This window comes from Pseudomonadota bacterium (genome assembly GCA_038533575.1).
GTDB lineage: Bacteria > Pseudomonadota > Alphaproteobacteria > Rhodobacterales > Rhodobacteraceae > Shimia_B.
The window spans coordinates 1828728-1944070 of sequence record JBCAYL010000001.1 but is presented as its reverse complement, the minus strand read 5'-3'; the positions used below and the strand labels follow the sequence as shown (position 1 = coordinate 1944070).

The 115343-nt window shown below is 62.9% G+C and carries 94 protein-coding genes, 1 tRNA gene and 1 riboswitch (2 of these 96 cut by a window edge); of the genes, 47 read left to right on the top strand and 48 right to left on the bottom strand.

Annotated features, from left to right (window positions below; all coding sequences use genetic code 11):
* Together AAFM92_09790 and flhA are read right to left on the bottom strand one after the other, a co-directional pair.
* On the bottom strand, positions 1-284 hold the 5' portion of the coding sequence (locus AAFM92_09790; GenBank protein ID MEL7300661.1) for a hypothetical protein. 52 nt of this gene lie to the left of the window's left edge; the window shows 284 of its 336 coding nt (coding positions 1-284); its start codon is at positions 282-284; its stop codon lies beyond the left edge, outside the window.
* A 6-nt stretch (positions 285-290) separates the two neighbouring features.
* Positions 291-2483 (bottom strand): flagellar biosynthesis protein FlhA, encoded by a 2193-nt coding sequence (flhA, locus tag AAFM92_09785; protein MEL7300660.1) that lies wholly within the window; start codon positions 2481-2483, stop codon positions 291-293.
* Between the two features lie 160 nt (positions 2484-2643).
* Between flhA and AAFM92_09780 the strand changes: the two genes are divergently transcribed.
* Genes AAFM92_09780 through AAFM92_09760 form a run of 5 tightly spaced genes read left to right on the top strand, consistent with a single transcriptional unit; the run spans position 2644 to position 5641 of the window.
* Complete coding sequence (locus AAFM92_09780; GenBank protein MEL7300659.1) at positions 2644-3228, top strand: LPP20 family lipoprotein; 585 nt, start codon at positions 2644-2646, stop codon at positions 3226-3228.
* A 5-nt stretch (positions 3229-3233) separates the two neighbouring features.
* On the top strand, positions 3234-4295 hold the full coding sequence (locus tag AAFM92_09775) for a flagellar assembly protein T N-terminal domain-containing protein (protein MEL7300658.1): 1062 nt from the start codon (positions 3234-3236) through the stop codon (positions 4293-4295).
* On the top strand, positions 4292-5047 hold the full coding sequence (gene flgA / locus AAFM92_09770; GenBank protein ID MEL7300657.1) for a flagellar basal body P-ring formation chaperone FlgA: 756 nt from the start codon (positions 4292-4294) through the stop codon (positions 5045-5047). Before AAFM92_09775 ends, flgA begins: the two co-directional genes overlap by 4 nt.
* A gap of 3 nt (positions 5048-5050) precedes the next feature.
* Positions 5051-5350, top strand: coding sequence for a flagellar biosynthesis anti-sigma factor FlgM (gene flgM, locus AAFM92_09765; GenBank protein MEL7300656.1), 300 nt, complete (start codon positions 5051-5053; stop codon positions 5348-5350).
* A gap of 12 nt (positions 5351-5362) precedes the next feature.
* On the top strand, positions 5363-5641 hold the full coding sequence (locus AAFM92_09760) for a hypothetical protein (protein ID MEL7300655.1): 279 nt from the start codon (positions 5363-5365) through the stop codon (positions 5639-5641).
* On the opposite strand, the gene AAFM92_09755 is transcribed toward AAFM92_09760, so the two are convergent.
* The 8 genes from AAFM92_09755 to AAFM92_09720 form a co-directional block, all read right to left on the bottom strand.
* Positions 5604-8750 carry an efflux RND transporter permease subunit gene (locus AAFM92_09755; GenBank protein ID MEL7300654.1) on the bottom strand — a complete coding sequence of 1049 codons (3147 nt, stop codon included), beginning with the start codon at positions 8748-8750 and terminating at the stop codon, positions 5604-5606. The two genes, AAFM92_09760 and AAFM92_09755, sit on opposite strands and share 38 nt — an antisense overlap.
* A 3-nt stretch (positions 8751-8753) precedes the next feature.
* A complete protein-coding gene (locus tag AAFM92_09750; protein ID MEL7300653.1) occupies positions 8754-9812 on the bottom strand; it encodes an efflux RND transporter periplasmic adaptor subunit in 1059 nt (352 codons plus the stop codon).
* Between the two features lie 258 nt (positions 9813-10070).
* Positions 10071-11003, bottom strand: coding sequence for a metal ABC transporter permease (locus AAFM92_09745; GenBank protein ID MEL7300652.1), 933 nt, complete (start codon positions 11001-11003; stop codon positions 10071-10073).
* The gene (locus tag AAFM92_09740) at positions 11003-12217 is read right to left on the bottom strand and encodes a metal ABC transporter permease (GenBank protein ID MEL7300651.1); all 1215 of its coding nucleotides are present in this window, start codon (positions 12215-12217) and stop codon (positions 11003-11005) included. The genes AAFM92_09745 and AAFM92_09740 overlap by 1 nt, the downstream gene beginning before the upstream one ends.
* Positions 12217-13053, bottom strand: coding sequence for a metal ABC transporter ATP-binding protein (locus AAFM92_09735; protein ID MEL7300650.1), 837 nt, complete (start codon positions 13051-13053; stop codon positions 12217-12219). Before AAFM92_09735 ends, AAFM92_09740 begins: the two co-directional genes overlap by 1 nt.
* The gene (locus AAFM92_09730) at positions 13053-14009 is read right to left on the bottom strand and encodes a zinc ABC transporter substrate-binding protein (GenBank protein MEL7300649.1); all 957 of its coding nucleotides are present in this window, start codon (positions 14007-14009) and stop codon (positions 13053-13055) included. The genes AAFM92_09735 and AAFM92_09730 overlap by 1 nt, the downstream gene beginning before the upstream one ends.
* 233 nt (positions 14010-14242) lie before the next feature.
* The gene (locus AAFM92_09725) at positions 14243-17488 is read right to left on the bottom strand and encodes an efflux RND transporter permease subunit (protein ID MEL7300648.1); all 3246 of its coding nucleotides are present in this window, start codon (positions 17486-17488) and stop codon (positions 14243-14245) included.
* Positions 17489-17555: 67 nt separating this feature from the next.
* Entirely contained in the window at positions 17556-18764 is a 1209-nt protein-coding gene (locus tag AAFM92_09720) for an efflux RND transporter periplasmic adaptor subunit (protein ID MEL7300647.1), read from the bottom strand.
* A gap of 355 nt (positions 18765-19119) precedes the next feature.
* Here AAFM92_09720 and AAFM92_09715 point away from each other — a divergent pair, with 355 nt between their 5' ends.
* The gene (locus tag AAFM92_09715) at positions 19120-20958 is read left to right on the top strand and encodes an extracellular solute-binding protein (protein ID MEL7300646.1); all 1839 of its coding nucleotides are present in this window, start codon (positions 19120-19122) and stop codon (positions 20956-20958) included.
* On the opposite strand, the gene AAFM92_09710 is transcribed toward AAFM92_09715, so the two are convergent.
* Positions 20955-21854, bottom strand: a complete 900-nt coding sequence (locus tag AAFM92_09710; protein MEL7300645.1) for a LysR family transcriptional regulator — start codon at positions 21852-21854, stop codon at positions 20955-20957. The two genes, AAFM92_09715 and AAFM92_09710, sit on opposite strands and share 4 nt — an antisense overlap.
* Before the next feature lie 95 nt (positions 21855-21949).
* Here AAFM92_09710 and AAFM92_09705 point away from each other — a divergent pair, with 95 nt between their 5' ends.
* Together AAFM92_09705 and AAFM92_09700 are read left to right on the top strand one after the other, a co-directional pair.
* A complete protein-coding gene (locus AAFM92_09705; GenBank protein MEL7300644.1) occupies positions 21950-22882 on the top strand; it encodes a ring-cleaving dioxygenase in 933 nt (310 codons plus the stop codon).
* Complete coding sequence (locus tag AAFM92_09700; GenBank protein MEL7300643.1) at positions 22879-23475, top strand: alpha/beta hydrolase; 597 nt, start codon at positions 22879-22881, stop codon at positions 23473-23475. Before AAFM92_09705 ends, AAFM92_09700 begins: the two co-directional genes overlap by 4 nt.
* 207 nt (positions 23476-23682) lie before the next feature.
* Here the strand turns inward: AAFM92_09700 and AAFM92_09695 are convergent, their stop codons facing one another.
* From AAFM92_09695 to AAFM92_09680, 4 genes are all read right to left on the bottom strand, one after another.
* Positions 23683-25443, bottom strand: a complete 1761-nt coding sequence (locus AAFM92_09695; protein ID MEL7300642.1) for a sulfite reductase flavoprotein subunit alpha — start codon at positions 25441-25443, stop codon at positions 23683-23685.
* Positions 25444-25447: 4 nt separating this feature from the next.
* On the bottom strand, positions 25448-30934 hold the full coding sequence (locus tag AAFM92_09690) for a glutamate synthase-related protein (GenBank protein MEL7300641.1): 5487 nt from the start codon (positions 30932-30934) through the stop codon (positions 25448-25450).
* Between the two features lie 291 nt (positions 30935-31225).
* Positions 31226-32833 carry an alpha-amylase family glycosyl hydrolase gene (locus AAFM92_09685; protein MEL7300640.1) on the bottom strand — a complete coding sequence of 536 codons (1608 nt, stop codon included), beginning with the start codon at positions 32831-32833 and terminating at the stop codon, positions 31226-31228.
* 345 nt (positions 32834-33178) lie between these two features.
* Entirely contained in the window at positions 33179-33694 is a 516-nt protein-coding gene (locus AAFM92_09680; protein ID MEL7300639.1) for a CBS domain-containing protein, read from the bottom strand.
* On the opposite strand from AAFM92_09680, the gene AAFM92_09675 reads away from it, so the two are divergent.
* On the top strand, positions 33693-33968 hold the full coding sequence (locus AAFM92_09675; protein ID MEL7300638.1) for a hypothetical protein: 276 nt from the start codon (positions 33693-33695) through the stop codon (positions 33966-33968). The genes AAFM92_09680 and AAFM92_09675 overlap by 2 nt on opposite strands.
* An 8-nt stretch (positions 33969-33976) precedes the next feature.
* Here the strand turns inward: AAFM92_09675 and nqrM are convergent, their stop codons facing one another.
* Both nqrM and AAFM92_09665 read right to left on the bottom strand, forming a co-directional pair.
* Positions 33977-34219, bottom strand: a complete 243-nt coding sequence (gene nqrM, locus AAFM92_09670) for a (Na+)-NQR maturation NqrM (protein ID MEL7300637.1) — start codon at positions 34217-34219, stop codon at positions 33977-33979.
* Positions 34220-34243: 24 nt separating this feature from the next.
* On the bottom strand, positions 34244-35260 hold the full coding sequence (locus tag AAFM92_09665; protein MEL7300636.1) for an FAD:protein FMN transferase: 1017 nt from the start codon (positions 35258-35260) through the stop codon (positions 34244-34246).
* A 227-nt stretch (positions 35261-35487) separates the two neighbouring features.
* Here AAFM92_09665 and AAFM92_09660 point away from each other — a divergent pair, with 227 nt between their 5' ends.
* From AAFM92_09660 to nqrF, 6 genes are read left to right on the top strand one after another with little or no spacing between them, the layout of a single operon-like run.
* Positions 35488-36828, top strand: coding sequence for a Na(+)-translocating NADH-quinone reductase subunit A (locus AAFM92_09660; GenBank protein ID MEL7300635.1), 1341 nt, complete (start codon positions 35488-35490; stop codon positions 36826-36828).
* Between the two features lie 4 nt (positions 36829-36832).
* Positions 36833-38041 carry an NADH:ubiquinone reductase (Na(+)-transporting) subunit B gene (locus AAFM92_09655; GenBank protein ID MEL7300634.1) on the top strand — a complete coding sequence of 403 codons (1209 nt, stop codon included), beginning with the start codon at positions 36833-36835 and terminating at the stop codon, positions 38039-38041.
* A 1-nt stretch (position 38042) separates the two neighbouring features.
* Positions 38043-38852: a Na(+)-translocating NADH-quinone reductase subunit C gene (locus tag AAFM92_09650; protein ID MEL7300633.1), complete on the top strand. Its 810-nt coding sequence runs from the start codon at positions 38043-38045 to the stop codon at positions 38850-38852.
* Positions 38852-39505, top strand: a complete 654-nt coding sequence (locus AAFM92_09645; protein ID MEL7300632.1) for an NADH:ubiquinone reductase (Na(+)-transporting) subunit D — start codon at positions 38852-38854, stop codon at positions 39503-39505. Before AAFM92_09650 ends, AAFM92_09645 begins: the two co-directional genes overlap by 1 nt.
* Positions 39505-40113, top strand: a complete 609-nt coding sequence (gene nqrE / locus AAFM92_09640; protein MEL7300631.1) for an NADH:ubiquinone reductase (Na(+)-transporting) subunit E — start codon at positions 39505-39507, stop codon at positions 40111-40113. The genes AAFM92_09645 and nqrE overlap by 1 nt, the downstream gene beginning before the upstream one ends.
* Positions 40114-40125: 12 nt before the next feature.
* Complete coding sequence (gene nqrF, locus AAFM92_09635) at positions 40126-41349, top strand: NADH:ubiquinone reductase (Na(+)-transporting) subunit F (protein ID MEL7300630.1); 1224 nt, start codon at positions 40126-40128, stop codon at positions 41347-41349.
* A gap of 46 nt (positions 41350-41395) precedes the next feature.
* On the opposite strand, the gene AAFM92_09630 is transcribed toward nqrF, so the two are convergent.
* Entirely contained in the window at positions 41396-42670 is a 1275-nt protein-coding gene (locus AAFM92_09630) for a bifunctional diguanylate cyclase/phosphodiesterase (protein MEL7300629.1), read from the bottom strand.
* Between the two features lie 226 nt (positions 42671-42896).
* Between AAFM92_09630 and AAFM92_09625 the strand changes: the two genes are divergently transcribed.
* The 6 genes from AAFM92_09625 to mvaD all read left to right on the top strand — a co-directional run bounded on the left by AAFM92_09625 (position 42897) and on the right by mvaD (position 49820).
* Complete coding sequence (locus tag AAFM92_09625; GenBank protein ID MEL7300628.1) at positions 42897-44381, top strand: cryptochrome/photolyase family protein; 1485 nt, start codon at positions 42897-42899, stop codon at positions 44379-44381.
* Positions 44382-44642: 261 nt separating this feature from the next.
* Positions 44643-45680, top strand: coding sequence for a hydroxymethylglutaryl-CoA reductase (locus AAFM92_09620; protein ID MEL7300627.1), 1038 nt, complete (start codon positions 44643-44645; stop codon positions 45678-45680).
* 14 nt (positions 45681-45694) lie between these two features.
* Positions 45695-46852 carry a hydroxymethylglutaryl-CoA synthase gene (locus AAFM92_09615; protein MEL7300626.1) on the top strand — a complete coding sequence of 386 codons (1158 nt, stop codon included), beginning with the start codon at positions 45695-45697 and terminating at the stop codon, positions 46850-46852.
* A gap of 100 nt (positions 46853-46952) precedes the next feature.
* On the top strand, positions 46953-47963 hold the full coding sequence (locus AAFM92_09610) for a GHMP kinase (GenBank protein ID MEL7300625.1): 1011 nt from the start codon (positions 46953-46955) through the stop codon (positions 47961-47963).
* Positions 47960-48841: a mevalonate kinase gene (locus AAFM92_09605; protein MEL7300624.1), complete on the top strand. Its 882-nt coding sequence runs from the start codon at positions 47960-47962 to the stop codon at positions 48839-48841. Before AAFM92_09610 ends, AAFM92_09605 begins: the two co-directional genes overlap by 4 nt.
* The gene (gene mvaD / locus AAFM92_09600; protein MEL7300623.1) at positions 48834-49820 is read left to right on the top strand and encodes a diphosphomevalonate decarboxylase; all 987 of its coding nucleotides are present in this window, start codon (positions 48834-48836) and stop codon (positions 49818-49820) included. Before AAFM92_09605 ends, mvaD begins: the two co-directional genes overlap by 8 nt.
* Here mvaD and AAFM92_09595 read toward each other — a convergent pair.
* From AAFM92_09595 to cyoA, 5 genes are read right to left on the bottom strand one after another with little or no spacing between them, the layout of a single operon-like run.
* The gene (locus AAFM92_09595) at positions 49808-50524 is read right to left on the bottom strand and encodes an SURF1 family protein (protein ID MEL7300622.1); all 717 of its coding nucleotides are present in this window, start codon (positions 50522-50524) and stop codon (positions 49808-49810) included. The genes mvaD and AAFM92_09595 overlap by 13 nt on opposite strands.
* Positions 50524-50877 (bottom strand): cytochrome o ubiquinol oxidase subunit IV, encoded by a 354-nt coding sequence (cyoD, locus tag AAFM92_09590; protein MEL7300621.1) that lies wholly within the window; start codon positions 50875-50877, stop codon positions 50524-50526. The genes AAFM92_09595 and cyoD overlap by 1 nt, the downstream gene beginning before the upstream one ends.
* On the bottom strand, positions 50874-51536 hold the full coding sequence (gene cyoC, locus AAFM92_09585; GenBank protein ID MEL7300620.1) for a cytochrome o ubiquinol oxidase subunit III: 663 nt from the start codon (positions 51534-51536) through the stop codon (positions 50874-50876). Before cyoC ends, cyoD begins: the two co-directional genes overlap by 4 nt.
* Positions 51533-53560, bottom strand: a complete 2028-nt coding sequence (gene cyoB / locus AAFM92_09580) for a cytochrome o ubiquinol oxidase subunit I (protein ID MEL7300619.1) — start codon at positions 53558-53560, stop codon at positions 51533-51535. The genes cyoC and cyoB overlap by 4 nt, the downstream gene beginning before the upstream one ends.
* Positions 53561-53601: 41 nt before the next feature.
* Positions 53602-54657, bottom strand: a complete 1056-nt coding sequence (gene cyoA, locus AAFM92_09575; GenBank protein MEL7300618.1) for a ubiquinol oxidase subunit II — start codon at positions 54655-54657, stop codon at positions 53602-53604.
* Between the two features lie 240 nt (positions 54658-54897).
* Between cyoA and AAFM92_09570 the strand changes: the two genes are divergently transcribed.
* From AAFM92_09570 to AAFM92_09530, 9 genes are all read left to right on the top strand, one after another.
* Positions 54898-56181, top strand: a complete 1284-nt coding sequence (locus AAFM92_09570) for an MFS transporter (protein ID MEL7300617.1) — start codon at positions 54898-54900, stop codon at positions 56179-56181.
* A gap of 323 nt (positions 56182-56504) precedes the next feature.
* Entirely contained in the window at positions 56505-56975 is a 471-nt protein-coding gene (locus AAFM92_09565; protein ID MEL7300616.1) for a paraquat-inducible protein A, read from the top strand.
* Positions 56972-57607 carry a paraquat-inducible protein A gene (locus AAFM92_09560; protein ID MEL7300615.1) on the top strand — a complete coding sequence of 212 codons (636 nt, stop codon included), beginning with the start codon at positions 56972-56974 and terminating at the stop codon, positions 57605-57607. Before AAFM92_09565 ends, AAFM92_09560 begins: the two co-directional genes overlap by 4 nt.
* On the top strand, positions 57604-59991 hold the full coding sequence (locus tag AAFM92_09555; protein MEL7300614.1) for an MlaD family protein: 2388 nt from the start codon (positions 57604-57606) through the stop codon (positions 59989-59991). The genes AAFM92_09560 and AAFM92_09555 overlap by 4 nt, the downstream gene beginning before the upstream one ends.
* A 3-nt stretch (positions 59992-59994) precedes the next feature.
* Positions 59995-60534: an ABC-type transport auxiliary lipoprotein family protein gene (locus AAFM92_09550; GenBank protein ID MEL7300613.1), complete on the top strand. Its 540-nt coding sequence runs from the start codon at positions 59995-59997 to the stop codon at positions 60532-60534.
* Between the two features lie 200 nt (positions 60535-60734).
* Positions 60735-63521 (top strand): bifunctional aconitate hydratase 2/2-methylisocitrate dehydratase, encoded by a 2787-nt coding sequence (locus AAFM92_09545; protein ID MEL7300612.1) that lies wholly within the window; start codon positions 60735-60737, stop codon positions 63519-63521.
* A 173-nt stretch (positions 63522-63694) separates the two neighbouring features.
* A complete protein-coding gene (gene iolG, locus AAFM92_09540; protein ID MEL7300611.1) occupies positions 63695-64690 on the top strand; it encodes an inositol 2-dehydrogenase in 996 nt (331 codons plus the stop codon).
* Between the two features lie 12 nt (positions 64691-64702).
* On the top strand, positions 64703-65512 hold the full coding sequence (gene iolB / locus AAFM92_09535) for a 5-deoxy-glucuronate isomerase (protein MEL7300610.1): 810 nt from the start codon (positions 64703-64705) through the stop codon (positions 65510-65512).
* Positions 65509-66003, top strand: coding sequence for an asparaginase domain-containing protein (locus AAFM92_09530; protein ID MEL7300609.1), 495 nt, complete (start codon positions 65509-65511; stop codon positions 66001-66003). Before iolB ends, AAFM92_09530 begins: the two co-directional genes overlap by 4 nt.
* A gap of 33 nt (positions 66004-66036) precedes the next feature.
* Here the strand turns inward: AAFM92_09530 and AAFM92_09525 are convergent, their stop codons facing one another.
* Together AAFM92_09525 and AAFM92_09520 are read right to left on the bottom strand one after the other, a co-directional pair.
* A complete protein-coding gene (locus AAFM92_09525; GenBank protein ID MEL7300608.1) occupies positions 66037-68316 on the bottom strand; it encodes a TRAP transporter fused permease subunit in 2280 nt (759 codons plus the stop codon).
* A 133-nt stretch (positions 68317-68449) separates the two neighbouring features.
* Positions 68450-69445, bottom strand: a complete 996-nt coding sequence (locus AAFM92_09520; GenBank protein MEL7300607.1) for a TAXI family TRAP transporter solute-binding subunit — start codon at positions 69443-69445, stop codon at positions 68450-68452.
* A 270-nt stretch (positions 69446-69715) separates the two neighbouring features.
* Here AAFM92_09520 and AAFM92_09515 point away from each other — a divergent pair, with 270 nt between their 5' ends.
* The 5 genes from AAFM92_09515 to AAFM92_09495 all read left to right on the top strand — a co-directional run bounded on the left by AAFM92_09515 (position 69716) and on the right by AAFM92_09495 (position 74691).
* Positions 69716-70117, top strand: coding sequence for a Fur family transcriptional regulator (locus AAFM92_09515; protein MEL7300606.1), 402 nt, complete (start codon positions 69716-69718; stop codon positions 70115-70117).
* A gap of 139 nt (positions 70118-70256) precedes the next feature.
* Positions 70257-70997: a zinc ABC transporter ATP-binding protein AztA gene (gene aztA / locus AAFM92_09510; GenBank protein ID MEL7300605.1), complete on the top strand. Its 741-nt coding sequence runs from the start codon at positions 70257-70259 to the stop codon at positions 70995-70997.
* A complete protein-coding gene (locus AAFM92_09505) occupies positions 70994-71863 on the top strand; it encodes a metal ABC transporter permease (protein MEL7300604.1) in 870 nt (289 codons plus the stop codon). Before aztA ends, AAFM92_09505 begins: the two co-directional genes overlap by 4 nt.
* Positions 71864-71872: 9 nt before the next feature.
* Positions 71873-73027 (top strand): zinc ABC transporter substrate-binding protein, encoded by a 1155-nt coding sequence (locus tag AAFM92_09500; protein ID MEL7300603.1) that lies wholly within the window; start codon positions 71873-71875, stop codon positions 73025-73027.
* Positions 73028-73185: 158 nt separating this feature from the next.
* Positions 73186-74691, top strand: coding sequence for a malonyl-CoA synthase (locus tag AAFM92_09495; protein MEL7300602.1), 1506 nt, complete (start codon positions 73186-73188; stop codon positions 74689-74691).
* A 110-nt stretch (positions 74692-74801) separates the two neighbouring features.
* Here AAFM92_09495 and AAFM92_09490 read toward each other — a convergent pair whose 3' ends face one another.
* From AAFM92_09490 to AAFM92_09470, 5 genes are all read right to left on the bottom strand, one after another.
* On the bottom strand, positions 74802-75857 hold the full coding sequence (locus AAFM92_09490) for an iron ABC transporter permease (GenBank protein ID MEL7300601.1): 1056 nt from the start codon (positions 75855-75857) through the stop codon (positions 74802-74804).
* 4 nt (positions 75858-75861) lie between these two features.
* Positions 75862-76797: an ABC transporter substrate-binding protein gene (locus AAFM92_09485; protein ID MEL7300600.1), complete on the bottom strand. Its 936-nt coding sequence runs from the start codon at positions 76795-76797 to the stop codon at positions 75862-75864.
* Complete coding sequence (locus AAFM92_09480) at positions 76794-77594, bottom strand: ABC transporter ATP-binding protein (protein ID MEL7300599.1); 801 nt, start codon at positions 77592-77594, stop codon at positions 76794-76796. Before AAFM92_09480 ends, AAFM92_09485 begins: the two co-directional genes overlap by 4 nt.
* On the bottom strand, positions 77591-77986 hold the full coding sequence (locus AAFM92_09475; protein ID MEL7300598.1) for a DUF1636 domain-containing protein: 396 nt from the start codon (positions 77984-77986) through the stop codon (positions 77591-77593). The genes AAFM92_09480 and AAFM92_09475 overlap by 4 nt, the downstream gene beginning before the upstream one ends.
* A 122-nt stretch (positions 77987-78108) precedes the next feature.
* A riboswitch (cobalamin riboswitch) is annotated at positions 78109-78323 on the bottom strand.
* 78 nt (positions 78324-78401) lie between these two features.
* Complete coding sequence (locus AAFM92_09470; GenBank protein ID MEL7300597.1) at positions 78402-79199, bottom strand: cobalamin-binding protein; 798 nt, start codon at positions 79197-79199, stop codon at positions 78402-78404.
* 504 nt (positions 79200-79703) lie between these two features.
* Between AAFM92_09470 and AAFM92_09465 the strand changes: the two genes are divergently transcribed.
* From AAFM92_09465 to AAFM92_09450, 4 genes are all read left to right on the top strand, one after another.
* Positions 79704-80657 (top strand): response regulator, encoded by a 954-nt coding sequence (locus tag AAFM92_09465; GenBank protein ID MEL7300596.1) that lies wholly within the window; start codon positions 79704-79706, stop codon positions 80655-80657.
* A complete protein-coding gene (locus AAFM92_09460; protein MEL7300595.1) occupies positions 80654-81013 on the top strand; it encodes an Hpt domain-containing protein in 360 nt (119 codons plus the stop codon). The genes AAFM92_09465 and AAFM92_09460 overlap by 4 nt, the downstream gene beginning before the upstream one ends.
* Positions 81014-81058: 45 nt before the next feature.
* Entirely contained in the window at positions 81059-83092 is a 2034-nt protein-coding gene (locus AAFM92_09455) for an ATP-binding protein (GenBank protein MEL7300594.1), read from the top strand.
* Between the two features lie 120 nt (positions 83093-83212).
* Entirely contained in the window at positions 83213-83611 is a 399-nt protein-coding gene (locus AAFM92_09450; GenBank protein ID MEL7300593.1) for a response regulator, read from the top strand.
* Positions 83612-83714: 103 nt separating this feature from the next.
* Here AAFM92_09450 and AAFM92_09445 read toward each other — a convergent pair whose 3' ends face one another.
* Positions 83715-85079, bottom strand: a complete 1365-nt coding sequence (locus tag AAFM92_09445; protein ID MEL7300592.1) for a phosphomannomutase/phosphoglucomutase — start codon at positions 85077-85079, stop codon at positions 83715-83717.
* A 207-nt stretch (positions 85080-85286) separates the two neighbouring features.
* Between AAFM92_09445 and AAFM92_09440 the strand changes: the two genes are divergently transcribed.
* The 5 genes from AAFM92_09440 (at position 85287) to AAFM92_09420 (ending at position 94016) form a co-directional block, all read left to right on the top strand.
* Positions 85287-86651: an HlyD family efflux transporter periplasmic adaptor subunit gene (locus tag AAFM92_09440; protein MEL7300591.1), complete on the top strand. Its 1365-nt coding sequence runs from the start codon at positions 85287-85289 to the stop codon at positions 86649-86651.
* A complete protein-coding gene (locus tag AAFM92_09435; protein ID MEL7300590.1) occupies positions 86651-88237 on the top strand; it encodes a glycosyltransferase in 1587 nt (528 codons plus the stop codon). Before AAFM92_09440 ends, AAFM92_09435 begins: the two co-directional genes overlap by 1 nt.
* A gap of 132 nt (positions 88238-88369) precedes the next feature.
* Entirely contained in the window at positions 88370-89806 is a 1437-nt protein-coding gene (locus tag AAFM92_09430) for a mannose-1-phosphate guanylyltransferase/mannose-6-phosphate isomerase (protein MEL7300589.1), read from the top strand.
* Positions 89807-90021: 215 nt separating this feature from the next.
* Positions 90022-91428, top strand: coding sequence for a UDP-glucose/GDP-mannose dehydrogenase family protein (locus AAFM92_09425; GenBank protein ID MEL7300588.1), 1407 nt, complete (start codon positions 90022-90024; stop codon positions 91426-91428).
* Positions 91429-91454: 26 nt separating this feature from the next.
* The gene (locus AAFM92_09420) at positions 91455-94016 is read left to right on the top strand and encodes a calcium-binding protein (protein MEL7300587.1); all 2562 of its coding nucleotides are present in this window, start codon (positions 91455-91457) and stop codon (positions 94014-94016) included.
* 54 nt (positions 94017-94070) lie between these two features.
* Here AAFM92_09420 and AAFM92_09415 read toward each other — a convergent pair whose 3' ends face one another.
* The 11 genes from AAFM92_09415 to AAFM92_09365 all read right to left on the bottom strand — a co-directional run bounded on the left by AAFM92_09415 (position 94071) and on the right by AAFM92_09365 (position 106559).
* Entirely contained in the window at positions 94071-94688 is a 618-nt protein-coding gene (locus tag AAFM92_09415) for a response regulator transcription factor (GenBank protein ID MEL7300586.1), read from the bottom strand.
* Positions 94689-94698: 10 nt separating this feature from the next.
* Positions 94699-97449 carry a PAS domain-containing protein gene (locus tag AAFM92_09410; protein ID MEL7300585.1) on the bottom strand — a complete coding sequence of 917 codons (2751 nt, stop codon included), beginning with the start codon at positions 97447-97449 and terminating at the stop codon, positions 94699-94701.
* A gap of 19 nt (positions 97450-97468) precedes the next feature.
* The gene (locus AAFM92_09405; GenBank protein ID MEL7300584.1) at positions 97469-98443 is read right to left on the bottom strand and encodes an FIST N-terminal domain-containing protein; all 975 of its coding nucleotides are present in this window, start codon (positions 98441-98443) and stop codon (positions 97469-97471) included.
* 392 nt (positions 98444-98835) lie between these two features.
* Positions 98836-98910 (bottom strand) — tRNA-Gln (locus AAFM92_09400).
* 75 nt (positions 98911-98985) lie between these two features.
* Complete coding sequence (locus AAFM92_09395; GenBank protein ID MEL7300583.1) at positions 98986-100293, bottom strand: mechanosensitive ion channel family protein; 1308 nt, start codon at positions 100291-100293, stop codon at positions 98986-98988.
* A 33-nt stretch (positions 100294-100326) separates the two neighbouring features.
* Positions 100327-101157, bottom strand: a complete 831-nt coding sequence (kdsA, locus tag AAFM92_09390; protein MEL7300582.1) for a 3-deoxy-8-phosphooctulonate synthase — start codon at positions 101155-101157, stop codon at positions 100327-100329.
* On the bottom strand, positions 101157-102737 hold the full coding sequence (locus tag AAFM92_09385; GenBank protein ID MEL7300581.1) for a capsule biosynthesis protein: 1581 nt from the start codon (positions 102735-102737) through the stop codon (positions 101157-101159). Before AAFM92_09385 ends, kdsA begins: the two co-directional genes overlap by 1 nt.
* 130 nt (positions 102738-102867) lie before the next feature.
* Positions 102868-103530, bottom strand: coding sequence for an ATP-binding cassette domain-containing protein (locus tag AAFM92_09380; GenBank protein MEL7300580.1), 663 nt, complete (start codon positions 103528-103530; stop codon positions 102868-102870).
* Between the two features lie 233 nt (positions 103531-103763).
* Entirely contained in the window at positions 103764-105050 is a 1287-nt protein-coding gene (locus tag AAFM92_09375; protein MEL7300579.1) for a Na+/H+ antiporter NhaA, read from the bottom strand.
* Between the two features lie 161 nt (positions 105051-105211).
* Positions 105212-106234: a permease gene (locus AAFM92_09370; GenBank protein ID MEL7300578.1), complete on the bottom strand. Its 1023-nt coding sequence runs from the start codon at positions 106232-106234 to the stop codon at positions 105212-105214.
* Positions 106227-106559 carry a metalloregulator ArsR/SmtB family transcription factor gene (locus AAFM92_09365; GenBank protein ID MEL7300577.1) on the bottom strand — a complete coding sequence of 111 codons (333 nt, stop codon included), beginning with the start codon at positions 106557-106559 and terminating at the stop codon, positions 106227-106229. Before AAFM92_09365 ends, AAFM92_09370 begins: the two co-directional genes overlap by 8 nt.
* Before the next feature lie 79 nt (positions 106560-106638).
* On the opposite strand from AAFM92_09365, the gene AAFM92_09360 reads away from it, so the two are divergent.
* Both AAFM92_09360 and AAFM92_09355 read left to right on the top strand, forming a co-directional pair.
* Positions 106639-107217, top strand: a complete 579-nt coding sequence (locus AAFM92_09360) for a uracil-DNA glycosylase family protein (GenBank protein MEL7300576.1) — start codon at positions 106639-106641, stop codon at positions 107215-107217.
* Positions 107214-108017, top strand: coding sequence for an SseB family protein (locus tag AAFM92_09355; protein MEL7300575.1), 804 nt, complete (start codon positions 107214-107216; stop codon positions 108015-108017). The genes AAFM92_09360 and AAFM92_09355 overlap by 4 nt, the downstream gene beginning before the upstream one ends.
* 1 nt (position 108018) lies before the next feature.
* Here the strand turns inward: AAFM92_09355 and AAFM92_09350 are convergent, their stop codons facing one another.
* Genes AAFM92_09350 through AAFM92_09325 form a run of 6 tightly spaced genes read right to left on the bottom strand, consistent with a single transcriptional unit; the run spans position 108019 to position 114557 of the window.
* Complete coding sequence (locus tag AAFM92_09350) at positions 108019-108951, bottom strand: glyoxylate/hydroxypyruvate reductase A (GenBank protein MEL7300574.1); 933 nt, start codon at positions 108949-108951, stop codon at positions 108019-108021.
* Positions 108948-110087: a rod shape-determining protein RodA gene (gene rodA, locus AAFM92_09345; GenBank protein MEL7300573.1), complete on the bottom strand. Its 1140-nt coding sequence runs from the start codon at positions 110085-110087 to the stop codon at positions 108948-108950. The genes AAFM92_09350 and rodA overlap by 4 nt, the downstream gene beginning before the upstream one ends.
* On the bottom strand, positions 110084-112030 hold the full coding sequence (gene mrdA / locus AAFM92_09340; GenBank protein MEL7300572.1) for a penicillin-binding protein 2: 1947 nt from the start codon (positions 112028-112030) through the stop codon (positions 110084-110086). Before mrdA ends, rodA begins: the two co-directional genes overlap by 4 nt.
* A complete protein-coding gene (locus AAFM92_09335) occupies positions 112027-112587 on the bottom strand; it encodes a rod shape-determining protein MreD (protein MEL7300571.1) in 561 nt (186 codons plus the stop codon). Before AAFM92_09335 ends, mrdA begins: the two co-directional genes overlap by 4 nt.
* Positions 112580-113479, bottom strand: coding sequence for a rod shape-determining protein MreC (gene mreC, locus AAFM92_09330; protein MEL7300570.1), 900 nt, complete (start codon positions 113477-113479; stop codon positions 112580-112582). The genes AAFM92_09335 and mreC overlap by 8 nt, the downstream gene beginning before the upstream one ends.
* Before the next feature lie 40 nt (positions 113480-113519).
* On the bottom strand, positions 113520-114557 hold the full coding sequence (locus tag AAFM92_09325; GenBank protein MEL7300569.1) for a rod shape-determining protein: 1038 nt from the start codon (positions 114555-114557) through the stop codon (positions 113520-113522).
* A 186-nt stretch (positions 114558-114743) separates the two neighbouring features.
* On the opposite strand from AAFM92_09325, the gene AAFM92_09320 reads away from it, so the two are divergent.
* Positions 114744-115343: the 5' portion of a fatty acid desaturase gene (locus tag AAFM92_09320; GenBank protein ID MEL7300568.1), read on the top strand. Its footprint extends 471 nt past the window's final position; the window shows 600 of its 1071 coding nt (coding positions 1-600); the start codon lies at positions 114744-114746; its stop codon lies beyond the right edge, outside the window.

Here is a 115343-nt window from a genome sequence, read left to right as displayed (position 1 = left end):
CTTCGGAAGAAGGCGGCATCGCGGTCAAAAGGACTGGGGCGCGCGGGGTCGAGGAAGCCCGGGCGATGCGAGGCCGGTGTTGGCCCGGGCACAGGCGCGGGCGCCGCGCGGGGGAGAGGCGGCGCCGCGGCCTTCACCTCCTCAAGGGAAAGGTCGGTGGCGCGCACCTCCACGCGGTCATCGCTCCATTCCACGGAGAGGATGAGTGCGTCTTCCCCGAAGGTCTTCTCGACGAGTTCGAGCGCCGTGATCGTGTCGGAGGCGAAAAAGCTCTGCGTTCCCATGGCGCTCTACTCCTGCACGCTCGGCGCCGGCGCATCGGTAGGTGCCGCCACGCCTGCGCCCACGCGCGCGATGATCTCGACCTTGCGCGTCTCCGGCAGCTCGTGGACGCCGAGCACGATTGTGTCGCTGCCGTGGCTGCGCAGGAAACCCGAGAAGGCGCGGCGCAGCCCGGCGGCCACGACGATGACCGCCCGATTGCCCTTGGCGGCGGCGGTCTCTTGGGCGGAGATGATGTCGGCCAGCACGCGCCGCGCGAGGGTCTGATCGACGACGAGCCCCACCGTTTCATGCTGCGAACGGGTGAGGAGCTCCTCGAGATCCGGGGCCAGCGTGATCACCGAGATCGGTGATTTCAGCGGCGCGATCTGCTCGAGAAGCTGCGGCGCGAGGGCCGGGCGCAGGTGCTCGGCGAGGAGCGCGGGCTCCGCATCGCGGTGGGCGAGTGCCGCAAGGTCTTCGAGGATGCGCGGCAGGTCAGCGATGGGGATCCGCTCCCGGAGGAGTGCGCGTAGCGCGGCGGTGAGCGTGTGGAGCGGCACGAGGTTCGGTACGACGGAGGAGAGCAGCGTCGGCGCGCTGCGCTCCAGGTTGTCGAGCAAGTCCTGCACATCGTCGGAGCCCAACAGGTCCGCGGCATGGGTGTAGAGCACCTGGCTCAAATGGGTGGCGATGACGGAATCGGGCTCCACCACCACGTATTCATCGGCCTCGGCATCGGTCCGCTGGTGCGGCTGGATCCAGACAGCATCCATCCCGAATGAGGGGTCCTTCACCTCGATCCCGCGCAGCCTGCGCGTGGTCGTGGCGCCGGGCAGCGCGAGCTTGCGATCGGGATAAGCCGTGTCCTCGGCCACGGCCGCCTGCCGGATGCGGATGCGGTAGCCATTGGTGGGCAGCCCCATGTCGTCGCGGATGCGCACGCCGGGGATGACGAAGCCCATGGCCTTCGACGCGTCGCGCCGGATGCCGGTGATGCGCGAGACGAGGCCGCCGGTGCCGCCGCCCTCGATGAGCGGGATGAGACCGATGCCGATCTGGAGCGTGATCGGCGCGTAATCGGTGACGTCCTCGGGCGTGATGCCAGTTTCCTCTGGCGCATCGCTGCCCGCGGCGGCGGCGTCGGGGGCGGGCAGCGCCGCTCTCTGCACCGGGGTCCCGGCCGGGCTGGAACGACCCGGGTCACCCGTGGACGTGGCAAAAGCACCGGCCTCGGCGAGCTGGTCCCGCGTCATCCACGCCACGCCCGCCGCCAGAGCCGCCGCACCGAGGAAGAGCACGTTGGGCATGCCCGGGATCAGCCCCATGATGGCGAGCACCACGGCCACCGGCACCCAGGCGCGGTGTAGCCCGATCTGGGAGCCGATGTGATCGGCCATGTCATTGGTGGACGCCACCCGTGTGACGATCACGGCGGTCGCGATCGACAGAAGCAGCGAGGGGATCTGCGCCACGAGCCCGTCCCCGATCGACAGGAGTACGTAGGTCTCCGCCGCGGCGCCGAGGCTTAGCCCGTGCTGCGAGGTGCCGATGGCGATGCCGCCGATGATGTTGGCCAGCAGGATGAGGATGCCCGCGATGGCATCGCCCTTCACGAACTTCGACGCCCCGTCCATGGCGCCGTAAAAGTCCGCCTCCTCGCTGACCTCCGCGCGGCGCTCCCGCGCCTGCTCCGGCGTCAGAAGCCCGGCATTGAGATCGGCGTCGATGGCCATCTGCTTGCCGGGCATGGCGTCGAGCGTGAAGCGCGCCGAGACCTCGGAGACCCGGCCCGCACCCTTGGTGATCACCACGAGGTTGATGATCACGAGGATCACGAACACCACGAGCCCCACCGCGAAATTGCCCGCGATGACGAAATTGCCGAAGGCCTCGATCACCTCGCCCGCCGCCGCGCTTCCCTCGTGCCCGGAAGTCAGCACGATGCGGGTGGAGGCCACGTTGAGTGCGAGGCGCAGCACCGTGGCGATGAGGAGCACCGACGGGAAGGAAGAGAAATCGAGCGGCCGGTAGCTGTAGAATGCCACCATCAGCACGAGGAGCGAGAGCAGGATATTGACCACGAAGAAGGTGTCGAGGAGCGCGAGCGGCAGCGGCAGCACCATCATGGCCACGACCGCGAGGATGCCCACGGGCAGAAGGCTCGATCCCAAGTAGGCGCCCGACCGAGATGTCAGGACGCTGGGCGTCAACGTGGCCATGCGGCGGGTCCCCTCCAAATGCCTCGAGGCGAGAGCAGCAAGCCCCGTGCCATGTGTGGGGTGATGGACAGACCGCCGCGTCCCGCGGGCCAAGACACGGCAGCCATGTGGCATGGGCCTTGCACCGAGCACCTCGATCCAATGGACCCGAGAGGCTGCCATGCGCCCATCCCGCCTATCTCTGCCCATCGCCTACCTGGCGGTGTCCCTCGCAGTCGGATGCTCGGCGCCGATGACGGCCTGGGACGCGCTGCCGTCCCTCGTGACCGGACGCACCGCCGCGCTTGCTTCCATGAAGGACGACATCGACTCGGTGTCCGAGCCCAGCCCGGCTGCGCCCGGCGCTCTCCCGTCGACCCTGTCCCTGTCCGGGCCGCTTTCGACGTCCTCCTCCGGCGCGCCCGGTGTCGCGTTGCCCTCCATCGAGGGGCGCGGCCTGTCGCAGGTCTCCAAGCAGCCGGGTGCCTCCACCAACCAGCGCAGGCTCCTGGCCATCCGCGCCGCGCGGCTCGAGGCGCTGCGAGATCTCACTGAACAGGTCCATGGCATCTCCATCGACAGCGAGACGACCGTGGCCAAGGCCATGGTCTCCGCCGACCGCCTCCGCGGGATCGTCTCGGGCGAAATCCGCGGCGCGCGTACAGTGCGCATCACGCCCAAGGGCTCGGACGGCTACGAGGTCGTCATGAGCCTCGACCCGGATGTCGTGGCCTATATCGTGCGCGCCGCGCGCCTCGGGGTCTGAGCGCGATGCGGTGGTTTCTCGCTCTCTGGATGCTCTGGGCAGTGCCTGCCTGCGCCAGCGAGGGCTACTGGGTGGAGACGGAAGGGCTCGCCGCGATCCACTCCAGCGCCGATCAGGACAGTGCCCGCCGCCGCGCGCTGGGCGAGGCGCTCGTCTCGGCGGCGCTCGCCGGTGGCGCCTCGCTCGATGGGCACACCGTCATGCACAATGCGCGCGTCCTTTCCGACGTGGCGATCCTGCGTCCACTCGGGCGTGTTCTGCGCTATGATCTCTTGTCGGCGGAGCGGACCGGCGGGCATTGGCGGGTGCGGGTTCGCGCCCTTGTCGGGCCGCGCCAGTCCACCGTCTGCGTCACCCGCCGCCGCTTCACCGTCGATATCCTCCCGCCCGAGATCTTCGTGCCGCCGCAAGCGCAGGCCTGGACCGCGCCCATCGCGCAGGAGGTGGCCAATCGCACGCTCGATGTCCTGCGGGATCATCCCGCGCTCGATGTCCAGAGTTTTGCTGCGCCCCAGCGGCCCCGGGTGGACGCGGCCCTCGACTACCGTTCGCTCTTCGAGGGGATCCAGCCCGCGCGCGGGCAGGGCAACCAGACCGTCAATATTCGTGTGGCCATCGATGGCCGCGGCGCGCGGACGACCCTTCTCCTCGCGCTGCGCCTGACGGGGCCGGACGGGCGCGCGACCGAGCGGCGTTTCACGCGCAGTGCGCGCGCCTCGTCCGACGGGCTCACCGCGCTCGTCAGCCATGCGCGGCGGCCCCGCGCGGAGGCGGCACTCCTGCGCAGCCTTTCGCAGGAGGTGCGCGGTTTCCTCGACGAGCTGTCCTGCCGTCCGGCGGAGGCGCGCCTGAAGCTGAGCGGGGCGCATTTGAGCGTCGATCTGGGGCACGTGCACGGTCTGCGGCGATCGACGATCGCGTTTCTCGATGACCCGCGCAACACGTTCGGCCTGCTCGAGATCGTCTCGGTCGATGCGCGCCGGGCGGTGCTGCGCCCCCTCGATCCGACGCAATCCGCGGCCTCGCTAGCCGGGCGCCGGGTGCAGTTCCTCGGCGCACCGGGATGAGGCGTCGCCTGGCTATCGCGTGCTTTTGCCTCGCTTCCGCAGTCCTCGCGGCGGGGCACGGGGCGGCGTCCGACATTCGCGCGCAGATCGAAGCGGCCATTGCGCGGGCCGGGCAGGGGGGCGTGCCCATGATCTCTCCAGTCCGCGGTTTCCCCGTCTGCGTGGATCCCGTGGCCGTATCCGCGGCGGATGCCGCATGGTCGGCCGTTGAGGTGAGCTGCGCCGCGCCACCCTGGCGCCGCACGGTGCGCCTCGGGCCTGCCCTTCCCGGTCGAGATCTGCAAGTTGGCACGGTCAAAGCCTCTGACGCTGCCCCACGCCTCGTTCTGCGGCAGAGCCTCGCGCGCGGGTCGATTATTCGCCCAGTTGATCTGGTGGTCTCGCCCCATGGCGCGCGTCGCGTGAGCGGCGCGATTGTTGATCCTGCCGACGCCGTGGGCCGCCGGTTGCGCGCCAATCTCGGCGCGGGGCAGATCCTCCTCGCGCGGCATCTCGATCCCGCTTGGGGCATAGAGGCGGGCGCACCCGTCACGCTCCTCATGGACATGGGCAGCGTCGTCATAGAAACCGCCGGGATCGCCGAAACCTCCGCGCAGGTGGGCGAGATCGTCGGCGTGCGCAATGCGCGCAGCGGGCGCCGCGTCTTCGGTCAGGTGATCGAACGCAACAAGATCCGCATCCGCCCTAACATGCGCGCTGCGGATGCCGTTTTACCATGCAGTGACACCTCTCAGCGGTGCAGGAAGGATTAGACCGTGGTCGACCCAATCAGCTCAGGCAACATTTCCCGACTTCGGCCTGCAGACGCGCCTGCGCGCAACGGTCAGGCCGCCACCCCCACGCCCGCCGCGGACAAGGCCGCCGGCGCCAACGATGCCGCGTCGCTGAGCGATGCGGCGACAAAGGCCGTGAGCACGCTCGCCGCCGCGCCGCCACCTTTCGATGCCTCCCATGTCGCGCGCATCAAGGCCGCCATCGAGAGCGGCGATTACCCGGTGAACGCCGAGCGTATCGCTGACAGCTTCTTCCGCGATTTCGCGGCATTGACCGAGTAGTGACGCGTGACCATGATATCCCTCTTCCTTCTCGGCCTCTCCATCGCGGTCGCGAGCACCGCTTTCGGCTGGGTCGCAGCCCGAGCCCTCGCGCCCGCACGGCGTGACGCGACGCTCGCTGCCCCCCTCGACGCGCGCCTTCGGGCCATCGAAGAACATGTGGAGTGGCTCGCCACCGACCGCATAATCGGCGTCTGCTCCGAGATCGCGAGGACGGAGAAAGGCGCGCGACTGCAGCTTGGGCCCACGGGCCTCAGCCACCCCGCGCCAGCTGCGCGCGAGTTGAACTGAGCGACTGGTCCGCCCCGCGCAAGTTTCGGGCGTCCTCGTACGCAGGCTGCGCAGCGGCATCCCCGGCGGACCCAGGCGATCCCGCATCCGCCGCCACGGACGCGAAGAAAATCCGGTAGAAGACGGGCGCCGCCAACAGTGTCAGCAGGGAGGCGAAAGCCAGCCCGCCCATGATCGTCACCGCCATAGAGGCGAAGAACGCGTCCGTCAGGAGCGGGATCATCCCGAGGATCGTCGTGGCCGCCGCCAGCAGCACCGGACGGATCCGCGATACGGAGGCCTCCGTGATCGCCTCGTCGAGCCGCTTTTCCGGCTCGGCGGCCCGGGTGAGGTCGATCTCCTCCACCAGCACGATGCCGTTCTTGATGAGCATCCCGGAAAGAGACAGAAGCCCCAAGAGCGCCGTGAAGGTGAAGGGCAACCCCGTCCCCACGAGCCCGAGCGCCGCGCCGTTCACAGACATAGGCACCAGCAGCCAGATGATGGCCGTCTGACGAATGCCATTGAAGAGCAGCACCGTGATGAGGAGCATGCTCAGGATCGCCATGGGAAGCTGCGTGGCCAGGGACTCTTGCGCATCGGCGGAGTTCTTGCGCTCCCCGCCCCACTCGAGCCGGTAGCCGGGAGGCAGTTCCATACCTTCGATCGGCGCGTTCACATCCACCTGCACCTCGGCTGCCGTGAAGCCCCTCGGGATATCGGCCCCCACGGTGATCACGTTCTCCCGGTCCTTGCGCTCGATCAGCGTGTCCTGCACGTCGAAGAAGAGCCCGTCGATCACTTGCTCCATGGGCACGAAGGTGCTGCCAGCGTCCGAATAGAGCAGGTAATCCGTGAGGCCGAGCCCGCTATCGCGGGGCGCGCGCAGGATGAGGGGGATCTGGCGGTCTTCCTCGCGGTAGGTGCCTGTGCGGCTTCCCGTGGTGGCGAATTGCAGGATCTGGGTGATGTCGGTGCGCGAGATGCCGGCCTCCTGCGCCCGGGCCTCCGCGTAGCGGGGGCGCAGTACGAGCTCCTGCTCGGCCCAGTCGATGCGCGTGTTGAGGATGTTTTCGCTGGCGGCATCCATCCGCCTCTGGGCCTCGACAGCGAGCGCCCGCAGCACCTCCCGGTCGGGGCCGAAGAAGCGCGCCTCGATGGGCGCGCCTCCGCCCGGGCCGAAGGCGAGCCTCCGCGTGCGGAATTGCCCGGAGGGGAGCGCGCCCGTGGCGAAGTCCTCGAGCGCCGTCATCTCGGCCTCGATCTGCTCGAGGGAAGCCACGCGCACGATCATGTGCCCATAGCTCGGATTGTCGTCCTCCGCCTGATAGGTGAGCATGAAGCGCGCGGCCCCGCCGCCCGCGAAGCTGGTGACGTCGGTGACCCCGGGCCGCTCGGCCAGCCATGCCTCCACGAGGCTCAGATCATCGGCCACCTGCGCGACCGAAGCGCCCTGTGGGAGCTTGTAATGCACGAAAAAGAGCGGCGTGCTGCTGTCGGGAAAGAACTGCTGCCGCACCTGCCCGAAGAGCGCGAAACAGGCCACCGTGACCGCGAGGAGCGCCACCGCCACAGCCCAACGCAGCCGGAGCATGGCCCTCAGGAAACGGCCATAGGCGCGGTAGACGGCGCCGCCATAGGGATCCTTTCCCTCCCCGCTTTCGGACTTGAAGAGGTAGTGCCCGAGCAGGGGCGTCACAGTGATCGCGAGGACCCAGGAGAGGAGGAGCGAAATTCCAATGACCGCGAAGAGCGAGAACATGAACTCGCCGGTGGAATCGTTGCTGAGCCCGATACCGGAGAAAGCCATGATGCCGATGACGGTCGCCCCGAGCAGTGGGATCTGGGTCTTGTTGGCGGCTTCGGAGGCGGCCTCCCGCGAGCTCTTCCCGCGTGCCATGGCCTGCTGCATGCCCTCCGCCACGACGATGGCATTGTCGACGAGCATGCCCATCGCGATGATGAGCGCGCCGAGCGAGATACGCTCCATCTCGATGGAGCCGATGGCCATGAAAAGGAGGGTGCCCACCACGGTCAGGAGCAGCGTGATGCCGACGACCAGCGCGGCGCGGAGTCCCATGAAGAGGGCGAGCACGATGATCACGATGCTCACCGACATGGCGAGATTGACGAGGAAGTCGTTCACGCTCTCGTCCACCACGACATGCTGCTGATAGATCGGCGAGACGGACACGCCGAGGGGCAGCTCCGCCTCGAGCTCTGCGAGCCGGGCTTCCACGCGTTCCCCGATATCGACGATGTTCTGATCCGGGAGCCCCGCCACGCCGAGGGTGAAGGCCTCCTGCCCGTTGTGGCGGATGATGATATCCGGGTCGCTCACCCGCTCGCGCGTTATGGAGGCAAAGTCGTTGAGGCGGAGCACCTCGCCGCCCACGCCGATGGAGAGGGTGGAGATCTCGGTGACGGTGTCGCTCCCGCCGGGCCTCTGGATGAGCTGGCGCCCGTCCGCGCTGATGATGCTCCCGCCCGCGGCGATCTCGTCGGCTTCGGCCAGTGCCCCGGCGATGGCGGCGGGCGGAACCCCGAGCGCCGTGGTGAGCGCCAGATCGGGCTCCACGAAGATCGCCTCCTCGGGCAGGCCGGCCAGCGTGACGTCCTTCACGCCTGCGATTGTGAGCATCTGTCGCCTGAGAAACGAGGAGAGCCGATGGACCGCGGCATCCGAGTATCCCGGCGCGGAGACCGCGTAGAAAAGGCCGTAGACATCGCCGAACGCATCGTTGACCTGCGGCGGGCGCGCCCCGTCCGGCAGGTCGGCAGCATTCACGCGATTGCGCAGCTTGGTCCAGAGCTCGGGCAGGGCGTCGCCATCATAGGTGTCCTGCATGGTGACGTTGATGATCGAGAGCCCGGGTTGGTTGAGGGTGTCGATCTGGTCCACCTCGCCCATCTTCTGGATCTCGGATTCGAGCGGTTCGGATACCTCGAGCGCGACCTCCTCGGCTGACGCGCCGGGATAGGGGGTGGCGACGACCGCAATCTTGATGGTGAAGGCAGGGTCCTCGAGACGGCCCAGCGTGTTGAAGCCCCAGAGACCGCCGAAAAGGCAGATCAGGATGAGGAGCCAAGTGTAGATCGGCCGGTTGATGGCGCCTTCCGCGATGCCCATGGACTATTGCCCGAAGCCTGCAAACCGCGTGACCGCGTCGCCGTCCGAAAGGAGCGCGGCGCCCGCGGCGACGATCTCTTCGCCGCCAGCAAGGCCCGCAGTGACCTCCACCGCGCCCGCGCGCGTGGCCCCGATCTCCACCTGCTGTCGCCGCACTGCGCCGCTTTCCGCTCCCGCGGGCTCAAAGACCAAGACCGACGCCGCTCCGCCAGGATCGAAGATGAGCGCGGCGGCGGGGATCACGAGGGATCTCTCTTCCCCCAGCATGCGCGCAAAGACGGTGGCCGAAGCCCCGGGGAGCAGGAAGAGATCTTCGGGCGGCGTCATCCCGAGGGTCAGCCGGAAGGATTGCCCGATCTGCGTCGTCTCGGCGATGACCTCCCGGAAGGCGAGCGGATAGCGCCGGTCGCTGGCCGCGAATGCCACTTCGAGCGCCACGTCGGGATTGCGCCCCGCCTGTTGAAAGAGCACCTCCGGCACCTCGATCTCCACCCGTAGGTCGGACATGTCATGGAGGCGCACCACCGGTGATCCCGCCGCGGTCGTCGTGAAATTCGGGACGTTGCGCCGCGCCACGATCCCGTCGAACGGCGCGCGTAGCGTTGCCAGGGAAAGCGCCCGTTCGGCATCGCGCACGGCGATGGCGTTGAGCTCTACGGCGGTTTCAGCATCGTCGATCGTCACCTGGCTGACGGTGGAGCCGCTCAGCTGGCTCAGGCGGTTGAAATCGTCCTGCGCCTGGTCGAGCTGCGCCCGCGCCCGGGCGAGGCTGAGCTCGAACGGCTCGAGGTCGAGTTCAGCCACGAGCGCACCCTCCGCGATGGGCTGCCCTTCATCGACGGGAAACCGGAGGATCTGCCCGCCCACCTGGAAGGCGAGGTCCACCGTCTGCCGGGCCTTCACCCGCCCGAAGAACACCCGCTCTGAGCCCTCCGAGACAGCCTGCACCTCGGCGAGCACGACCGGGCGCGCCTGCGCGCTGGCCGGTGTGGCATGCGCCCCGAGGAGCAGGATCAGGGCAAGGATGGCGCCAAGGCTGAGTTTTGGGGCAAGGATGCGCATTCTCTCTCCAGCAAGCGGTCAGTCTCATCGAGCCCGGTGCCCGATGCCCGGAGGCGCGGCAGAAGACTCGCGGCTGAGCTTCGCGAATAGTCGCTCATTCGCAAAGAAAATTGCGTCACGTCCCTCTGATGCCCTGCCGAGCGGCATGGTCAGGGGTCAAAAGTTGACCGAAATCGACGAAGTTCCTCGGAATGGATTTTTTTCGGCGCGGGCCGGTCCTAAGCGCGCGCCGGTGGCGTATACCTAGGCGGCGTGCACCTAGGCGGCGTCCGCCGCTTCGCGGCCCTCTCGGCTCCGATGGGGCCCGAGCAGGCAGGCGAGGCCAAGGATCGCGCCGGAGACAGTGGCGATCATGCCTGCCGCGCTCACGGCGTCTTCCGAGCCGAGCCAGAGCGGGCCGTAGCCCGCGAGGACATAGCCCAACACGGCCGAGAGCGTGGCAAAACCCACCGACCACCAGGCCTGGTGCGCGAGGCTGTTGGTCATGAGCCGCGCCGCGGCGGGTGGGCAGATAAACATGGCGATGACGATGATCGATCCCACCGCGTCAAAGGCAGCGACGGCGGCGATGGCGGCCATGATGACGAGGCCCACGCCGAGCGCCGCCGCGGGGATGCCGAGGCTCTCGGCAAAGCCCTCATCGAAGGTCGCGATCTTGAGCCAGCGCCAGAAGACGAGCGTAAGTGTCACGACAAGCGCGCAGACGAGCGCGATGCGCCCGAGCTCCTCGGGGAGCGCCGCGAGGGCTGTTGGATCCCAGAGGGAGGACCACCCCTCCGCACGAAACCAGATCAACGACTCGAGATTGCCCATGAGCGCGTGCTCCACGTCGAGATGCACGGCACTCGTATCCGTCTGCTCGAGGAGGAGGACGCCACCGGCGAACATCGTGGTGAAAACCACGCCCATGGCCGCGCCGGGCTCGATCTTGCCTAGGCGTCTGACACCTTCGATGAGAAGGACGGCGAGGAGGCTCGCGGCGGCCGCGCCGAGCAGCATGGGGATCGCCGTCACCACGCCGGTGATGACGAAGGCCACCACGATCCCGGGCAGGACGACATGGCTGATCGCGTCGCCGATGAGCGCCTGCCGCCGCAGGATCAGGAAGTTTCCGGGCAGCGCGCAGGCGATCGCCGACAGAATGCCGATGAGGATCGGCGTGAGCGAGAATTGTACAAAATCCGCGCCCATCACGTGGCTCCCTGTGCTTGCGGAGGGCCGAGGCGTCGGTCGAACTCCGCGATCTCGTCGGCGGTGAAGACGTCCTCGATGGGGGTAAGCCCGTCATAGCGGCCGGTCATACCGGTATCCTGGTGTATTTCACGCGCGATATCCCATCGGCGCTCGTCCCGGGCGACCTTGGCAGCCCGGGCGCGTCCAGCATCGGTCGGGACGCCGTCGCGCCGCACGAGGCCCGCGCGCGCGAGGAGGCGGAGGGTGTAGACCTCCCGGATGGGATGCTGCGCGGCCAGCGCGAGGAGGCCCTGCCGCAGATGCACGCGCGCCTGGAAGCGCCGGTGCCTGACGACGGCCGCCAGCACCCCGCGGCTCGGCGCGAAGAGGAGCGAGACGACGAAGAGCCCGGCGGCCACCAGAACGATGATCGGGCCTGTGGGCAGCGCGGGGGCGGAGGCCGAAAGCACCGCGCCGAGATAGCCCGAGACCGCGCCCACACCGCCCGCGATCCAGACGACCTCGCCGGAGCGCTCGGTCCAGAATCGGGCGGTCACCGCCGGGATGATGAGCATGGCGACGATCAGGATCAGCCCGACGAGCTTGAGCCCGATCACGGTCACCGCCAGCACGAGCCCCATCATGAGAAGGTCGATCCGCCGGACATCGTAGCTAAGCGAGGCGGCATAGCCACTGTCGAAGGCCACGAGCGTCAACGGGCGGCGGAGGAGCCAGGTGGCCAGCACCGCCAGCGAGCCGCCGACGGCGATGACAACGGCATCCTCGAAGAGCATCCCCGCGGTCGAGCCCAGAAGAAAGCCCTCGAGCCCCGCCTGCCGGCCCGCACTCATCGTTTGAATGACGGTGAGGAGCACCACGCCCACGCCGAAGAAGACGCCGAGTACCGCGCCGATGGCCGTGTCCTCGGAGAGCCGCGTGCGGCGCGTGATCCAGCCGATGGTCAGGAGCCCGATCCAGGCGGTCACAGCCGAACCGAGGAGGAGGCCGAGCGCACTGCGCCCGTCGCCGCCGAGGCTCACCATGATGATGAAGGCAAGCGCCACCCCGGGCAGGGTCGCGTGAGCGACGGCGTCCGAGATGAGGGCCCGCTTGCGCAGGAAGAGAAACGTGCCGGATGCCCCTGCCGCAAATCCAAGGAGCGCGGCGCCGATGGAAACGAGAGCCGCGTTGTAGCCCGCCTGCAGGAGGAGAGCGTCGAGAAACGGCCCCATCAGGCTCCGACCGTGAGCGCCAACTCGTCGAGATGCGTCGCGCCCAGGCGTCCGCCATAGGCCGCTTGCAGGCTCTCCATGGTGAAGGTGGAGGCGACGCTGCCCTCCGCGATGCGGCGCACGTTCATCAGGAGCACGTTGTCGAAGGTGGCGCGCACGGTGGAGAGGTCGTGGTGCACGGCCACGACGGCCTTGCCCTCGGCGCGGAGCGCTTTCAGGACATCCACGATCGCCCGCTCGGTGGCCGCGTCGACCCCCGCGAAGGGCTCGTCGAGGAGGTAGAGGTCGGCATCCTGCGCGAGCGCGCGCGCGAGAAAGACGCGCTGCTGCTGTCCGCCGGAGAGCTGCCCGATCTGGCGCGGCGCGAAATCACCCATGCCCACGCGCTCGAGGCAATCGAGCGCCTTTGTCCGGAGCGCGCCGGAAAGCCGCCCGAGCAGGCCTACCTTGCGGTAGAGCCCCATCTGGACCACGTCGATCACTGTGGTCGGGAAATCCCAGTCCACGCTGGCGCGCTGCGGGACATAGGCCACGCGCGAGAGCGCCTCGTCCATCGGCGCGCCGAAGACATGCACCTCGCCAGACACGCGCGGAAGGAGGCCGAGCGCGGCCTTCAGGAGCGTGGATTTGCCAGCGCCGTTAGGCCCGATGATCGCCGTAAGCGCCCCGGCCTCGAAGGTCGCGTCCATGGAGAAGACCGCGGGCTTCTCGCCGTAGGTCACGGTGAGACCGCGCACCGAGAGCGCGGCATTGGAGGCCGCGTCATCGCGGGCCACGCGTGCGCCGTTTTCGGCGGCGACGAAGGGCCCTGGGAAGGGGGACGTATCGAGCGACATCAGTTCAGCAACCCTTGCATGCCATTTTGCGGGGCCTGCCCACCGAGGGCGGCCGCGATCGTGGTGGCGTTGGAATCGATCATGCCGACATACGTCCCCTGGTAGGTGCCTGGCGCGCCCATCGCGTCGGAGAAGAGCTCTCCGCCGATGACGACCTCGTGCCCGCGGGCAGCGGCACCCTCGATCAGCGCGCGGATGTTGCGGTCGGAGACTGAGGTCTCGACGAAGACGGCGCGGATGTCGCGCTCCACGAGCAGGTCGACGAGCGCGCCGATCCGCTGGAGCCCCGCCTCGGACTCGGTGGAGATGCCCTGAATGCCCAGCACCTCGAAACCATAGGCATTGCCGAAATAGTTGAACGCGTCATGGGCCGAGAGCACGACCCGGCTCTCCGGCGGCACCGATGACAGGACCTCGGTCGTATAGCGCGAGAGTTCTGCGAGCTCGGCCAGGTAGGCATCGGCATTGGCCGTGAAGGTCTCCGCGCCCTCGGGGTGCACGTCGATCAGCGCGTCCCGCACATTGAGCACCACGCGCGCCCAGAGGTTGGGGTTCATCCAGAGATGCGGGTCGAAGCGGCCTTCGTAATCTTCGGAGGCGAGCAGCAGGTTTTCCGGAACCGTCTCCGCCACGGCGACAACAGCATTCGTTTCGCCGAGCTCGCGCAGGAAGTCTTCCATCTGCGCCTCGAGGAAGAGCCCGTTCCAGAGCACAAGGTCAGCCTGCGCCATGGCGGTGATGTCGGTCCGGGTCTGGCGGTAGGCATGGGGGTCCACGCCGGGGCCCATCATCGCATCCACCGTCACGAGCGCGCCGCCCACTTCCATGGCCGCGTCCGCGATCATCCCGGTCGTCGCCACGACGTCGAGACGTTCCTCAGCCGAGGCCGGGCCCGACAGGGACGTCAGGGCAAAGGCTGCGGCAACCGCGAAGAAGGACCGTTTGGTGAGCGACATCAAGTTTCTCCCTTGGTTGATCGGGTGCTGACCGTCACGGGAGCAAGTTAGTGCGAAGCATTCGCAACTTCAATGCACTTGCGAAGCATTCGCAAAAACTTGCAGTTGAAGCAGTCGTTTTCTTGGCCACCCGCGGGAGAATGCCCGTTTTTCGGGCAGAACGAGCGGTCGCAAGTGGGCAACTGCGTCCAACGGACTGCTCTGCTCGGGGCCCGCGGAGACGGGCCCCGTCGCTACTCGGCGGGCGTGACCTCGGAGACGGGCTTTCCCTTCTCTGCTGCCGCATAGGCGCGCGCTTCGGTGCTGGGCATCGGCGGCGGGCTGAAGATCGCGCCGAAGACGGCCTTCACGGCGCCGGAGACGTAATGCACCAGCATGAAGACTGCCGGGATCGCGAAGATGATCACGCCTGTCCCGATCAGGACCCCGTAACCAATGGAGACCGCCAGCGGCACGAGGAACTGCGCCTGCAGCGAGGTCTCCATGATGAGCGGATAGACCCCGAGGAATGTGGTGATCGAGGTGAGCACGATGGGCCGGAAGCGGTCCTTGGTGCCTTCGACCACCGCCTCCTGCACGGAATAGCCGTTGTCGAGATACTCGTTGTAGACATCGATCATCACGAGCGAGTTGTTGATGACGACGCCCGCGAGCCCGATGATCCCGAAGAGGCTCAAGAGCCCCAGGGGAATGCCAACGATCACGTGCCCCGTCACGGCCCCGATGAGGCCGAGCGGAATGGCCACCATCACGACGATGGGCTGCACGAAGCTCCGGAAGATGAGCGCGAGGAGCGCGAAGATCACGAAGAGCGCGATGGCGAGCGCCTGGCTCAGCGCCGCCTGCGCATCGCCCTGCGTCTCCTGCTCGCCGCCGAAGGAGGCGTTGAGACCCGGATAGGCCTCGAGAAGAGGTGGCAGAAGCTCTTCGCGCAGGATGCGGTTGGCCTCGCCGTTGGTGATGACGCTTTCATCGACGTCCGCCGTCACCGTCGTGATCCGCCGCCCGTTCTGGCGCTGGATTTCCGATGGCGCGAGCGCCTCGGACAGCTCGGCCACCGCAGAGAGCGGGATGAGGTCGCCCGCGGGCGTTGCGATGCGCGTGTCGAGGAGATCGGCGAGGCTGTCGCGGTCCTCGGACGGGAAGCGCACCATGACATCCACGCTGTCCTGCCCGCGCTGCACGGTGGTGGCCTCGATCCCGAAGAAGCCGTTGCGCGTCTGGGTGGCGAGGTCTTGCAGCGTGAGCCCGTAGAGCCGCGCTTCGGGGCGCAATGCCAGCGTGTATTCGAGTTTGCCGGTGGAGTTGTCATCGAGGATCTGGAAGACCCCTGGCACGCCGCCCAGCCCATCGCGCAGCTCGGTGACGACAGGCGTGATATCCTGGCCCTCGGGCAGCGAGAGCTCGACGGCGATGGCATCGCCCGCATCCACCAAGGAGGAGGAGATGGTGAGCGTGTTCACGCCCGCGATCTGCCCCACCTCCTCGCGCCAGAGCGTTTCGAAATCGGAGGTCTGCCAGTCGCGTGCGGAGGCCTCGGTCACCTCCACCACGACCTGCGCCACGGTGGGCGAGACGGGCGGAGCGCCACCTTCGGGGCCGCCGCCGCCGGCGCCGATGCCCACGACGACGTATTGCCCGATGAGCACGGCGGGCGCATCCGCGGGCAGCCGCTCCTGCAGCCGTTCGCCCGCGCGGATCGACGCCTCGCGCATGGTCTCGGCCACGGCCTCGGTGCGCTCGAAGGTGGTGCCGTCCGTCATTTCCACGGAGGCCGTCACGAATTCCCCCTGGATCTCCGGGAAGAACGAGAAGCGGACATAGCCGTGCGCCAGAAGGCCCACGGTAATCACCATGAGCGCGATGACGGAGGCGATGGGCACGAGGAAGCGGCGCACGCAAAAGCGCAGCATCGCATCGAGCGGGTAGCGCACGAACCACTTCAGCCCGCGATCGATCACGCCGCGCACGGCGCCGAGGAGGCGGAAGACGATGTTGGGGCGGTAGCTCGGCCCGATCTCGAGGTTCGAGAGGTTCCGCGGCAGGATGAGCAGCGCCTGGAGCAGCGAAAGCGACAGGACGATCATCACGACGGTGGGGATATCGCCCAGGAAGCTGCCGAGGGGCGCGGGCATCTGCAGGAGCGGCCAGAACGCCACGATGGTGGTGAGGGTGGAAAAGACGACGGGCACGGCGATCCGCTGGGTGCCTTTTACGGCGGCCTCGAGCGGCGCAAGCCCGCGCTCACCGTTCTTGTAGATGTTCTCGGAGACGACGATGGCGTTGTCGACCACGATCCCGATGGCGAGAATGAAGCCGAAGAGGGAGATCATGTTGATCGACATCCCCAGCGCCCCCATCACGATGAAGGTCGCCGCGAAGCTCACCCCGATCCCCACGGCCGACCAGAAGGCAAGCCGGATATCGAGGAAGAGCGCGAGACAGAGCACGACGAGGGAGAGGCCGATGACAGCGTTCTTCGTCAGAAGGTCGATCCGGGACTGAAGCTGCGTGGCTTCGTTCTGCCAAACGGTGGCGCTGATCCCCTCTTCCAGCGAGGGCCGGTAGGAGGTGCGCAGGTGGTCCTGCGCGAGATCCACGATGTTGAGGATCTGCTCGTCACCCACGCGGTAGACGTTGACCGACACGGACGGGTCGCCGTTGAAGCTGGAGGACAAATCGCTGTCCTCGAAGCCATCATTGACCCGCGCGATATCGCGCAGCAACACTTGCGCGCCGCTCTCGTTCGACCGGATCACGATGTTCTCGAAATCCGAGCGCGTGTAGTTTCGCCCGATCGTTCGGATCGGGATCGCCACGCTCTCGGTGTCGATGGAGCCGCCGGGCAGCTCCAGAGAGTTCACCCCCACGATCTGCGCCACTTCCGCGAGCGTGAGCCCATAGGCGCGCAGTGTGTCACGGTCCACCTCGATGGAGATCTCGTAGGCGCGGACGTTGGAAACCTCGGCGAAGGAGATCCCGTTGATCGCGATGAGCTCGTCCTTGAGACGCCGCGCCTCTTCTTTCAGGACGCTTTCGGACGCATCGCCGTGGATTGCGATCTCGAGAACGCGGGTGGAATTGTCCCCGCGCACGACGACGGGGTCCTCTGCGTCATCGGGAAAGACGGTAATGCCCTCAACCTCGGTCTTCACCTCTTCGAGCTTTGTCTCGATGTCCTCGCCATCGAGAAAGGTGACGGTGACGCCACCGCGGCCTTCGCTGATGGAGGCGGTGACGTCGTCGATCCCGTCCACGCCGCTCAGCTCGTCCTCGATGGGGCGGACGATGCTGTCTTGGATCTCCGTGGGCGACGCACCGGGATAGCTGACCGAGATCGACACGCTGTCGAGCGCGAATTCGGGGAAGGTCTTCTGCGGCAGCGTGCTGGCGGTAAAGCCGCCGAGCCCGACAAGAAGCACCACGGCCAGCCAGGCCGCGACGGGGTGTTCCGTCATCCATTTGATGGCAGCGTACATGGCTGATCTCCTTGATCAGGGTCTCCGGGAGGGATGCGCAGGGCAAGGAACCCGGCGCGCGGGCGTGCTAGTCCATGACCTGGCTGGTGCGGACATCCTTCTGGGTGTCCTGCAGGGCCTCGCCGGGCTGAGGCGCGCTGAGCGTCGTCAGGATCAGGCGATCCTCTGGCTCTAGATCGGTGATGCGCACGTAGGACGTCTCGCCATCCACGTGAACGAGCGCGGCAGGATGCATGGCCAGCCGGCTGTCGCGGTAGAGCCAAACGCTTTGGCCGTCATTGCGCAGCGCCGTGGAGGGGATGGCGTAGGTCTCGGTGGGTTCGATGCCGTCGACCACGACCTTCGCGAACGCGTTGATGAGCGCGGGCGGCGGTCCGGCGGCAAAGGTCTCCTCTGCCTCCATGCGCTCGAGCAGCGCGACGGTGACGGTGAGCGTCCGCGTAAACTGATCGAGCGAGGGATCCACGCGGACGACTTCGGCGGACCATTCCTTTTCCACGCCGGCGAAGGTGATGCTCACCGTGGCGGGCGCGCGGCGCTCATCGAAGAGCCCGGGAATGAGCGCGGCATCGGTCTCGCGGATGGGGATGGCAACTTCCATCCGGTCATCGGTGTAAATCTGCGCGATGACGGCCCCGCCGCCGACAACGTTGCCGATCTCGGCGTTCTTGGTGAGCACTTTGCCGTCGAAGGGCGCGCGCACGACCTTGTTCTCGAGCGCCACCTCCGCGGTCTGCAGGCTGGCGCGCTGGCCCTCGAGGTTGGCCTCGACCTCGTTGCGTTGGCCGAGGAGATCATCGACCGTCGATTGCGGGACAGCGTCGCGCTCCCGGAGGTTCTGCGCGCGCGTGAGTTGCGTCGTCAGCAGCTCGAGCCGCGCCTCGGTGGCCGCGATGGAGGCCCGCGCCTGCGCGATTTGCGCGCGCTCGTTGCTGGCGTCGATCTCCACGAGCACGTCGCCTTCAGAGAAGCCGTTGAGCTCGGTGATGGAGGGATGGAGCGTCACGATCCGGCCACCGCTCGGCGCTGAGACGTCCACGGTGCGGAAGGGCTCCACGAAGCCTTCGCCGCGGATCGGCAAGGGGCTCTCGGTCGGGACGAACTCGGCGGTGTCCACGAGCGTCACAGGGCGCTCTGCCGGCGCTGCCTCCACCTCTTCCCGGTTCTCGCCGAGATATTGGAAGCCGACGAAACCGCCGACGACGATGGCGCCCGCGATGGCGATCCAGAAGAATTCGCGCAGGGCCGTCGCAATGAACTTGAGTGTCTTTCGCATTCTCGTTCCTCCATGACCTCACGCAAGGAACAGGCGTGATCACTGGCTAATAAGTTGTGTTGTTTACGGGGCTTTCCCAGTGTCAGATTATTTTTCTTCGGCTGAGGCGCGCACAGATTTCGTGCATTCTTGCTGGACTCGGACGCGCCTGGTGCGTCGTACGCTCGGGGCAGGTGGGGATGGCAAGCGAGCCTGAAGCGCCGCGTGCGGACGCTAATCCAATGTAAAACGGTCATAATTTCCGCAGCGCAGCATGGCGGATGGGAAACGGGAATGTGCGCGCCGCGAATGGTGATCCCCCATTCCTTGACACCGGCGTGCACTGATCGATCCTTTGATCAAACAGGAGGTTGTCATGAAACTCACTCCCGCGCTCTTGGCCGTGGGCCTCGCGCTGCCTGCGGCGGCGGAGGTCACCATCAGCCATGGCTACTCCGCCTTCGACGACCTGAAATATCCCGCCGACTTCGCCCATTTCGACTACGCCAATCCGAATGCGCCTCAAGGCGGCACCATGAGCCAGCGGCAGCTTTTCGGCACCCCCACCTTCGACAGCCTCAATACCTTCATCATCAAGGGTGACAGCGCGCCCGAGGTGGGCATCCACATGTATGACAGTCTGATGGTGCGCGCCTATGACGAGCCAGATGCCGTCTATGGCCTCATCGCCGAGACGATCGAATACGACGAGCCGCTGACCTACGTGGCCTTCAACCTGCGCCCCTCCGCACGGTTCCACGATGGGGAGCCGGTGGAGGCCTCCGATGTGGTGTTCACCGTCAACGCGCTGAAGACCGAGGGACACCCCTACTATCGCAATCTCTTGGCCGACGTCACGAACGTGGTGGCCGAAAGCAGTGTCCGGGTGCGTTTCGATCTGGCGGAGGGGGCTGGCTCGTCCCTGCCTGCGGATCTCGGCGTCCAGTTCCCGGTCCTGCCGGAGCATTTCTATGACGAAGACACGCCCTTTGATGAGACATGGCTCGAGGCGCCCCTGGGCTCCGGGCCTTATTTGCTCGACCGTGTGGACGCGGGGCGCACGATCCGGTTTTGCAAGGACCCGGATTACTGGGGCGAAGATCTTCCCGTGAATGCGGGCAAGAACAATTTCGATTGCTTCTCCTACGAATACTTCGCCGACGACATCGTGGGGCTCGAGGCATTCTCGGCCGGGGAATATCTGATGCGGAGCGAGTTCCGCTCGGCCTCCTGGGCCACGGCCTATGACTTCCCCGCGGTCGAGCGCGGGGACGTCAAGCAAATGGAGATCGCGGATGCGCGCCCCACCAATGCCCAAGGCATGTGGTTCAATCTCCGACGCCCGCAGCTGCAGGATATTCGCGTGCGGGAAGCGATCGAGCTGGCGTTCAACTTTGAATGGACGAACGAGTCTGTCTTCTACAATTCCTACAGCCAATCGGATTCGTTCTTCGAAAACACCGACATGGCCGCCGAGGGGGTGCCGGAGGGTGCGGAGCTCGCGCTTCTCGAAGAGTTCCGGGATCAGCTCCCTGCCTCCGTTTTCGAGGCCGAGGCCCATGTGCCCTGGCCCGGCGCGCCGCAGCTGAGGGACAGGACGGCGATCCGCCGCGCCTCCGCGCTGCTCGACGAGGCCGGCTGGACGGTGGGCGATGACGGCATGCGCCGCAACGCGGCCGGCGAGGCGCTGACGTTCGAGATCGTGGAAGACAGCCGCTCCTTCGAGCGCATCATTCTGCCCTTCGTGGAAAACCTCCAGCACCTCGGGATCGACGCGCGCCTGGAGCTTCAGGATCCGGCGACGGTGTCCGAGCGGCGCCAGCAGTTCGATTTCGACGCGATGTTCGCCGCCTGGCAGGTCTCGGTGAACCCGGGCGCGAACTTGCGGGCTTTCTACGGGTCTGACGCGGCGGGTGCGGAGGGATCAAACAACCTCTCAGGGATCGCCGATCCCGTCGTGGATGGGCTGATTTCCCGCGCCGCCGCGGCCCAGACTCGCGAGGAGCTCAACATCGCCATCCGTGCGCTCGACCGGGTGCTGCGAGACCGGCATATCTGGGTGCCGGCCTGGCATCTGGGAAAGCATTGGGTGGCCGTCTGGGACATTTTCGGCATGCCTGACACGCCCGCGCCCTACGATTTCAACCGCAACGTGGAGTTCTGGTGGCTCGATCAGGCGCGCTTCGACGCGCTGCGCGCTGCCGGCACGCTCTAGGCACCGAGCCCGCGCGCGCCCTCGATATAGGACTCGAAATAGTCGCTGAACGTCGCCACCAGCGGTGGCAGGGTCTCGTAAGGCGGATAGAAGAGCGTGAGCCAGAGCTGCGGCAGCGTCCAGTCCGGGAGGAGCACTTCGAGCTCCCCCGCAGCAAGGCCCCGCGCCAAGAGGAACTCCGGCAATACGCAGACGCCTTGCCCCGCCGTCGCAAGCCCGGCGAGGAGATCGCCGTTATTCGTGGTCACCCAGGTGCCCGCGCGATGCTGGCGCACGGTCGTGCCCCTCGAGAATTCCCAGGTCTCGGACCCGCCATCGGCGCTGTAGGACATGGTGTGCTCCGCGGACAGATCCCCCGGCTCCTCGGGTCGCGCCATCCGCTGAAGGAGGGCGGGCGCTGCCACGGCATGGCGCGGCACGTCGCAAAGCTTGCGCCAGATCGTCGATTTGTCGGTGGGCGGGCGCGAGATCCGGATCGCGAGATCGCAATCGGCGTCGATGACGTCGATCAGCGCATCGGTCAGCTGAATTTCGAGCTGGATCCGCGGATAGGCGAGGCGAAACCCCGCCACCACCTCCGGCAGGATGCGCAGCCCGAGCGAAAGCGGCGCGTTCACGCGCAGCCTCCCGGCATCGCGCCGCTGCGTGAGCTCACGCCCGATGGCATCGAATTCCTCGATCACCGGGCGGTAGCGCGCGGCGATGATGGCGCCTTCGGCCGTGAGCGAGACCTGCCGCGTCGTCCGCAGGAGGAGCTGCTTGCCAAGGTCCTTTTCCAGCGCGGCCACGATGCGTGTCACGCTTGCCGGGGTCATGCCGAGGCTCCGCGCGGCGCCCGAAAAGCTCTGCTGACGGGCCACTTCGAGGAAGGTGCGGATCGGCTTCAACTGCTCCATTATGTCGACGTATCGAAATAGTTAATGAAACACCATTACTATTCACTGAAATAGAGCGCTGTCCTAACTTCAGCCTCAGCAAAAGGAGACACGCCATGATCACCGACATCAAAGGCCTGCATCACGTCACCTCGATGGCTGCGGATGCAAACGAGAACAACGCCTTCTTCACCGACACTCTCGGCCTGCGCCGGGTAAAAAAGACGGTCAATTTCGACGCGCCAGACGTCTATCACCTCTACTATGGCGACGAGGTCGGCACGCCCGGCTCCGTCATGACCTACTTCCCCTTTGGCCGCATGCCCCGGGGCAAGCGCGGCGTGGGCGAAGTGGGCGTCACCGAGTTCGCGGTACCCGAGGGTGCGCTCGGCTACTGGAAAGAGCGCCTCGGCACCTTCGGCGTGACCGGCCTGAAGGAAGAGACGGTCTTCGGCGAGAAGCGCCTCGGCTTCGACGGCCCGGACGGCGACGCCTTCGCCCTCGTGGAGAGCGAAGAGCAGGGCCGTGAGGCCTGGACCGGCGCGGGCGTGGGTTCGGGCGAGGGCATCCTCGGCTTCCGGGGCGCGCGCTTCTCGCTGCAGGACGCCGACGCCACGGGCGAGCTCCTCTCCTACATGGGCTACCAGAAGGCGGAGACCGAGGGCGCAGTGACGCGTTACGTGATCGAAGGCGGCAACGCCGCGGATACGATCGACCTCGAGCAGTTGCCCGGCGCGCCGGTGGCCCGTCAGGGCGCAGGATCCGTCCATCACATCGCCTTCGCTGTCGAGGATCGCGCGGCCCAGCTTCGCGTTCGCGACGCGCTCATGCAGACGGGCTACCAGGTCACGCCGGTGATCGACCGGGATTACTTCTGGGCGATTTACTTCCGGACCCCGGGCGGCGTGCTCTTCGAGGTGGCCACGAACGAGCCCGGCTTCGACCGCGACGAAGACACGGCGCATCTGGGCGAGGCGCTCAAGCTGCCGACGCAGCACGAGCACCTGCGCGCCCAGATCGAGGCCCATCTGCCGAAGATCGCGGCATGACCTACGAAGCGCTCAGAACGGAAGGAGAGCGTGGTGCGCCCACGCTCTTCGTCTTCCACGGCACGGGCGGGGACGAGACGCAGTTCTTCGACCTCGCCCAGGAGCTCGCGCCCGGCGCCCGCGTCGTCTCTCCCCGGGGGGATGTGAGCGAGCACGGCGCGGCGCGCTTCTTCAAGCGCACGGGGGAGGGGGTCTACGACATGGACGACCTCGCCCGCGCGGTAGAGAAGATGGCCGCTTTCGTCGAAGCGGAGGTCGGCCATGGCCCGGTCTACGGCTTCGGCTACTCGAACGGGGCCAACATCCTTGCCGCCACGATCCTAGAGCATCCGGGCCTCTTTGACCGGGCGGGGCTCTTGCATCCGCTCATCCCGTGGAGCCCTGCGCCCGTCGATCTCACCGGGCGCAAGATCCTGATCACCGCAGGCCGGCAGGACCCGATCACGCCCTGGGCCGAGAGCCAGAAGCTCCTCAGCTACTTTGACGAGATGGGTGCTGATGTGGGGCAGGTCGTCCATGACGGCGGACACGAGCTGCGCCGCGAGGAGATCATCGCGCTCCACGGGCTCCTGTCCGCTAAGGTGGCGGCCTGAGGACGGCTCCGACGGACTTGTGGGTGCCCGAAGAACGAAAGAGGCGGGCGCGATGACCGACCATCGCGCCCGCCTATTTTTCTCGATCCCGGACACCGCGGGCAACACGAGAGGCTACCAGCTCGCTTCCAGGCATTCACAGGTGTGCCTGAAGCGTATATTGCCCCTCCGGCGACCGGCTCACGCGCCGCGCGGAGTGGGCAGATGTCAGTAGACGTCGCGGACGTAGCGCTTCTCTCGCTTGAGCGCGTTGACATAGTCGACCACCTGTTCGTCGCCCATCGCGCCGTGCTCCGCCACGATCCGATGGAGCGCGGCATCCACGTCCTTCGCCATCCGCGTGGCATCCCCGCAGACATAGAAATGCCCGCCCTCCTCGAGCATCGCGAAGAGGTCCTTGCCATTCTCCTCCATGCGGTGCTGGACGTAGATCTTTTCCTTTTGATCCCGGGAGAAAGCGAGATCGAGGCGGGTCAAAAGACCATCGGCGGACATCTTCGAAAGCTCGTCTTCGTAGATGAAATCCGTCTCGCGATGCTGGTCCCCGAAGAAGAGCCAGTTGGTGCCCTGCGCACCACGTTCGCGGCGGGCCTGCAGGAAGGCGCGGAACGGCGCGATGCCGGTACCGGGGCCCACCATAACCATCGGGACACTGTCATCGGTGGGGATGCGGAAGCTCTTGTTCGGGCTCATGAAAATGCCCACCTCGCTGCCCTCGGGCGCCATGTCGGCCATGAAGGTCGAGGCCACTCCCTTGTGCACACGACCCTCCGCCAGCCAGCGCACGGCGGCCACGGTGGTATGCACCTCTCCCGGGTTCGCAACGGGGCACGACGAGATCGAATAGGCACGGTGCTGAAGCGGCTTCAGCCAGCTCACGACCTCGTCGGCGGAGAGCTTCAGCCCCGGGTTGAGGTTCATGAGATCAAGCGCGTCCTTGCCCCAGAGAAACGCCTCAAGCGCCTCCTTGTCCCCGTTCGACTGAACATGGGTGAGTTCTTCGTGGCCTGCGCGTTTCTCGATCTCGCGGATGAACTCCCGGCCCGGCGTCATGATCTCGAAGCGCTTCGCGAGAAGCTCGCCCAGCGGCGCGTCATGTCCCGCGACAGCATCGTCAGCCCTGGCCCCAAGGCGCGTGAGCCACGCATCCACGAGATCGGGCGCGTTGATCGGCATCACGCCCAGCGCGTCACCGGCCTCGTAGGTCAGCCCACTATCGCCAAGCGCGAAGCTCATGTGCCTGATTTCCTTGCCGGAATTCTTGCCGGAAAGGAGCGTGTTGCCCACGACCTTCGCGGCGTAGGGGTTCTTTCGGTTGTAGCCGTCCTTCTTGGCGACCACGACGGGCTCATCACTCACATTGGCGACTGTTGCGTCGGCCGTGGGCACGGTATCCATGAGCCATGCGGTCGCCGCGTCCTCGAAATCCACGTCGCAGTCGATCCGCGGCCCAAGGCGCTTGGCACCCAGCTGCTCGAGACGGGTATCGATGACCTTCCCCGCCTGGCAGAACTCGTCATAGGAGGTGTCGCCCAGCGCCAGCACGGCGTAGTTGAGGCTCTCCATGCGCGGGGCCGTGGACGCGCTGAGCGCCTCCCAGAACATGTGCGCATTGTCGGGCATTTCGCCCTCGCCATAGGTCGAGACGACGATGATCACGTTCTCCATCTGGGAAAGCGCATCCATCTCGATCGCGTCCATCTCGTTCACCCGCGGCTGGAACCCGCGGGTCTTGGCGAGCGCGGCCGCCTCTTCCGCAAGGCTCTCGGCATTGCCCGTCTGCGTGCCGAAGAGAATGTCGAGCGGTTTGGCCTTCACCTGCTGCTCGCCCGGGGCCACGGCCTGTTCGCCGCCACCCATGAGCGCGCGGGAATGGAGACCGGCGAGGAAGCCGCCGAGCCATGCCCGCTGATCGCCGGAGAAGGGCGCGTCCGTGGGGATGTAGGGGACTTGGTTGTTCTGTTGCATCTGTTTACTTCGCTGCGCTGCGTGCCAGGAGGTCTGGCAGGGCGGTCTGAGAGAAGAGTTCGTCAAAGCTCGGGATCTCGCCCAGCGCGGCGCGGTTCTTGGCCGACTGGTGCATGATCCAGGAATAAGTGCCGGGGCTGTCCATGCTCAGGATGTTGCGCATGGAAAGCGCCGTCTTGAAGTCGCTGAGCCGCTTGTGCGCCACGAGCGCCGCCAGTTCCTGATCCGAGTAGTCCGCCACGGCTTGGCGGGCATGTTTGGCGAGCGCGGACATGAGGGAGAAATCCTCGGTCAGGATGAGGTTCCTGACGGCTTTGTCCTTGGCAAGCTGGTGCGCATTCGCGCCGAGGCGCTTCTCTGCCACGACCTGCGCCATCTCGAGCACGGTGTAGGCATTGAGCAGGCGGAACATCTCGCCCGTGTCCATCTCGCCATAAGCGGGCATGGCACCATGGAGCACCGGGCGCCCGTTCTTGTAGGCGCGCTTTAACTCCATGATCTGGTGCATGGAAAGCGCCGTGGCGAGCTCGTCCACGAGGTCCTTGCGGCTGCGGGCGGCGAGGATCGCGTCCTGATCCTGGTACTGAAGCAGCGCCTTGGGCATGACCCACGCCATGTGATGCTGCGTGGTTGACCAGTCCGCGAGGAGCTGTTCAGCCTTCTTCGAGCCCGTGGCCTCCAGGTGCCAGGTCAGCATCTGGAAGACTGCGTCCTTGTGGATCTCGCCCTCCGCGCTGCCGTCGGTCAGCGTGCCCATGAAGACGGAGTCGTGGCTGATCGCGCCCTTGAGCTCACCCAGCGGATCGTACTGGTAGGCGAAACCACCGGACATGCCGTTTCCGTAGCCCTTGGAGAAGCCGCCGAGGTTCAGGATCGCGCCGTTCGTCATGTACTCTGCGCAGAAGTCGCCCACGCCTTCGACGACGGCCGTCGCGCCGGAGTTGCGCACGGCGAAGCGATCGCCGGCCTGGCCTTCGATGAAGGTCCGGCCTCCGGTGGCGCCGAAGAGGGCGAAGTTCCCGATGAGGACGTTCTCGCGTCCGGCGCTTCCGCCGGGCGATTTTACGATGATCTCGCCCCCGCTCGCCCCTTTGCCCACGCCGTCATTGCAGGTGCCGGTGTGGTCCATGACCATGCCGTCATTGCAGAACGCGCCGAAGGACTGGCCCGCGGAGCCGTTGGTGACAACGCGCACGGAACGCGGATCAAGGTAGCGACGTCCGCGTCCATCCTGATGCGCGGCCGTCGGCAGGCGCAGGATCTCGTGGTTGAGCATCCGTTCGATATCGATGCCGAGCTGGCCACCTACCGTCTTGTTGCGGTTGTTGAGCGGTGCGTTCGGGCGCAGCTCGATCTGCGTCTCGCCGCCGTCGATGATGCGGGATTTGACCTGCTCTAGGAGGGCATCATCCACAGCGAAATCACGCTCGAGATAGACCGGGTTTTCCACCTTGATCTCGGGCACATGGGTCAGCATCTGCCGTAGGTTCAGCTTGCCCACGGCGGCATCGTGATCGAGCAGGTGCAGGAGGTCGGCACGGCCGCGGGCCTCGTCGAGCGACTTGAACCCGAGCGTTGCGAGGATCTCGCGCACTTCGTGGGCAATATTGAGAAGGTACTGCGCAAGCGCACGGGGGTCGCCGTCGAAGACCTCGGGGTTCGTCGTCAGGCCCGCCGGGCACTTTACGTTGCAGTTCTTGGCCATGACGCATTTGAGCATCATGAGCGCGGTCGTCCCGAACTCGAAGCTGTCGCCGCCAAGGAGCGAGGCCTTCACCACGTCCGAGCCCGTCTGCATGGCACCCGAGCAGCGCAGCATGACCTTTTGCCGGATGCCATTGGCGCAGAGCGCCTGATGCACCTCGGCGATGCCGATCTCGGCCGCGCGGCCGGTATATTTGAGCGAAGTCACGGATGCCGCGCCCGTGCCGCCGGTGTTTCCGGCGACGTTGATGACGTCCGCGCCAGCCTTGGCCACGCCAACGGCAATCGTGCCAATCCCCTCGGAGCTCACGAGCTTGACGATCACGCGCACGCGCGCGGCCTTCGCATCATGGATGAGCTGGCCGAGGTCCTCGATGGAATAGGTGTCGTGGTGGGGCGGGGGAGAGATCAGCTCCACCCCCGGCGTGCCGCCGCGCGCGGCAGCGATCTCGACCGTGACCTTGGGCGCGGGCAGCTGGCCACCCTCGCCGGGCTTTGCGCCCTGGCCGATCTTGATCTCGATTTCTTCGAGGTTCGGGTCTGCGAGGTATCCCGCCCAGACCCCGAAGCGACCGGAGGCGAATTGCTTGATCCGCGACGCACGGATCGTGCCGTAGCGCGACAGATGCTCGCCACCTTCGCCCGAGTTCGACATGCCGCCGGCCATGTTGGTGCCGTGGGCGACCGCCTCGTGCGCGGAGGCTACGAGTGCGCCGTGGGACATGGCCCCAGACGCCAGTCGCGCCGTGATTTCATGCGCCGGTTGCACATCCTCGATTTCGATGCGGTCATTGGCCCGGCGGATGCGGGACAGATAATCGAGCGCCCAGCCCTTCACGGCGATCTTCAGGCAGCCGCGCGTGATGTGGTGGCCTTCGACATCCTCGCCGAAGCGCTGCACGAGGCTTTCGCCCAGGGCATCTAGGCGTCCGATATCGGTGGCTTTCGGGCCGGTCAGGCGCAGCAGGTACTCGCCTGCGCCGAGCTCTTCCACCTCGAGGCCGCGGATAACGAAGTCGTTGTTCCCGGCGCGGTTGAAGAGCATCATCTCTTTCTTGATGTCTTCGACCTTGTCCATGAACGTGATGTCAGCCGGGAAACCCAGCACATCGCGCAGGGCGGCAGGACGGCGACCGCGCTCCTCTGCCATGATCTCGCTGAACCGGCGGTATCCCGGCGTGATCTCGAAATTATCGATCTGGTCTGTCGTCAGCTTCTCGAAGGAGGTGTTGACGTAGCCCTTGTCGTCGATGCCGAAGGCGTCGTCCATCTGCCGGAGTGTCAGCAGACGCAGGGGATCGGTCTCCCCATCGAGGGCGTCGTTGGCGACGGGCCGGTCGAATGAAATAGGTTCTTCCGTCAGGTCCACGAAGCCGCGAACGGCGGTGGTGCCGTAGGAATGGCCTGCCCCTTCCGCGCGCTCCTTGAAGAGCCCGAGGATCGGAATGTCAGCATCCGACGTGACCGTGAGCGCACGGGCATGCCAATCCGCCACGGATTGTGCAACCCGGTCAAAGCGCACGCCGCCCACGGGCGTCCGCATATTCGGGAAGTACCGCGCGAAGATGGGATCGTTCGTGTCGAGGAAATTCGGCTCGAAGAACTCCCCGCCCGAATAGGACTCGACCGTGCAAAGACCCACCTTGCCCATTGTCTTCATGAGGGCCTTTTCGCAGGCCTTCTGGAACTTGGCGTAGTGATCATAGGCCTTGTCGTGGCCGAAGAGCTCCTCGGCGCGCAGGCGCACGGCGAGCGGGTAGACTGCGGACGCGCCGAAACCGAGGGCGCAGGCGGCGTGATGCGATGAGGAGAGCTGGCCCGACTCGACGACGAGGGACACCTTGAAGCGGAGACCCTCCTCGATGAGCCGCTGGTTGATCGCCGAGATAGCGAGCGACATCGGAAGCGGCGCGAGCGTCGTGGAGACATGGCGATCGGTCAGGATGGCGATGCCACCCTTTTCGCGGGCGAAGCTCACCACGTCGTTGGCGACCTGATCGACGGCCTCAGTCAGCGCGCGCTCATTGGCGGCGGCATCGTTGAAAGCCGGACCGTAGAGGATATCGAACCTGTCCCAGGGCGTGTGCTCTTGCTTCTTGATCTTCAGCATGTCCGACATACGCAGGATCGGCGTGTTGACCACGATCTGCCGCGAGCGGGATTTGCCCATGTGCGGCTTCTCCCCGAGAGCCACGCGGAGCGTCATGCCGTCTGCCTCGCGGATCGAATCGAGCGGCGGGTTCGTCACCTGCGCGAAACGCTGCGAGAAGTACTTGGCCACCCCGCCTTCCTGATCAGAGAGCGCGTTGATCGCGTTGCCGTAGCCCATCGCCGAGACCTTCTCGACACCGTTCTGCAGCATCGGGTCCATCAGGAATTTGAAGCTTTCCTGGTTGTGCGTGTAGGCCACGTATCGCGCGGGCGTGGCGAGATCGCCGAGATAGCGCGTGGCCGCGAGGCCCGGATCGTCATCGGCGCTGGGCAGATCGTCGATATTGATGGCTGCCGCTTCCAGAAGCGCGGGATAATCCTCCGCCTCCGCGAGCATCTCGAGCGCGGCTTCCGTCTCGTAGATGCGGCCTTCTTCGTGGTTGAAATAGATCATGCCGCCAGCAGCCACGCGACCGCGGCGGATCACGCTTTCTGGCGGGAAGGAGATCTGGCCCGCCTCGGACATGACGGCGAGATAGTCTTCCGTTTCCACCGTGCGCAGCGGGCGCAGGCCCAGTCTATCCAGACGGGCTCCGATGATGTTGCCGTCGCCGAAGATCAGCGCTGCCGGGCCGTCATTTTTCTCCTCGAAGAGAGAGAAGTATTCGAGCATGGCCTTCACGTCGGGATCGATGTCCTTATCGTTTTCCCAGGCGGGCGGCATCATAGCCACGACGGCGGTGACGAGGTCCACGCCCTCTTCGTAGACGCGGCTGTTGAGCGTCTGGTCGAGGCGGCAGCTGTCGGATTGGCCTTTCGGGCGGACGATCGCCTTGTTGCGGGCGAGCGCAACGGCCGCTTCGGACAGGCGGTTTTTCTTGTCTGTGTTCAGTTCGCCATTGTGCGCCATCAGGCGGAACGGCTGCGCCATGGTGGGGTGCGGGTCCGTGTTGGTGGAGAACCGCGTGTGGAAATACATCGTGTGCACTTCATGGTCCTCGTCCCAGAGGTCCTTGAAGTACGGCATAATTTCCCAGCTGTTCAGCCGCCCTTTGAAGACCTGCATCCGCGCGCTGAGCGACAACGGATAGAGACCGTCGAGTTCGGGCTGCGTGTAGGCCACGGCCTCGATCTCGAGAAGCGTCGTGTGGATCCGGCTATCAAGCGCCGCGCCACGCAGGCCCTCGGGCGCCTCGAAGATCCACTGGCGGATCGGGAGCTGCCATTTGGCCGCGCGTTCGCTGATGGCGTCGCTGTTGGTTTCGACCTCGCGGCTCACCAGAATGGTAAAACCCCATTCCTTGAGCGTGCTCTCGATGAGCGTCACGGCATGCTCATGTTGGGAGGCATCGGCCGGCATGAAGAAGTTGCCCACCCCGAACGTGCCTTTCTCGAGTGTCTTGCCCACGAGCTTCGAGAAGAATTTCAGCGACAGATCTACGGAGATGCCCGCGCCGTCTCCCACGCCCTCCGAGGACATCCCGCCGCGATGGGGCACCGAGCACAGGGCTTCATGGCCCTTCTCGAGGAGGTCGTGCGTCTGCTCGCTGGATTTTCGCGTGAGAAAGCCCACCCCGCAGGAGCTTTTCTCCAGGGTCGGATCGTAGAGGCCGTAGGGCGCAGTCAGATCAGTCACGGGCGATGTCCTTTGGCAGCGTTGAAGCCTGTCAAAGCCATGCGGGCGTTAGCAGTGGCGGTTACGAAGTGGTCCTGAGCGCGAGAGATTCCCCGCGCTCATGCAGCTGTGGAGTGCGAGATACTCGTTTCGGCCCCCCTCTGGCAAGGGTTTCGCCTCAAAAAAGGTAAGTATTAGTGACATTATTTTGCGCATCTAGGCGGCACACGCTGCGCATTTCGATTAAGTCACTGATAAGAAGCGTAATTTGAGCGGATAGTCACCGATGGAGTAGACTTCACGCTTCACTTTTCATTTGGCGAGTTCGGGTGTTTTTTCGAGCAATGCGAACCCGTTGGCCGGCAGGTGCAGTGTCGTCCCATCCACCTGCGCAGCATGGGGTCCGACAAGCGTGATCGGCTCCGCGAAGGCGAGAGACCGCTCCTCGGGAGACAGGTTGAACACGCAAGTCAGTTCGTCGCCGCGCCGAAAGGACAGTAACGGCTCGGGAAGGTCATGGAAGGCCGTCCGACCGGTTTTGAGCGCCAGTGACTGTGCGCGGAACGCGAGCATCTCGCGGTAGAAGGCGAGCGTGCTGTCGTTGGATGTCTGCTGAAGGCTGACCGCCCGGTCTGCCTGCGGTGCTTTCACCGGCAGCCAGGGCTTTGCGCTGGAAAACCCAGCATGCGGCGCGTCGCTCTCCCATGCCATCGGTGTGCGGCAGCCATCTCGGCCCTTCACGTCGGGCCAAAAGCGCAGGCCCGGCGGGTCCGTGATTTCTTCATAGGCCAGCTCGGTCTCGAGCTGACCGAGCTCCTCTCCTTGGTATAGGCCGATGTTGCCCTCCAGCGAGGCCAAGAGGGCGATGCACTGTCGGGCGAGGGCGTCCGGGTCCTTTGCATGCTCTACCCAGCGGCTCACATGCCGGACGCAGTCATGGTTTGAAAACGACCAGCACGGCCAGCCATCCGGGGCGCTTTCGAAGAAGCGTTCCACATTGCGGCGGAAATGCGTGGCAGAGAATTTCGGGCCAAGCAGCTCAAAGGAGTAGGCCATGTGTAGGCGTTTCTCTCCGGCCGTGTAGGCCGCCATGAGATCAAGCGCCTTGTCGCCGTCTTCGCTCACTTCGCCGACGATCATGCGGCCGGGATAGCGATCCGTGAGCGCGCGGAGCTTCTCGAGGAAGCCCAGCGTCTCCGGTCTGTTCTTGTCGAATACGTGGTCTTGGTGGCCGTAGGTTTCGCGCGCGTGGGCGCGCTGCTCGGCGGGGGCAGGGGGATTGTCGGTGAGGTCCCGGTCATGAAAGTAGAAGTTCGCAACATCGAGGCGGAAGCCATCTACGCCGCGGTCCAACCAGAAGCCTACTTCGGCGAGCAGCGCGTCTTGGACGTCCGGGTTCCAGAGGTTGAGGTCGGGCTGCTCGGTCAGGAAGTTGTGCAGGTAGTATTGATGCCTGCGTGGCTCCCATTCCCATGCGGGGCCGCCAAAGACCGACAGCCAGTTGTTGGGCGGGGTGCCATCCTCGCTGGGGTCAGCCCAGACATACCAGTCGGCGCGCGGGTTGGACCGCGACACGCGGCTCTCCTCGAACCAGGCATGCTTGTCGGAAGAATGGGAAAGCACCTGGTCGATGATGACCTTGAGGCCAAGGTCATGCGCGCGCGCAAGGAGCGCGTCAAAGTCATCGTTGGTGCCGAAGAGAGGGTCGACGCCGCGATAATCGGCGACGTCATAGCCCATGTCCTTCATCGGCGATGGGAAAAACGGAGAGAGCCAAATGGCATCCACGCCGAGCGAAGCCACGTGGTCGAGCCGACGCGTTATGCCCGCGAGATCGCCGACGCCATCGCCGTTGTCGTCTTGAAAAGAGCGCGGATAGATCTGGTAAATGCTGGCACCGCGCCACCAATCCTCGGCCATGGATCAAACTCCCCATCGTTAGAGCGCCTTTTGGCGTCTAATGGCCAAAGTGGCTAGGCCCGGCATGCTTGATGGACAGACGCGCAGGCGACTGCACTGCCGAATTGTGGATGGTGTTTGTGAGGTGAAGTCCCGAAGCGCAGACGTTTCTTTTCCGAAGGGCTCTGGAGGGTGTGCTTAAACGTTTCCAAACTTCGGAATTGCGCTCACCGACACTCGTTGCTGGGTATAGCTGCGAAGGTTCGACGGCTTCTCAAGAGCTGTGCCACGACGCGGCTCTGCCGCCCCGGCAGAGACTGGACCGACAGCGCTCGTCGCCGCTGTCAGCGAGCGCGCAGTCTATTGCTACCCGACGATCATCTGCTTCAGCTGAAGGGCTTCGTGCTCCACCTCCGAGAGGCGGAATTGGACGACGTCGCCGATGGTTACCATGCCGCAAAGGTCCGCACCCTGGACGACGGGCATGTGGCGGAAGCGGCCTTCCATCATGCGCTGCAACACCACAACGAGGGAGTCGTTGGGTTCGCATGTCACGACTTTCGACGTCATGTTCTCCGAAACCGTCTGGGGAAGGGTCTGGCCGGGCGTCTCCGCGAGCTTCCGGACAATGTCGCGTTCGGAGAGAATGCCCTTCAACGCGCCGTTCTCGTCAGTGACCACGAGCGCGCCGATGCGCTTTTCCTTCAGGATGCCAACAGCTTTCGAGATCGTATCATGCGGCCGGATCGCAATTACGCTGTTGCCCTTGGTGGAGAGAAGGTTGGCGACCGTCCCGTTCCCGCCAGCGGTATTCGACGAGATTGATTGGCTATGCGTCTTGGCCGGCGTGCCGCGAGACGGAGCTTGATAAGAAGTAGGCATGGCCAAGGACCTCCCTATTTGTGTGTTGTCCCCTGCTGTGATCCACAGCCTAGACACGCAACTTGATTCAGGGAAGGGCGCTGTTTGGATGGCAGATTTGATGTTGAGCCCGCTGGCGGCCACGTTGATCTTTGTCGCGGCCTGCCTGTGCGGCATGCGCTATCGCAGCGTGTGGAAGGCAGAAGGCCCGACGTGGCAATTGTGGCTTTTTGGGCTCGGCGCGGCGTGCGGTCTTGGCCTGTTGGCGTTCGTGCCGCTCTCGGGCGGCACGTAGCTGTCGCGCTAGGCGCCTTCCGCCTCCATCTTGGCAAGCATCTGTTTGGCCTTGGGGCAACCCCGAAGCCTCTCCTTGAGCGGCGAGTCGGGATCGACCTCTTTCTTGCAGACGAGACAATGATCAGCGTCTGAGATGGCGTTGAGGCCACCGCATGATCCCTTGATCCGCTTGTTCATGAAGATGACGCCCAGCGCCATGCCGAGCATCACCAGAAGCAAGAGAACGAATGCGAGAAGGAAGGTTTCCATCTCAAGGGCTCCTTTGGCCGTGGGTCAGGCCGCGAGCGTCTGGAAGGCCGCCGATGCCGCTGTTGAGAAGCCGTCGCCATCACGATCGATGAAGAGCACGGGCATGTTCAGCGCATTGGCCAGTTCAAGGCCGGTTTCAGACCCCAAGATAAGCATTGCCGTGGCCCATGCATCGGCCAGCATCGCATTTTCAGTCACAACCGTGGCACTGGCCGTGGTGTGCGTGATCGGACGCCCGGTCGACGCGTCGAGGATGTGGCTGTAGCGCTGACCGTCCCTCTCGAAGTAGTTCCGGTAGTCGCCCGAGGTGGCGAGACCCATGCCCGTCACACCGACGACCTGCTGAACGCCGGAGAGCGCTTCAGGCGTCTCGATGCCAATCTGCCATGGGTTTCCGTCGGGGTTGACGCCGGCGGTCAGGAGATCGCCTCCGATCTCCACCATGAAGTCTTCGACGCCCAAGCCGGCAAGCGCTTCGCCGATGGCATCCACGCCGTATCCCTTTCCGATGGCGGAAAGATACACCTCGGCCGCTGGGTCGGATTTCGTCAAAGAACCTGCGCCAACCGTGATCGCGCGCGCCTGGCCGGTCGCCTCGCGCGCTGCAGCGATGGCAGCGTCGGTCGGGATCCGCGAGGACACGTCTTTCGCTCCGAAGCCCCAGAGATCGATGAGCGGGCCGGTGGTCACGTCAAAGCGTCCGTCGGAAAGGGTGTGCACCTCTTCCGCTGCGGCCATGACGGCCGCGAACTCAGGCGACACAGACATGGGCGCCGTCGAACGCATCGCGTTGAAGCGCGACACTTCGGACGTGGCGTCCCAGTTCGACATGCTGGCGTTGATCGACGCCAGCACGGTGTCGACTTCGCCCTGGAGCTTCGTGCGGGACAGCGCGCCAGACTTGTCGACGGCGACGATGGAGTAAGATGTGCCCATCGTGCTGCCAACGAGCTCGATGATGTTTGTCCGGTCCTTGCAGGCGGCAAGGGCGAGGGGGACGAAGAACAGTGTGCGACGGGAGATGATCGTTGGGTCTACCACGGTATGCCTCTTTCTGGATCGCTCTTCCTTTATCAGAATGGACGGCGCCGTCTCGCGACAAAGTAGCCCAAAACGGTAATTTAAGACACAAATGATCGCGATCCGCGACATAGTCGCCCGAGCTGTCAGAAAGGCGGTGGCTGCGACCCCGCGCCTCTTTCGAGAGGTGTGCGATCCTTGTATTCACCGGCATGCAAAGACCAGCAAACAACAGAAGCGAGTCGCGCGTGCAGCATTTTTCGCTCAAGAGAGGCCTGAACTTGCCCGTCGAGGGCGCCCCGGAAAGGGGCATCACTGATGGGCCGGCCGTTCAGCGAGTTGCGCTCCTAGGAGCAGACTATGTGGGGCTGAAGCCCCGCCTTCAGGTAGAAGAAGGCGACACCGTCGCCGCCGGAAGCCCGATATTCGCCCACAAGGATACGCCCGACGTGTTCGTCACCTCGCCGGTGTCCGGGCGCGTGAAGGCCATCAATCGTGGTGCCCGCCGCGTGCTGATCAGCGTCGAGATCGAGATTGCAGCCGGGCAGGACCCGGTGGATTTCTCCGGCGTGGGCGGTGTCGACTCGAGTGACGCGATTGCAGAGAAGCTGGCCGCGTCTGGCCTGTGGACGTCCTTCCGCACCCGCCCTTACTCCAAGGTGCCGCCGTCCGACGCGCGTCCCGCAGCTATTTTCGTGACAGCGATGGACACAGAGCCGCTCGCTGGCGACGCCGCAGAGATCATTGATGATGACCGCGCGAGCTTCGTGCGTGGGCTCGAAGTGATCGCCAAGCTCACCGAGGGCAAGACGTACCTGTGCCATTCACAGGGCGCTGATGTACCCGGCGGAGATGTCGAGGGCGTGGAGCCGGTGACGTTTTCCGGGCCGCACCCTGCGGGGCTGCCCGGCACGCACATTCACTTCCTCGAGCAGGTGACTTCAGACCGGCAGGTCTGGACCATCGGCTACCAGGACGTGACGGCGATCGGCCGCCTTTTCGAAACGGGCAAGCTTGATGGCTCCCGGATCGTCGCTCTGACGGGCCCGAAGGTGAAGAACCCTCGCCTCGTCCGCACCATCTCGGGGGCGTCGATGGTCGATCTTACGCGCGGCGGCATCCACGACGACGCGCCTCTGCGCATGATCTCGGGCTCGATCCTGTCGGGCCGGTCCGGTGAAGCGGAGAGCGCCTATGTCGGGCGCTACGCACGCCAGATCACGATCATCGAAGAAGACAAGCGGCAGCACTCGTTCGGCTGGATCCGCCCGATGCGCGAGAAATACGCCATGCAGCCGGTGCTCGGCTCGGCGTTCGCGCGGAAGACCTACGCGCTGACATCCAACCTGAATGGGGGACGGCGCGCGATGGTGCCCTATGGCACGTTCGAAGAGCTGATGCCGCAGGACTACCTGCCGACGCAGCTTCTTCGGGCGATGCTCGTGATGGACACTGACCAGGCCCAGGCGCTCGGCGTACTGGAGCTTGATGAAGAAGACATGGGCCTCGTGGGTTTTGCCTGCCCGGCCAAGTACGAATACGGCGAGGCGCTTCGTGACTGCCTCACCAAGATCGAGAAGGAGGGTTAAACCCATGGGTGCCCGCGACTTTTTCGACCGTATAGAGCCGCAATTCGAGAAGGGTGGTAAGTACGAGAAGTACTTCCCCATCTACGAAATGGTGGAGAGTTTCCTCTTCACGCCGAAAACGGTCACGACCGCTGCGCCTCACGCACGGTCCTATATCGATATGAAACGGATCATGATCTACGTGGTGCTTGCCACGTTTCCCGCGATCCTACTCGGACTCTGGAATGTCGGTCTGCAGGCCAACGAGGCGCTCGCCGTCTCCGGCATTGATCCGACCGGATGGCGGGCCTGGGTGCTGAGCGCCACGGGAATCGGCTTCAATCCGGCCAACCATTTCGCGAATTTCATACACGGGTTCCTGTACTTCCTGCCCATCTACGTCGTGACCGTGGTGGCGGGCGGCATCTGTGAAGTGATCTTCTCCGTGGTGCGCGGGCACGAGGTCAACGAGGGCTTTCTCGTCACCTCCATGCTCTACGCCCTGATCTTGCCTGCGACCGTGCCGCTCTGGCAAGTCGCGCTCGGCATCATTTTCGGGGTGATCATAGGTAAAGAGGTCTTCGGGGGGACGGGGAAGAACTTCCTCAACCCTGCACTGACCGCTCGAGCCTTCCTCTACTTCGCGTATCCCGCGCAAATGTCGGGTGACAGCGTCTGGATCGCCGTCGATGGCTACACGGGCGCCACGTCGCTCGCGATTGCTGCGTCCGATGGTTTCCAAGAGCTCGCAGGCACGACGGGGACCTGGTGGGATCACTTCTGGGGCTTCATTCCGGGGTCCATGGGCGAAACGTCGACCGCGGCGATCCTGCTCGGTCTCGTCTTCCTCTTGGCCACGAAGATCGTGAATTGGCGTATCCCGGCGGGGGTGATGCTAGGCACTATCGCATTCACGTTGCTCCTGAACTTCATTGGCTCGGACACGAACCCGATGTTCGCCATGCCCTGGCACTGGCATCTTGTGATGGGTGGCTTCGCCTTCGGCATGGTCTTCATGGCGACGGAACCGGTCTCCGCCTCGCACACCAATGCCGGCCGTTGGATCTACGGCGCGCTCATCGGTTTCATGGTCGTGATGATCCGTGTCATCAACCCAGCTTTCCCCGAAGGCATGATGCTGGCCATCTTGTTCGGGAACGTATTCGCACCGCTGATCGACTATTTCGTGGTGCAGGCAAACATCCGTAGGAGGGCGCGTCGACATGCCGTCTGACATGCCAAACGAAGAGAAACCCAAGGGCTTCATCAGCCGCTTTTTAGCGGCCCCACCCGATAGCGTGGGCAAAACCATCGTGGTCGCGGTCTCGCTCTGCCTTGTGGCGTCCCTTGTGGTGTCGGCAGCAGCCGTCTCGCTGCGCCCCACGCAGGAGGTCAATGAGGTCCGCAACATGCGCCTCAACGTGCTCCAGGTGGCCGGTGTCTATGACGAAAGCGTGCCGGTGGCAGAGGCCTTCGAGGCGTTCGAGCCGCAGGTTCTCAATCTCACGACCGGCGAGTTCTCGCCGGAGTTCGACGCGGTGAGTTTCGATGATGCCGCCGCGGCAGAGGATCCGGAGCTGAGCCGCGCGCTCAGCGATGATCCGGCCGGGATAGGCCGCCAGGCGCTCTACCGCACGGTCTATCTGCTGCGCGACGATGCCGGGGCCGTGGACAAGGTGATCCTGCCCATCCACGGCTATGGTCTCTGGTCGACGCTCTACGGCTTCATCGCCATCGAGGAGAACGGCAACGACATCTTCGGCCTGCAGTTCTACCAGCACGCCGAGACGCCTGGCTTGGGCGCCGAAGTGGATAACCCGCGTTGGCGCGCCCAGTGGAACGGAAAGCAGATCCGCGATGCCGAGGGAGACCTCGAGATCACCGTGGCCAAGACCGTACCTGCGGCGGGCGAGGACTATCACATTGACGCGCTTGCCGGTGCGACGCTGACCTCGGTCGGCGTGGACAACCTGGTGCGCTTCTGGCTCGGTGAAGAAGGCTACGCGCCGTTCCTCGCCAAGCTCAGCGAAGGAGGGGTTTCTTAATGGCCCAGACGAAACGCGAAATGCTCGTCGACCCCATGGTCGACAACAACCCGATTACCTTGCAGGTGCTCGGGATCTGCTCGGCGCTGGCCGTGACCTCGTCGATGCAGGTGGCGGCGGTCATGTCGCTCGCGGTTATCTTCGTGACCGCGTTCGCGAGCTTCTTTATCTCCTGCCTGAGGAACCAGATCCCCGGCTCCATCCGGATCATCGTGCAGATGGTGATCATCGCCTCGCTCGTGATCATCGTGGACCAGTTCCTGCGGGCCTACGCCTTCGAGATCAGCCAGACCCTTTCGGTCTTCGTCGGCCTCATCATCACGAACTGTATCGTGATGGGCCGGGCCGAGGCATTTGCCATGAAGAACGCGCCGATCCCGTCTTTCATCGACGGTGTGGGGAACGGGCTGGGCTACGGCCTCATCCTCATGATGGTGGGCTTCGTGAGAGAGCTTTTCGGCTCTGGTTCGCTCTTTGGCTTCACTGTCTTCGAGACGGTGAATAACGGGGGCTGGTACGTGCCGAATGGTCTGCTGCTGCTTCCGCCCTCGGCGTTCTTCGTCATCGGCTTGATCATCTGGGCCTTCCGCACCTGGAAGCCAGAGCAGGTTGAAGAGCGTGAATTCAAGATCCAGACGGTGGAGGCACACTGATGGAAGGCCTTCTGTCCCTGGCCGTTAAGGCCATCTTCGTCGAGAACCTCGCGCTCTCGTTCTTCCTCGGGATGTGTACCTTCATCGCCGTGTCGAAGAAGATCGCGACGGCCATCGGCCTCGGTATCTCTGTCATGATCGTCCAGTCGATCACAGTGCCGGCGAACAATCTCATCCTGAACTACCTGCTGGCGCCCGGTGCGCTGAGCTGGGCGGGCTTCAGCGAGGTGGATCTCACCTTTCTCGGTCTGATCTCCTATATCGGGGTCATCGCCGCCCTCGTGCAGATCCTCGAGATGGTTCTCGATAAGTATTTTCCGCCGCTCTACAACGCGCTGGGCGTCTTCCTGCCGCTTATCACGGTGAACTGCGCCATCCTCGGCGGCTCCCTCTTCATGGTGGAGCGCTCCTACGACTTCGCGGAATCTGTCACCTACGGCATCAGCTCCGGCTTTGGCTGGGCGCTCGCGATCACGGCCATGGCGGGCGTGCGCGAGAAGCTGAAATACTCCGACATTCCCGACGGGCTGCAGGGGCTCGGGATCACCTTTATCACCGCTGGATTGATGGCCATGGCATTCATGTCCTTCTCCGGCGTCAAACTCTAGGAGACGCTTTCCATGGCAACTCTCGGACTTGGCATTGCTCTCTTCACCCTCATCGTGCTTGCGCTGGTGATGGTGATCCTCGGCGCCCGTTCCAGACTGGTGTCGACCGGCAATGTGAATATCGAAATCAACGGGGAAAAGACGATCTCCGTGCCGGCGGGTGGCAAGCTTCTGCAAACGCTGGCTGAGCAAAAGCTCTTCGTCCCCTCCGCCTGCGGTGGCGGTGGCACCTGCGCGCAGTGCCGCGTGAAGATCCACGAGGGGGGTGGCTCCATCCTTCCGACGGAAGAGAGCCACATCACCAAGCGTGAGGCTCAGGGCGGGGATCGTCTCTCCTGCCAGGTGGCCGTTAAGCAGGACATGAAGATCGAGGTCCCCGAGGAGGTCTTCGGCGTCAAGAAGTGGCAGTGCACCGTGCGCTCCAACGAAAATGTCGCCACCTTCATCAAGAACCTGGTGCTGGAGCTCCCGGAGGGCGAAGACGTCGCTTTCCGCGCGGGCGGCTACATCCAGATCGAGGCTCCGGCGCACCACGTGAAGTTCTCGGACTTCGACGTACAGGAGGAGTACCGGGAGGACTGGGACAAGTTCAACATCTGGCAGTACGAGTCCAAGGTGTCTGAGCCGATCGAGCGCGCGTATTCGATGGCGAACTACCCGGACGAAAAGGGCCTTATCATGCTCAACGTCCGGATCGCGACGCCGCCGCCGCGCACGGAGGGGATCCCGCCGGGCAAGATGTCATCCTACATCTTCAACCTGAAACCGGGCGACAAGGTCACGATCTCGGGGCCGTTCGGCGAGTTCTTCGCGCGTGACACCCAGAAAGAAATGGTCTTCATCGGCGGTGGTGCGGGCATGGCGCCCATGCGCTCCCACATCTTCGATCAGCTCAAACGCCTCGAGAACCGCGATCGCAAGATCACCTTCTGGTACGGTGCCCGTTCCAAGCGCGAGATGTTCTTCGTCGAGGATTTCGATGAGCTGGCGGAGCAGTTCGACAATTTCGAATGGCACGTGGCTCTGTCGGATGCTCTGCCGGACGACAATTGGGATGGCTACACGGGCTTCATCCACAATGTCCTCTTCGACGAATACCTGAAGAACCACCCCGCGCCGGAGGACTGCGAATTCTACATGTGTGGCCCACCGATCATGAACCAGTCGGTCATCAACATGCTCCTTGATTTGGGCGTGGACCGCGAAGACATCATGCTCGACGATTTCGGCGGCTGATGCTGTAGGACTTGCAAGAAAGGCGGCTCAGCGAGCCGCCTTTTTTTTAGCCGCGCTGATAGGGCAGCGGCTTGCCGAGATAGAAGCCCTGCGCATACTCGGCCCCGAGACTGCGAACGAGTTCGAAGTTCTCCTTTTCCTCGATACCTTCGACGACGATGGCAGCGCCTGCCTTGTGTGCGAGATCGATCATGCCGGACAGGAGGTCCCGGCTCTTCTGGCTGCCGGACGACGATCTGACGAACCTGCGGTCGATCTTGACCATGTCCACTGGCATGGATTCGAGGCGCTCGAGGTTCGATGCGCCGACGCCGAAGTCGTCCAACGCGATCCGAATGCCGGAGCCGCGGAGATTGTCCAGGACCTCGCTCACGGCTTCGACCTCGCTCTGGATGGCAGCCTCGGTGATCTCGAAGATGATCTTTTCCCGAGGGGAGGCGCCGATGATGTCGTTGACCCACTCAATCTCGCCGCCGGCGATGCGTTCCAGAAACGCCATGGAGATATTGAAGCAGCAGAAGGCGCCTTGGCTCAACGTCACCCATTCGGTTGCGGCGCGGGCAAATTCGAGCGGGGGCCGCGCTCGCGCGCTGTAGGCCTCTGTCATCGTGCTGAGGAACTGCGCAGGGGCGAGCACTTGCCCATTTGGCCGCTCCCACCTTAAGAGTGCCTCGTAGCCGCGAACCTCCCGCTTCTGGCAGCAATAGATCGGTTGAAGGTAGTAGCCGATCTCCGAGCGCTCGAGCGCGAGACGCAACTCATCGACGCTCGGGCTGAGTTCCATGGCTTCGGCATCGTGCATGTTGAGGTGGTGCGCGCGCCCCTTTCCGAGGTTCTTGGCACACCGCATGGCCGTGTCGCCAAGATCAATCGCCTCGTGCGTGGCCAAGGCTGGCACAAGGCGGACGCATCCGATGGAGGCGGCACGTTTGATCGTCAGTTCGCCGACACTGATTTCGGAATGGAGCACGGACGCACCAAGTCGCCTTGCGAGTTGGTCCACAGCCGCGGGCCCGGATTGGAAAGAGAGCGCGACGAACTCGTCTCCGCTGAGCCGCGCCACAAAATCCTCCTCCGCGAGGACACCGGCAAGCGATGAGGCGATGAGCTGAAGCAGTCTATCGCCCATCTTGTGACCATAGTGATCGTTGACGCTCTTGAAGTTGTCGAGATCGATGAAGAACAGCGTGCCGTTCGCAGCGGCATATCTCGTGTAGTGCTCGAGAAAGTAGTCTCTCGAGCGTGCGCCAGTGAGGCTGTCCGTCGCGAGGCGTCGTTCGAGATCCGCTACACGCTCAGCGAGCCGTGCGTCTGTCTCCACTCCGCGCACGGACTTTTCATCCAAACCATCGATAACCTGTCTCCCGCTTCCCTGCACAGCCTACACGTTACTCTTCGCGGGGCCAGACAACTTTTAGGAAAGTAAAAGTGGGAAACGATGTGTTCTCGTTGGCGAAACTTTCAGAATGCCCGCCCGGTTTTTTCCGAGCTTCACTGGCCACCTATCCGCAGCCGCTTAGCTAGAGGCCTCCCAGCAGGAGAACGTCTTGGCCAGCTCGCTCATCGTCTTTCCCAACCAGCTTTTCGAAGATCATCCGGGCCTCGATCTCGATCCAAGCACCGTTCTGTTGGTGGAAGAGCCACTTTTCTTCGGCGACCCGGTCTATCCAGCCGTCTTTCACAAGCAAAAGCTTTGGTACCATCGCGCGACCATGGCGCGGTACCAGTCGCTGCTGGAGGAGAAGGGCTTTGCCGTCTCGATCGCACGGTACGAGGCGGACAAGGAGATGCTCGCAAAGGCCATCGGACGCCTTGAGGCTGATACGCTGGTGGCCTGCGACGTCGTGGATCACACGCTCGAGAAGAGGCTCCGTGCGGCGGCCAAAGCCCACAACAAGCGATTGGAGCTCCTTCCGACGCCGCTCTTCATCAACAGCTACGAGGATAACGCGCACTACAAGAGCGGCAAGAAATCCTGGTTCATGGCCGACTACTACAAGGCCCAGAGGCGCAGGTTGGATGTGCTGATGGAGGAGGGCCAGCCGGTGGGCGGGCAGTGGTCTTTTGACGAGGACAACCGCAAGAAGGTGCCAGCGAAAATGATGGGGGAGATCCCATCCCTTCCATCTCTCAACCGCGCGCCGGAGGATCTCGAGGCGCGCACGTCCGTTCTCGAGGATTTTCCGGAGAATTACGGGCGCTTGGAAACGCTGATTTATCCGACAAGCCATGACGAGGCTGCCGACTGGCTCGACACCTTCCTCAAGGAGCGCTTCACGCTCTTCGGTGACTATGAAGACGCCATCGTCAAAGGAGAGACGTGGCTCTGGCACGGTGTGCTCACACCGATGCTCAATACCGGGCTGCTCACGCCGCAGCAGGTTTTGGACACCACGCTGGCCCACGCTGAAAAGCACGATGTGCCCCTGAACTCTCTGGAGGGCTTCCTTCGGCAAATCATCGGGTGGCGTGAGTTCATGCGGGCGACTTACGAAGACCTTCATGTGCGCATGCGTACGACCAACCATTGGAAGCACACGCGCGCCATGCCGCCGAGCTTCTACGACGGAACGACCGGCATCGATCCCATCGACGACACCATCACGCGGATTCTTGAGACCGGTTACTGCCACCACATCGAGCGGCTCATGCTGCTCGGCGGCTTCATGTTCCTCTGCGAAATCGATCCCGACGACGTCTACAAGTGGTTCATGGAGATGTTCATCGACAGCTACGACTGGGTCATGGTGCCAAACACCTACGCCATGAGCCAGCACGCCGACGGAGGGCTGATCACCACCAAGCCTTATTTCTCGGGGTCGAACTACATCAAGAAGATGTCTAATTGGGGGAAGGGTGACTGGACCGCGATCTGGGACGGCCTCTACTGGCGTTTCATTTGGGAGCACCGGGAAGAGCTCGGCGGCAATCCAAGGTGGGCCATGATGTGTCGCACGGTCGAGAAAATGGACGATGATAAGCGCGAGGGCCACCTCTCAGCAGCAGACGCGTTTCTTGCAAAGCTTGGTTGAGCGGGGGTGCGAGCCATCGACAGGGCTCGACTTTATGGCCGCAAAGACGCGGTTGCTTTTCTCCGGCTTCGGTGGTCATGAACTCTCGCGCCTGCGTCGTTTTGGCGTGCGAATTTCTAAGTCCGCTTGACCCGATAATCCGTACCACTCACAACCCAAAGCACGGCACGGTATGTAAATAAATCTGGACACATAGTGTCAGATAAAGTTTACATAAGGTGCCGGGCCGTCCGCAATCTGTCCGCCGCCTGGGAGACATCGATGAAGCAACATATCCAAGAGCTCACCCCTATTCCAACACAGTGGGTTGGGCCGATCGCCATCACGGGCAATGTGATGAACGAACAGGTGAGCGTCCCGATGGCGACCTATGAGACGCCGCTTTGGCCGTCGACGGGCCGGGGCGCGCGGGTGAGCCGCAAATGCGGCGGCATTCAATGCACGCTCGTTGACGAGCGCATGACACGCTCGATCATTCTGCGCGCCAAGGATGCCGCCGCGGCCTTCGCTGCCTGGCAGTCTATCGAAGCACGCCACGATGAGCTTCAGGATGTGATTGCGACGACCTCGCGCTTTGCAAAGCTGATCGAGATGAACCGTCAGGTGGTGGGAAATCTGCTCTTCATTCGCTTCGAGTGTCGGACGGGCGATGCATCGGGGCACAACATGGTCACGGGCGCTGCAGACGCCGTGATGGCCTGGCTCCTGCAGGAATACCCGGAGCTCGAGTACTCCTCCATTTCCGGCAATTTCTGCACGGACAAGAAGGTCAGCGCGGTCAACGGCCTTCACGGACGCGGGAAATACGTCGTGGCGGAGATTGAGATCCCGCGCGACGTTTGCGAGGGCACGCTCCGCACAACCCCCGAAAAGATGGCGCAGCTGAACACGGAGAAAAACCTGATCGGCGGCGTGATCGCGGGCTCGCTCCGCTCCGCCAATGCGCATTTCGCCAATATGCTTCTCGCCTATTACCTGGCGACGGGGCAGGATGCCGCGAACATCATCGAGGGCTCCCAAGGCATCGTTCATGCCGAGGCGCGCCCTGACAGTCTCTACTTCTCCTGCACACTGCCAAACCTCATCATGGGGTCTGTCGGATCCGGAAAAGGCAACGAGACGGTAGAAGCAAATCTGACGCGCATGGGGTGCAAGGAAGATCGCGCGCCCGGCGAGAACGCGCAGCGTCTCGCGGTCATGTGCGCAGCGACCGTGCTCTGCGGCGAGCTTTCGCTCCTTGCGGCACAAACGAACCCAGGCGAGCTCATGCGCACCCATTTCAAGATGGAGCGCGGCTAGGCGAGGAGGCCACCATGACAGCCATTGGCATCGACAAGCTCAGCTTCTATGTCCCCCAACACTACATGGCCCTCGAGACCCTCGCGGAGCGGCAGGGCATAGACCCCGCAAAGTTCGCAAAGGGGATCGGACAGAACAAGATCGCGCTTCCGGCCCATGACGAGGATGTCGTGACGATGGCGGCCGAGGCCGCGCGATCGATCGTAACCGCCGAAGATACCGAGAAGATCGACACCGTGCTCTTCGCGACGGAGACGGGCATCGATCAGTCGAAAGCCGCCGGGGTCTATGTGCACCGGCTGCTGGATTTGCCCTCCAATGTGCGCGTCGTGGAGCTGAAGCACGCCTGTTACTCCGGCACCGCCGGCCTGCAGCTCGCCGCGGGCCACGTCGCGCGCAAACCGGACCGCAAGGTGCTCGTGATCGCATCGGATGTCTCGCGGTATGACGTGGACAGCCCGGCAGAAGCGACGCAGGGCTGCGGTGCCGTGGCCATGCTCGTGAGCGCGAACCCGCGCGTCCTCGAGCTCGACCCGGAAACGGGGTGTCACTCGGAAGACATCATGGATTTTTGGCGTCCGAATTACCGCAAGACGCCGCTTGTCGACGGTAAGTACTCGACGGTCAAATACCTCCACTCACTGGCGCATGCTTGGGAAGATTACGTCGCCCAAGGTGGGCGCGCGTTTAACGAGATGGCGCAGTTTTGCTATCACATCCCATTCACCCGCATGGGGGCAAAGGCCCACGCGCATCTGAGCAAGATGAACGAGGCCCAGAACGACGTGAACCTGATTGAAGCGGGGATGGTCTACAATCGCGAGGTCGGCAATTGCTATGCCGCTTCGCTTTATCTGTCCCTCATCTCGATGCTGGAGAATACCGAGGCAGACCTGACGGGTCGTCCTGTCGGCATGTTCTCCTACGGCTCCGGGGCCGTGGCTGAGTTCTTTTCGGCTGTGGTGCAGCCGGGATACCGGGATCATCTGAAGAAGGCGCATCACGGCAAGCTTCTCGAGGATCGCGTCCCCTTGAGCTACGATGAATACCTCGCCTTCCGCCATGCGCCCGACCCTGTCGACGGCTCAGAGGCGGTGATGGCGCAGCAGGCGCGGGGGCGGTATCGTCTCGCTCGGATCCATGAGCACAAACGGCATTACGAATCTGTCTGACGCCACTACCGCGAGCAAGCCAGGCCAGAGCGCACGTTCTCCCGGAAAGCTGATCCTTTCTGGGGAGCACTCTGTCGTCTACGGCGCGCCGGCGCTTGCCGTGGCTGTCCAACACTTCACCGAAGTCACTTTCACGCCCCTCCACAAGACGGGCGGCCTCTTCACGGCGTTCGAATCCTTGAGCCCTTCTGCCTTCTACCCGTTCGAGGCGCTGCGCGGTTTCAAGGAGGGGCTCGACAGGCGCTTCGAGGAATTCATGCGCGGCGACATGCCCGTGCAAAAGATCCTCCAAAGGCCCGATGACCTCGCGGTCTATACGCTCACGTCGCTCCTTCCCATGATCCCCGTGCCGGGAGCCACCTCCAAGCGGAGGTTGCCCGTGCCCGGGCAGCTCTCCTCAAAGACGGATATGCCGCTCGGCGCGGGGATGGGCTCGTCGGCGGCGGTCGTGGCGGCCACCGTCGTGCTTTACGAACACCTCCTCGGACGACCGCAGAGCGTTGAGGAGCGCTTCGAAAAGGTTCGCTTCTGCGAGCGGCTCCAACATGGCAAGGGGTCCGCGATCGATGCGTCTGCCGTCGTCTATGGCGGTCTGAACAGGGTGGAAGGTGATACGGTCCAGCCCATCCATATCGGCCCAGATCATTCGCTGAGCCGCGCCGATGGTTGGTACTGGGTGCAGCTGGGCACTCCGCTCTCCAAGACCGGGGAGTGCGTTGCGCGCGTGCGGGAGCGTCACGGCAGCGACACTGCTCTGTGGCGGGAATTCGGGGAGGTCACCACGCGCCTCGAAGGCATTATCGCGGAAGATGGCGATCCGACGGATGTCCTGCGTCAGAACCATGGCTTGCTCCAGAGGATCGGCGTGGTCCCGCAGCCCGCGGCCCGCTTTGCCACAGCGGTAGAAGCTCTTGGAGGTGCCGCAAAGATCTCGGGTGCCGGGGCGGTCCGCGGAGAGGCCGCCGGTGTCATGCTGGTGTATCTCGAGGATGAGGGCGCCATGGCCAAACTCATGGAGGCCTATCCGGAGCGCCGATGGGAGCCTCTGCGCGTCTCTCTGGAGGGGGCGCACCTGAGCGGCGAGGCGCGGGTGGCGCTCTCTGCGGAATGACGGCTTCTGTCTCCGCAAGCGCACCGGGCTCCATCATGGTTACCGGAGAGCACGCGGTTGTCCACGGCTATCCAGCGCTCGTTGCCGCTGTGAAACAGCGCGCCACCGTCACAGTGGAGGCACGCAAGGACGACAAGGTCGAGATCTCTTCCGCCGTTGGTTCGCATGAATCATCGCTCCATGAGCTGAAGCCGGAGGGCCCCCTGCGCTTCGTGATTGCGGCGATCAAGGCCCTCGATCCGCCGCATGGCCTGCGCGTGCAGACAAGGTCCGGCATCAAACCAGAGCTGGGCCTGGGATCATCGGCGGCCATCACCGTGGCGGCCCTCGGTGCAATGGCGCGCCTATTGGATCGCGAGGTGGACATCCTGGCGACCGGGCTCGCTATCGTTCGAGCAATCCAGGGGCGAGGCAGTGGCGCCGACCTCGCGGCCTCACTTCACGGGGGGATGCTCTCCTACGCTCTCGATGCGCCTCCGGAGAAAATGCCCCTGCCGCCAACGCTTTCGCTGAAATATGTCGGCTACAAGGTACCGACGGGAGAGGTGTTGGAACAGGTGGCTCGAGAGTGGCAAGGCAAAGACGTCGGCGCGCTCTATGGGCAAATGGGCGATGCCTCGAAAGCGGCGATCCTCGCCGCATCGGCGAGGGATTGGTCGTCCATGGCCAGCGCGCTCGACCTCTATCAGGGCCTTATGGTCGATCTCGGCGTCTCAAATCCTGATCTGAACGACCTTGTTCTGGCTGGACGAAAGGAAGCCATGGCGGCGAAGATCTCCGGCTCGGGCCTCGGAGACTGCGTGCTCGCGTTCGGCGGTGTGCCCAAAGGCTGGGAGCGGGCGAAAATCGATGAAAAAGGCCTCGTCATCCATGGCTGACCCTTTTGACAGCGTTCTCCCGAGAGTGCTCCCCGAGCCGATTGCCGGCGAGGCCTTCGCGCCCTCGAACATCGCGCTCTCCAAATACTGGGGCAAACGAGATGACGCCCTGAACCTCCCGCTCAATTCATCTCTTTCCATCTCACTCGGAGCGTGGGGAACGCACACGCGTGTCTCGCCAAGTGACGCGGACTCGGTGGCCTTCAATGGAGCCGAGCTCAGCCTTGAGGACCCTTTCGCGGTAAAGGTGCTGCGTTTCGTGAACAGATTTCGCCGTGGGCAAGACTTGCCTCTGAAGATCGAGACGCGGAACTCCATCCCGACAGCGGCGGGCCTCGCTTCGTCGGCATCAGGGTTTGCTGCGCTCACCATGGCCCTCGCTGACGCGTTCAAGCTCGAGCTTTCCAAATCCACGCTTTCCATGCTCGCGCGGTTCGGATCGGGATCCGCGACAAGATCGCTCTGGCATGGATTTGTGCGCTGGGATCGGGGCGAACGCGACGACGGCGGCGACAGCCGGGCGGCGCCGCTCGACGTCTCCTGGCCCGAGTTCCGGATCGCCATCGTTCCTGTCGATACCGGGCCAAAATCACAGTCTTCGCGGCAGGGGATGGGGCACACGGCAGCCACATCACCTCTCTTTGCGGGCTGGCCCGCGCAGGCAGAAGCGGACTGCGCCGCCATTGAAGCCGCCATCCATGCGCGGGACTTTCAAGCGCTCGGTTCTCTGGCGGAGGCGAATGCATTGGCGATGCACGCAACCATGCTCGCCGCACGCCCGGCGCTGATTTACTTGAAAGCCGAGAGCTGGGCGGTTCTCGAGACGTTGCGACGTGCCCGCGATGAGGGGCTCATGGCCTTTGCGACGATGGATGCGGGCGCGAACGTGAAACTGATCTTCGAGAGCAATAGCGAGGACGATATTCGGACCACGTTCCCAAGCGCCGAGATCATCGAGCCGTTCGCTCACTCCTCGTAGATCAAGCGAGGCCCGCGCCTCTTGGCTCGGACGCGGTCCCAGATGACCCAGACCATGGCCGCTCCGAAGAGCAATGCCATGGCATACCACGTCAATGCATAGCTCAGATGGTTATTGCGGAATTCGACAATCGTCAGGCCGCCTCTTGGGAAGGTGCCTTGCGCGGTCATGTGGTCCGCATCGATGAAATAGGCCTCAGCCGTAAGACCAGCAGCGGCCGAAAGTGCGGCGACGTCGCGTGCGACCCAGCGTTCGTTCTCAGGATCATTGCGTTCTAGAAGCGTGCCTTCGGGCTCGGTGATCCGCAAAAGACCCGTGATGCGTTGCGCGCCTTCAGGCCGTTCCAGCGCACCGTCATGGCCTTGCGGGATGAAGCCGCGATTCACCCAGATGGTGCGATTGCCGGTCTCCAAGGGCGTGACAAGCCAGTTTCCGAGGCCGAGCTCGGTCACCGCTTTCACGCGGCGGGTCTCCGAGTAATCGAACGTACCGAAGGCCTCGACGCGGAGGTACTCGTCGTCTTCTACTGAAACAGGCCTTGATGGGGCGGGCACCTCCTCCGCATAGGCGCGCGTTTCCACCGCCTCGATGAGGTCAAGCTTCCAGCCAAGCCGCTGGATTTGCCAGTTTCCCAGCCCGAGCATCGTCAGGAAAACGACGAACGCCGCAGCGAGGATAGATCCATCGACCCAGAAGGGGCGCATCAGGGCAGCTGCTCCACCCGCTCAATCAGCTCATGGGCGGGCATCATGTTTTCCTCGAGGTGGAACATCACCCAGATGGATCCCGCGAGTATGATGACGAGCAGAACACCCGTGAAGCCCAGCGACATGGCCTGCCAACCATCCTCGTTCCCGAGCGTGACGTGCAGGAAGTAGTAGACATGAACCAGGATCTGGATCCCGCCGGCGATAAAGATCGCGGCGATGGCCCAGCCAACGTATTCGTCCAGTGCACCGGTGAGCACGATGCTGAAGGGGATGAGCGTCAGGACGACCGAGAGCGCAAATCCGATCAGATAGTTACGATAGGTGCTTTCGTGCGTAGCCGTACTCATAGCAGCACTCCTGTGAGATAGACGAAGCTGAACACGGCGATCCAGATCAGATCGAGGAAGTGCCAGAAGAGGGACAGGCATGCCACGCGGCGCGTATTTGCCTCGATCAGCCCCTTTTGCTGCACCTGTGCGAGGAGCACGATCAGCCAGATGATGCCCGCACCCACGTGGAGCGCATGCGTGCCCACGAGGAGGTAGAACGAGCTCAAAAACGCCGACGCCATGGGCGTCGCGCCGATGTGCCAGAGGTGATTGAACTCGTAGATCGAGATGCCGAGGAAGACGGCGCCGAAAATCCCCGTGATGCCAAGCCAGAGCAGGGTGCCGTTCTTCGAGCCCTGCTGCATCTGGATCATGGCGAAGCCGTACGTGATCGAGGAAAACAGCAGCATGAACGTGCTGATGAGGATGAGCTCCACCTCGAAGAGATCGGCCGGGGAGGGTCCCGCCGCATAGTTCTGGCCGAGCACCGCGTGAACCGCGAACAGGATCCCGAAAAGGAGGCAATCCGACATGAGATAGAGCCAGAAGCCCAGCATTGTGCCGGTCTCGTGGTGCTCGTGGGCGTGCTCATCCTCCACGACGTGGAAGTCGTAGGTCGGGGCGGCCCCGGCGGACGCCAAGCGAGGCCCGCCGAAATCAGTGGTGGCGTCGGTCATTGTGCTGCCTGCGTGTTGGCGAAGGCGATCTCGCGTTCGGTGCGTGCGCCTTCGGTTTGTGCGACCTCGTCGACAGGGATGTTGTAGTCGCGGTCATAGTTGAACGTGTGCGCGATCCCGTATGCGAGGCTGGCCACACCCATCGTGATGGCGAGCCACCAGACGTGCCAGACAAGCGCAAAACCCATCACCGTCCACAGTCCAGAGATCACGATGCCAGTCGCCGTGTATTTCGGCATGTGGATCGGCTGGAAACCGTCCAGCTTCCGCTCGTACCCGTTGGACTTCATGTGCTCCCAGGCGTCGCGACGGTAGACCCGAGGGGTGAACGCAAAGTTGTACGCGGGCGGCGGGGAAGACGTGGCCCATTCGAGCGTGCGCCCGTCCCAGGGATCGCCCGTTTCGTCGCGGAGCTGGTCGCGGTTCTTGATGGATACGTAGAACTGCACGAACATCGCCACGACACCCACCGCGATCAGGGCCACGCCGATGGCCGCGGTGAAGAAGTAGATCGCGTAGATCGTATCTTCGAATTGGCTCAGGCGGCGCGTGACGCCCATCAGACCCAGCACGTAGAGCGGCATGAACGCCACATAGAAGCCCACAACCCACGTCCAGAAGCTGACAAGGCCCCATGTGCGATCGAGGTGGAAGCCAAATGCCTTTGGCCACCAGTAGTTGATGCCAGCGAAGATCCCGAAGAGCACACCGCCGATGATGACGTTGTGGAAGTGCGCCACGAGGAAGAGCGAATTGTGCAGCACGTAGTCTGCCGGCGGAATGGCCAGCAGGACACCCGTCATGCCGCCGATGACGAAGGTCAGCATGAAGGCGACGACCCACATCATAGGAAGCTCGAACCGGATACGGCCTTTGTACATCGTGAAGAGCCAGTTGAAGATCTTCGCGCCCGTGGGGATCGAGATGATCATGGTCGTGATCCCGAAGAACGAGTTCACATCCGCGCCCGCGCCCATGGTGAAGAAGTGGTGCAGCCACACGATGTAGCTCAGGATCATGATGACCGCCGTGGCGTAGACCATAGAGGTGTAGCCAAAGAGACGCTTGCCGGAGAAGACCGGCACGATCTCGGAAAAGATGCCGAAGATGGGCAGAATGAGGATGTAGACCTCCGGGTGCCCCCAGATCCATATGAGGTTCACGTACATCATCGGGTTGCCGCCGAGCTCGGACGTGAAGAACGCAGTGCCGAGGTACCGGTCAGCGGTCAGCAGCGCGAGCGTGGCTGTGAGCACGGGAAAGGTGGCAACGATGAGAATGTTCGTGATCAGCGTCGTCCACGTGAAGATGGGCATCCGCATCCAGGTCATCCCGGGGGCGCGCATCTTCACGATTGTGACGATGAGGTTCACGCCCGACAGCGTCGTGCCGATGCCCGCAATGTTGAGAGCCCAGAGGTAGTAGTCCATGCCAACGCCGGGGCTGAAAGTGAGCCCAGAGAGCGGTGGGTAGGCCAGCCAACCGGTGGCGGCGAACTCTCCGACGAAGAGCGACACCATGATCAGGATCGCGCCCGACGTGGTCAGCCAGAAGCTGAAATTGTTCAGGAATGGAAAGGCGACGTCGCGTGCCCCGATCTGGAGCGGCATCACGTAGTTCATGAAGCCTGTGATGAAGGGCATCGCCACGAAGAAGATCATGATCACGCCGTGCGCGGTGAAGACCTGATCGTAGTGGTAGGCAGGCAGGTAGCCGACATACCCCGCCGACGCGAGGGCTTGGTGGCCTCGCATCAACACGGCATCCGAGAAGCCACGCACGAACATGATCGTGGCGAGCACCATGTACATGATGCCGATCTTCTTGTGATCGACGCTCGTGAACCACTCGTTCCAGAGATAGCCCCAGAGCCTGTAATACGTGAGCGCGGCCACGGCGGCGATGCCGCCGATCACGACCACGATGAACGTGCCCAGAAGGATGGGGTCGTAGAACGGGAAGATGTCCCAGGTCAGTTTGCCCCAAAACGGGTGGGCAGTTTCGGCACCTTGGGTGCCGCGAATGAACTGGCCCGCAAAGTCGGGTACGGCTGGATTGGCCACGGTTAGTTGCTCCGTGCTGGTGTCGCGTCGGCCGGGTATTCCGGGGGCAGGAGGACAGCGGCGTAGCGCTCCTCGTCGGCCCGCAGTTCCGGCTTGAGAAGGGCGAGCAGGGCGCGCGGGTCATCCGCGTCGCACAGACCGGCGAACACTTCTCGATTGAAGAGACCGTCGAGGCCGCCGCCGCCGAGGGCGTCGACCATCATCTGGTCATCCAGGCAAAGTGCGCCTTCGGTGGTGCACATGTTCAGGATGCGGTCATAAACCCCGTCTTCCAGGCTGTCGTAGGTGACGACCCGATCGAAGGTCGACGGGAGCGCAAGCGCATTGAATGTCTCGTCGGAGAGCTGTCCGGAAGAGATGGCACGCATCTCGTCGGTCCAGCTGGCGAATTCCTCTTCGGTGTCGAAGCTCTTCACGTCGAACCGCATCTGGCTGAAGCCCGTGCCGTTGTAATTTGCCGCAAAGCCTTCGAATTCGCCGGGGGAGTTGAGAACTGCGTTCAGCTCGGTCTGCATGCCGGCCATGGCGTAGATCATGCCGGCCATGTCGGGGATGTAGAATGCATTCATGACCGTGTTGGACGTGAGGTGGAATTCCACCGGACGGTCCTTCACGACAGCCATCTCACCGACAGTCGCGATCTGCTCATCGGGATAAATAAAGAGCCACTTCCAATCTAGGGCCACGACCTGGACTTGCATGGGCTCGACGCTCTCGTCGATCGGCTGCGTTTCGGAGATCCGCCGAAGATCGGCATAGGGATCCAAACGGTGGGTCGCGACCCACGTCAGACCGGCCAAGACCACGATGATCGCAAGGGGGACGGCCCAAATGACGATTTCGAGGGAGATGGAGTGTCCCCATTCCGGCTCGTACCGGGCCCGCTTGTTCGATGCGCGATATTGCCAGGCGAAGAACGCGGTGAGCGCCATCACCGGGCCGATGACGAGCATCATCATGATGGTGGCGTAGATGATGAGGTCGCCCTGTTGCGAGGCGACGTCTCCAGCGGGGTTGAGCAGCACCAAGTTACATCCGCTCAACGCACCGAAAGCCATGATCAGCAAAAGGGGACGGAGCCTACGAATTCTGGACAGCATGGGGTGAAACACCTGTGTCGGTTAGTTGCTAACTTCTCGCGGCAGCCCGCATGACGCGCAGGTCAACCGCTGTTGCTGGGTACATAGGCGTCTGGGCCCTCGCTGCAGTGCAACAAAACTACGCACCCTGGAGGAGGTGGCGTTTTCGCCTAGGAGCCTATGTAAGTAGCGCAGGCAACGCGTACGAACAGGGAAGGCATGGCCGAGATGTCCGATACCCATGCGACACACGAACACACCGCATCCATAGATGAGGTCATCACGACCGTGATCATGTCACGCGTCACCGACTTCTTCGGCTTCTTCGTTTACGGGATTGCCTGCGTCCTCGTCTTTCCCCAGCTCTTCTTCCCGACCTTCGGCGCCATCGAAGGGACAATGCTCGCCTTCGCAACCTTCGCCTTGGCGTTTGTCGTGCGTCCCTTCGCGCAGCTTGGTGGGCGCGCAATCCAGCGGCGCATCGGCAAGATTGCCAAGATCACCATCGCGCTCTTCATCTTGGGTACAGCGACGGTCGCGATCGGATTGCTACCCGGCTACGAGAAAGCGGGCTGGGTCGCACCGGCGGCACTCGTGGCCCTGCGCATCGCCCAGGGCATCGGTCTGGGCCTCGCGTGGGACGGGATCACGCTCCAGCTCCGTAATGCCGCGCCGGAGGGATACGAGGCGCGATATGCCATGGTCGCGCAGCTCGGCGGCCCCTTCGGCTTTGCCGTGGCAGCCTCGCTTTTTTACGTCCTGACCGGGTTCCTGACGCTGGACGAATTTTACCAGTATGGCTGGCGCTTCGCGTTCTTTGCGGTGATGGCCGTGAACGTGGTGAGCCTCTTTGCCCGGATCCGGCTCTTGCAGACCGATTTCGGTGGCAACGAAGAGAGCTTTCAGATGGCGCCCTTTGGCGAGCTCATACGGACGCAGTGGCGCCCCATCTTGCTGTCCACTGCGCTGCCCATCGCCTCTTACGCGCTCTTTCACATGGTCACGATCTTCCCGCTCGCATGGCAGATCCTCTACGGAGCGGTCTACATCGAGCAGCTTCTCCTTTGGCAGCTGATTGGCGCGGGCTTCGGCATCGCCTCGGTGATCGCGTCTGGCTACATGGCTGACAAACTTGGCCAGCGCGCCGTGCATTGGGCTGTGACGCTCTCCATCGTGTTGCTTTGCTTGACGATCACGACGCTCGAGACCAACCCGGCGATCTACATGATCCTTGGCTTCATCCTCCTCGGTTTTTCCTACGGCCAAGCGAGCTCCATCGTTCCTGGCCGCTTCCCGCCCCGTTTCCGGTACTCCGGGACGGCCCTCGCGACCAATCTGAGCTGGATCGTGGGCTCTGCCTTCGCTCCGCTTGCCGGCCTCGGACTGACATGGGCGTTCGGTCTTTGGGCGGCCTCGCTTTACCTGCTGTCCGGGGTGATCGTCACGGCGGTGACCCTCTATCTTCTTGGTCGCCAGGAGGCGGCGCAACTAGACCACGGCTGAAGGCCATTGAAGCGTCAGGAGCGCCTGCATGTTCATGACGGGCGCGTCAAAGCCTCTTGATGCTCGCCAAGCCAGCGGCAATGCTGCGGTGATACCCCTGTGACTGCTCGATCCCGCCCACTTGTGCCCGGCGGGTAGGCGCCAGAAGAAAGCCCCTTCCTGCAATGTCATCTCGCAGCGACCCCCAAGACGACCTATCCGGTCTGATCGCCTGTCCTCACTGCGACGCGCTCTACCGGATCGGGGAAGTCAAGAAAGGCGACCGCATCGCCTGCACGAGATGTCACGCACCGCTGGCCTCGCGGCGCCACAATGCGGGGCTGATGATCATTGCCCTCTCGCTTGCCTCGGCCATCTTGGCAATCGCCGCGTTGTTTCTCCCCTTTCTTGAAATACGGCGGCTGGGCTTCGCGAACGCAGCGTCCATCATCGACACGGCGCTGGCCTTTTCCGGTGGGCCAATGTTCCTTCTGTCTCTTGGCGTCGTCGGCCTCATCGTCGGGCTGCCACTCCTGCGGCTCGGCCTCACTCTTTACACAATCGTCCCGTTGGTCGCGGACCGAAGGCCGTGGCCCGGCGCGCGTCGCGCCTTCCGCTTGAGCGAAGACCTCAAGCCCTGGTCGATGGCCGAGATTTTCGTCATCGGGTGTGCGGTATCTCTGATCAAGCTCACCGACCTCGCGCGGGTGGAGATCGGCGTCGCATTCTGGATGTTCGTGGTTCTCGTGATCTTTCTGGCCGTGCAGGACGCCCTCATGGATCGCCACTCTGTTTGGACGGCGCTGGAACGATGACGATCACGGCGCGAGAAAAGGACCTTGTGGGCTGCCGCACCTGTCTGCGCGTGCACAAGCGCGGCACTGAGACCTGTGAGCGCTGCGGTGCGCCTCTTGTCTCAAGAGATCGGGCAAGTCTGCAGCGTGTGTGGGCCTGGTGGATCGCAGGCGTGCTCGCTTACATTCCGGCAAACACGTTTCCCATGCTGGAGACGCGCACGCTCTTTCATACACAATCCGACACGATCATTGCTGGCGCGCTGGATCTTCTGTCTCACGGAGCGGTCTTCATTGCTCTCGTGATCCTTGTCGCTTCCGTCGTGATCCCGCTCGCGAAGTTCTTTGCCATTGCTTACCTCGCGCTTTCGGTGAAGCGCGGGGCAAATTGGGGGCCGGGCCGACGCTTTCTCGTCTACGAGATCGTCGAGTATATCGGGCGCTGGTCCATGATCGATGTGTTCGTCGTGGCGATCCTGTCTGCCTTGGTCCAACTCAGCAGTGCCGCATCTGTGAATGCGGGCATCGCCACCCTTGCCTTTGCGCTGTCCGTCATATTCACCATGCTCGCGGCACAAAGCTTCGATTCAAGGCTGATATGGGACCGGATCGGGGATATTGACGACGAAGACACCGTAGAGGCGAACGTTTGAGTTCAGAAGACATCCCAGAGGCCCACCGAACGGAACGCAAGCGGCTCGGCCTTTCCGCGGTGTCTTTCGTCTGGCTCGTACCGATTGCGGCGCTCCTCATCGCGATTTCCGTCGCCGTGAGCACGTACACGAACCGTGGGCCCCTCATTCAAATCGCATTCGAGGATGCGGCAGGCATTCTCGCCGATGAGACAGAGCTCAGGTTTCGCAATGTGTCGGTGGGCGTCGTCGAACGGGTCACGTTCAACGATGACCTCACGCAAGTCCTCATCGACGTGCGGATGGACCCGGAGGTGGCGCCGTTCCTGGATCAGGGGGCGCAATTCTGGATCGTTCAACCCGAGGTGACGACCTCTGGTGTGACCGGCCTCGATACCGTGCTGTCAGGGGTCTACATCGAAGGCACATGGGACAGTATAGCTGGAGAGCTCGTTTACGAGTACCAAGGCCTCACAGACCCGCCGCTCATCAGAAGCTACCGCCGGGGCATCGAAATCGAGCTCCGCTCGTCACGCCCGTCCGGCCTCTCTGAAAATACCCCTATTCTCTTCAAGGGCATCGAAGTCGGGCGCTTGGGGCCAGCGCGGATCAGCCGCGACGGTGGAAGCGTGTTCGCGAATGCGGTCATCTACGAGGAACATCAGCGTCTCGTCACAACGGCGACCCGGTTTTGGGACACATCGGGCTTCTCGGTCTCCATCGGCCCGAACGGCGCGGAGCTGGACTTCTCGTCGCTTGCCTCGCTGATTTCCGGGGGGATCACCTTCGATACGCTCGTGTCTGGCGGCCAGCCGGTACGCCCGGGCCTCGTGTTTGAGGTTTTCCCCGATCGTGGAAGTGCCCGGAACTCGATATTCGAAGAAAACGACGGCACGACCGTCAATCTGACGATGATCTTCAACGAAAACGTCGGGGGCCTCGCGGCCGAAGCCGCGGTGGAATGGCGCGGCGTGCGGATCGGACAGGTCGTGAATGTGACCGGCGTCGTGGATGAGGAGCTTTTTGGCGATACCCGTGTGCGCCTGCTTGGAACGGTCGAGATCACGCCGTCGCGCTTCGGTCTCGGTGGACAGATCACCGAGCAGGAGGCCCTGGAGTATCTTGCGGAGCGTGTCGATGAGGGGCTCAGGGCGCGCCTTGCTTCGGCTTCTATTCTGACCGGTGGTCTGAAGATCGAGCTGATCTCCGTCGACGACCCGCCCCAGGCGGAGCTGCGGCTCGATGCCGATCCCTTCCCGATCTTTCCGGTAACCGACAGCGATATTGCGGACGTTTCGGCAACTGCGGAGGGTGTATTCGAGCGCGTGAACGCCCTTCCAATCGAGGAGCTGCTCTCGAGCGCCATCAACTTCCTCGACAACGCGACGGCTTTCGTGGCGAGCGACGATCTTCGCGAGACGCCCGGCGAACTGCGCGGCCTTCTCTCGGACGCCCGTGGCGTCATCGGATCGGAAGAAATCCAGGCGATGCCGGCTGAAGTGAACGCGTTGCTGCGAGACCTGCAGAGCGCGAGCGGTGACTTGCGCATGATACTGGCCGAGCTGAGAGATGCTGGGGCGGTGGAGCGGCTACTGGCCGCCGTGGATCAGGTTGGCGCTGCGGCGGAAGCTGCGAATGCCGGTCTGCGGGGGCTGCCAGATCTTACAGAACGGGTTGGTCTTCTTGTGGACAATGCCACCGCGCTTCCGCTGGAGGATCTTGTGACCGAGGCCACGGGCCTCGCCGCAGAGGCACGGCGCTTCGCGGCCTCGGAAGGCATTCAAGCACTTCCTGCGGCGGCCAGTGCGGCCGTGGATGATCTCGCATTGCTTCTCAATAACCTCACCGAGGCGAACACAGCCGAAACGCTGAATGCGGCCCTTGCGGATGCTTCGGACGCTGCGGACGCGGTGGAGGCCTCCGTTGCGGGCGTGCCTGACCTCGTCGCCCGCCTCGATGCCATCGCGGCCAACGCGCAGGCCGTGCAACTCGATCAACTGGCCGTGGAGCTTGAAAGCGTCTTGGCCTCGGCGAGCCAGCTCCTCGGGGATGCCAGCGAGGCAGACCTTCCGAGCGCTCTATCCGGCGCGCTCGGTGAAGCGGAAGCCGCGCTGGCAGAGCTGCGCGCAGGCGGTCTCGTGGAGAACGCGAACGCCACGCTTGCCTCCGCTTCGGATGCGGCCGCTGCGATCGAGACCGCTGCGCAGGATCTGCCGGCGCTCGTGGAGCGGTTGAACGCGACCCTCGGCCAAGCGCAATCCACATTGTCCGACTTCGACGGCAACAGCACCTTTGCGCGAGAGACGTCTTCCGCCTTGCGTGAGATCGAGCGCGCCGCCGAAGCGCTGACCGATCTGGCCCGTGCCATTGAGCGGCGACCGAACTCCTTGATACTGGGGCGCTAAACGATGCGTATTCTTCTTGTTTCCTTTGCTTTGCTTCTGGCCGCGTGCTCCGAGGATCAATTCGTTCAAGCGCCACAGGTGGAAGTGACAGAGCGCGTCCGCACCTCCTTTTCATCAATTGAGGTGCGAGAGGTCTCTCTCCCGTCCTACGCGTCCGGCGAAGAAATCGCGGTGTCGAGCGGCGGCGCGATTATTTTCTCAGAGGCGCTTTGGGCAGACGATCCGACGCGAGCCGTGACCCTCGCGCTCGCGCGCAATCTCAAGGAGATCACCGGGGCGCGCGTGGCGTCCGAGCCTTGGCCTTTTGACTCATTTCCGGCGGCACGCGTGGATGTCCGGGTGGAAGAGTTCACCATCAGCGATGGGGTCGTCCGGCTGGCGGGGCAATACTTTGTGGCCGATCAAGAAGGACGCGGGCGTGATCATGCGCACCTGTTTGACCTGAGCCGCCCCGTGGCTGGCGCGTCAGCAGCCGCGGCCGGAGCGGGCCGGTCTGCTCTCATCGCAGACCTTGCACGGGAAATCGCGCGAGACGCACTTTAAAGCCAGCGCTTAAGTTTCTCGGGACTTGCAGGGCAAAATCAGGGTCGCGAGCGCTCATCGGCCCTATTTCGCTCGGCCCAAATGAGCGGTGTGGACACGTTAGTGAGGCGAGATGTCACCTCCGCTGCCGTTGCACGCAGCTCGATTGTCGTATACCGCCGTATACAGACCCCTTGTATCTCCTCTTCTGAAGGTCAGCCATGAGCCTCTACGCAGATTACCTCGCCGAGATCGAAGCGCGCAAAGCTGATGGGCTGCATCCGAAGCCCATCGATGATGGAGATCTGACGGCCGAGATCATCGGGCAAATCAAAGATCGTGACCATCCGCAAAGAGACGCGTCACTTAACTTCTTCATCTACAACACGCTTCCCGGGACGACCGCCGCAGGACGTGTGAAAGCGCAATTCCTCAAAGCTGTCGCACTGGGCACAGAGCAGGTCCCGGAGATTACGCCGGAATTCGCGTTCGAGCTTTTGAGCCACATGAAGGGCGGGCCATCGGTGGAAGTCTTGCTCGACATCGCGTTGAGCGATGCAGCTGAGCAGGCGGCGCAGGCTGCCGACGTGCTGAAGACGCAAGTGTTTCTCTATGACGCGGACATGCAGCGGCTCGGAGACGCCCTGAAAGAAGGGAATGCCGTCGCTAAGGACATCCTCGAAAGCTATGCCAAGGCGGAGTTCTTTACCAAGCTCGACGATGTCGAAGATGAGATCGATGTTGTCACTTACATCGCCGCGGAAGGCGACATCTCCACGGATCTGCTTTCCCCCGGCAATCAGGCACACTCACGCGCGGACCGCGAGCTGCATGGCAAATGCCTGATCTCGCAGGAGGCACAGGACGAGATCGAAGCGCTCAAGAAAGACCATCCCGGCAAGCGCGTGATGCTCGTCGCGGAGAAGGGCACGATGGGTGTGGGATCCTCCCGCATGTCCGGCGTGAACAACGTGGCGCTGTGGACGGGCAAACAGGCCTCGCCCTACGTCCCGTTTGTGAACATCGCTCCGATCGTGGCCGGCACGAACGGAATTTCACCCATCTTTCTCACCACGGTGGGCGTCACCGGCGGGATAGGTGTCGACCTCAAGAACTGGGTCAAGAAGGTCGACGAAAACGGCAAGCCGATCCTCGGGAATGATGGCAACGCAATCCTCGAGCAGCGCTATTCCGTCGCCACCGGCACCGTTCTGAAGATCAACACGAAAGAGAAGAAGCTCTACTCCGAAGACGGGGAGGAGCTTGTTGATATGTCCGCGTCCTTCACGCCTCAGAAGATGGAGTTCATGAAGGCTGGTGGCTCCTACGCCGTAGTTTTTGGCAAGAAGCTGCAGACATTCGCGGCCGAGGCTCTCGGGCAAGAGCTGAAATCGGCATTCGCGCCGTCCAAGGAGATCAGTCACGCGGGGCAGGGCCTCACGGCGGTCGAGAAGATCTTCAACGCCAATGCGCAGGGCACCACGCCGGGCAAGGTGCTCCATGCAGGATCGGACGTGCGGGTTAAGGTCAACATCGTGGGTTCGCAGGACACGACCGGGCTGATGACCATGCAAGAGCTCGAAGCCATGGCAGCCACCGTGGTCTCTCCTCTTGTGGACGGCGCGTACCAATCCGGCTGCCATACGGCCTCGGTCTGGGACCTGAAGGCGCAGGCCAACACGCCGCGGCTTATGAAATTCATGAACGATTTCGGCCTCGTCACAGGCCGTGATCCGAAAGGCGTCTATCACGCGATGACAGACGTGATCCACAAGGTGCTCAATGACATCACGGTCGACGATTGGGCGATCATCATAGGCGGCGACAGCCACACGCGCATGTCCAAAGGCGTGGCGTTTGGCGCGGATTCCGGCACCGTGGCGCTCGCGCTCGCGACCGGGGAAGCCTCCATGCCGATCCCGGAATCCGTCAAGGTCACCTTCACGGGGCAGATGGCCGATCACATGGATTTTCGTGATGTCGTTCATGCCACGCAGGCGCAGATGCTCGAACAGCATGGGGACAACGTTTTCCAGGGCCGCGTCATCGAGGTCCATATCGGGACGTTGCTTGCCGATCAGGCCTTCACCTTCACCGACTGGACGGCCGAGATGAAAGCGAAGGCTTCGGTCTGCATCTCAAACGACGAGACACTCATCGGCTCGCTCGAGCTCGCCAAGTCCCGCATCCAGATCATGATCGACAAAGGCATGGAGCATGAAAGCGGCATGCTGGCGAAGCTGATTGGCATTGCCGATGCCCGCATCGCGCAGATCAAATCGGGCGAGAAGCCAGCACTTCGCCCCGACGAGGATGCAAAGTACTTCGCCGAAGTCGTGGTGGATCTCGACAAGATCGACGAGCCCATGATTGCGGACCCGGACGTGCAGAACGCCGATGTCTCCAAGCGCTACACCCACGATACGATCCGCCCCATCAGCTTCTATCGCGACAAGAAGGTGGATCTCGGCTTTGTTGGCTCCTGCATGGTCCACAAGGGCGACGTGAAGATCGTGGCACAGATGCTGCGCAACCTTGAGGCGGCCTATGGGAACGTGAAGTTCGAGGCGCCGTTGGTGGTCGCCGCGCCGACCTACAACATCATCGACGAGCTGAAGGCAGAGGGCGATTGGGAGATCCTGCAGAAATATGCGGGCTTCGAATTCGACGATGCCGCGCCCAAGCAAAAGGCGCGGACGGAGTACGAGAACATCCTCTACCTGGAGCGGCCCGGCTGTAACCTGTGCATGGGCAATCAGGAGAAAGCAGGCAAGGGCGACACGGTGCTCGCGACGTCCACACGCCTTTTCAAGGGGCGCGTCGTGGAAGATTCTGCCGATAAACTCGGGGAGTCTCTTCTGGCGTCTACGCCCGTTGTGGTTCTCTCGGCCATCTTGGGGCGGACGCCGACAGTGGACGAGTACAAGACCGCAGTCGAAGGCATCGACCTCACCAAGTTTGCACCGCCGCAGAAGACACCGCTGGACGCACTTTCCGTGCACTACTGACGCTGCCGGAGCCCGGCCTCGCGGCGGGCTCCTCCTCACGGCCCCTTGATGTGCACCTCGCCTTGTGCCCCTACTTCGGGGCAAGGATTGGGGGGTAGCATGCACATTCAGGGCTCTTCGAAAGCAGCTTTCGTTGAAGTAGGTCAGGCCTTCGCAGGGTCGGGGTCTCTTTGATGCTCAGGGTTGGGCTTTTGGGCGCGGGCCGGATCGGCGCGGTACATGCGGCAGCGATCACCAGGCATGGCGGGTCAGAGCTCGTGGCGATTTCCGATTTTCACTCTGAAGTCGCGGATAAACTGGCGTCCGAGCATCAGGCCGCTGCCCGGACGACCGAAGAGATCATCGGCGACCCGGATATCGACGCCGTTCTGATCGCCACGTCCACCGACACGCACTCTGACCTCATTGAAGCGGCGACGGCCGCTAGCAAGGCGGTGTTGTGCGAGAAACCCGTGGATCTCAGCCTTGCGCGGGCTCGAGCCTGCGAGGAGGCCATCGCAAGCTCGGGGCAGCCCGTCATGATCGGCTTCAACCGACGCTTCGACGTCAACTTCTCGCAGCTGAAATCAGCGCTTGAGGCGGGCGAGATCGGCCAACCGGAATTGCTCTCGATCACGTCCTTCGATCCCGCGCCACCGCCGGTATCCTACATCAAGGTCTCAGGGGGGCTCTTCCGAGACATGATGATCCATGACTTCGACATGTCTCAATTCCTGATGGGGGAGGCGCCCGTCACCATTATGGCGACGGCGAGTTCCCTCGTGGACCGAGAGATCGGCGACGCAGGAGATGTGGATACCGCCGTCGTCACCCTGACCTATGACGACGGGCGTATCGCGGTGATCAGGAATTCCCGGCGCGCCGCGTATGGATATGATCAGCGCGTGGAACTGCTGGGCTCGGAAGGGCTCCTCGAGGTTGAGAATGTGCAGGAGAACCGCCTGGTGAAGTCCACGTCCGAGGGTATCATGAGTGCGAAGCCCACCTACTTCTTCCTGGAACGCTACATGGCTTCTTACGCTGCGGAGTGGTCAGCCTTTGTAACAGCGGTAACGGACGGCGCCCCGATGCCGGTGACGCTTCAAGAGGGCATCTCGGCGCTCGTCATGGCCGAGGCAGCGACGATTTCCGCCCGTTCCGGGAAGCCCGTGGCGCTCGCCGACATCTAGGAGACGATGCCCATGGCCAATCTGCTTCGAAAGCCATTCGGCACGAGAGGCGAGGTGCACCGCATCACGCCGGAGAGTGCGGGTTGGCGCTATGTCGGGTTCTCCTTGCATCGCCTGCGGGAAGGGGACAGCGCGTCGGATACGACGGGCGGGCGGGAAGTCATCATCGTGCTCGTGGAGGGCAAGGCGCACCTTAAAGGCGCGGGACAGGATTGGGGTGTGCTGGGCGACCGGATGGACGTCTTCGAGAAGTCTCCGCCTCATTGTCTTTATTTGCCAAATGGCACGGACTGGACCGCGCGTGCAGAGACGGATTGCACGATTGCCGTATGCTCTGCGCCGGGTCACGGGGGGCATAACGCCCAGCGGATAGGCCCGTCCGGCATCAGCCTCACAGAGCGCGGCAAGGGGACGAACACACGCTACATCAACAACATCGCCATGGAAGCCGAGGACGTGGCGGATAGCCTGCTGGTGACAGAAGTATTCACCCCAGCGGGCCATTGGTCATCCTACCCCTCACATCGCCATGACGAGGATGACTACCCGCGCATTACCTACCTGGAAGAGACCTATTACCACAGGCTCAATCCCAATACCGGTTTCGGGATCCAGCGGGTCTACACCGATGACGGCACCTTGGATGAAACGATGGCTGTCCAGGATGGCGACGTCGTTCTCGTGCCTCGCGGCCACCACCCCTGTGGCGCGCCCTACGGCTTTGAAATGTATTACCTGAACGTCATGGCCGGGCCGCTTCGAAAATGGCGCTTCGTCGCGGCGCCAGAGGTGCAGTGGATCATGGATCGGGATGCGACTTGAGAGACGTTCGCATCTTCGTCACCGGCGGCACAATCGACAAGATCCACGACACGCGGACCGAAGCGCTTGGCTTTTCGCCCGATGGGGCGACGCACATTCCCGAGATGCTGCGCGTCGGGCGTTGCCATTTCCCCGTCGTGGAGGTGCTGATGCTGAAAGACAGCCTGCACTTCGAGGATGCGGATCGCGCCGCGATCTCGAACGCGGTGAAGGCCTGCGCAGAGGAGAGTGTCGTCATCACCCACGGAACGGGGACCATGGAGGACACAGCTCGGTATCTCGAAGGGCAGGGCACCGGCGACAAGACCATCGTGCTCACAGGAGCCATGAGGCCGTTCTCGCTTTTTTCCTCGGATGGTGAGTTCAACCTCGGCGGCGCTGTCGTCGCCGCTCAGGTTCTTCCTGCCGGCGTGTGGGGTGTCATGAACGGGCGCGTCTTCCCGGCGGCGCATTTGCACAAGAACGTGGAGCAGGGGCGCTTCGACGCCTGACGATTTCCCCTAGGAAGAGTTGGGACGTGCGGCTCAGTCCGCCCCTCTCACTCGGATGGGTGCGGAAGGATCGGGGCGGAACACACGCTGTATGGCCAGCATCGCTGCGGCTGTTCCAACGCCGATCAAATCCGTGACGAGGCCCCCCTCGATCATGAAGAGCGCGGCCACAATGACCCCCAGCCGAACAAACCATGCCGAGCGCCCGCCGAAGAACCACCCTTGGACACCGGAGCTGAGGAAGAAGACCCCGACGATGGCGGTCACGGCAGCGCGCAGTATTTCCACTGTTTCGCCGTCCATGAGAAGGGCGCCGTTGTAGAAGAACATGAAGGGGACGATGAAGGCCGCGATGCCGATCTTGAATGATGTCACCGACGTCTCCATCGGGTTTGCGCCGGAGATGCCTGCCGCAGCATAGCTCGCAAGAGCCACGGGCGGAGTGATGGCTGAAAGGACCGCGAAGTAAAACACAAAGAAATGCGCGGTGAGTTGGGGGATGCCGAGCTGCACGAGGCCCGGTGCGACAACCGACGCAGCCACGGCATAGGCAGCTGTCGTGGGCATCCCCATGCCGAGAAGGATCGCGATACACATGGCAAAGAAGAGCGCCAGAAGCTGCGACGTGGCCGCCAGATCGAGCAATACGGCGGAGAAGCGTGCGCCCACACCTGTGAGGGAGATGACGCCGACGATGATGCCAGCGCAGGCGCAGACCGCGATGATCTGGATCGACATGACGCCCGCAAGTTCGAACGCCTTGAGTATGGATTTCAGTCCCATGCGATGAGGCGTGAGCCAGCTGACGACAGCCGCAGCCACGGTCGCCAGCGTGCCAGCCCGAATGACCGAGTAGCCCAGAAAGAGCGCGTAGATCAGGATGATGATTGGCACGAACAGGTAGACCTGCCGCAGCATCTTGTTGAGCTTGGGCAGCTCGTCCTCGCGCATGCCGCGCATGCCGAGCTTTGCGGCCTCGAAGTCGACCATGAAGTAGACGGAGACGAAGTAGAGCACGGCCGGGATGATCGCCGCGATCGCGATCTCCTGGTAGGGAATGCCGGTGATCTCGGCCATGATGAAGGCGCCCGCGCCCATGATCGGCGGCATGATCTGGCCACCGGTGGAGGCGGCGGCTTCCACGGCGCCGGCGGTCTTCTTGTGGTAGCCCACCTTTTTCATGAGCGGGATGGTGAGCGAGCCGGTCGCCACGACATTGCCTGCGGACGTTCCGTTGATCATGCCCATAAGGCCCGAGGCAAAGATCGCCACCTTGGCCGGGCCGCCGCGCGCGCGTCCTGCCGCGGCGAAGGCGAAGTTGACGAAGTAGTCACCCACCTTCGAGGCCTGCAGAAACGCGGCGAAGATAATGAACAAGATGATGTAGGTGGAGGACACCGCCGTAGTCGGCCCGAGGATGCCCGCGTCGGAATACACGTGCCCAAAGAAGCGCTGCCAGCTGTAGGGGCTTTGGACCGCCAGAATGCCGGGAAGCAGGTGCGCGGTGAAGGTGTAGAGGAGAAAGACCGCTGTGATGATGACGAGGGCAAGGCCCGCCACACGGCGCGTCAGCTCGAGGATTAATGCGGAGCCTGCCGTGGCGGCGAACGCGATGCCGATTGGCACGAAAGGTGTGCCCACCGCGTTGCGCGCGGCGGTTCCGTAGATCGCGACGAGGTAGAGAGCCACCACGATCCCGCACAAGGCAAGGACCGCATCAGACGCGGCAAACTGGCTGCGCTCTCTCCGTTCGAACCAGCCGAGGACCAGCGCGCCGAAAGTGGCAATCAGGAGCGGGATGCCGAACCAGGTGACTTCGGCCTGATAGATCTCCGTGCCGGGAAAGGCGGCCCACGTGGTCAGCCCCCCCATCTCGGGGAGTGTTCCGGATGCGATGGTGTTGGCAAAGCCAATGGCCGTGACACCTGCGATGACGGCGGGAATGACGCAAAGCGCTGAAGCGTAGGTTACGATGCTTGGTGAGGGTTTTGCGTCGTCGGCAAACCGGTGTGCTGAGAATATCAGAAATCCGAGCGCCAGGGCCCCGGCCACATGGATGATGCGGAAATTCCAGGTTTCCAGTGGGAACTGAGGCAGGAAGCCGATCTCGACACCCGTGAGGTTCGAGATGGAGACGCCGTTGAGCGCGAGCATGTGGAAGGCCGCGTAGATGGTCGCGAGGCTGGCGACGAAGATGAGGGAGGTGCCATCGAAGAGCCGTCGATTGCCTTCGACAGGCTCTTCATCCACGCCATCCGCGATGAGCGCCTCTTCCTCATCGAGATCGTTCAACTGAGCGCTTTTGTCGGCCATCTGTCCCCCTGCGCGCTGTCGTTCAGCGCCCTTTCGGTCATCTCGCGCGGGTTTCTCCCGCGTCGAATGAAAAGTCCGCGCTCCCGAGGAAGCGCGGACCCATGTTTAACCCTTCAACTGGAAAGAGCCAGTCTTAGCCGCCGAAGATCATGCTTGCATCGATCGTCGCACCGGCATTCTCGGTGAACCACTTGGCAGCACCGGGGTGCCACATGAGGACGCCGTTCTTGTCCCAGTTCTCGGGCAGGGTGGAGCGCGCGGCCTTGTGAATGTTCACCATACGCTCGTTATCGGACATCACCACATCCACGACAGCCTCTACGAAGCTTTCGGGCAGATCGCAGTTCGCGATGGCGAAGTTCCACATGGAGACCGAACGCGCGTCGCTCTCGAGGGTCGTGTACGTGTCCGCGGCGATATTGAACTGAGACACCGGGAATGCGCCTAGGATCGTCGCCTGCTCGTCCTCCGTGAACTCGATGATGTTCACATCCGTTTGCACTTCGAGCTGGCTGACGGCGGGCACCGGGACACCGGCGGCAAACGCGATCACATCGAGCAGGCCGTCCTGCAGCTGTCCGCCGAGGTCGGTCCAGCCACCGTTGCGGCGCTCGAAGTTAACGCCAAGCTCTTCCATCATGCGCGGGAAGTAGGTGTCGGAGGTGGAGCCCGCCGGACCGAAGCCGATGCGCGCACCGTCCGGGATATCGGCGATAGACGTGATGCCCGAAGACGAAAGCGCCGTTACAGAGAAAGGCGTCTGATACATGGGGAACATCGCGCAGGCGTTGTTCATCTGGAGGCCGGGGGCGATCGGGTTGGTCCCCTGAAGGGATTCCGCCGCGGGGCCCATCGTCGTCATGCCGAACTGTGCTTCGCCCGTGTGGACGAGCGCCATGTTCTGCATCGGGCCTCCGGTGACTTCGCCGCCGCCAGACAGGCCCAGCTCTTCAGCCACGAGATTTGCCCAGCCGGAGCCGTAAGCGAAATAGGTGCCGCCCTGCGAGGCGGTCCCGACGGTGAAGCTCTCAGGCCAGCCGGTGCGATCCACGTGACCGTCAGCGAATGCCGCCGTGGCGGTGAGTGCAGCCGTGACCGTGACAGCAGTCGCCTTGATATGTCCGAACATTCTTCATCCTCCCTAACGTTCGTCTTTGAAGTGGTGCAGAGCCTGCACCTTCCTCTGCGGCGGGACCCTAGGGCTTTCCATCGGCGTCGCAAGCGGAAACCCGGAGCAGCGAGGTGGCCGAGATGACGGCAAGGCGCAGGTTTGCTTTGTTGAACATGCCCCGTTTTCATCGCCACGCGCGCGGAGAGACGAAAGAAAAGCGGAGTGTTCCACTGGCATTCGAAAAATGTAATGGTATAACATTCGGCGTCACCTTGAAGGCGGAACGACATGGGTAAACGTGGAGAGGCTCTGCAGGCAGAGGTCTTGGACGCGCTGCGCAGCGCGGATGGCCCGCTGTCGGCCTACGACATCCTCGCAGAATTGCGGTCAACGACGCCGAAAATGGCGCCGACAACCGTGTATCGGGTGCTCGCAGCACTGACCGAGAAGTCCCTGATCCACCGCCTCGAGTCCTTGAACGCCTACATTCCCTGTCAGTGCGAAGAGGCCGGGCACGAGGCCATCATTTCCATCTGTGATGATTGTGGCTCAGTGGAAGAAACCGTGGCTCCTGAGTTGCTAGCTACTATGGCGGAAGCAATTGGAAGCAAAGGGTTTTCTGCAAAGCGGCACGTGGTGGAAGTCCACGGTACTTGCGCGGATTGCTCCCCGGAGGACGCCACGCAATGAAGGGTTCCCATCGGTGGCCGGGCCTTCTCCTCGCCGGAGCGGGCAGTAGACTTGCCGTGGCAGGGGCCGTGATCCTTCTGCTTTGGGCCGGATTTTTCTGGGCCACCGGGATGCCGGGCCCTGTCGCGGAGCTGTTCCAATGACCGCGCTTGCGTTCGACGACCTGACACTCGGCTATAACCGCCACCCGGCCGTGCATCATCTCGATGCAGAGATCAAAGACGGCAGCCTCACCGCGATCGTGGGGCCGAATGGCGCGGGAAAGTCTACCCTTCTCAAAGGTCTGACTGGAGCCCTCGTTCCACTGGAAGGGCGGGTCAGCTTTCGTGGGATCAAACGCGATGAGGTGGCGTATCTCCCGCAGCAATCCGAGATCGACCGGAGCTTTCCTCTATCCGTCATGGACCTCGTGGCGATGGGCCTCTGGCACGAGGTCGGGGCGTTCGGCTGGCTCACTCGCCGCCATAGAGCAAAGATAGAAGAAGCCGTGGCAGTCGTGGGGCTAACGGGCTTGGAGGGCCGGTCAATCGATACCCTCTCCGGAGGGCAAATGCAGCGCGCGCTCTTCGCCCGCTTACTTCTGCAAGACGCAAAGCTCGTGCTCCTCGACGAGCCCTTTTCCGCGATCGACGCCCGGACCATGACAGATCTCATTTCGGTCGTCCGCGGCTGGCACGGGGAGGGCCGCACCGTCATGGCCGTGCTCCATGACCATGAGATCGTTCGCTCACACTTCCCGGAGACGATGCTTCTCGCGCGAGAACTGGTCGCGCATGGACCGACACGCGATGTCATGACCGTCGAGAACCATCGCCGCGCGCGCGTGCTCTGCGAGGCTGTGGACGACCGCCTCGAGATCTGCACGAAGACCGCGGCGTGATCTACGACGCGATCATAGCGCCGTTCGCGGAGTTCGGGTTCATGCGCCGCGCGTTGCTGGGCTGCATCGCGATTTCGGTCGGAGCGACCCCCGTTGGCGTCTTTCTCATGCTCAGACGCATGAGCTTGACCGGAGACGCCATGGCGCACGCCATCCTGCCCGGCGCGGCGGTCGGCTTTCTGATTTCCGGGTTGTCCCTTGGAGCCATGACGATCGGCGGGCTCATCGCCGGTATGCTTGTCGCGATTGCATCCGGGGTCGTGAGCCGCATGACCGCGATCAAGGAAGATGCCAGCCTGGCGGCCTTCTACCTCATTTCTCTCGCGATAGGTGTTCTCATCGTGTCAACGCGCGGCAGTAATGTTGACCTAATGCATGTGCTCTTCGGCACCGTGCTCGCGCTCGACGATGCGGCCCTGATCTTGCTGTGCAGCATCGCGAGCATCTCGTTGCTGATGCTTGCTGTGATCTTTCGCCCGCTTGTCCTCGAATGTGCGGACCCGCAATTCCTGCGCTCGGTGAGTGGCATGAGCGCACTGACCCACTTCATCTTCCTGACCCTCGTCGTGATGAACCTCGTCGGCGGTTTTCACGCCCTGGGGACACTCATGGCCGTGGGCATCCTGATCCTTCCAGCCGCCGCCGCGCGCTTTTGGACACCCAGTATCGGGGGGCTCATGGGGGTCTCGGTTCTGGTCGCTGTCCTGTCCAGCGCGGTCGGTCTTCTCTTGTCTTACCACTACAGCCTCCCCTCCGGCCCCGCGATCATTCTCGTCGCGGGGGTCATCTATGGGGTCTCGCTTTTTGTGGGTCCCGTGGGGGGGGTCATCCCCCAGCTTCTTCCACGCTGTCACTACGAAACCTGAGGAGAATTCATGTCCACTCGTCGCTCGCTTCTGAAATCCGCAACCGCCCTCGTGGCGGCATCACTTCTCGCGCCGGGCGTTGCATCGGCAGACGAACCGATCCCGGTCGTTGCAACCTTCTCCATTCTTGGGGACATGGTCGCGCGCATCGGTGGTGAGCACATCGCATTGACCACGCTCGTCGGGCCGAATGGAGACGCCCACGTCTACCAGCCGACGCCGCAAGCAGCCTCGGCTGTGGCTGGCGCCGATGTTCTCTTCACGAACGGGCTCGAGTTCGAGGGGTGGCTGGAGCGCCTGGCCGAGGCGGCATCCTTCGATGGCGACCTCGTCGTGGCAACAGTCGGCATCGACGCAATCGAGTTTTCCGACGAACATGATGATCACGGCGACCATGAAGAGCACGCCTCCGATGAAGATCATGATCATGACCACGATCACGACCACGGAGAAGAGACCGCATCTGCCGTGGACCATGACCATGATCATGACCATGACCATGGTGAAGAGACCGCGTCTGCCGAGGATCATGACCATGATCACGGGGACGATCACGACCATGATCATGAAGGCGAGCAGGCTTCCATGGAGGAGCATGACGATCACGACCATGACCATGCCGGTCATGACCATGGCGCCTTTGATCCCCATGCCTGGCTGACGATCGAAAACGCTGTCGTCTACGTCGACAATATCACCGCCGGCCTTGCGCAGGCCGACCCAGAGAACGCGGCCAGCTACTATCAAAACCGCGCGGCCTATGTGGCGGAGCTCGAAGCGCTCGAGGCCGAGATCGATGTGATGATGGCATCCATCCCGGAAAGCCGCCGGACAGTTGTCACCTCCCACGATGCGTTTGGCTATCTGGCAGCTCACTACGGCATGACCTTTGAAGCGCCACAGGGGCTCAGCACGGAGAGCGAGGCATCCGCCGCCGATGTTGCGGAGCTCATCACCCAGATTCGGGATGAGGGGATCTCGGCCGTCTTCGTCGAAACGATCACGGACAACCGTCTTCTCGAGCAGATCGCCAACGAGACCGGCGCAAGCATCGGCGGGACGCTCTATTCCGATGCTCTCTCAGGCTCGGATGGCCCAGCCGGGACCTATGTCGACATGATGCGCCATAACGCCATGACGCTGTCCCAAGCTTTGGGATCCTAATTCCATAGAAGACTGGCCTCCCTTGCCAGCCCTTGGCAGGCGGGGGGGCACTGCCGATACCCAGCTTAGCCATGGCACCCCCGAGCGTGCCATGGCATTCCGAGACTGCCCTTGATGCGTTAACTCTCATCAAGACCAGTTTTTCCGGATGGCTTCACGTGACCAACAGCCTCTACGACGCGCTTTTCGCCCCTCATGAAGGGAGCGATCGTCCGTTCCTCACGCTCGATGACGGCCTTTCTATCTCCTACGGCGACTTCGTCGCTCGCGGAGCTCAGATGGCGCACGTTTTGGTCTCCTGCGGCGTGGGTCCAGGTGACCGGGTTCTGGTCCAAGCCCCGAAGCTCGCCGACACGCTCGCGCTCTATGCCGGGACCGTTCAGGCCGGCGCTGTCTATCTCCCGTTGAACCCGGCCTATACCGAGGCTGAGCTGGCGTATTTCGTTGAGAATGCCGAGCCAAAGCTCATCGTGTGTGACGCCGCTCAAGAGAAAGAGTGGCAAAGCCTTTCGCGAGGGACACAGTCGAGCGTAGTCACGCTGTCCGCAGCCGGCGGCACGTTGAGCGACCGGGCCGATGCGATGCCCCGGAGCTTCGCGACGGTCCCGCGGAAGGACGCGGATCTCGCGGCCCTGCTCTATACGTCTGGCACGACCGGGCGCTCGAAGGGCGCAATGCTCTCCCATCGGAACCTTCTGTCGAATGCGCGGACGTTGACCGAGCTCTGGCACATCACCAATGCCGACCGCCTCCTTCACGCACTGCCGATCTTTCACACGCACGGCCTTTTCGTCGCTCTTAACACGGCTCTGTTGGCTGGTGCCGAGGTCCGCCTCTTGAAGCAGTTTGATGTGGATCTCTTGCTCGAGGAGCTGCCAGGTGGGACCCTGCTCATGGGCGTCCCCACCTTCTACACGCGCCTTCTCGCGGCCCCGCGTTTCACCCGCGACCTCACATCTGCGATGCGCTTGTTCATTTCGGGCTCCGCACCTCTGCTTGCGGACACCCACGCGGAATTCGAAGCGCGGACCGGTCACCGCATCCTCGAGCGCTACGGCATGACCGAGACCAACATGATTACCTCCAATCCCTACGATGGCGATCGCCGCGCAGGAACCGTGGGGTATCCTCTGCCGAACGTTGAGGTGCGCATCACTGATCTGGAAGAGAATAAGGAGGTCCCGGCAGGCGAGATCGGCGTGATCGAAGTCCGCGGAGACAACGTGTTCCAAGGCTATTGGAAGATGCCGGAAAAGACCTCGGAAGAGCTGCGACCGGACGGGTTCTTCATCACAGGTGATCTGGCAAAGTCCGAGACGGATGGACGGATCAGTATCGTCGGCCGCGTCAAGGACCTCATCATCGCCGGTGGTTTCAACATCTATCCCAAGGAAGTCGAAGATGTCCTCAACGGAATCGATGGGATTTCGGAAAGCGCGGTTTACGGCGTGGCGCATCCCGATTTTGGCGAGAGCGTCGTCGCAGCGCTGGTGCCCGAGGCTGACAAGGTACCAGACATCGAGGCCATAGAAGCAGCCGTGCAAAAAGCGCTGGCCCGGTACAAACATCCTCGCGCGTATCGTGTGCTGACTGAATTGCCGCGCAACGCGATGGGAAAAGTTCAAAAAAACCTGCTGCGGGATCAGGATCCCGGTTTGCAGTGACGCCCGTTTACTGGAGCTTGGTCGCGAATAACCGCCACGGCTCTTTGGTTTCTGGTTGAAGCTGTTCCCGTCCCTCGGAGCGAGCATGTGGAATTGTCGACAGGCCATCGCTAGCCCGCGCGCTGCCGGCTCAGCAGCCAGACGAAGAAAATACCGCCCACAAGACCTGTGACGATACCGATGGGCATGTCTTCCGGCGCCATGACCGTTCGGGCACAGATATCTGCCCAAAGAAGGAAAACGGCGCCCAGCAGCGCTGAGGCGGGCAAAACACGTCTGTAGTCGCCACCAACGATCATGCGGGCCACATGGGGAACCATGAGCCCCACAAATCCGATGATGCCGGAGAACGCGACCATGACGCCTGTTATCAGCGCCCCTGCCACGAAGACGGAGAGCCGAAAACGCGCGACGGGGATCCCAAGTGTTGACGCAGTCTCGTCACCGACTGTCATGGCGTTGAGTTCTGCCGACTTGGCCAAGAGCCAGGCGGCGCAGACGCCAAGGACGACCAGCGGGTAGATGAGCTGGCTCCACTGGGCGAGGCCAAGCCCACCGAGCATCCAGAAAACGACGACGTGGGTCGCGCGAGGATCGCCGAGAAAGATCAGAATGTTGGCCGCTGCCATGATGATGAAGGATACCGCGACACCCGCGAGAACGAGCCGATCCGCGCTCGTCGCGTCCGCCAATCTTGAAACGCTCAGGACAATCGCCGTCGCGCCCAGCGCCCCGACAAAGGCCAGGAGCGGAACGGTCAGAAGTCCAAGGAAAAGACCGGTGTGAAGAAGCGCGAGGATCGCGCCGAATGCCCCGCCCGAAGAGATCCCGAGGAGATGAGGATCGGCGAGCGGGTTGCGCGTGACGGCTTGGAGGCTCGCTCCGACCATCGCGAGACCCGCGCCAACCATCATGGCCAAAAGTCCGCGCGGAAACCTGATCTCCCAAACAATGGCTTCGCGTCCCTGCGACCATGTTTGTTCGATGGTGCCGGGTGCGACCTTGTTCAGGAAAACGCCCCAAACCGTCCCGAGAGGAACCGGAACAGCCCCGACCGAAATGGCAAGGGAGAGCGAGACCACGAGCAGTGCCACACCGCCCAGGGTGTAGGCATGAACGCCAGACAGGCGACGTGCGGTCGATGGGGATGTCGTGGTCTCGCTCATGGTCTCACTCAGACCAGAACGCGTCCGCGAGCGTCTTGATCGCTTGAATGTTTCGCGGCCCGGGTGTGGCTTCCACGTATTCAAGGGTCACGAAACGATCGTTCTTCACCGCGTCGAGCTCTGCGAAAGCGGGATTTGACATCATGAACTCGCGCTTTTGCGCGGCAGTCACATCGCCGTAGTTCACGATCATGACGACCTCCGGATTGCGCTCAACGACTTCCTCCCACGTGACCGTCGCCCAGCTTTTGTCGAAGTCATCCATGATATTGACCCCGCCCGCGGCCTCGATGAGCGCTGTCGGCATCGCATACCGGCCTGCGGTGAAGGGTGTGTCCTCCCCGCTGTCGTAAACGAACACGCGGAGCGGTTCACCGGTCTCGAGACCTTGTTTGAACGCGGCGAGTTCGGCCTTGTAGCCCGCGACGAGATCTTCAGCCCGGCCTTCCACGTCGAAGATGCGGCCGAGGTTCATCAGGTCGGCATACATGTCGTCCATGCTGGCCTTGTCCTTCTCCATGATATGGGTGCAGGACTCGGTCAATTCGTAGACGTCGATGCCGAACGGCGCCAGGGTCTCCGGCGTGACCTCGCCGCCCACCTTCATTCCATAATTCCAGCCGGCAAAGAAAAAGTCCGCGTCGGCCCCGACGAGCACTTCCTTGGACGGGTACTTGGCGGAAAGCTCGGGGAGTTCTTCGACGCCCGCGCGCATTTCTTCGTCGAGTGTCTTCCAGCCAGAGATGCCCGTGTAGCCGACCATGCGATCCGCGAGGCCCAGGACAAGCATCATTTCGGTGAGGTTCACATCGTTGGAGATTGCGCGCTCAGGGGGGGCGTCGAATGTGACGGCGCGATTGCAGCTCTGCACGGTTGCGCCCGCAGAGACCGCGCTGGCGGCCATCGCGAGGGCAAAGGAGGTGAGGATAGTCTTCTTCATCGGTACGTTCCTTTTTGGTGAAGATGAAAAGTGAGATGATCCGCCTGGCTTCGCGAAAGCTGTTCGCGCTGGGCGATGACATTGAATGCGCCGGAGACGGCCTGTTCGGTGAGGACGTCGGCGGGCGGACCAAAGGCGACGGACTTTCCGGACTGCAGCAAGAGCACGACGTCGCAGACGCCAGCTGCGAGGTTAAGGTCATGCAGCGACGTCACGATGGTGATTGGAAGGTCCTTGATCAGTTCGAGGACCTCGAGCTGGTGGCGAATGTCGAGATGATTGGTGGGCTCATCGAGGATGAGCAGCCGAGGCTCTTGCGCCAGTGCCCGGGCCACCATGACCCGCTGGCGCTCGCCGCCGGAAAGGCTTCCCAGGTGGCGATCTGCGAACCCGCGGAGGTCCATCCTCTCGAGAACGCGATCGATGATCTCGAGATCGTTCGAGCCCGTGGTGCCGGCAAACCCCCTGCGATGGGGCGTCCGCCCCAAGGCTATGATTTCTCCGACGGTGAGGGCGAAGTCGCTCGGCTGTTCCTGGAGGACGGCGGCCACCCGTTGCGCGGCCATTCTCGCGGACATCGACCAGATGTCGTTGCCCCCGATGAGGACGTGTCCGGTCGTGGGGCGGTGAAAGCGATAGAGGAGCCGCAGAAGGGTGGTTTTGCCGGCCCCGTTAGGCCCCACAACCGCAAGAACGCGTCCTGCGGGAAGGTCAAAGCTCATGGGCTGAAGAAGCGCCGGGGATCCGCGCCGAGGTGACCAGCTGAGGTCACGGGCAGAGAGCGCCTCGGCTGTCACGACGCCTGCGCTTCCGTGTCGTCGAGTGCCCAGATCGCGGCTGGGACACGGGCCAGCGTGGTCTTCCTGAGCTTTCCCGGACGGTCGACAGACGAGCACCACCCATCGTGGAGATAGGCATATTGCTCGGCAAAGCTGACGAGATCTTCGATATCCGTGGCCGGGTCGATGTCTCCGAAAAGGTAGGTGGCCTTCTTCGTCCCGTGAAAGGCCACCGTGCACGGGCGATCGCAGCCAGCCATGCAGGCCACGCCAGACACCTCAAAGTCGTGAGGAAGCGCATCGCCTGCTGCGTCGAGTGCGGCCTTCAGGCGCGTGATCAGCTCAAAGCCAGGGCGGCAGGGCGTCCCCTTGTGTCGGCATGACGTGCAGATTGAAATTCGATGTCCCATTTGGCCCTCCGCCACCGAGGCGGGCGCGCAAAACAGAACTGTGGTGTCGCGGAAAAAGCCGCTTTGCCATCTTTCTCTCCCTGTCAGGCGCCCCGCCTGCATCGAGTTGAAATGCCCGCGCGCATCAAGGCGCAGGTGATGGCAGGTCTCCTGACTTGCGGGTCTTTGTTTCCTCGAGCCTTCCCGGATTTCACTCCAGTGGCGCTCGTCGAGGTCACTCACCGCTCACAGTTGCGGGGGCAGTCACGGATTTGGTGCCTACTGGCTACGCCTCACCGTGTTCCCTTTTCATCTCATGGGCCTTTGGCCCTAGAGAACCATCGACCGGGAGCTAAGAGCACTTTCATTTCTGGGTCAATGAGCGACGTGGGAGAAACCAAGCTTTCTCGATCTTGCACGGGGCGAGGGACCAGCCCTAGCCCTGCTCGGATTGCCAAGAGCTCAGCGCCTCGATGATCGCGTCGAGGCCGTCCGTCAGAGCCGCTGGGCCGGGCTGAAGGATGAGGGGAGACTTGATCTCGTGGATGCGTCCATGGCGGACGGCGGGTATCGCGTCCCACCCTCCACGCGCCGCTATCTTCTCTGGTCTCACCTTTTTCCCGCACCAGGATGCAAGAATAACGTCGGGCGCCGCCGCGATGACTTCTGCATCCGTGACAACCCGGTCGAGCGCGCCCGGCTTTTGCGCGGCGTCAGGAAAGACCTCTTTACCGCCCGCTATCGCGACGAGTTCGCTGACCCAGCGGATGCCCGAGATCAGGGGCTCATCCCATTCCTCGAAGTAGACGCGCGGTCTTGGTCTCCCGGCGGAGAGCGCCGCAACCCGCGCAAGGCGCGCCTCAAAACTCTGGGCCAGCTCATCGGCCCTCTCTTCTTGGCCGACGGTCGCGCCGAGATGCCGGATCATCGTGAGAATTCCGGCGATGTCTCTCTGATTGAAGGCCATCACAGAGATGCCGGATCGGATGAGCTCCGCGGCGATGTCCGCTTGCAGATCTGAGAATGTGAGGACGAGATCTGGCGAAAGGGCGAGGATCTTGGGGATGTCCGCCGAGGTGAATGCCGACACCCTCGGCTTCTCCTTGCGCACGCGCTTGGGCCGCACCGCGTAGCCCGTGACCCCGACGATCCGATCCTCTTCTCCCAGAAGATACAGCGTCTCCACGGTTTCTTCGGTCAGGCAGACAATTCGTTCCGGAGGATAGGTGCGCATGGAGAACCTGTGGGTATGCCGGGGGAGGACCCGAGCTCCCTACACAGCCGGTGGCTTGCGTGCATGCCGAAAAATGAGCTGTTTTACGGGTGATTGCCTTGTGTCAGGCGGGAGCCTGTTGACTACCACCCGGCGCTGCGCTCCCAAGGTCTTTCGAGCTTTCCTTGCTCTAAGTTTTCCCCCAGAGACGTCGCCCGCGACATGGCCCTTGGCCCGCAGATACGAAGAGACCGCAGTGGATGTAAGCGGCCCGGTGTCCGCAAAGTTGCCGCGATCCTCGCCGTCTCCGAAGAGATCATCTGAGCTGTCCACAACCCATGATTGCTGGTGTTTCCCCCTAGGAATAAGGCGCGCCGTGCCCGCATTCCCGTAAAAGATGAGTGATTTCAGAGGTCTAAAAGATCGGATTTTCCTCAAATCGGTCTGATTAAAGCCACATTCCGGCGGTTGATTGGCTGCAAACCAGAAACAATAGCGTCGCCTAGACAGCGAGTGGGTAGCACAATGAGAATTCTGTCCGTCGATGATGACCCGATTTTCCTCGATGTGATCGCGGCTGAGCTTGGGGCCCTTGGCTACAATGACGTGACGCAGGTCTCGTCTGCTGCGGACGCGATGACGCTTGTGCAGGGCGGTGACGCGCCGTTCGACTGCTTTCTGCTCGACATCGACATGCCGGAGACGGACGGCGTCGCGCTGTGCAACATGCTTCGCCAAAATCCGGCGAGCGCTCATACGCCGATCATCATGATCACCGTGCGCGCCGACATGGGCAGCATTGATCGTGCCTTCGGCGTCGGCGCGACGGACTACCTGACAAAGCCCATTGATCGCCGCACACTGCGCGGCCGCATGCAGATGGTCGATCAACTCACCGCGAAAAGCACTGAGCGCCAGTTTGGCGCGCCGGCGGCCTTCGACATCTCTGTGCCACTCCCGCTCACGGAAGCCCCGCGCACGATCACGTATCTGGCCATGCAGAACTATCTGCTCAAGCTCAACGCGGCTCACCTCATGGCATGGTCCGCGATCGGTATTCGTGTCGACAATGCCGAGGACATCCACGCCAATCGCGGCCCGGAAGCCTACCCGGATATGCTGCTGGATGTGGCGGAGATCCTCGCGGAGACCTTCAAGAACGAGCAGACGCTCATTGCCCATGCGGGCTACGGTGACTTCGTCGTCTTCACCCGTGGCTGTCGCTATACCGGTGTGGACGAGCTCGCAGACCGCCTCGATCCTGCGCTTTCGACCCTCGCGGACTGGTACCGCTCCGTTGGAGATGTGGCGCCGCGCCTACGGGTCGGTGCACCTGTGCGCCGCGGGCTGTTTTCTTTCAGCAGTGCTGATGAACTCCTCGATGAGGCAATCGAAAATGCAGCGGTGGAAGGCAAGCTGGTCGGCTTGCCCGCGAAAGACATGCCAGCGGTTGCGTCGAACGGGCTTCGTTTCGCATGAGACACCATTTCCCAGCGGCCTCATCGAAAACTCCAAATCGCGCCGATCTCGACGCGATGCTGGCGCCCATTCGCCAGCGCTTCTTCAGCAACCTCGAGGTCAGAATTCTCAGGTTGGAAACGGCGGCGGTGGAGCTGCAAAGCAATCCCGAGGCGGCTGACGCCCTCGAGATCGTGCAGCGCGATTGCCACAAGCTCGCTGGCGTGGCGCCAACTCTTGGCTTTTCGAACATCGGTGCACTCGCACTGGACATCGAAACGGAAGTGAAAATTGGGCGTCGCATGACGCCGCCCATCGCCGAAGCGCTCGAACATCTCCTCACGGAGTTGGAGCGAGAACTTGAGACCCAAGGATAGGCTCTGCCAACACGTTCAGGGCAGTAAACTGGAGCGGGGGCCCCAATGAAATCGCTAAGCAACCGTAAGTGGGCACACCGGCCGCGCCTCAATCACCAGCTTCGGCTGGCTCTCGTCTATCTTTTCATCCTCGCTGTCGGCGCCCTGACGGTCCTGATGCTTGAATCGGTGACGCTTCGCTCCGCGCAGCTCAACGAGGTCGATCGTTACCGCGACAGTGTAGAGGATATCGTCGACCACGCCGAAACGCGCCTGCGTGCTTACGAAACGCTCACCGAGAATCTCGCAGTGTTTATGGGGGTTGGCCCGGGCGATGAAACGGAAAACTTTGAGTCCCTCGCCGGCGTTCTGAGCAATACCAACACCAGCATCGTGAATGTTGCGATGTCTGACCCTTACATCATCACCCAAGTCTATCCGCTGGAGCCAAATCGCGCCGCGCTGGGCCTCGATTTCACGCAAAGGCCGGATCTCCTCAAATGGGTCGATGCGGCGTTGGAAAACGACGAGGTGATCGTTCAAGGCCCGGTCAATCTGGTGCAGGGCGGCGTCGGCCTAATTCTACGCGCAGCCGACGCAGCATACGGCCCCGAGGTCTATTCAGTCGTCATCGATGTCGGAGCATTCTTGGCCGAAGCGGGCATCAACGACGGCTCAATTCAGACGGATATCAGCGCGCGATCTTTCACGACCGAACCGGGCGACGTGCTCTTCGGAAACGCCGACATCTGGCAAAATGAGCCGCTGATCGGCCGAATCCGTTTGAACGATACGGCATTCATTGAGATAGGGGCGGCGCCTTCCGCCGGCTGGACAACGGTCTCTCCCCAAAGAAGCGCGATCCTTACCATCGTCATATGCCTGATGGTCATTGGCTACACGGGCGTGAACTACGCGCGCCGCTTGATCGTGGATCGCGCAAATGCCCGGAGGCAGCTCGTGGCGGCAATCGAGTCCCTCGAAGATGGATTTGTCGTCTATGACGAAGACGACAGGCTGCTCCTCTGCAATGAGAAATATCGCCAATACTATGCGCATTCCTCGGATCTCTTTGTGCCTGGGAATACGTTTGAGCACATCATTCGAGAAGGCGTTGCACGCGGCCAGTATCTCGATGCGATCGGCAACGAAGAGGCATGGATCGCAGAGCGGCTCGCGCTTCACGCGGACCCCAAAGAGCCGACCGAGCAGCGCCTGCCTGATGGGCGTTGGCTCAAGGTCTCTGAGTCCAAAACGAGCGATGGCTTTACCGTTGGCTTCCGCGTGGATGTTTCGGAGCTGAAGACGGCGATCTTTGCAGCGGAACAGGCGTCGGCGGCGAAAACCGATTTCCTCAACAATATGAGCCACGAATTGAGAACGCCTCTCTCGATCATTCTTGGCTATGTTGCGTTCCTGAGAAACGTCACGCTGCTTCCAAGCTATGGAAAGGTGCGGTCAGCAATCGGCGCGAATGCCGATGCACTGGAAAAGTTCGAGGCATTCGCAAGCGACATCAAGCGCCAGGCCGAGAAATCCGATCACTCTGGCCAGCATCTTCTTTCTCTCATCAATTCGGTCCTCGATTGGTCCAAGCTCAGCACAAACAAGGTCGAGCTCCACAAGACCACCGTCGATCTCGATGCGCTGATCCAGCGCCTGATCGCTGAAATGCAGGAGAAGGCTCGAGGAAAGGGCCTTTCCCTTACCTATACGGGCACACCGTGCCTCATCTCGGCGGATGAATTGCGCGTGCGCCAGATCATGATCAATCTCGTTTCAAACGCGCTAAAATTCACAGACGAAGGCTCCGTGAAAGTGAGTCTTTCGCAGTCCCTTGGGAGCGTCCGCCTCAGCGTGCAGGACACAGGCCCAGGCGTGCCGAGCGATCGGATGAAATCGATATTCGAGCGTTTTGAACAGGTTGATGCGTCCACGACCCGAAAATACGGCGGCACGGGCCTTGGTCTCGCGATTTGCAAAAGCCTCGTCGACCTGCACGGGGGCACGATCACGGCCGAAAGCGAAATCGACGTGGGAAGTACCTTCGTGGTGACCCTGCCAGGGGTCATGGATTGTGGTAAAGCGGTCGCAGCCTAATTTCTTGGCGGCGTCGCAGATACAATTTGACGTCATGCAAAATATTTCTAGTAGGGTGTGGAACAACAACCGAAGCGTGTAAGTTGCAGTCCAAAAGATACAAATAGTTGGGGCGGTAGCATGAAAGAGCTAAAATCGATTTTGCACGTAGATGACGACGAAGACATCTTGGACATTACGAAGATGTCGCTGGAACTCGTCGGGGGATTTGAGGTCCTCCAGAGCCGATCAGCAGATCATGCATTCGCGACGCTGGATCAGATCTCACCCGATTTAATATTGTTGGACGTCATGATGCCTCATGTGGATGGGCCGACGTTCCTGAAGCGGGTCAGAAACATCGCGCGCTTCGAGAGCATGCCCGTCATTTACATGACGGCCAAATCCGAAACAGATCTCCAAGAGCGCCTCCTCCAAGATGGGGTTCTCGGTGTCGTGACGAAGCCGTTCGACCCCATGACACTTCCGACGCAGCTGATTGAGCTATGGAATGGCGCTGCGGGAGTGCAGGCGGCCTAGTCCGAGAGTGCTCTTTCGCGCTTGCTTGGCGCAAAGCGGCGGCGCGACCCTTGGCGCCGCACGCCTTGCGAGAGGACAGCTTGTTGATGTGCCTCCTTCAACCTCAAGCGACCCGAATGATGTCTGACACCTCCGTCACAAGCTGAGACAGATCGCACTGCGCGCCTCGCGCCTCGATGTTGAGCCGGAGCAGCGGCTCGGTGTTCGAGCAGCGCAGGTTCAGGCGCCAATCGCTTGTTTCGAAGCTCAGGCCATACAGCGTGTCGCTTGCAAGGGCTTCGGTTTCATAGGTTTTCCGAATGCGCTCCGTGACCTCAGCGGGGTCGTCGACGCGAAAATTGATCTCGCCGGAGCTTTGGAAGCGCGCGCGCATTTCAGCCACCAGATCGCGAAGCGATTGTCCGGTTTTCGAGATGTAGGCCGCCACGAGTAGCCAGGGGATCATCCCGCTATCGCAATACATGAAGTCGCGGAAGTAATGATGCGCTGACATTTCGCCGCCATAGATTGCGCCGGTTTCCCGCATCTTCGCTTTGATGAGCGCATGACCGGTTTTGGAGACGACCGCATGGCCACCCGTCCGGTCGACGATTTCGTGGGTGTTCCAGAAGACGCGGGGATCATGAACGATCTTTTCGCCAGGGTATCTCTCAAGCATTGATGCGGCGAGCAGGCCCACGAGATATTCGCCCGGAATGAATTCGCCTGTGTGGTCGAAAAAGAAGCAGCGATCGAAGTCGCCGTCCCACGCGATCCCGAAATTGGCGCCTGACGCGACAACGACTTCAGCCGTCGCGGGCTGGTTTTCCGGGAGGAGCGGGTTGGGTATCCCATTCGGGAAGGACGCATCGGGCATGTGGTGCATTCTCACGGCGTCAATGGCAGCATTGCGGGCAGACAGCCCCTCGAGAACAGCGTCCAATGTCGGGCCGGCAGCGCCATTGCCAGAGTCTGCGAGGATCCTCAGAGGCATCAGAGCTTCGGGATCAATGAACGAAAGAACGCGCTCGACATAAGCATCCCGGCAATTCGCGAAGGCGCGTTTCCCTTTTTGCGCCACCGTCGAATAAAGTCCGTGGGCCGTGGCAGCTTCAATTGCGCGGAACCGCTCATCGGAAAGCGGAGAGGAACCGGCCCCCACGATCTTGAAGCCGTTATATTCGATTGGGTTGTGCGACGCCGTGACCATCACGCCAGCCGAGGCGTTGAAGTGCGCTGTCGCGAAATACACCTCTTCGGTGCCACAGAGCCCGAGGTCGAGGACATCGACGCCGTGGGACGTCAGCCCTTCCGCCAGTGCATCGACGAGCCATGGTGAGCTTTCGCGCGCGTCGCGTCCTACGACGACCGTGTTTGCTTCGAGCTCAGCCGCCACGGCGCGTCCCAGACGCCGAGCGAGGTCTTCATCTAGGTCCACGCCGACGCGTCCGCGGATGTCGTAGGCTTTAAAGCAAGAGAGATGTTTCACGGTGCTTCTCCTAATCTGGGTTACCGGCCTCCTACGTCTCGAAGGGAGATAAAGTAAGCAAAAACAGCGCGTTATATCCTTATTGGTCGCGCCTATACTTTCGAGACGAGCCCTATACGCCTGCGGGCGTATCGGCTTCGCTGCATGGATGTAGGAAGGGGCGAAACCACTGGAGATCGGTTCGTGAAGATCCGCCATGAACGTCCTATGTCCGACCTGTCGTTTCAGGTGCGCGCGCCCCTGGGCTTAGAACTCAGTACGGGCGAGCGGCTGACGATCACGGATTGGTCGCTTCAGGGTTTCGAATTCCCGAATGAGAGCGATGTGCTTCCAAAGGAAGCGATCCTCTCTATCCCGTTTCAGGGCGTGGATATTCGATTTCCCATCAAGCTGAAGCGAGATGGTCGCGATCGCTTCCTCGCATTTGACGGGCTGACCGGGCGCCAGCGCGAAACTCTTGCCGTTTTCTACCGGTCGATCCTTTCCGGGAAGATGGCGTCAACAGAGGAAGTCATCACCAGTCTCGACACACCAGTCGATCTCGTTCCCATGGAGGAGACCGAGGAAGAAAAAGCCGTGGCGACCGCGGGCAAATCTCCGCGGAGCCTTCGCGCGGTCTTCTCCATCATCCTTTACCTCTGCATGGGCGCGCTCGTCTTCTACACCCTGGGCTCCGGCATTTGGGGAAAGCTGGCAACTGTTCAGATCGAGAACGCGCGGATCGAAGCTGAGATGCTCCCGCACAGTGCGGCGGACCGCGGCTTCGTAAAAGAGGTGCTCGTTGCCCCGGGGTCCCAGGTCGAGCAGGGTGACATGCTCATTCGACTGACGGATCCCGAAGGTGAGGCAGCGCTCGAGGAAGTGCGAAGCCGGATCGAGCTCATCGAGACGCGTCTTGAAAAGGCGATGGAGACGGAAGCCCGCTTGGCAGCCCGATTGGATGGTATCCGCACTCAGATCGTAGCGGCGCTTCAGCCCTCCTTTCCGTCAGTTGAACGCCTCCTTGAAGCATTCGACGCGCGCTTTGCACCCGCATATCGCGACCTGTTCGAGGCGCACGAGGCGGTCCTCCTGCAAGTGGACACCCTGGATGATGAGCTCCGACGCCTCCGCCGGGAGAGGGGTCAGCTACGCGTCGCTTCCGATGCGCTTCATGTGGTGGCGCACAGGAATGGGACGGTCACCGAGCTGCACGTTCTTGAGGGGCAGCTTCTCGGCCAAGGCGAGATTGCCCTCGTTCTCGAGACCGACGAGGCGCGCACGGCACGGGGTTGGCTTGATCCCTCGATGGCCGTGGCAGTGTATCCGGGCATGGTCGTGACCGCGGAGGTCGCGAGCCGCGATGGTCCGAAGACCATCCGCGGCGAGGTCAGCGAGATCGCCGCGGGGATCGACCCGGACCTGTCTCCCGACTTCGGCATGCTGGTGAGCGTGCGCTTTCCCGATCTGACCCGCGCGCAGACGCGTGAAAGCCTTCCGCATCTGGCACCCGTCTCACTCAAAGCGCAGCGTGGTTGGGCACAGACACTGGCACGGCGGGCCGAAGAGCTTCGTGCCCGCGTGGGTCGATGATGCACGCCCCAGAAACCGAATACGCCTTTGACAAGGATCTGACGACCCGGCTGCGTGCCCTTCGCGCGCCTGTGAAGCGGGGCATCCGCAAATGGAGCGCGCCCCAGCTCATTGTGCTCGCACTCATCGCTGGTTGTCTGCTGTGGCTCCTCACCCACACGCAGAACCGTTTCTTTCAACCGGATACGTTCCATGTGACGCTGGTGCTCGGATCCCTTGGGATCTGGCGCTTTGGCTGGTGGTTCACCCATGCTGTTCGTGCCGAGATTTACCGGCGCATGAGGTGGCCCCGCATGCGCGCCGCGGCAGACGCTGTTTGGCAAAGCGGCTGGCGGCCCAGACGCCTGCACATCCAGATGACGACGTACTACGAAGAGCCCGCGATCACGAAGCGTGTCATCGGCTCTATTCTCGCTCAGATCCGGCGGGAGAAGATCCCGACGACGATCTATATCGGCACGGGCTCGAGCTACGACGAGCTCATCATCCGGTCCTTTGTGGAGACCCACGCCCAAGACATCCCCGATGATCTCGCTGAATTGGTATTCTTGCGACAGAACCAGCCGGGTAAGCGGATGGCCATCGGGATGATCCTCCGGGCGATCAACCGGAACGGTGTCGACAAGGATGATCTTGTCATCTTCATGGATGGGGACGCGCTCTATGGAAACGACGTCCTCGAGAAAACGCTTTCCATGTTTGGCGCCGATCCCGAGCTGCAAGCCCTGACAACCGATGAAGAGGTCATCTGCTACGGGCCCAGATGGATCGCGAACTGGCTCGACATGCGCTTTGCGCAACGGCGGCTGGCCATGCAGTCCCACGCGATGTCGGGCAAAGTGCTCACGCTCACAGGGCGCATGTCGGTCTTTCGCGCGCAGCACATGCTGTCCGAGCGCTTCATCCGCACGATCGAGGCCGACCATCTCGACCACTGGCTCTGGGGCCGCTTCCGGTTCCTGTCGGGCGACGACAAGAGCACCTGGTACTACATGCTCACCAAGGGCGCGAAGATGACTTACGTGCCAGACGCCACCGTCTACACGATCGAGGTAATCAAGGAGAACGGGCTGGAGCGGATGGTGCAGAACTTCCGGCGCTGGTCGGGGAACATGCTGCGCAACGGATCCCGCGCCATAGCCCTTGGTCCCCGGCAGGTGAAGCCTTTCATCTGGTGGTGTGTCGTCGATCAGCGCATCGCCATGTGGACGATGATGGTCTCGCCGACGCTTGCGCTCCTCGCCGCGATGGTGGACCCGCTTTATCTTTGGTCCTGCCTCATCTGGGTGCTTTTCAGCCGCGTCGTCCTCTGCACATTTCTCTACAGCTATTCCCGTCGGGTGGACCTCAGCTGGCCGTTCATTCTCTACCTCAACCAGGTCATCAACGCGTCGGTGAAGATCTTCATGATCTTTCATCTCTCGAAGCAGAAATGGTCCAACCGGGGCAACCAGTCTTCCGGCGGCGGAGCCGGTTGGAAAGCAAACCTCCAGAACGGTACCGCCAAGGCCCAGCTTGCTGTGGCCGTCGGAGCATTCATTGCTGTCCTCTCGGTATACATCGGAGCGATCCCCGCGCCGTTCTGACGTGCGGCGCTGCACTATCCTTTTGAGCAGTCACCCACGCTTTTGGGCGTCCATCCTCTCCTCCCGGCCAGAAGATCGAGCGCCCAGAACCGCTTAACAGAGCTTCAAAGCACATCACTTGGAGCAAGACACATGATCATCCCCGTTATCCTCGCTGGCGGTTCCGGCACGCGCCTTTGGCCCGCCTCGCGCAAATCCTTTCCTAAGCAGTTCACCGATATCGTCGGAGGCGAGAGCCTCTTTCAATCGACGCTGCGGCGGTTTTCGGGCGAGGGCTTTGCTGCGCCGACGATCGTGACTGGAACGGACTACCGCTTCATCACGGCCGAGCAGATGGAGGCCGCCGGTATCGATGCCGGTGCGATCCTTCTCGAGCCCATGGGGCGCAACACCGCACCCGCTATCCTCGCGGCAGCGCTCCATCATGAAGCGACCCCAGACGCCATGCTGCTGGTGGCTCCGTCGGACCACCGTATCACGGACGAGGCCGCATTTGCTGCAGCCATGGAGCAGGGTGCGGCGTCGGCCGCGCAGGGCGAGCTCGTCACCTTCGGTATCACGCCCACGTCCGCAGAGACGGGTTACGGGTACCTCGAGACATCGAAAGAGCCGGAGGCGGCCACGCCGCAGCGCCTCAAGAGCTTCGTGGAAAAGCCCGCGAAAGGGCGCGCAGAGGAGATGCTCGAGGAAGGCAATTTTCTTTGGAATGCCGGGATCTTCATGTTCCGCGTGGGGTCCATCATCGAAGCGTTCGAGGTCCTCGCACCGCGCCTCGTGATGCCCTGCCGAGCAGCACTGGCCACAGGTGCCGAGGATCTGTGCTTCTTCCGTCTCGGAGAGGATGCCTATGGTCGCTGTGAAGACATCTCCATCGATTATGCGATCATGGAAGCGGCGGACTGTCTGACCGTCGTGCCCGTCGATTGCGGCTGGTCTGATCTCGGTTCCTGGCGCGCCGTCCTTGGAGCTGACGACCATGATGAAGATGGAAACGCCCTGAGCGGTTCGGCCATGCAGATCGGATGCAAAGGCTCGCTCCTGCGCTCTGATCGCGAAGGCACCCGCATTGTCGGCCTCGGGCTCGAGAACATTGCCGCCATCGCCACGGGCGATGCGATCCTCGTCGCCAATCTGGATGAGAGCGAACGTGTCAAAGACGTGGTGGCTGAGCTCAAGGTGCAGGCCGCGCCGCAGGCCACCGGCTTCCAGCAGTGCCACCGCCCCTGGGGCCACTACGAGACCCTCTCCCTCGGTGACCGCTTCCAGGTGAAGCGTATCATGGTGAAGCCGGGCGGGCAGCTTTCGCTGCAGTCCCATCTCCATCGCTCCGAGCACTGGGTCGTGGTCGAGGGAACGGCCACCGTCACCGTCGACACCGACGTCCGCAACCTCGCAGAGAACCAATCCGTCTACATCCCACTTGGCGCAATCCACCGCCTCGAGAACAAGGGCAAAGTCCCTCTCACGCTCATCGAAGTTCAGAGCGGTCCCTATCTCGGGGAGGATGACATCATCCGGTACGAAGATGTCTATGCTCGCGCCCCTGAAGGAGCTGCACAGGCGGCCTAGGCCTCCACTCAAAAACCGCTTGAAAGCTCTCTTCGACCCCGCGCTTGTCGCGGGGTCTTTTCATTTCCGGCAACGAGGGTCTTTGCCCGACTATCCTTTGGTATTGCAGAATTCTCGTCCGAGCGATCGCTTAGCCTTTCGCACGATAAAATAAGTGATTTCAGTGCCGTAGACAGCCTCCAGCGAAGTCAAACCCTGCTGGAAGGACTGAAACCATGCTCGATCTGAGCCCCATCAATACGGCCACGGCACTGCCCGCCGGCCTCTTCAATTCCATCGAAAAGCCCGCCATCTCCATCGTTGGCCTTGGCTATGTCGGGGCCGTTTCCACCGCGTGCCTTGCAAGCCTCGGTCACCGCGTCGTGGGCGTGGATATCGACCGCGAGAAAGTGGCTGACATTGCGGCGGGACGGTCCCCGATCCACGAGAAGGATCTTGGCCGCCTCCTCGCGGAAGGCGTCGAAGCGGACCTCGTCACCGCAACCGATGACCTTGCCCAAGCAGTCCGCGACACGGATGTGACCTTTGTCTCCGTTGGGACGCCCACCGCCGCCGATGGCGGCTGCGACTACCGTTTCATCGAAGCCGCCGCCCGCAGCATGGCCGAGGGGCTCGCGCAGAAGTCCGATTTCCACGTCTTCGTCATGCGCTGCTCCATTCCGCCGGGCACGACCATGCGCGTCATGACCCCCATCATCGAAGAGGTGAGCGGCAAGACGCTCGGTCTCGATTTCGGCGTGGCGTTCAATCCAGAGTTTCTGCGCGAAGGCGTGGCCGTCGATGACTTTTACGCGCCGCCCAAGACCGTCATCGGTGCAACCTGCGAACGCACCGGCGCGATCATGCGCGACATCTATGCGCCCGTGGACGCGGCTCCGATCGTCACTTCGATCGAAACCGCCGAGATGGTGAAGTACGTCGACAACGTCTGGCACGCGACAAAGGTATGCTTTGCCAACGAAGTTGGGCGACTTGCCAAGAGCCAGGGCGTCGACAGCCACGAGGTGATGGAGGTCTTCTGCCAAGATCAGAAGCTCAATCTCTCTCCGTACTATCTGAAGCCGGGCTTCGCCTACGGCGGCTCGTGCCTGCCGAAAGAGGTCCGTGCTTTTGCGCATATCGCTGAAAAGGCAGGCGTTTCACTGCCGATGATCGAGCACCTCGGGGTCTCGAACCGAGTGCAGATCGAGGAGGCTGTTCGCCTCGTAATGGAGCGCGGTGCAAAGCGCGTCGCCGTGCTCGGACTGGCTTTTAAGCCCGGCACCGACGATCTCCGAGAAAGCCCGGCGCTCGAGCTCATCGCCGCGCTCCGCGACGAGGGTGTCGAGGTCAAAGCCCATGATCCGGCGGTCACGCGCCGCACGAATATCGAGGGGCAGCTCGGCTATGTGAAGCACGGTGCCCCCGGCCTCGCCGCCCTCGCGCAGGATCTCGGCAAGCTGATCGCAGACGATGGGTGGGGTGCCTGCCTCGGCGTCGATGCCGTCATCGTGACCCAGGCGAATACGACCTACGCAAACATCGCGCGTGCTGCACTCGATGCAGGCACGCCTGTGATCGACGTCGTCCGCGCCTTCCCGGAATTGCCAGCCTCCGCCGACTACCACGGCATCGGCTGGTGATGTGACCCACAATTAGGAGCACCTTCATGGACAGGATCACAGGAACCGATCTCAGCGAAGAGATCACAGGCCTCCCCGGCGACGACTTGATCGTCGGTCGGGGCGGCGACGACAACATTGAAGGCGCGGCCGGCAAAGACGTCATCTTTGGTGACTACGCCGACAACCTTCTCGCGGAGACGGAAGGGAAAATGAGCTTCGCGGGCTACGCCGACACGAGCCAGTGGCAGGTCAGCGAGCTGCCTGGCGGCCACAACGAGATGTCGCAAGTCGTCACGACGACAAAGGGCGCCGAATACCAACTCACCTTCGAGGTCGCGGCCAATCTCGGCGCCGGTGTCGTTCAAGGCGGCGTCGAAATCCTCTGGAATGGCGAGAGCCTCGGGCGCTACGAGGCCGAGAGCGGTCTGTTCGAGCCGATCACGGTGAGCTTCACCGGCACCGGAGAAGCAGGCGCGCTCACATTCCGGTCTGTCGAGCCGCAGGGGAAAAGCGAGATCGATACGAGCGGCCCCATCTTCTCCTACGAAAAGACCGTGGAGATCGGCGGAGAGGAGGTCTCCGTCGCGGCTTTCGCGGAGGGGCAGCCCAACCTCTATCAGGTGCTGAACGGCACGCTCGTGGTCTTCGACCCCGAGACGCAGAGCTACGAACAGGCCGGGGCCAAGGCGACGGTCACGGTCAATGCGATCGGCTTCAACGTGGAAGACGACCTTATCTACGGCATCGCCGTGAAGAAGGGGTTTGATGCGCTGGGCAATGCGATCGCCGAGCGTGATCTCGTCATGATCGACGCCGACGGATTGAGCTACCGCATGGGCGAGACCCCGTACCGCTCATGGACAGGCGATTTCGACGACAAGGGGAACCTCTGGGCCTTCGAAGCCGACATGGATTACTTCATGCGCGTTGACGTCTCCGAGCGAGACGAAGACGGGAACCCGGTCGTCGAACGCTTCAATCTGCCGGACGAGCTCATCTCCGCACGCGTGTGGGACGTGGCGTATGACGCTGCCACCCAGACGTTCAGCGGCGTGGTTCGTCCGCAGAAAGAAGGCGGCGAAGGGACGTTGATTACCGTCGATGTCTCCGGGGATGCGCCTGAATTCTCTCTCGTGCCGGTCACCGGAACAGTCATCGACGGCGTTTTGCACGAGGGCTTGCCAGCCGTCACGTTCGGTGCGGCGATCATCGATGCCAACGGCACGCTCTATGTCGGTGGCAATTCTGGCGACCATGACATGGACGACAGCACCGGGTCCTCCGGCGGCTTCTATCGGGTCGATACCGATCCGGTGACGGGTGAGACGTTCCTCGTTCTCGTGGCGGATGCCCCGCGGGCCTCTTCGAACGACGGCGCTGCGGATCCGCGTGCCCTCGATCCGTTTCAAGCGCTCGATCTCGATTCCAGTATCCTCATTCGTGGGATCGAAATGATCGAAGATCCGTCAGGTGCATCGAGCTTTGATGACACGGTCGATGGCAATGCCGGAAGCGACGAGATCCTCGGAAACCAAGGCAGCGATCAACTCAACGGCAGCTCCGCAGGAGATACCATCGACGGTGGTACCGGAGACGACATCATCAATGGCGGCGCGGCACCCAGCAATGAGAGGCCCGACATCATCTCGTTTTACGACGAGGACGGGCGCAGGTTCGACCAGAACGGCAACCTCCTTGAAGAAGATGACGACGTTCTTCTCGGCGGCGCAGGCGATGACATCATGTCGGGGTCAGCCGGCCATGATCGCCTGGAAGGCGGGCAGGGACACGACCAGCTGAAAGGTGGGTCCGGCTCCGACAGCCTCGATGGCGGGACCGGAAATGACCTTCTGAAAGGTGGCAGCGGGGCCGACAAGCTCTTTGGCGGCGACGGTGAGGACAGTCTCAACGGCGGCTCCGGCGATGACGCGCTTTCAGGAGGAGGCGGTGCTGACAGTCTTCGCGGCCATAGTGGCGACGATCATCTGCAAGGCGGCGAGGGGGACGACAAGCTTCAGGGCGGATCGGGGAACGACAACCTCGCCGGTGGCGAGGGGGCCGACCTCCTCAAAGGTCAAAGCGGAGACGACGCGCTTACCGGAGGCACCGGTGACGATGTGCTCCGCGGCGACAAGGGAAGCGACACGCTCGACGGCGGGGCGGGGAACGACACGCTCAACGGAGGCTCCAACGACGACGAGCTTTCCGGCGGCGATGGCAAGGACTTCCTCAACGGTGCCTCTGGCGACGACCTCCTCGATGGGGGCGCGGGCAACGACCGCCTCTATCTCGGTGCGGGCGACGACATCGCACGCGGCGGCGTAGGAAGCGACCGCTTCGTCTTCCGCAAGGAAGACATGGACGAAGGCAGGGACCTCATCCTCGACTTCCGCAACGATGCCACCGAGGCCGACACAATCGACTTCCGCGCCTTGCAAGTCCTGGAGGGGACCACCGCTGACGCTTGGCTCAAGCATCACGTCACCCTCGAGACCGACGGCTCGGTGACGGTTGATCTTGGAGGCTGTGAACTGGGCTTTGCCAGCCGAGGCGAAGACGACGGGCAGGCCTTCTACGCGGAGATCTGTGACGGGTTCCTGTTCTGACACCCGCGTGAGACTGCTTGGCGCCTGCGCCAGGATCGACCCCCTGAGGCGGGCTTAGAATAGGCCCGCCTCTTTTCCGATCATGGCCGCATGCGTTCGGTTCTTGGCGTCGAGTTTCCGGCACAACGTCTTCACGTGGAGCTTGATCGTTACTTCCTGCAGATCGAGCTCTCGCGCGAGTTCCTTGTTGGATAGCCCTCGGCAGAGCCCTCCCAAGACCTGCTGCTCTCTCTCCGAGAGGAGTTTTGCGAGCGGCGGTTTTTCAGGCGTGGCCTCTTCCGCGTTCAGAAAATCCAAGGGGACGTAGGTCTCGCCCATGGCCATGAAGCGCACCGCATTCACCAACGATTTGGCAGCCATGGTTTTCGGCAAGAAGCCGATCGCACCCTTGTCGATTGCGTCTTGCGCTACGGCCTTGGTCGCCGTTCCCGACATGATCGCCACCGGTCTCCCGAAGGACGCCTGAATTGCCTTCTCAAGCCCCGCGAGCCCGTCCATGCCGGGCATGGAATAGTCGAGAAGAACGAGATCATAGGCCGTATCATTGCCGATCTTTTCACAGGCTTCTTCGAGCGAGCCGCAGGTCTCGACCTCGAATTCACCCTGCGCGGTCAAGAACGCGCCCAGCGTTTCGAGAACGAGGTCGTGGTCATCGGCAAGGAGCAATCTCATGGATACAATCCTAACGGGTGGCAGGAAGCGCTGCTAGGGCCTGCGAGAGTTGGATGAGGTCGATGGGCTTGGCGAAAACACCGTTGACCTGGTCAGGTCCGAGGCGCGGGTCTGAGAGCCTCTTGGCCAGGGCGGTCACGACAAACACGGGAAGATCGGGTGCAGCGGGACGAAGCTTTGCGACGAGCGCGCCGCCGTTCATGTGAGGCATGTCGTAGTCGGTGATCATCGCCGACCAACTCAGAGGATCCTCCGCCACGGCTTCGGCGGCATCTCGCGGATCCTCGCAACAGGCGACCTCTGCTCCCAGCGCTTCGAGGAAGGAGCTCAACACTGCGCTCACGGTCGGATCATCGTCGACGACGAGGACCGTCATCCCGCTCAGGTCCGCCGCCTCCGCGCCCGTGAGATCGGGCGCCTCCATGCCGATTTTGGCTTGCGGCCAATAGAGTGTGACGCGTGTACCCTCTCCGAAGGCCGTTTCTACGTCGATCCCGCCGCCCAATGAGCGGACCCGGAGCGCTGCCGTCGCCAAGCCGAGACCCGTCCCTTGCCGCCCCTTCGTGGTGAAATACGGATTGAAGACGCTCGCTGCGGTCTCGGCAGTCATCCCGCTTCCGTCATCGCTGACCGTCAGTTTCACGTAGTCCCGCCCGGCTTTCATGCCGCCCACTTGGAGCGCTTCGTCCGCGAGACAGCTGATCGTATCCGCGCTGAGCCTGATCGCGCCCGAGCCTCCCTCAAAGGCATCGCGCGCGTTCAAGATGAGATTGATCAGGATTTGGCTCAGCGTGCCTGGATCGCCGCGCATCGCCACGGCTTGCACGTCGTCTGAAATCGTCAGATTCACCGAAGATGGAAGGCTCGCCCCGACCAGCGACGGGAGATCTGACAGGACAGATGCAAGTTCGAATGCGCCTTCCGCGCCGCTGTCGGCTCCCACGTCGAGCAGCTTCGAGACAAGCTTCGTGGATTGCGCGCCCGCGGTGGTGATCCTCTCCAGATGCGGCAGGACGTTTTCGGGGAGGTCGTCGGACATCCCGATCAGGGTCGCCGAGCCGTTGATGGCCGAAAGCAGGTTGTTGAAATCGTGGGCCACGCCCGCGGTGAGCTGCGCGATGGCCTCCTGGCGCTGGAGCCGGAAGAGCTCCCGGGTGAGTTCTTCCTCGCGCGCTTCGATTTCCAGCGTTTCGGTCACGTCGCGAATGACGACGACGTTCCCACCCTGCTCCAAGGGAGAGCCGATGATCTCATGGGTCTTTTCCTGCGCTCCGTCGCGTCTTGTGAGCGTCACGTCGAAATCCGTGCGCCGCGCCGTCTGCGGTGCATCGGTGTATCGGTCGCGCCAGTTCTGCCCCAGCGCCTCGTCGGCGGACGCAAACGAAAGATGCGCCAGGCCCACTGAGTTCAGATACGTCAGCTTTCCGTCTGGGTCCTCGATCGCAATGCCGTCCGGCGCGGCTTCGATGGCCGCAAGGCGTTGCGACAGAAGGCTTTGCGCGGCCTTGATCTCCGTCACATCAGTTGCCGAGAGCACCATGCCGCCATCGCCCAATTGACCGGCACGGATGAGGACCCGGCGGCCTGTCGGCAAGTGGACTTCCTGTCCGGTCCTCGCCTTGCTGAGCCGCTGGATATCTCCCCCGCGCACCATCTCGGTGACGCGCTCTTGCTGCCCCTCACTTCCCGTAACGAAGGCCTTCCAATTCTCTTCAAAGGACGTGCCTGCGTGCCATGAAATGCCCGGCGCGGGAAAGAAGATGTCCACTGCGCGATTTGCAAAAGAAACGCTGCCATCCGCATCCAGCACCAGGAAGGCATCCGCCGTTTCGGCGAGGGCGCTTTCCATCCTGTCGCGCACTTGGTCACGCTCTGCCGCTGCGTCCACGCGCTCCGTCACGTCGGCTTGCGTGGCCACCAGGTTCTTCACCTGCCCGGCCTCGTCGAAAACAGGCGAGAGGGTGAGCTCGTTCCAGAACAACTCGCCTGACTTTCGGCGATTGCGCAGAAGAAACTTACCACCTGTCTTCGTCCGCACGGCCTCTCTGAGCTTCGCGCGTTCGGGCGATCCCTCGGGTTCGGCAGACAGAAATCTGCAATTCTCGCCGAGGGCTTCTGCCGCGCTGTAACCGGAAAGCCGCTCGAAGGCATCGTTGACGTAGATCAGCGGTTGTCGCGGGTCGGTGGCGTCCGAAATGGCGAAGCCGGATGATGAGCCCGCGATCGTCGCTGCCAGCAGCTCGTTTTCCGCGGCAATCTCTCTGTTGCGAAGGGCTTGAGCAGCAAGGCCCGAGAGGCGCTCCACAAGGCTCAGATCGTCTTTTCTAAAGTTCGACGGCGCCTCGCGAAACGTCATGAGTGCGGTCGCGTTCGATGTCGGCGTGACGATCAGACCCTTGAAGCCCGTCGGGGAAAACCCCTCTCCCCAAGGCCCGAGCATGGACAGGTCGGAGATGTTGCGTGGCCTGCTGAACGGATCGAATGGCGGTGAGATCTCTACCCCGAGATACTCTGGAGCGTCGCTCGCGACGATGGCGAGGCCTTCTCCTGCCTTTTGGGACACGATGAAGGTGAGCGCTGCGCCGAGTTTCTGACTTAGGGAGACGAAGATCGAAGCCAGTGCGTCGCCAGCATTCGGCGCGTTCGTGAAGGCTTCCAGGCATTCGAGAAGGGTCCGCGTTTCTGCCAGGGTACGCGCCTCTCGATCGCGTAGGAACTGCAGTTCCAACAGGGCTTCGCGCAGACGTTCATCTTCGGCCATGGCAAGCCTTCGAAGTTGTTCAGCCGAAGACTATGCAGGAAATCATGAGGTTTCCATGGCGGTTTCCAGCCCGGAGTAGGGTGCCCTGTTCGCCGAATGTGAAGGCGCCGAGGAAAGGCGCACCATCAAGCGCAGTATTCACACCAGAGACGACATCCTCGATCTCATCTTGGACGGAGAGCATGCAGCCACCACAGTAGATCATAAGCGCGCCGGCAATGGGCTTTTCCGAAAGGCGGCCAGTCTCTCGCGCCAGCGAGGCCACGCGCCCCGCGCGCTCGACGAGGCTCTTCTTGGTGCCGTTCATACAGGTGACTTCTTCACCTTCGTCGACGGTGGCAAAAAGCTCGATCTCTCCGGTGTCATGGGCCACGGCAGGGTGAGCAAGCAGATAAAATGGCACCTGGCCGACCTGATTGATTTCTCGTCCCAAGGGCCAGAGCGTACTTGCGCCGAGGATAGCCTCCGCCGGTGCGCCTGTTTCGACCGTGGTGACATCCTGACCGGTCCATTCTGCATAGACATCCATGGCCGGTTGACCGTCGATCTCCTTCAGGACACGCCCGTCTGCCTTCGTCACGCGTCCCGTATGTGATGTGGGCGAGTAGCCGCTCTGGTAGGCGAACGAGATGGGGCGAGAGGGGAAAAGCACCGAGACGATGACCCCGTCAGAAACCTTCGTGATACCGTCGAAGACGAACCAGTCACCGCTGACGGAATTGTCCGCCGCGCTGCCGCCGATGATGGCGATATCCGCGCCCACGACATCCTCGATGCCTTGGACGACAGCTTCCTCCGCGCCGGGCGTCGCGGCGACCCAGACGAGTTCCGGCTTCTCTCCGACGCGATCGGCCATGGCTAGCGCGCTGCGCGTCGCTTCGGCTGCGGCCTGCCGGGGCCCTGCCTCAAAGCTCGAGATGCCGGTGCCATAGGCGCCGTCAGCATCGGAGATTGCGAAAATTGCCACGCCATCGGTTTTGCCGGCATGTGTCATGGCGCCGAGGCAGGACGTGGCACAATGGACGCGCTCCGGGCGGGCAGGACCGTCCGGTATCGTGATCTCAACCGTGCAATTCGCATGAACGCTCACAAAGTGGAGCGGGCCCTCGCCGAGGCCTCGCCAAGCTTCGGACAGAGTCCCTCCGCTCGTCACGTGAATGTCCATCGAGGCCTCCATCGCCTGAGTATGGCCAGTGATCTACGCCGAGAAGGTCCGCTCAGCGACAGTGCTTCGGCATAGCTGACTATACGAAAGGATAGGCCCGTCTTTGCACGGGAAGTTTTGCCCCGGCGCTGGATTTTCGCGGTCGCGCGAGGCGAACGAACGCACGGGGGCGCACAGCCATGTCGCGAGGCGCTGTTCACGACGGAAACGATGGGAAGTGCTGGCTGGGGTGGTAGGATTCGAACCTACGGTACACGGTACCAAAAACCGCTGCCTTACCGCTTGGCTACACCCCAACAGCGACGGCGGAGATACGGGGAAGAGCTTTGGGTTTCAAGCCCTGTGTTGGATGGCAATGGCAAAAAGAGAGATCATTCCTTGGCAGCGTCGGGGCTCAGGAGGTTGGGCGCTTCTTCGTCCTGCTGTTCTGAGGCAACGAGCTCTGCAAGCGCGGTCGGTGTCGGCTCCGCGATGTCATCTTCCTGGCTTGCCGAAGGGGGGCTTTCGGAGGCGCGATCAGGCAAGGGACCAACGGATTTGGCCGGTTCTTTCAGTGTCACCGTGTAGGTCGTGTCCGGGACCTCCACGCCGGTCGCCTCGATCGCCGTCTTCACGCGGCGCAAGGCTTCCGATCTCGCGAGAAGCAGATTGGTTTCCCGCTGATCAATCCATCCAGTGACGGTGAGGAATATCGCGCCATCCCCGATCCTGTCGGTCCATACGAGCGGCGCCGGATCGGCGAGAGAGAATGGCAGGGCGGCCACGACGTCCTCCGCCAGATGACGCATCGCTGCGAGATCTGCATCCGGTGCGACCCCAATCTCGAAGAGAAATCGCCGCTCCGGATTGGTGGAATAGTTCACGATGCGGCTCTTGAAGACTGTCGCGTTCGGAATGCGAATGTGATTGCCGTCAAAACTCAGAAGAATGGTCGCCCGCGACGTCAGCCGTATGACGAGCCCTTCATCGCCGTTGATCTCCACGGCATCGTTGGGCCGAAAGGGCTGCCGGATCGAAAGCATGATCGAGGCGATGAAGTTCTCCACGGTGTCTCGCACCGCGAAGCCAACAGCGAGACCGATGATGCCCGCGGCGCCGAGGATCGTGGAGAGAAGCGCCGTCGCGCCAAGAATATCGAGCGCGACGACGAGCCCGGCGATCACGAAGGCAAGGCGCACGAGCATGCGATAGATGTCGGTGATGAACGCGTTGGGCGCGAGGCGTGCGATGAAGCGTCTGCTGGCGAAGAAGAAGCCGAGTAGGACGATGACAGCGAAAGACAGAACCGCGATCCCGAGAAGCGGGGCGAGGGTGGTGAGCTGCACGAGGCGCGCAGAGAGCCGTTCGAGGACAGGGTTCAAGCGACGGGCGACATCGGCTGTCTCCGCAACCGCGTTTTCGATCGCAACGACGCCTTCGACCCGCCCGGCAATTGCATCGAGGCGGTCGATGTCCTCGCCGGTCAGGGCTTCGCCTTGAAAGCTTACGATGCCGCTCGAGACATCGACAGTGACCTCCTCATAGCCTCCAAGCTCGGCAAGGATCTCTCGCAGCCGCGCCGCGATATCGGCGTCCGTGGCGCCTTCACCGGTCGCTAGGATCGTCCCGGTCGGTTCTGCCTCTTGGGCAAGGGCGGGAACGGCAAGAAGGAGAGAAAGGCAGCAGAAGAGGACACGCATCGACCGCACCATGGCCTCCCGCGCCCGGCAGGGTCAAAGCCTGATTGGGTCTGCCTTGGCCACGCGATCGAGATCCATGAGGACCGCCAGAAGGGCAGGCATCTCATCGAGGGGGATCATGTTGGGCCCGTCAGAGGGCGCCCTGTCAGGATCCTCGTGGGTTTCGATGAAGACCCCGGCGATGCCGAGGGCGACTGCCGATCTGGCCATCACGGGCGCAAATCTTCGGTCGCCACCGGAAGACCCTCCGAGCCCGCCGGGCTGTTGGACGGAATGCGTGGCGTCCATGATGACGGGATAGCCCGTCGCGGCCATCGTCGGCAGGCTCCGCATATCGGCCACCAAGGCATTGTATCCAAAGCTTGCGCCCCGCTCTGTCAGCAGGATCTTCTCGTTTCCCGTGCTCTCGAGCTTGGCGATGACGTTGGGCATGTCCCACGGGGCCATGAATTGCCCCTTCTTGACGTTGACCCCGGCCCCGCTTTCCCCCGCCGCGAGGAGCAGGTCCGTCTGGCGTGACAGAAAGGCCGGGATCTGGATCACATCGCAGATCTCTGCGGCCTGCGCGCATTGCTCGGGGCTATGAATGTCGGTCAGCACGGGCATGCCCATGCTCTTCACCGCTTCAAGGACCTTGAGGCCCTCATCAATGCCAAGCCCGCGCTTGCCAGAGAGCGATGTTCTGTTTGCCTTGTCGTAGCTTGCCTTGAACACATACCCGGCGCCCATGGCGCGGCAGGCCTCCGACATCTGACCTGCGATCATCTGCGCGTGGTCCAGGCTTTCGAGCTGACATGGGCCGGCAATGATGGTCAGCCGCGCGTCGTTCGAGACCGACACTTGGCCTATGTTGACGGTTTTCATCAGCTCGACACCTGTTCGCGAAGGATCGAGGCGGTCAGCGACACCATGAGGTAGATGCCCGCGAAAATGAGGAAGGCAAGCGCGGTGTTCTCGAAGACTTTCGGGTAGGTCGGCACATCCGGCGCCGTGGGTGGCGTCGAAATTGCGATGTAGCGCACCTGTCGATCGGCCGAGACGCGCGCTGATTCCAGCGCCTGCAATGCTTGCTGGAGCATCGCGTCACGGGTTGTGAAGTCGATCTGTGCAATCTGGATTTGCGCTTGGATGGAGGCGAGGGACTCTCCTCCTTCGCCCGCCTGCGTCAGCCGTGCTCTCTGGGAGGCGATGCTTTCCTCCAGAAACCGGATGTCGGCCTGCAGGCCCTCCACGCGGGCCTGGTTTGGCCGCCGATTGGCAAGCTGTGCCTGAAGCTCGATGCGCTTGTCCTCAAGCTCGGTTTCAAAGGTCGCGATCCGCGCCTGTGCCGCGCCAATGACACCCGTTGCATCCACGGTCTGGAGCTCGGTCTGAAGCGCAACGAGGCGCTCGGCGGCCTCCTGTCGCTTCATCTCGGCATCGGCGAAGCTCTCCCGAGCGCCGCGCATCTGATCGTTGCGAAGGCGGAGGGAAAGATCGGAAACCTGGCCTTCGGCGTAGGAGATGAGGGCGTTGGAGAACGTCTGGCTTGCCTCTGGCGTCGCGGCGACCACCTCCATGTTGATGATGCCCTCCGTCGGGTCGTAGCCGATCTTCACGTTGCGCTGGTAGATCTTGTAGGCGTCTTCGTTGGTGGCATCGGGCGGAAGCCGGGTGATGCCATCCAGCGTCGGCTCCTGAAAATGGGCCTTGAAGCCGTGTTCCTCGTTCAGCCGCAGCATGGCCTCCCGGGAGGTGAGATAGCCCTGCACGGCGATCGAATCCTGCACGGTCGCGAGTTGGTTGGAGCCGAACATGCTCCCGAGGCCAGAGCCGGCCCCCGTGCTGCTTTCGTTTTGCTGAATGAGAAAGGCGCTGTTGGTCGCGTACATCGGCGTTGCCATGAAGGCGAAGTAGTATCCGAAGGCGAAGGTCGGCAGTCCCACGAAGATCGCAAGCCGCGCGAACAGCAGGAGCATGTTGCGTTGGCGGCGCTTGGCGATATCCCGCTGGATCGCGCGGATTTCTCGCCCGCGGATCTCTGCCGGATTGGGGCTTGTGGGGACGTTGCGGCCCTGGTTTGGCACCGTTTGTGGGAGCTGCACGCGGTCGACGAGGGAGGTGTCTTCGTCGGCGGTGTTCGGGATCACGAGCTCGAGCGCGCCCGCCGTCTTGAACGGATCAATCCCTTTCTCCCGCAGAAGCTTGACCGCCTCAAAGTCCGAGGTCGCGGCGATGCCGTTCTTCTGCGCCACGCGGCGCGCCATGCGAAGTTGTCTGCCCGTGAGGCCCTCTTTGCGAATGGCATCAATGCTCGTTTCACCGCTCGTCTGTGCCGGGCTCTCCACCTGACCTGTCTTGCCACCATCAGTGCCACGCGACGCACGGATCTTCTCACGGATGCGTGCCTCGGCCGTTTCGCTCGACCCGGTCGAGGAGGCACCGGCCTTGCTGACGCCTCCCATGGAAAGAGACACGGGCCGGCGCACGATGCGCTCGTCGCCCTGATTGCTGCTCGCATCGGCGCCGTCGCCCTCTTGCTCAGGCGTTGACGCGTGTGGCCGGGACGGGCCAGCGTTGCGCTTGATGCGGAATTTACTCGCCCTGGGTTTGGTAGTCATAAAGCTGTCTCGCCTCTTCCAGGGTATCAAACATCACAAATTGCCCGTCGATAAGCACTGCGGCAGATCGAGCGAATTTTTCCAGCGTGGCTGGCTGATGGGACACGATGATCACGGTTGTCGTCTCGAGCCGTTCCTTCAGGATCGCGGCCGCCTTCTGATTGAACGAGACGTCCGTCGTCTGCGGCATCCCCTCATCGATCAAATACATGTCGAAATCGAGCGCGAGGAGCAGCGAAAAGACAAATCGCGCGCGCATGCCTGAGGAATACGTGCCGATGGGCTGGTCGAAGTACTCTTCGATCCCGCACATCCACCGGCAGAACGCCTCGACGTAGTCCGGGTCCAGTCCGTAGAGCCGCGCGATATAGCGGCAGTTCTCGACGGCGGTGTGCCGCGTCACGACCCCGCCCATGAAGCCCAGGGGAAACGAGATCTTGCACTTGCGGTGGATGGCGCCTTCATCCGGCTTCTCGAGGCCTGCCATCATATTGATGACCGTTGTTTTGCCTGTGCCGTTCGGGGCGAGAATGCCGAGGGAATTGCCGAGTTCCACGCGAAACGAGGCGCGATCAAGGATGACCTTGCGCTGCTGACCCGTCCAAAAGGACTTGGACACGTTCACGAACTCGAGCATTGGTGCTCCCCGGCTTGCCCCTGCGCCGACAATCGACCGCCTTGTAACGACGGTGTCTTAAGACAGCCTCAAGGGCCATCCGTTCCCGAAGGTGTACCCGGAATCTTGGCGTAAATTAAGGCAAAAGTGGGAAGTTTGACTCGCAGGCAAGCTCGGTTGGCCCGGCGGCGCAGTTCAGTGTCGCGGGACCCGCTTGAAGAGCCTCCTGGCGCCTCAAGCGGGCCTCATCGATATCACTCGGCAGGCGTGGCATGGGGGCTCGCGATGGTGCCCTCTAGGTCCTGCTTCTGGACGCGCAACACCTTGCCCGCGATGATCGCGATCACAGCGGCGGCGAAGGAGAAGAGCGCCCCCATCTTGGCTGCGTCCTGGACCGGCCCCGCGTCGAAGGCCACGGCGGCAACGAACAGCGAGACTGTGAAGCCGATTGCCGCGACGAAGCCGATCACGATCAGGTCGACAATGCGCATGCCTTCCGGAATGCCGAGCCCCATGGGGCGCGCGGCGACCCAGCCGAAGAGGAGGATGCCCACCGGTTTGCCGACGATCAGGCCGGCAAGCACGAGCCACGTCGCATCGCCCATGGAAGAGAACTGTACCCCGGCGTTGCAGAGGCCGAAGAAGAAGAGGACGACCTCGACCGGCGCCTTGAGTGCGTGCTCGATCTGGTTGAGCAGGTCAGTCATGTGCGCCTCAGCGGCGGCGAAGATGCCGAAATCACGATCTGCATGGGGGATGGTCGGAACGATCGGGAGAAGCCCAAGCGCAGGGTGAAGACCCGACATCATGAAGCCGTACCAGCTTGCCGCCGCTGCCAGGAGGTAGGGCCAGAAGCCGAGTGTCTTCCGCACCCACGTCGAATTCGGTCGTGCCTGATTGCCCCGGTCGAGACGCCGCGGCAGCCAGTTGGCGAGGACAAAGACACCCACCGCTGCAAACACCGAAAGCAGAAGCCATACGGGCGCAAGGTCACCGGACGGATAGAAAACCGCGAGGATAATCAGGCCTGCCGCATCATCGGCGATGGCGAGCAGAAGCAGAAACCGCACGGCAGGGTGGCCTGCACCGAAGACAAGGCGCCCGACGAGATAGGAGAATGCGATGTCGGTCGCCGTCGGCACGGCCCAGCCGTTGGCCACCGCGTCATAGGTGTCCGAACCGAGAAGCGCCGCGAGGCCGAGGTAGACGGCGATGGGGCCGAACATGCCGCCAGCCGTTGCAAAGAGCGGCGTGGCTGCCTTCTTGCCGCGCAGGGAGCCGTTCTTGAGAATGACCGCTTCCCAGACTTCCTTGGCGGCGATGGCGAAGAAGAATGCCATCAGAATGTCGTTGACGAGATAGTGGAGCGTCAGCGTCCTGTGGCCGTCGTGGAAGTGCCCGATGGGTGCGTGATCCCAGATCTTGAACTCGACGAAGTGGTGGTAGCTGTCGAAATCGATGTTCGCCCAGACGAGCGCGATCAGAGCGCCGGCAATGAGAAGCAGCGAATAGTTCGAGATGAAATTCCAGACACGCGTCATCGCGGATCCCCCTAGCGGACTTTTCGCCGTCGTATGCGATGGCGTACAATGTTGCAACGGCGCGTTAACCACATTTCAAGGGCTTTGAACGCTGGCACGCACGGTAACGCTCAGGGGCATAATACGACGTTAACGCGCGCCGCGCGGCTGCGCATCTTGTCTCAGAGGATCGCGTTGGCGGCAAAGCCCGCGAGGATCGCGCCGATGAGCCCATAGCCGATATAGGCCGCGAACACGCGCGGCTTGACGAGGGGCCAGACGGCGACGGCGGCGGGAATGCAGCTGACGCCGCCCGCGATGATGAAGGACATCGCTGCGCCAGGGGCCATGCCCTGGTTCAAGAGTTCGCCCACGAGCGGCACGGCGGCGTAGCCGTTGAGATAGGCAGGCCCCCCGATGAGCGCGCCGAGGAGGACAGGTCCGGCGCCCTCGCCGCCGAGGACGTGCGCGATGCTTTCAGCCGGGACATAGGCCAGCATGATGCTCTCGATCAGGTAGGCCAGCGTGAGCCATTTCAGGAGGAAGAGCCCATTCTCGATGGCCGTCTCGCGGAAGGTCTCGCGGCGGGGCGCCTCCTGCCAGAAGCGCCAGAGCGGCGTACCCGAGAAGGGTGAGGGCCCACAGCCGCAGCCGCGCTTGGCCGGTTGGGCGCGGAGCGGGTCCTGGAAGACAGGGGAGCCCATGAGCGCCATCGTCGCGAACCCGCCCATGGCCCCGAGGGCCACCGCCGCCACGGCCTTCAGAAGCGCGAATTCAAGCGAGATCGCACCGGCCGTGATCGTGAACATGGCCGGATCCATCAGCGGGGAGGAGAGCCAGAAGGCCATAACCGCAGAGAGCGGCGCGCCCACGGCCAGGAGCCCGGCGATGAAGGGGATGACCTCGCAGGAGCAAAACGGTGAGAGCCCGCCCACGAGCGAGGCGAGCACGATCATGCGCACCTGGTTGCCTTTGAAAGCCTGCGCCAGCAGCGCCTCCGCGCCGGTGGCCTTGACGTAAGCCACAGCGCAGACCGCGAAGAGGATGAACGGCCCCGTATGGGCCAGCGCCCCGGCCGTGAAGACGAGGGTCTCAGGGAGTTGCGGCGTGTCGAAGACCGCCAGAAGCGCGATCAGAAAGAGGCAGGCGAGCCAGCCCTTCGGGATGTCGCGGAAGCGCGGCAGGTTCTGGGTGAGGTCAGTCATGGACGCAATCCCCGTTATCCGCGCAGCATTCGGAAATGAGAAACTCGGAGAGCGCGCGCACTTCATCATAGGCGACAGCCGCGCATATGATCGACCGGCCCTGCTTCTTTTGGGTCACGAGCCCCGCTTGGGTGAGGATCTTCATGTGATGGGTCAGCGTGGATCCCGTGACCCCTGTCCGCTCTCCGAGGGCGCCAATGCTGAGCCCGGGGTCACCGGCCCGCACGAGCGCACGCAAGACCGTGAGCCGCTGCTCAGAGCCGAGAGCGGCAAAGGTAGAAGCGACTTCGGCGAGGCGGGCGTCTTGGACAGGTATCTGATTCATATTTCTACTATTATAGAAATATAGAAACGATGCAAGTCCCCACTTGCCGCTGCCGCAGGGAGCGGCACATACCCCCGGTATGGAAGACGTTGCCGCCGACATTCGGGTCTGCCGCCTCTGCGAAGATCGATTTGCGCAGACGGCCACGGGCCATGCGCCGCGCCCGGTGGCATGGTTCGCCCCGGGGGCCCGCATCCTAGTCGCAGGTCAGGCGCCGGGTCTTCGCGTGCACAAGTCCGGAAAACCCTTCACCGATCCGTCTGGAGATCGGCTGCGCGCGTGGATGGGCGTCGACGAGGCGACGTTCTACGACACGCGTCGCCTCGCGATCGTGCCGATGGCGTTCTGCTTTCCGGGATATGACGCGAAAGGCTCTGATCTTCCGCCCCCGATCTTGTGTGCAAAGACGTGGCGCGCCCGGGTCCTTTCCGTGCTGGGGCAGGTCGAGCTTACGCTGCTCGTTGGCGGCGCTGCGCAGGCATGGCATTTGGGCAAGGGAACCGTTGCGGACCGCGTGGCTCAATGGCGGCATCACGCGCCCGAGGTCTTTCCCCTGCCGCACCCCTCCTGGCGCAACAATGCGTGGCTGCGAGCGCGCCCCTGGTTCGAGAGCGAGCTTTTGCCCGCGCTGCGCCGCCGGGTGAAAGAGGTGCTATGACCAGTTCGACCGCAATCGATCCCACGCCCATCGACACTGCCTTCGCTGCCATGGAAGCAACGGGCAGTGACGCGGACCGCCTGCGCTTCTACGAGCGCGTGGCCGACGCGGAGCTCTTTCTCCTCGTGGAAGAAGAACCCGTGGGGGACGATGTAAAACCACAACTCTTTGACCTCGAGGAAGAGGGGCGCGTCGTCGTCGCCTTCGACCGAGCGGAGCGTTTGGCGGCCTTCGTGGGTGGCCCTTCGCCCTTCGTGGCACTGTCCGGCCGCGCGCTTGTCCGGCTGCTGGCTGAAGAGAAGCTGGGACTTGGCCTCAATCTCGAGGTCGCGCCATCTTCCTATCTGCTGCCCGCCGGTGCCGTCGCCTGGCTGGCAGAGACCCTCACGCATGCACCGGATGCGGCGGAACTGAAGGTGGACCAGGTCACGGCGCCGGGAGAGCTTCCAGAGCGGCTTTTGACCGCGCTCGACGCCAAGCTCGCGCTCATGGGCGCGGCCGCGGAGACAGCCTTCCTCGCCATGGCGACCTACGAAGATGGCAGTCGGGGGCATATCTTGGCCTTCGTGGACGCCGCACCGGGCGCCGAGGGCGCACTGAGCCAAGCAGCCAGCGAAGCATTGACGTTTTCGGGACTGGAAGCCGGGCAACTGGACGTGACCTTCATCCGCGCGACAGATGCCGTCGCAGGCCAGCTCGCGCGAGTGGCACTTCGCTTTGATCTGCCGAAGACGCGGGCTGAAACCGTGGCCCCCGAGGCTCCCGGCACGGATCCGGAAAAGCCACCGAAGCTGCGCTAGCTCAATAGCCTGCCTGCCTGTCCACCACGTCAAGCATGGGAGCGCCCGCCTCGTTGAGCCGGATATTCTCCACGATCCGCTGTGACGCTAGGTCTGGCCTCGTGGTCGAGGCGATATGCGGTGTCACCGTCACTCGGGGGTGGGTCCAATATGGATAGTCCTCGGGTAGGGGCTCCTTGCGGAACACGTCCAGCGTCGCGTGACCCACGTGACCGCGATCAAGGGCATCAATCAGTGCCTCATCGTCGATGAGCTCCCCTCGACCGGGATTGATGATCATCGCCCCCTTCGGAAGGAGTGAGAGCGTCTCGGGGTTGAGGGTGTTCTCCGTCTCAGGCGTGCGTGGCATAAGCAGGACGAGGATTTCGGAGTGCTCCAGAACCTCCTTGAGGCCATCGGGCCCGAACCGCGTCTGCACTGCGCTCATGGTCTTCGGTCGTCGGCTCCAGCCCCAGACCTCAAACCCCATGACCGCGAGCCGTTCCGCGCAAGCGCCGCCAAGGGCGCCAAGCCCGAGCAGGCCCACCTTTCTATGGCGTGCCAGGGGCGGCGGCGTGTCGTTCCAGACGCGCGCCGGATTGACCACATGCGCGTCGAGACCAACGTGATAGCGCAGGACATGGGCCGTCACATAGTCGACCATGCCCTCCGACATGCCCTCATCCGTCATGCGGGCGAGGGGCACCTTCAGTGTCGGGTTTCCGACCACTCCTTCGACGCCGGCCCATAGGTTGAGCACTGCTTTCAGCCGCGTGAAGGGCGAGAAGTCCTGCACGGGGGAGTTCGGAGCGTAGATGATGTAATCCACATCCTCCGGAGGCATGTCGGGCGCGAGGCGGGCTTCGATGCCCGCAGCCTTGAGAGCCGCTGTCAAAGGCGCATCATAGGCTTCCCACTTTTCCGATCTCGCGGCGAAGAGGACGCCGAGCATCAGCGGGGCCGGTGCACGTGGGCCGATTGAACGAGGCCAAACGCGCAAAGTAGGACGAGCATCGCGGACCCGCCGTAGCTGACGAGCGGCAGTGGCACGCCCACCACGGGCGCAAGCCCCATCACCATCGCCATATTAACGGCGAAGAAGAAGAAGAATGTCGCAGCGATCCCGAACGTGAGCAGCGAGGCGAAGCGATCCTTCATGGTCAAGGCCGAGGCGATACAGAACCCGATGACAAGCGCGTAGAGCACAAGCAGGGAAAATGCGCCGAGGAAGCCGAATTCCTCCGCCAAGGTCGTGAAGATGAAATCGGTGTGCTTCTCGGGCAGGAAGTTCAGACGCGACTGCGTGCCTTCCATGAAGCCGCGACCGGTCCAGCCGCCGCTTCCCAGCGCGATCTTCGCCTGCGTGATGTGGTAGCCCGCGCCCAGGGGATCCTTGGAGGGATCGAGAAACGTATCGATCCGCCGGTATTGATAGTCTTGCAGGAGCTGCCAGTCTGTCCCGCGGGATTGGAACACAGCGAAAATCAGACCGACTGCACCGCTGATCACCGTCGCAAAGTAGGCCCAGTGTACCCCGGCGATGAACATGATCGTCCCGCCCCCGGCCATGAGCAGGATCGATGTTCCGAGGTCGGGCTGACGAAGGACAAGAAAGACCGGCAAGAGGATCAGTGCCACGGGCAGGATGACCCAGAGTGGCCGCGAGGTTTTCTCGATCGGAAGCCAGTCATAGTACGCCGCCAGAAACATCACGAGTGTGATCTTCATGAGTTCGGACGGCTGCAAACGCATGAAGCCAAGGTCGATCCATCGCTGCGCGCCCATACCGGTCACACCGGCGACTTCCACGACCACGAGGAGGACCAGGGAGAGGAGATAGGCGAGCGCGGACATGTTGCGCCAGAACCAGATCGGAACCATGGCAATGATGAACATCCCCACCATTCCCATGGCAAAGCGCTGCATCTGAGGCTCTGCCCAGCGGCTCAGGGAGCCGCCCGCGACGGAATAGAGCATCAGGAAGCCGACGCTCGCGATGGCGGTGACGAGCAGGATGATCGGCCAATTGAGTGCAAGCACTTTCCTGAGGCCGGACGGTACCGTCTGAAGGCGATACTCGAGATAGCTCATGCCTGCTCCCTCGGCGGCAGGCGGTCTTCCACCCCGTCCCAGAGCTCCAGCTCTTCCTGCTGCGTCGTGATACGCTCACGGTCTTTTGCCGGGTACGCCTCCACGGGCGGCGTCCCGTCGTAGAGGGCCTGCAGCATGATATCGCGCGCCAGAGGCGCCGCGGCGCGGGATCCCGAACCACCGTGCTCCACCACGACGGCCACCGCGAAACGCGGGTTTTCGTAGGGTGCGAAGCTCACGTAGAGGGCGTGATCTCGATGCTCCCAGATCCTGTCTTCATTCTTGGTGATGCCGCGCGCCCGCTCTTCCGGCGAGATCCGCTTGACCTGTGTCGTCCCGGTCTTGCCCGCCATGCGGAAATCCTCGGCGATGATCCGGGAGCCATAGGCGGTCCCTTTTCTATCGTTGGCGACCTCGTACATCGCCTTGCGGATCGCGGTGAGCGCGGTGACGCTCACGTCCAGCGGCTCTCCCGCGCCTGAGGGCTCTGCGATGCCGTTTCTAGACGCGATGAGGCGCGGCGTGACCGCGCGCCCGGTGGCGATGCGTGCCGTCATGATCGCAAGCTGCAGCGGCGAAGCGAGAACGTAGCCCTGCCCGATGGACGCATTGACGGTGTCGCCCACGCGCCATTCGGCATCGCGAACCCGCCGCTTCCACTCCTTGTCTGGCGCGAGACCTTCGGCCACGGCCGACATGGGGATGTCGTGGCGCACGCCGATGCCAAAAGTGCGGGCCATCTCGGCCATCTTGTCGATGCCCACGCGCTGGGCTATGTCGTAGTAGTAGAGGTCGCAGCTTTCGCGCAGGCTCTTCATGAGGTCGACGCGTCCGTGGCCGCCGCGCTTCCAACAGTGGAAGCGTTGGCCGCCCACCTTTGTCGCCCCTCCGCAGAAAACGGTCTCGCTCTGGCCGACGACGCCCGCTTCAAGGGCGGCGAGTGCAGTGATCATCTTGAAAGTGGAGCCGGGCGGGTAGGTGCCTTGCACGGACTTGTTTGCGAGCGGACGGTACTTGTTCTCGGTGAGGGCCGAGTAATCCGAGACCGAGATCCCGCGCACGAAGAGGTTCGGGTCGAAGGCCGGGGCGGACCCAATGGCCAAGAGATCGCCCTTCTCGCAATCGATGACGACGGCGGACGCGGACTCGTTTCCGAGGCGCGCCTGCACGTAGTTCTGAAGGCGACTGTCGATGGTGAGTTGGATGTCAGCACCGGGTGTGCCTTCCTCTCGCTCAAGCTCGCGCATGATCCGGCCGGCCGCATTCACCTCGATGCGCCGCGCGCCCGCGCGCCCGCGGAGCTCACGCTCCAACTTGTTCTCCACGCCCGTCTTGCCGATCTGGAATTTCGGGATCTGAAGCAGAGGATCCTGATCATCAATGCGCGCGAGGTCGAAATCCGAGACAGGTCCAACGTAGCCAAGGACATGCGCGAGATCCGCGCCCCGCGGATAGTGCCGCGAAAGGCCGAAGTCCGCGTGGATGCCGGGAAGGCGTGGCATGTTGGCCGAGACACGGGCCACGGCTTCCCAACTCAGGCGGTCCGCGATCGTGACGGGGACGAAGGGCGGGCGCTCGAAAATATCCTCGCGTGCGCGTGCAACCTCATCGGGGCCGAGCTCGATGAGGCGCGCGACCTCGCCGAGGACAATGTCTACGTCGCCGGCGTCCTCGCGCGTGATGACGATGCGATAGTTCTGCTCATTCTCGGCGAGGATGCGCCCGTTGCGATCGAAGACCATGCCCCGCGCTGGTGGGAGGAGGCGCATGTTGATGCGGTTTTCCTCCGCCAGAAGGCGAAACTGATCGGCTTGCTCGACCTGCAACTGCCGCATGCGCCAGCCAAGCACGCCCATCAGAGCAAGCTGCGCTCCGCCGAAGACGAGCCCGCGCCGCGAGATGCGGCGGTGTGAAATCTCGATGTCCTTGGGTGAGGCTTTCACAGTTTCCTCCCAAGACTGTCGGTCTGACCGGGCTGCGCCTTGGTCACTCCGAACACGGCGACGGAAATGCCGGTCATGAGCGGGTAGGCAAGGAGGGTGAGAAGCATCTGCAGGACGAAGAGTGGGACGGAAATCTCGTAAGGCACGAGAAGCATCCACAGCGCCAGAAAACAAACCGTGAAGACGCCAAGAATGACGGTCACGATCCCCCACTCGGCCGCGAAAATCATGTCGCGCAAGTCATGGGAGCGCGCGCGTAGGGCTTCCGTCGCCAGAAGAGCTGTGGCGGCCCAAAGGCCGGGTGGTCTTTGAAGCAAAAGGTCGGCGATAAAGAAAACGAGGGCGACCAAGCCCACAGGCGCATAGGCCGGGCGCCGGGCAACCCAGACGAGTGCGAGCGCGAAGAGAAGATCCGGTCCGACCCAGCCGATCGGCGCGAGCCCCAAGGGCAGGAGCTGGACCACAAGAATGAGAAGCGACACCGCGACGAACGCCGCTCGCATGAGCCACAGATGACCTCCGCTCACCGGAGCCGTTGAGACTGCCTGACTAGCCATCGGCAGGCTCCTCGATCAGAGCCGCTTGGGGGAGCGGAGGAGCAATGAGCTCGCCCGGATCGGTGATGGCATCAAGCTCGCGCGATCGGATCACACGCAGAAACTCGAGCCGCTCGTAATCCGCCACAAGCCCCACGCGCAGGCGTCGATCAGAGGTCTGCACGACCTCCCCGACGAGAAGGCCCGCCGGAAAGACATCACCGTCGCCAGAGGAAAACACGCGATCCCCCGGGCGCAGCGCGTCCACGTTCTCGATGAGCTCGAGGAGTGGTCGCGCCGTATTTTCCCCGGCAAGGATCGCCCGCACGCCCGATGGCTGGATCGTGACCGGCACGCGAGAGGATGCATCCGTGAGCAGGATCACCCGGCTCGTCGTGGACCCGACACCGGAGATCCGGCCAACGAGCCCGAGACCGTCCATCGTGGCCCAGCCGTCCCTGATGCCGTCGCGCGCTCCGACGTTGATGAGCACAGACTGCCGGAAGGGCGATCCGCTGTCGGCCATGACAACGCCGGTCACATGCGTGAACTTGGGATCGAGCCGCACCTTGTTGAGATCGAGAAGCCGTGCATTCTCCTGCTCGAGCTGCAGCGCCGCTTCTCTCCAGGCGCGCATCTGTTGAAGCTCGCGCTTCAACTCCTGGTTCTGATCGAAGATGCGCTGATAGGAGCGGAAATCTGACGCGAGATGCGCAAGGCCCGTGGCAGGCGCCATAGCCCAGTCAAGCGAGGGCACGAGGGTATCGGTGACCTGTACCCGCAGCTTTTCCACGCGCGGGCTGTCGACCCGCCAAAGGATGAAGACCGCGGTGAGCAGAAGGCACAGGACAGCTGTCACCAGCCGCCGCACCGGCCGGGCGAAATCCTCTGCGCTGTGACGTTCCTTGGCCAAAGCGATCTCCGCTCAGGGTCCGTCTGCCTGTATTGTCAGCTCAGCTGTCGTAATCGATGACGTGCAAGAGCTGCTTTTCGTATTCGAGTGTCTTGCCTGTGCCGATCGCCACGCAATTCAGGCTCTCGTCGGCAACACTTACCGCCAACCCTGTCTGTTCTCGCAGGGCCAGGTCAAGCTCTCCGAGAAGAGCGCCGCCACCCGTGAGCATCACGCCACGGTCCACGATGTCGGCGGCGAGGTCTGGCGGCGTGGCTTCGAGCGCTGTCATCACCGCCTCGCAGATCTGCTGGACGGGCTCGGAAAGCGCTTCTGCGACCATCGCCTGGGTGATCTCTGCCTCTTTCGGGACGCCATTCAGGAGGTCGCGACCTCGGATCGGCATGGACGACCCGCGGCCATCATCCGGCATGCGTGCCGTGCCCAGCGAGGTCTTGATGCGTTCAGCGGTGGCCTCGCCGATGAGAAGGTTATGCTGGCGTCTGAGATAGGAGATGATGGCCTCATCCATCCGGTCTCCACCCACGCGAACGGAGCGTGCATAGACGATGTCGGCCAGGGCAAGCACTGCTACTTCCGTGGTTCCGCCGCCGATGTCGACGACCATGGAGCCGGTCGGGTCGGTGATCGGCATGCCCGCGCCGATGGCTGCGGCGATGGGTTCGGCGATGAGCCCCGCGCGGCGCGCACCGGCCGAGAGCACCGATTGGCGGATCGCCCGTTTCTCAACGGGGGTCGCGCCGTGGGGCACGCATACGATGATCTTGGGCTTCGTGAACGTCGTCCGGCGGTGCACCTTGCGGATGAAGTGCTTGATCATCTCTTCGGCGACGTCGAAATCCGCGATCACGCCGTCGCGCATAGGCCGGATGGCCTGGATCGAGCCCGGCGTGCGGCCAAGCATGAGCTTGGCATCCTCGCCGAACGCCAGCGGCTTCTTCACACCGTCCTTGACCTGATACGCCACAACCGATGGCTCGTTCAGAATGACGCCCTTGCCCTTGACGTAAACAAGTGTGTTCGCCGTTCCGAGGTCGATGGCCATGTCTGCCGAAAAGAGGCTGCCGAACCCTGCCATAAATGCTGATCCCCAATGTTTTTGCGTCGCGACTCCCCAAGTCACGCGTTGCGCGCTTATAGGGCTCGCCCGGCAAAGGTAAAAGGGTCACGTTCATTGACTGCGGCACTCTGAGCAAGCCCGCGCGCATGGTTAAGGACACTTCGTTGGAATTGACTTAACGGCGACGTGGCGTAGCGTTTGGCCATGCTTGATGATTACGCGCTCACACAACGGTCCTCCGAGGCGGCGGAAGCGGCGGGGCTCAAGTCACCGCGATGGTATCGCACGAAAGTGGATCCCAAGCGTCTTCAGCCACTCACCCGGAAATCCGATCTGCGCGCCGGGCGGGATGCCGCGCTGTGGCTCGGGCTCATGGGGGTCTTTGCGGGTGCCGCGATCTGGCTGATGCCCTCCTGGTGGTCCGTTCCATTCTGGCTGGCCTACGGCGTGCTCTATGGCTCAGGCTCGGATGCGCGCTGGCACGAATGCGGGCATCGGACCGCCTTCAAGACCGCATGGATGAACCAGGTTATCTACCATATCGCGAGCTTCATGCTGATCCGGAACCCGGTCGTTTGGCGATACTCTCACGTCCGTCACCATACCGATACGATCGTCGTGGGCCGTGACCCGGAGATCCAGCAGATGCGCCCTCCCGATCTCGGCAGGCTTCTCCTGAACCTCGTCGGGCTGCCTTACCTCGTGGATCACGTAAAGCGGCTCATCCTGCATGCGTCGGGACGCCTGCACCCCGAGGAGGAGACCTACGTGAAGCCCGAAGAGCGTGCGGCGGTGGCCGGTGTC

What these genes read in the sequence shown, in the direction of transcription:
- AAFM92_09605 (MEL7300624.1), top strand. Translation starts at nt 47,960, where the DNA reads ATGACGGCTTCTGTCTCCGCAAGCGCACCGGGCTCCATCATGGTTACC.
- AAFM92_09740 (MEL7300651.1), bottom strand. Translation starts at nt 12,217, where the DNA reads ATGGGGCCGTTTCTCGACGCTCTCCTCCTGCAGGCGGGCTACAACGCG.
- AAFM92_09395 (MEL7300583.1), bottom strand. Translation starts at nt 100,293, where the DNA reads ATGCGTGTCCTCTTCTGCTGCCTTTCTCTCCTTCTTGCCGTTCCCGCC.
- nqrF (MEL7300630.1), top strand. Translation starts at nt 40,126, where the DNA reads ATGGCAACTCTCGGACTTGGCATTGCTCTCTTCACCCTCATCGTGCTT.
- AAFM92_09385 (MEL7300581.1), bottom strand. Translation starts at nt 102,737, where the DNA reads ATGGGAGGCGTCAGCAAGGCCGGTGCCTCCTCGACCGGGTCGAGCGAA.
- AAFM92_09500 (MEL7300603.1), top strand. Translation starts at nt 71,873, where the DNA reads ATGTCCACTCGTCGCTCGCTTCTGAAATCCGCAACCGCCCTCGTGGCG.
- AAFM92_09360 (MEL7300576.1), top strand. Translation starts at nt 106,639, where the DNA reads ATGGAAGACGTTGCCGCCGACATTCGGGTCTGCCGCCTCTGCGAAGAT.
- iolB (MEL7300610.1), top strand. Translation starts at nt 64,703, where the DNA reads ATGGCCAATCTGCTTCGAAAGCCATTCGGCACGAGAGGCGAGGTGCAC.
- AAFM92_09675 (MEL7300638.1), top strand. Translation starts at nt 33,693, where the DNA reads ATGGCCAAGGACCTCCCTATTTGTGTGTTGTCCCCTGCTGTGATCCAC.
- AAFM92_09655 (MEL7300634.1), top strand. Translation starts at nt 36,833, where the DNA reads ATGGGTGCCCGCGACTTTTTCGACCGTATAGAGCCGCAATTCGAGAAG.
- AAFM92_09520 (MEL7300607.1), bottom strand. Translation starts at nt 69,445, where the DNA reads ATGTTCGGACATATCAAGGCGACTGCTGTCACGGTCACGGCTGCACTC.
- nqrM (MEL7300637.1), bottom strand. Translation starts at nt 34,219, where the DNA reads ATGGAAACCTTCCTTCTCGCATTCGTTCTCTTGCTTCTGGTGATGCTC.
- nqrE (MEL7300631.1), top strand. Translation starts at nt 39,505, where the DNA reads ATGGAAGGCCTTCTGTCCCTGGCCGTTAAGGCCATCTTCGTCGAGAAC.
- AAFM92_09735 (MEL7300650.1), bottom strand. Translation starts at nt 13,053, where the DNA reads ATGTCGCTCGATACGTCCCCCTTCCCAGGGCCCTTCGTCGCCGCCGAA.
- AAFM92_09780 (MEL7300659.1), top strand. Translation starts at nt 2,644, where the DNA reads ATGCGCCCATCCCGCCTATCTCTGCCCATCGCCTACCTGGCGGTGTCC.
- iolG (MEL7300611.1), top strand. Translation starts at nt 63,695, where the DNA reads ATGCTCAGGGTTGGGCTTTTGGGCGCGGGCCGGATCGGCGCGGTACAT.
- AAFM92_09465 (MEL7300596.1), top strand. Translation starts at nt 79,704, where the DNA reads ATGAGAATTCTGTCCGTCGATGATGACCCGATTTTCCTCGATGTGATC.
- AAFM92_09355 (MEL7300575.1), top strand. Translation starts at nt 107,214, where the DNA reads ATGACCAGTTCGACCGCAATCGATCCCACGCCCATCGACACTGCCTTC.
- AAFM92_09365 (MEL7300577.1), bottom strand. Translation starts at nt 106,559, where the DNA reads ATGAATCAGATACCTGTCCAAGACGCCCGCCTCGCCGAAGTCGCTTCT.
- AAFM92_09685 (MEL7300640.1), bottom strand. Translation starts at nt 32,833, where the DNA reads ATGGCCGAGGATTGGTGGCGCGGTGCCAGCATTTACCAGATCTATCCG.
- AAFM92_09715 (MEL7300646.1), top strand. Translation starts at nt 19,120, where the DNA reads ATGAAACTCACTCCCGCGCTCTTGGCCGTGGGCCTCGCGCTGCCTGCG.
- AAFM92_09620 (MEL7300627.1), top strand. Translation starts at nt 44,643, where the DNA reads ATGAAGCAACATATCCAAGAGCTCACCCCTATTCCAACACAGTGGGTT.
- AAFM92_09775 (MEL7300658.1), top strand. Translation starts at nt 3,234, where the DNA reads ATGCGGTGGTTTCTCGCTCTCTGGATGCTCTGGGCAGTGCCTGCCTGC.
- AAFM92_09430 (MEL7300589.1), top strand. Translation starts at nt 88,370, where the DNA reads ATGATCATCCCCGTTATCCTCGCTGGCGGTTCCGGCACGCGCCTTTGG.
- aztA (MEL7300605.1), top strand. Translation starts at nt 70,257, where the DNA reads ATGACCGCGCTTGCGTTCGACGACCTGACACTCGGCTATAACCGCCAC.
- AAFM92_09335 (MEL7300571.1), bottom strand. Translation starts at nt 112,587, where the DNA reads ATGGCTAGTCAGGCAGTCTCAACGGCTCCGGTGAGCGGAGGTCATCTG.
- flgA (MEL7300657.1), top strand. Translation starts at nt 4,292, where the DNA reads ATGAGGCGTCGCCTGGCTATCGCGTGCTTTTGCCTCGCTTCCGCAGTC.
- AAFM92_09705 (MEL7300644.1), top strand. Translation starts at nt 21,950, where the DNA reads ATGATCACCGACATCAAAGGCCTGCATCACGTCACCTCGATGGCTGCG.
- AAFM92_09710 (MEL7300645.1), bottom strand. Translation starts at nt 21,854, where the DNA reads ATGGAGCAGTTGAAGCCGATCCGCACCTTCCTCGAAGTGGCCCGTCAG.
- AAFM92_09570 (MEL7300617.1), top strand. Translation starts at nt 54,898, where the DNA reads ATGGCCGAGATGTCCGATACCCATGCGACACACGAACACACCGCATCC.
- AAFM92_09525 (MEL7300608.1), bottom strand. Translation starts at nt 68,316, where the DNA reads ATGGCCGACAAAAGCGCTCAGTTGAACGATCTCGATGAGGAAGAGGCG.
- AAFM92_09440 (MEL7300591.1), top strand. Translation starts at nt 85,287, where the DNA reads ATGTCCGACCTGTCGTTTCAGGTGCGCGCGCCCCTGGGCTTAGAACTC.
- AAFM92_09455 (MEL7300594.1), top strand. Translation starts at nt 81,059, where the DNA reads ATGAAATCGCTAAGCAACCGTAAGTGGGCACACCGGCCGCGCCTCAAT.
- AAFM92_09415 (MEL7300586.1), bottom strand. Translation starts at nt 94,688, where the DNA reads ATGAGATTGCTCCTTGCCGATGACCACGACCTCGTTCTCGAAACGCTG.
- AAFM92_09760 (MEL7300655.1), top strand. Translation starts at nt 5,363, where the DNA reads ATGATATCCCTCTTCCTTCTCGGCCTCTCCATCGCGGTCGCGAGCACC.
- AAFM92_09420 (MEL7300587.1), top strand. Translation starts at nt 91,455, where the DNA reads ATGGACAGGATCACAGGAACCGATCTCAGCGAAGAGATCACAGGCCTC.
- AAFM92_09410 (MEL7300585.1), bottom strand. Translation starts at nt 97,449, where the DNA reads ATGGCCGAAGATGAACGTCTGCGCGAAGCCCTGTTGGAACTGCAGTTC.
- AAFM92_09375 (MEL7300579.1), bottom strand. Translation starts at nt 105,050, where the DNA reads ATGACGCGTGTCTGGAATTTCATCTCGAACTATTCGCTGCTTCTCATT.
- AAFM92_09425 (MEL7300588.1), top strand. Translation starts at nt 90,022, where the DNA reads ATGCTCGATCTGAGCCCCATCAATACGGCCACGGCACTGCCCGCCGGC.
- AAFM92_09405 (MEL7300584.1), bottom strand. Translation starts at nt 98,443, where the DNA reads ATGACACATGCCGGCAAAACCGATGGCGTGGCAATTTTCGCAATCTCC.
- AAFM92_09650 (MEL7300633.1), top strand. Translation starts at nt 38,043, where the DNA reads ATGCCAAACGAAGAGAAACCCAAGGGCTTCATCAGCCGCTTTTTAGCG.
- AAFM92_09730 (MEL7300649.1), bottom strand. Translation starts at nt 14,009, where the DNA reads ATGTCGCTCACCAAACGGTCCTTCTTCGCGGTTGCCGCAGCCTTTGCC.
- AAFM92_09680 (MEL7300639.1), bottom strand. Translation starts at nt 33,694, where the DNA reads ATGCCTACTTCTTATCAAGCTCCGTCTCGCGGCACGCCGGCCAAGACG.
- AAFM92_09470 (MEL7300597.1), bottom strand. Translation starts at nt 79,199, where the DNA reads ATGCGCACCTATCCTCCGGAACGAATTGTCTGCCTGACCGAAGAAACC.
- AAFM92_09565 (MEL7300616.1), top strand. Translation starts at nt 56,505, where the DNA reads ATGATCATTGCCCTCTCGCTTGCCTCGGCCATCTTGGCAATCGCCGCG.
- AAFM92_09550 (MEL7300613.1), top strand. Translation starts at nt 59,995, where the DNA reads ATGCGTATTCTTCTTGTTTCCTTTGCTTTGCTTCTGGCCGCGTGCTCC.
- AAFM92_09750 (MEL7300653.1), bottom strand. Translation starts at nt 9,812, where the DNA reads ATGCGCATCCTTGCCCCAAAACTCAGCCTTGGCGCCATCCTTGCCCTG.
- AAFM92_09615 (MEL7300626.1), top strand. Translation starts at nt 45,695, where the DNA reads ATGACAGCCATTGGCATCGACAAGCTCAGCTTCTATGTCCCCCAACAC.
- AAFM92_09485 (MEL7300600.1), bottom strand. Translation starts at nt 76,797, where the DNA reads ATGAAGAAGACTATCCTCACCTCCTTTGCCCTCGCGATGGCCGCCAGC.
- cyoD (MEL7300621.1), bottom strand. Translation starts at nt 50,877, where the DNA reads ATGAGTACGGCTACGCACGAAAGCACCTATCGTAACTATCTGATCGGA.
- AAFM92_09645 (MEL7300632.1), top strand. Translation starts at nt 38,852, where the DNA reads ATGGCCCAGACGAAACGCGAAATGCTCGTCGACCCCATGGTCGACAAC.
- mvaD (MEL7300623.1), top strand. Translation starts at nt 48,834, where the DNA reads ATGGCTGACCCTTTTGACAGCGTTCTCCCGAGAGTGCTCCCCGAGCCG.
- AAFM92_09490 (MEL7300601.1), bottom strand. Translation starts at nt 75,857, where the DNA reads ATGAGCGAGACCACGACATCCCCATCGACCGCACGTCGCCTGTCTGGC.
- AAFM92_09380 (MEL7300580.1), bottom strand. Translation starts at nt 103,530, where the DNA reads ATGCTCGAGTTCGTGAACGTGTCCAAGTCCTTTTGGACGGGTCAGCAG.
- rodA (MEL7300573.1), bottom strand. Translation starts at nt 110,087, where the DNA reads ATGAGCTATCTCGAGTATCGCCTTCAGACGGTACCGTCCGGCCTCAGG.
- AAFM92_09370 (MEL7300578.1), bottom strand. Translation starts at nt 106,234, where the DNA reads ATGACTGACCTCACCCAGAACCTGCCGCGCTTCCGCGACATCCCGAAG.
- AAFM92_09725 (MEL7300648.1), bottom strand. Translation starts at nt 17,488, where the DNA reads ATGTACGCTGCCATCAAATGGATGACGGAACACCCCGTCGCGGCCTGG.
- AAFM92_09720 (MEL7300647.1), bottom strand. Translation starts at nt 18,764, where the DNA reads ATGCGAAAGACACTCAAGTTCATTGCGACGGCCCTGCGCGAATTCTTC.
- AAFM92_09545 (MEL7300612.1), top strand. Translation starts at nt 60,735, where the DNA reads ATGAGCCTCTACGCAGATTACCTCGCCGAGATCGAAGCGCGCAAAGCT.
- AAFM92_09435 (MEL7300590.1), top strand. Translation starts at nt 86,651, where the DNA reads ATGCACGCCCCAGAAACCGAATACGCCTTTGACAAGGATCTGACGACC.
- kdsA (MEL7300582.1), bottom strand. Translation starts at nt 101,157, where the DNA reads ATGAAAACCGTCAACATAGGCCAAGTGTCGGTCTCGAACGACGCGCGG.
- AAFM92_09475 (MEL7300598.1), bottom strand. Translation starts at nt 77,986, where the DNA reads ATGGGACATCGAATTTCAATCTGCACGTCATGCCGACACAAGGGGACG.
- AAFM92_09745 (MEL7300652.1), bottom strand. Translation starts at nt 11,003, where the DNA reads ATGGGCGCGGATTTTGTACAATTCTCGCTCACGCCGATCCTCATCGGC.
- AAFM92_09755 (MEL7300654.1), bottom strand. Translation starts at nt 8,750, where the DNA reads ATGGGCATCGCGGAAGGCGCCATCAACCGGCCGATCTACACTTGGCTC.
- cyoC (MEL7300620.1), bottom strand. Translation starts at nt 51,536, where the DNA reads ATGACCGACGCCACCACTGATTTCGGCGGGCCTCGCTTGGCGTCCGCC.
- AAFM92_09695 (MEL7300642.1), bottom strand. Translation starts at nt 25,443, where the DNA reads ATGCAACAGAACAACCAAGTCCCCTACATCCCCACGGACGCGCCCTTC.
- AAFM92_09515 (MEL7300606.1), top strand. Translation starts at nt 69,716, where the DNA reads ATGGGTAAACGTGGAGAGGCTCTGCAGGCAGAGGTCTTGGACGCGCTG.
- AAFM92_09560 (MEL7300615.1), top strand. Translation starts at nt 56,972, where the DNA reads ATGACGATCACGGCGCGAGAAAAGGACCTTGTGGGCTGCCGCACCTGT.
- AAFM92_09595 (MEL7300622.1), bottom strand. Translation starts at nt 50,524, where the DNA reads ATGCGCCCCTTCTGGGTCGATGGATCTATCCTCGCTGCGGCGTTCGTC.
- AAFM92_09700 (MEL7300643.1), top strand. Translation starts at nt 22,879, where the DNA reads ATGACCTACGAAGCGCTCAGAACGGAAGGAGAGCGTGGTGCGCCCACG.
- flhA (MEL7300660.1), bottom strand. Translation starts at nt 2,483, where the DNA reads ATGGCCACGTTGACGCCCAGCGTCCTGACATCTCGGTCGGGCGCCTAC.
- AAFM92_09325 (MEL7300569.1), bottom strand. Translation starts at nt 114,557, where the DNA reads ATGGCAGGGTTCGGCAGCCTCTTTTCGGCAGACATGGCCATCGACCTC.
- AAFM92_09460 (MEL7300595.1), top strand. Translation starts at nt 80,654, where the DNA reads ATGAGACACCATTTCCCAGCGGCCTCATCGAAAACTCCAAATCGCGCC.
- AAFM92_09450 (MEL7300593.1), top strand. Translation starts at nt 83,213, where the DNA reads ATGAAAGAGCTAAAATCGATTTTGCACGTAGATGACGACGAAGACATC.
- cyoA (MEL7300618.1), bottom strand. Translation starts at nt 54,657, where the DNA reads ATGGCTTTCGGTGCGTTGAGCGGATGTAACTTGGTGCTGCTCAACCCC.